At 67.3% G+C, this 113,916-nt stretch carries 106 protein-coding genes and 1 pseudogene (2 of these 107 only partly in view); 44 read left to right on the top strand and 63 right to left on the bottom strand.

Annotated elements, in window-relative coordinates:
• Positions 1–710, bottom strand: the 5' portion of a protein-coding gene (locus CFB49_RS18315; protein ID WP_089491969.1) for a sensor histidine kinase. 838 nt of this gene lie to the left of the window's left edge; the window shows 710 of its 1,548 coding nt (coding positions 1–710); the start codon lies at positions 708–710; its stop codon lies off the left edge, out of view.
• Positions 711–857: 147 nt separating this feature from the next.
• On the opposite strand from CFB49_RS18315, the gene CFB49_RS18310 reads away from it, so the two are divergent.
• From CFB49_RS18310 to CFB49_RS18290, 5 genes are all read left to right on the top strand, one after another.
• Complete coding sequence (locus tag CFB49_RS18310) at positions 858–2,051, top strand: acyl-CoA dehydrogenase family protein (RefSeq protein WP_069618880.1); 1,194 nt, start codon at positions 858–860, stop codon at positions 2,049–2,051.
• Positions 2,052–2,147: 96 nt separating this feature from the next.
• Entirely contained in the window at positions 2,148–2,525 is a 378-nt protein-coding gene (locus CFB49_RS18305) for a hypothetical protein (RefSeq protein ID WP_011356094.1), read from the top strand.
• A gap of 8 nt (positions 2,526–2,533) precedes the next feature.
• A complete protein-coding gene (locus CFB49_RS18300) occupies positions 2,534–3,055 on the top strand; it encodes a nuclear transport factor 2 family protein (RefSeq protein ID WP_089491968.1) in 522 nt (173 codons plus the stop codon).
• A gap of 31 nt (positions 3,056–3,086) precedes the next feature.
• On the top strand, positions 3,087–4,211 hold the full coding sequence (locus CFB49_RS18295) for an amidase (RefSeq protein WP_089436018.1): 1,125 nt from the start codon (positions 3,087–3,089) through the stop codon (positions 4,209–4,211).
• 59 nt (positions 4,212–4,270) lie between these two features.
• On the top strand, positions 4,271–5,014 hold the full coding sequence (locus CFB49_RS18290; RefSeq protein WP_069618884.1) for an SDR family NAD(P)-dependent oxidoreductase: 744 nt from the start codon (positions 4,271–4,273) through the stop codon (positions 5,012–5,014).
• Between the two features lie 12 nt (positions 5,015–5,026).
• On the opposite strand, the gene CFB49_RS18285 is transcribed toward CFB49_RS18290, so the two are convergent.
• Entirely contained in the window at positions 5,027–5,659 is a 633-nt protein-coding gene (locus CFB49_RS18285; RefSeq protein WP_089436016.1) for a response regulator transcription factor, read from the bottom strand.
• A gap of 351 nt (positions 5,660–6,010) precedes the next feature.
• Between CFB49_RS18285 and hpaC the strand changes: the two genes are divergently transcribed.
• Positions 6,011–6,556, top strand: coding sequence for a 4-hydroxyphenylacetate 3-monooxygenase, reductase component (gene hpaC / locus CFB49_RS18280; protein ID WP_089491967.1), 546 nt, complete (start codon positions 6,011–6,013; stop codon positions 6,554–6,556).
• Positions 6,557–6,567: 11 nt separating this feature from the next.
• Here the strand turns inward: hpaC and CFB49_RS18275 are convergent, their stop codons facing one another.
• A complete protein-coding gene (locus tag CFB49_RS18275) occupies positions 6,568–7,818 on the bottom strand; it encodes a YbfB/YjiJ family MFS transporter (protein ID WP_089491966.1) in 1,251 nt (416 codons plus the stop codon).
• Positions 7,819–7,997: 179 nt separating this feature from the next.
• Complete coding sequence (locus tag CFB49_RS18270) at positions 7,998–8,543, bottom strand: RBBP9/YdeN family alpha/beta hydrolase (protein ID WP_089437046.1); 546 nt, start codon at positions 8,541–8,543, stop codon at positions 7,998–8,000.
• Positions 8,544–8,658: 115 nt separating this feature from the next.
• Between CFB49_RS18270 and CFB49_RS18265 the strand changes: the two genes are divergently transcribed.
• The 3 genes from CFB49_RS18265 to CFB49_RS18260 all read left to right on the top strand — a co-directional run bounded on the left by CFB49_RS18265 (position 8,659) and on the right by CFB49_RS18260 (position 10,653).
• Positions 8,659–9,114, top strand: a complete 456-nt coding sequence (locus CFB49_RS18265) for an Lrp/AsnC family transcriptional regulator (RefSeq protein ID WP_069618888.1) — start codon at positions 8,659–8,661, stop codon at positions 9,112–9,114.
• Positions 9,115–9,518: 404 nt separating this feature from the next.
• Positions 9,519–9,641, top strand: coding sequence for a hypothetical protein (locus CFB49_RS36810; protein ID WP_006479692.1), 123 nt, complete (start codon positions 9,519–9,521; stop codon positions 9,639–9,641).
• A gap of 58 nt (positions 9,642–9,699) precedes the next feature.
• Entirely contained in the window at positions 9,700–10,653 is a 954-nt protein-coding gene (locus CFB49_RS18260; RefSeq protein WP_069618889.1) for a leucyl aminopeptidase, read from the top strand.
• A 16-nt stretch (positions 10,654–10,669) separates the two neighbouring features.
• On the opposite strand, the gene CFB49_RS18255 is transcribed toward CFB49_RS18260, so the two are convergent.
• On the bottom strand, positions 10,670–11,179 hold the full coding sequence (locus tag CFB49_RS18255; protein ID WP_069618890.1) for a GNAT family N-acetyltransferase: 510 nt from the start codon (positions 11,177–11,179) through the stop codon (positions 10,670–10,672).
• Positions 11,180–11,554: 375 nt separating this feature from the next.
• Here CFB49_RS18255 and CFB49_RS18250 point away from each other — a divergent pair, with 375 nt between their 5' ends.
• Together CFB49_RS18250 and CFB49_RS18245 are read left to right on the top strand one after the other, a co-directional pair.
• On the top strand, positions 11,555–11,887 hold the full coding sequence (locus CFB49_RS18250) for a type II toxin-antitoxin system RelE/ParE family toxin (RefSeq protein WP_089491965.1): 333 nt from the start codon (positions 11,555–11,557) through the stop codon (positions 11,885–11,887).
• Positions 11,884–12,213, top strand: a complete 330-nt coding sequence (locus tag CFB49_RS18245; protein WP_089491964.1) for a helix-turn-helix domain-containing transcriptional regulator — start codon at positions 11,884–11,886, stop codon at positions 12,211–12,213. The genes CFB49_RS18250 and CFB49_RS18245 overlap by 4 nt, the downstream gene beginning before the upstream one ends.
• Before the next feature lie 24 nt (positions 12,214–12,237).
• Here the strand turns inward: CFB49_RS18245 and CFB49_RS18240 are convergent, their stop codons facing one another.
• Entirely contained in the window at positions 12,238–14,256 is a 2,019-nt protein-coding gene (locus CFB49_RS18240) for a VTT domain-containing protein (protein WP_089491963.1), read from the bottom strand.
• A 108-nt stretch (positions 14,257–14,364) separates the two neighbouring features.
• Positions 14,365–14,817: a hypothetical protein gene (locus CFB49_RS18235; protein WP_089491962.1), complete on the bottom strand. Its 453-nt coding sequence runs from the start codon at positions 14,815–14,817 to the stop codon at positions 14,365–14,367.
• A 335-nt stretch (positions 14,818–15,152) separates the two neighbouring features.
• Here CFB49_RS18235 and CFB49_RS18225 point away from each other — a divergent pair, with 335 nt between their 5' ends.
• The gene (locus CFB49_RS18225) at positions 15,153–15,800 is read left to right on the top strand and encodes a response regulator (protein ID WP_069618894.1); all 648 of its coding nucleotides are present in this window, start codon (positions 15,153–15,155) and stop codon (positions 15,798–15,800) included.
• A complete protein-coding gene (locus tag CFB49_RS18220; RefSeq protein WP_089491961.1) occupies positions 15,797–17,596 on the top strand; it encodes a sensor histidine kinase in 1,800 nt (599 codons plus the stop codon). The genes CFB49_RS18225 and CFB49_RS18220 overlap by 4 nt, the downstream gene beginning before the upstream one ends.
• A gap of 35 nt (positions 17,597–17,631) precedes the next feature.
• Here CFB49_RS18220 and CFB49_RS18215 read toward each other — a convergent pair whose 3' ends face one another.
• From CFB49_RS18215 to CFB49_RS18205, 3 genes are all read right to left on the bottom strand, one after another.
• A complete protein-coding gene (locus tag CFB49_RS18215; RefSeq protein ID WP_249190396.1) occupies positions 17,632–17,823 on the bottom strand; it encodes a hypothetical protein in 192 nt (63 codons plus the stop codon).
• Positions 17,824–17,951: 128 nt separating this feature from the next.
• Positions 17,952–19,262, bottom strand: a complete 1,311-nt coding sequence (locus CFB49_RS18210; RefSeq protein ID WP_089491960.1) for an MFS transporter — start codon at positions 19,260–19,262, stop codon at positions 17,952–17,954.
• 120 nt (positions 19,263–19,382) lie between these two features.
• The gene (locus tag CFB49_RS18205; protein ID WP_089492776.1) at positions 19,383–20,408 is read right to left on the bottom strand and encodes an ABC transporter substrate-binding protein; all 1,026 of its coding nucleotides are present in this window, start codon (positions 20,406–20,408) and stop codon (positions 19,383–19,385) included.
• A gap of 237 nt (positions 20,409–20,645) precedes the next feature.
• Here CFB49_RS18205 and CFB49_RS18200 point away from each other — a divergent pair, with 237 nt between their 5' ends.
• Entirely contained in the window at positions 20,646–21,311 is a 666-nt protein-coding gene (locus tag CFB49_RS18200; protein ID WP_027782307.1) for a response regulator transcription factor, read from the top strand.
• Positions 21,298–22,722, top strand: a complete 1,425-nt coding sequence (locus CFB49_RS18195) for a sensor histidine kinase (protein WP_089491959.1) — start codon at positions 21,298–21,300, stop codon at positions 22,720–22,722. Before CFB49_RS18200 ends, CFB49_RS18195 begins: the two co-directional genes overlap by 14 nt.
• A 56-nt stretch (positions 22,723–22,778) precedes the next feature.
• Here CFB49_RS18195 and CFB49_RS18190 read toward each other — a convergent pair.
• The 5 genes and pseudogenes from CFB49_RS18190 to CFB49_RS18170 form a co-directional block, all read right to left on the bottom strand.
• Positions 22,779–23,229 (bottom strand): annotated as a pseudogene (locus CFB49_RS18190) (hypothetical protein).
• A gap of 87 nt (positions 23,230–23,316) precedes the next feature.
• A complete protein-coding gene (locus CFB49_RS18185; protein WP_089491958.1) occupies positions 23,317–24,081 on the bottom strand; it encodes an ABC transporter ATP-binding protein in 765 nt (254 codons plus the stop codon).
• Complete coding sequence (locus tag CFB49_RS18180; protein ID WP_069618901.1) at positions 24,078–24,935, bottom strand: ABC transporter ATP-binding protein; 858 nt, start codon at positions 24,933–24,935, stop codon at positions 24,078–24,080. The genes CFB49_RS18185 and CFB49_RS18180 overlap by 4 nt, the downstream gene beginning before the upstream one ends.
• Positions 24,936–24,946: 11 nt before the next feature.
• Complete coding sequence (locus CFB49_RS18175; protein ID WP_089491957.1) at positions 24,947–26,758, bottom strand: ABC transporter permease; 1,812 nt, start codon at positions 26,756–26,758, stop codon at positions 24,947–24,949.
• A 39-nt stretch (positions 26,759–26,797) separates the two neighbouring features.
• Positions 26,798–27,991 (bottom strand): ABC transporter substrate-binding protein, encoded by a 1,194-nt coding sequence (locus CFB49_RS18170; RefSeq protein ID WP_089491956.1) that lies wholly within the window; start codon positions 27,989–27,991, stop codon positions 26,798–26,800.
• A 355-nt stretch (positions 27,992–28,346) separates the two neighbouring features.
• Between CFB49_RS18170 and CFB49_RS18165 the strand changes: the two genes are divergently transcribed.
• Genes CFB49_RS18165 through CFB49_RS18150 form a run of 4 tightly spaced genes read left to right on the top strand, consistent with a single transcriptional unit; the run spans position 28,347 to position 31,934 of the window.
• Positions 28,347–29,360, top strand: a complete 1,014-nt coding sequence (locus CFB49_RS18165) for a LysR family transcriptional regulator (protein WP_089436000.1) — start codon at positions 28,347–28,349, stop codon at positions 29,358–29,360.
• Positions 29,357–30,817 carry an NAD(P)-binding domain-containing protein gene (locus tag CFB49_RS18160; protein WP_089491955.1) on the top strand — a complete coding sequence of 487 codons (1,461 nt, stop codon included), beginning with the start codon at positions 29,357–29,359 and terminating at the stop codon, positions 30,815–30,817. Before CFB49_RS18165 ends, CFB49_RS18160 begins: the two co-directional genes overlap by 4 nt.
• A complete protein-coding gene (locus CFB49_RS18155; RefSeq protein WP_089491954.1) occupies positions 30,814–31,344 on the top strand; it encodes a CMD domain-containing protein in 531 nt (176 codons plus the stop codon). Before CFB49_RS18160 ends, CFB49_RS18155 begins: the two co-directional genes overlap by 4 nt.
• Positions 31,341–31,934 carry a peroxidase-related enzyme gene (locus tag CFB49_RS18150; RefSeq protein ID WP_089491953.1) on the top strand — a complete coding sequence of 198 codons (594 nt, stop codon included), beginning with the start codon at positions 31,341–31,343 and terminating at the stop codon, positions 31,932–31,934. Before CFB49_RS18155 ends, CFB49_RS18150 begins: the two co-directional genes overlap by 4 nt.
• A gap of 263 nt (positions 31,935–32,197) precedes the next feature.
• Here CFB49_RS18150 and CFB49_RS18145 read toward each other — a convergent pair whose 3' ends face one another.
• From CFB49_RS18145 to CFB49_RS18130, 4 genes are all read right to left on the bottom strand, one after another.
• Positions 32,198–34,966, bottom strand: a complete 2,769-nt coding sequence (locus CFB49_RS18145; protein ID WP_089491952.1) for an Hsp70 family protein — start codon at positions 34,964–34,966, stop codon at positions 32,198–32,200.
• Positions 34,967–34,971: 5 nt separating this feature from the next.
• Positions 34,972–36,813, bottom strand: coding sequence for an Hsp70 family protein (locus CFB49_RS18140; RefSeq protein WP_089435995.1), 1,842 nt, complete (start codon positions 36,811–36,813; stop codon positions 34,972–34,974).
• Positions 36,810–37,394 (bottom strand): DUF2760 domain-containing protein, encoded by a 585-nt coding sequence (locus CFB49_RS18135; RefSeq protein ID WP_069618910.1) that lies wholly within the window; start codon positions 37,392–37,394, stop codon positions 36,810–36,812. The genes CFB49_RS18140 and CFB49_RS18135 overlap by 4 nt, the downstream gene beginning before the upstream one ends.
• A 261-nt stretch (positions 37,395–37,655) precedes the next feature.
• Entirely contained in the window at positions 37,656–38,096 is a 441-nt protein-coding gene (locus CFB49_RS18130; protein WP_089491951.1) for an Rrf2 family transcriptional regulator, read from the bottom strand.
• A 140-nt stretch (positions 38,097–38,236) separates the two neighbouring features.
• Between CFB49_RS18130 and CFB49_RS18125 the strand changes: the two genes are divergently transcribed.
• The 5 genes from CFB49_RS18125 (at position 38,237) to CFB49_RS18105 (ending at position 43,312) form a co-directional block, all read left to right on the top strand.
• Positions 38,237–39,151, top strand: coding sequence for an NAD(P)/FAD-dependent oxidoreductase (locus tag CFB49_RS18125; RefSeq protein ID WP_089491950.1), 915 nt, complete (start codon positions 38,237–38,239; stop codon positions 39,149–39,151).
• Positions 39,152–39,265: 114 nt separating this feature from the next.
• On the top strand, positions 39,266–40,225 hold the full coding sequence (locus CFB49_RS18120) for a LysR substrate-binding domain-containing protein (protein ID WP_373453187.1): 960 nt from the start codon (positions 39,266–39,268) through the stop codon (positions 40,223–40,225).
• A 129-nt stretch (positions 40,226–40,354) separates the two neighbouring features.
• On the top strand, positions 40,355–41,485 hold the full coding sequence (locus CFB49_RS18115; RefSeq protein ID WP_089491949.1) for a DSD1 family PLP-dependent enzyme: 1,131 nt from the start codon (positions 40,355–40,357) through the stop codon (positions 41,483–41,485).
• 108 nt (positions 41,486–41,593) lie between these two features.
• Positions 41,594–42,565 carry an ornithine cyclodeaminase family protein gene (locus CFB49_RS18110; protein WP_089435991.1) on the top strand — a complete coding sequence of 324 codons (972 nt, stop codon included), beginning with the start codon at positions 41,594–41,596 and terminating at the stop codon, positions 42,563–42,565.
• A gap of 24 nt (positions 42,566–42,589) precedes the next feature.
• Entirely contained in the window at positions 42,590–43,312 is a 723-nt protein-coding gene (locus CFB49_RS18105) for an HAD family hydrolase (RefSeq protein ID WP_089491948.1), read from the top strand.
• Positions 43,313–43,368: 56 nt separating this feature from the next.
• On the opposite strand, the gene CFB49_RS18100 is transcribed toward CFB49_RS18105, so the two are convergent.
• Complete coding sequence (locus CFB49_RS18100; protein WP_069618917.1) at positions 43,369–43,986, bottom strand: glutathione S-transferase family protein; 618 nt, start codon at positions 43,984–43,986, stop codon at positions 43,369–43,371.
• A 95-nt stretch (positions 43,987–44,081) separates the two neighbouring features.
• Entirely contained in the window at positions 44,082–44,450 is a 369-nt protein-coding gene (locus CFB49_RS18095; protein WP_089491947.1) for a hypothetical protein, read from the bottom strand.
• 80 nt (positions 44,451–44,530) lie between these two features.
• On the opposite strand from CFB49_RS18095, the gene CFB49_RS18090 reads away from it, so the two are divergent.
• Positions 44,531–44,998, top strand: coding sequence for a MarR family winged helix-turn-helix transcriptional regulator (locus tag CFB49_RS18090; RefSeq protein WP_089491946.1), 468 nt, complete (start codon positions 44,531–44,533; stop codon positions 44,996–44,998).
• A gap of 146 nt (positions 44,999–45,144) precedes the next feature.
• Positions 45,145–45,906 (top strand): isocitrate lyase/PEP mutase family protein, encoded by a 762-nt coding sequence (locus CFB49_RS18085; protein WP_089491945.1) that lies wholly within the window; start codon positions 45,145–45,147, stop codon positions 45,904–45,906.
• A gap of 185 nt (positions 45,907–46,091) precedes the next feature.
• Here CFB49_RS18085 and CFB49_RS18080 read toward each other — a convergent pair whose 3' ends face one another.
• Positions 46,092–46,991 (bottom strand): LysR family transcriptional regulator, encoded by a 900-nt coding sequence (locus CFB49_RS18080; RefSeq protein ID WP_089491944.1) that lies wholly within the window; start codon positions 46,989–46,991, stop codon positions 46,092–46,094.
• 105 nt (positions 46,992–47,096) lie between these two features.
• Here CFB49_RS18080 and CFB49_RS18075 point away from each other — a divergent pair, with 105 nt between their 5' ends.
• Positions 47,097–47,966, top strand: coding sequence for an aldo/keto reductase family oxidoreductase (locus tag CFB49_RS18075; protein WP_089492774.1), 870 nt, complete (start codon positions 47,097–47,099; stop codon positions 47,964–47,966).
• Positions 47,967–48,012: 46 nt separating this feature from the next.
• Here the strand turns inward: CFB49_RS18075 and CFB49_RS18070 are convergent, their stop codons facing one another.
• The gene (locus tag CFB49_RS18070) at positions 48,013–49,215 is read right to left on the bottom strand and encodes an MFS transporter (RefSeq protein WP_089435987.1); all 1,203 of its coding nucleotides are present in this window, start codon (positions 49,213–49,215) and stop codon (positions 48,013–48,015) included.
• A 69-nt stretch (positions 49,216–49,284) separates the two neighbouring features.
• Here CFB49_RS18070 and CFB49_RS18065 point away from each other — a divergent pair, with 69 nt between their 5' ends.
• The gene (locus tag CFB49_RS18065) at positions 49,285–50,334 is read left to right on the top strand and encodes an AraC family transcriptional regulator (protein WP_089435986.1); all 1,050 of its coding nucleotides are present in this window, start codon (positions 49,285–49,287) and stop codon (positions 50,332–50,334) included.
• 103 nt (positions 50,335–50,437) lie between these two features.
• On the opposite strand, the gene CFB49_RS36370 is transcribed toward CFB49_RS18065, so the two are convergent.
• Positions 50,438–50,605: a hypothetical protein gene (locus tag CFB49_RS36370; RefSeq protein ID WP_179234919.1), complete on the bottom strand. Its 168-nt coding sequence runs from the start codon at positions 50,603–50,605 to the stop codon at positions 50,438–50,440.
• Between the two features lie 85 nt (positions 50,606–50,690).
• On the bottom strand, positions 50,691–52,607 hold the full coding sequence (locus CFB49_RS18060) for a DUF3857 domain-containing transglutaminase family protein (RefSeq protein ID WP_089492773.1): 1,917 nt from the start codon (positions 52,605–52,607) through the stop codon (positions 50,691–50,693).
• A 706-nt stretch (positions 52,608–53,313) separates the two neighbouring features.
• On the opposite strand from CFB49_RS18060, the gene CFB49_RS18050 reads away from it, so the two are divergent.
• Positions 53,314–54,177, top strand: coding sequence for a crotonase/enoyl-CoA hydratase family protein (locus CFB49_RS18050; protein ID WP_069618924.1), 864 nt, complete (start codon positions 53,314–53,316; stop codon positions 54,175–54,177).
• A 51-nt stretch (positions 54,178–54,228) separates the two neighbouring features.
• On the opposite strand, the gene pdeR is transcribed toward CFB49_RS18050, so the two are convergent.
• The 4 genes from pdeR to CFB49_RS18030 all read right to left on the bottom strand — a co-directional run bounded on the left by pdeR (position 54,229) and on the right by CFB49_RS18030 (position 62,737).
• Positions 54,229–56,232 carry a cyclic di-GMP phosphodiesterase gene (pdeR, locus tag CFB49_RS18045; RefSeq protein ID WP_089491943.1) on the bottom strand — a complete coding sequence of 668 codons (2,004 nt, stop codon included), beginning with the start codon at positions 56,230–56,232 and terminating at the stop codon, positions 54,229–54,231.
• Between the two features lie 576 nt (positions 56,233–56,808).
• Entirely contained in the window at positions 56,809–60,447 is a 3,639-nt protein-coding gene (locus CFB49_RS18040) for a hydantoinase B/oxoprolinase family protein (protein ID WP_089491942.1), read from the bottom strand.
• 133 nt (positions 60,448–60,580) lie between these two features.
• Positions 60,581–61,879, bottom strand: a complete 1,299-nt coding sequence (locus CFB49_RS18035) for an MFS transporter (protein ID WP_069618927.1) — start codon at positions 61,877–61,879, stop codon at positions 60,581–60,583.
• A gap of 84 nt (positions 61,880–61,963) precedes the next feature.
• Positions 61,964–62,737: a putative hydro-lyase gene (locus CFB49_RS18030; protein ID WP_089435984.1), complete on the bottom strand. Its 774-nt coding sequence runs from the start codon at positions 62,735–62,737 to the stop codon at positions 61,964–61,966.
• Between the two features lie 205 nt (positions 62,738–62,942).
• Here CFB49_RS18030 and CFB49_RS18020 point away from each other — a divergent pair, with 205 nt between their 5' ends.
• Positions 62,943–63,875, top strand: coding sequence for a LysR family transcriptional regulator (locus tag CFB49_RS18020; RefSeq protein ID WP_069618929.1), 933 nt, complete (start codon positions 62,943–62,945; stop codon positions 63,873–63,875).
• Positions 63,876–64,026: 151 nt separating this feature from the next.
• Entirely contained in the window at positions 64,027–64,917 is an 891-nt protein-coding gene (locus CFB49_RS18015; RefSeq protein ID WP_089491941.1) for a hypothetical protein, read from the top strand.
• Positions 64,918–64,927: 10 nt separating this feature from the next.
• Here CFB49_RS18015 and CFB49_RS18010 read toward each other — a convergent pair whose 3' ends face one another.
• From CFB49_RS18010 to CFB49_RS17990, 5 genes are all read right to left on the bottom strand, one after another.
• Positions 64,928–65,254 carry an antibiotic biosynthesis monooxygenase family protein gene (locus CFB49_RS18010; protein WP_069619066.1) on the bottom strand — a complete coding sequence of 109 codons (327 nt, stop codon included), beginning with the start codon at positions 65,252–65,254 and terminating at the stop codon, positions 64,928–64,930.
• 64 nt (positions 65,255–65,318) lie between these two features.
• Positions 65,319–66,305 (bottom strand): YkgJ family cysteine cluster protein, encoded by a 987-nt coding sequence (locus CFB49_RS18005; protein WP_089491940.1) that lies wholly within the window; start codon positions 66,303–66,305, stop codon positions 65,319–65,321.
• Positions 66,299–67,003 carry a MetQ/NlpA family lipoprotein gene (locus CFB49_RS18000; protein ID WP_089492772.1) on the bottom strand — a complete coding sequence of 235 codons (705 nt, stop codon included), beginning with the start codon at positions 67,001–67,003 and terminating at the stop codon, positions 66,299–66,301. Before CFB49_RS18000 ends, CFB49_RS18005 begins: the two co-directional genes overlap by 7 nt.
• 53 nt (positions 67,004–67,056) lie before the next feature.
• Positions 67,057–68,106, bottom strand: a complete 1,050-nt coding sequence (locus tag CFB49_RS17995) for a formylglycine-generating enzyme family protein (protein ID WP_089491939.1) — start codon at positions 68,104–68,106, stop codon at positions 67,057–67,059.
• Between the two features lie 15 nt (positions 68,107–68,121).
• Entirely contained in the window at positions 68,122–70,071 is a 1,950-nt protein-coding gene (locus CFB49_RS17990) for an arylsulfatase (protein ID WP_089491938.1), read from the bottom strand.
• Positions 70,072–70,348: 277 nt separating this feature from the next.
• Here CFB49_RS17990 and CFB49_RS17985 point away from each other — a divergent pair, with 277 nt between their 5' ends.
• Positions 70,349–71,062: a hypothetical protein gene (locus tag CFB49_RS17985; protein WP_143329298.1), complete on the top strand. Its 714-nt coding sequence runs from the start codon at positions 70,349–70,351 to the stop codon at positions 71,060–71,062.
• 58 nt (positions 71,063–71,120) lie between these two features.
• Here the strand turns inward: CFB49_RS17985 and CFB49_RS17980 are convergent, their stop codons facing one another.
• Both CFB49_RS17980 and CFB49_RS17975 read right to left on the bottom strand, forming a co-directional pair.
• Positions 71,121–72,428, bottom strand: a complete 1,308-nt coding sequence (locus CFB49_RS17980; protein WP_089492771.1) for an MFS transporter — start codon at positions 72,426–72,428, stop codon at positions 71,121–71,123.
• Between the two features lie 170 nt (positions 72,429–72,598).
• Entirely contained in the window at positions 72,599–73,528 is a 930-nt protein-coding gene (locus tag CFB49_RS17975) for a LysR family transcriptional regulator (RefSeq protein ID WP_089491936.1), read from the bottom strand.
• A gap of 127 nt (positions 73,529–73,655) precedes the next feature.
• Between CFB49_RS17975 and CFB49_RS17970 the strand changes: the two genes are divergently transcribed.
• The 6 genes from CFB49_RS17970 (at position 73,656) to CFB49_RS17945 (ending at position 79,226) form a co-directional block, all read left to right on the top strand.
• Positions 73,656–74,675: a zinc-dependent alcohol dehydrogenase family protein gene (locus CFB49_RS17970; RefSeq protein ID WP_069618935.1), complete on the top strand. Its 1,020-nt coding sequence runs from the start codon at positions 73,656–73,658 to the stop codon at positions 74,673–74,675.
• A gap of 193 nt (positions 74,676–74,868) precedes the next feature.
• Positions 74,869–75,159 carry a co-chaperone GroES gene (locus tag CFB49_RS17965; RefSeq protein ID WP_011694564.1) on the top strand — a complete coding sequence of 97 codons (291 nt, stop codon included), beginning with the start codon at positions 74,869–74,871 and terminating at the stop codon, positions 75,157–75,159.
• A gap of 12 nt (positions 75,160–75,171) precedes the next feature.
• Positions 75,172–76,812: a chaperonin GroEL gene (gene groL / locus CFB49_RS17960; RefSeq protein ID WP_089491935.1), complete on the top strand. Its 1,641-nt coding sequence runs from the start codon at positions 75,172–75,174 to the stop codon at positions 76,810–76,812.
• A gap of 566 nt (positions 76,813–77,378) precedes the next feature.
• Positions 77,379–77,639: a hypothetical protein gene (locus tag CFB49_RS17955; RefSeq protein WP_256976226.1), complete on the top strand. Its 261-nt coding sequence runs from the start codon at positions 77,379–77,381 to the stop codon at positions 77,637–77,639.
• Positions 77,640–77,771: 132 nt separating this feature from the next.
• On the top strand, positions 77,772–78,293 hold the full coding sequence (locus CFB49_RS17950) for a PTS sugar transporter subunit IIA (RefSeq protein ID WP_089491934.1): 522 nt from the start codon (positions 77,772–77,774) through the stop codon (positions 78,291–78,293).
• A 48-nt stretch (positions 78,294–78,341) separates the two neighbouring features.
• Entirely contained in the window at positions 78,342–79,226 is an 885-nt protein-coding gene (locus CFB49_RS17945; RefSeq protein ID WP_089491933.1) for an amino acid kinase family protein, read from the top strand.
• A gap of 80 nt (positions 79,227–79,306) precedes the next feature.
• Here CFB49_RS17945 and CFB49_RS17940 read toward each other — a convergent pair whose 3' ends face one another.
• The 12 genes from CFB49_RS17940 to CFB49_RS17880 form a co-directional block, all read right to left on the bottom strand.
• Positions 79,307–81,316 (bottom strand): family 2A encapsulin nanocompartment cargo protein cysteine desulfurase, encoded by a 2,010-nt coding sequence (locus tag CFB49_RS17940; protein WP_069618939.1) that lies wholly within the window; start codon positions 81,314–81,316, stop codon positions 79,307–79,309.
• Positions 81,291–82,223, bottom strand: a complete 933-nt coding sequence (locus tag CFB49_RS17935) for a family 2A encapsulin nanocompartment shell protein (protein ID WP_006479760.1) — start codon at positions 82,221–82,223, stop codon at positions 81,291–81,293. Before CFB49_RS17935 ends, CFB49_RS17940 begins: the two co-directional genes overlap by 26 nt.
• A 137-nt stretch (positions 82,224–82,360) precedes the next feature.
• Positions 82,361–82,582: a helix-turn-helix domain-containing protein gene (locus CFB49_RS17930; protein WP_011356215.1), complete on the bottom strand. Its 222-nt coding sequence runs from the start codon at positions 82,580–82,582 to the stop codon at positions 82,361–82,363.
• 8 nt (positions 82,583–82,590) lie between these two features.
• On the bottom strand, positions 82,591–83,529 hold the full coding sequence (gene epsC / locus CFB49_RS17925; protein WP_069618940.1) for a serine O-acetyltransferase EpsC: 939 nt from the start codon (positions 83,527–83,529) through the stop codon (positions 82,591–82,593).
• Positions 83,530–83,557: 28 nt separating this feature from the next.
• Complete coding sequence (locus tag CFB49_RS17920; RefSeq protein WP_069618941.1) at positions 83,558–84,028, bottom strand: rhodanese-like domain-containing protein; 471 nt, start codon at positions 84,026–84,028, stop codon at positions 83,558–83,560.
• Positions 84,029–84,398: 370 nt separating this feature from the next.
• Positions 84,399–85,799, bottom strand: coding sequence for an amidase family protein (locus CFB49_RS17915; protein ID WP_089491932.1), 1,401 nt, complete (start codon positions 85,797–85,799; stop codon positions 84,399–84,401).
• Positions 85,800–85,875: 76 nt separating this feature from the next.
• A complete protein-coding gene (locus CFB49_RS17910; protein WP_089492770.1) occupies positions 85,876–86,667 on the bottom strand; it encodes an alpha/beta fold hydrolase in 792 nt (263 codons plus the stop codon).
• Between the two features lie 84 nt (positions 86,668–86,751).
• The gene (locus CFB49_RS17905; RefSeq protein WP_069618943.1) at positions 86,752–87,099 is read right to left on the bottom strand and encodes a DUF4148 domain-containing protein; all 348 of its coding nucleotides are present in this window, start codon (positions 87,097–87,099) and stop codon (positions 86,752–86,754) included.
• Between the two features lie 288 nt (positions 87,100–87,387).
• Positions 87,388–87,930: a cytochrome P460 family protein gene (locus tag CFB49_RS17900; RefSeq protein WP_069618944.1), complete on the bottom strand. Its 543-nt coding sequence runs from the start codon at positions 87,928–87,930 to the stop codon at positions 87,388–87,390.
• Positions 87,930–88,973, bottom strand: a complete 1,044-nt coding sequence (locus CFB49_RS17895; protein WP_089435970.1) for an alpha/beta fold hydrolase — start codon at positions 88,971–88,973, stop codon at positions 87,930–87,932. The genes CFB49_RS17900 and CFB49_RS17895 overlap by 1 nt, the downstream gene beginning before the upstream one ends.
• A gap of 285 nt (positions 88,974–89,258) precedes the next feature.
• Positions 89,259–90,536 carry an epoxide hydrolase family protein gene (locus CFB49_RS17885; protein ID WP_089491931.1) on the bottom strand — a complete coding sequence of 426 codons (1,278 nt, stop codon included), beginning with the start codon at positions 90,534–90,536 and terminating at the stop codon, positions 89,259–89,261.
• A gap of 201 nt (positions 90,537–90,737) precedes the next feature.
• Positions 90,738–91,442 carry an SDR family oxidoreductase gene (locus tag CFB49_RS17880; RefSeq protein WP_089492769.1) on the bottom strand — a complete coding sequence of 235 codons (705 nt, stop codon included), beginning with the start codon at positions 91,440–91,442 and terminating at the stop codon, positions 90,738–90,740.
• Between the two features lie 134 nt (positions 91,443–91,576).
• On the opposite strand from CFB49_RS17880, the gene gcvA reads away from it, so the two are divergent.
• On the top strand, positions 91,577–92,467 hold the full coding sequence (gene gcvA, locus CFB49_RS17875) for a transcriptional regulator GcvA (RefSeq protein ID WP_089491930.1): 891 nt from the start codon (positions 91,577–91,579) through the stop codon (positions 92,465–92,467).
• Positions 92,468–92,492: 25 nt separating this feature from the next.
• Here gcvA and CFB49_RS17870 read toward each other — a convergent pair whose 3' ends face one another.
• The 9 genes from CFB49_RS17870 to CFB49_RS17830 all read right to left on the bottom strand — a co-directional run bounded on the left by CFB49_RS17870 (position 92,493) and on the right by CFB49_RS17830 (position 101,672).
• A complete protein-coding gene (locus CFB49_RS17870; protein WP_089491929.1) occupies positions 92,493–93,080 on the bottom strand; it encodes a pyridoxamine 5'-phosphate oxidase family protein in 588 nt (195 codons plus the stop codon).
• Positions 93,081–93,174: 94 nt separating this feature from the next.
• On the bottom strand, positions 93,175–93,366 hold the full coding sequence (locus tag CFB49_RS17865) for a hypothetical protein (protein WP_089491928.1): 192 nt from the start codon (positions 93,364–93,366) through the stop codon (positions 93,175–93,177).
• Positions 93,367–93,378: 12 nt separating this feature from the next.
• On the bottom strand, positions 93,379–94,578 hold the full coding sequence (locus CFB49_RS17860; RefSeq protein WP_089435966.1) for an aminotransferase-like domain-containing protein: 1,200 nt from the start codon (positions 94,576–94,578) through the stop codon (positions 93,379–93,381).
• A 131-nt stretch (positions 94,579–94,709) separates the two neighbouring features.
• Positions 94,710–96,293, bottom strand: a complete 1,584-nt coding sequence (locus CFB49_RS17855; protein ID WP_089491927.1) for a phytoene desaturase family protein — start codon at positions 96,291–96,293, stop codon at positions 94,710–94,712.
• Positions 96,290–96,862 carry a pyridoxamine 5'-phosphate oxidase family protein gene (locus tag CFB49_RS17850; RefSeq protein WP_089491926.1) on the bottom strand — a complete coding sequence of 191 codons (573 nt, stop codon included), beginning with the start codon at positions 96,860–96,862 and terminating at the stop codon, positions 96,290–96,292. Before CFB49_RS17850 ends, CFB49_RS17855 begins: the two co-directional genes overlap by 4 nt.
• A 532-nt stretch (positions 96,863–97,394) precedes the next feature.
• Complete coding sequence (locus tag CFB49_RS17845) at positions 97,395–98,039, bottom strand: hypothetical protein (protein WP_249190394.1); 645 nt, start codon at positions 98,037–98,039, stop codon at positions 97,395–97,397.
• 8 nt (positions 98,040–98,047) lie between these two features.
• Positions 98,048–99,310 carry a DUF6402 family protein gene (locus CFB49_RS17840; RefSeq protein WP_089491924.1) on the bottom strand — a complete coding sequence of 421 codons (1,263 nt, stop codon included), beginning with the start codon at positions 99,308–99,310 and terminating at the stop codon, positions 98,048–98,050.
• 362 nt (positions 99,311–99,672) lie between these two features.
• The gene (locus CFB49_RS17835) at positions 99,673–100,698 is read right to left on the bottom strand and encodes an alpha/beta fold hydrolase (RefSeq protein WP_089491923.1); all 1,026 of its coding nucleotides are present in this window, start codon (positions 100,696–100,698) and stop codon (positions 99,673–99,675) included.
• 62 nt (positions 100,699–100,760) lie between these two features.
• Positions 100,761–101,672, bottom strand: a complete 912-nt coding sequence (locus tag CFB49_RS17830) for a DMT family transporter (protein ID WP_089491922.1) — start codon at positions 101,670–101,672, stop codon at positions 100,761–100,763.
• Between the two features lie 256 nt (positions 101,673–101,928).
• Between CFB49_RS17830 and CFB49_RS17825 the strand changes: the two genes are divergently transcribed.
• Positions 101,929–102,873, top strand: coding sequence for a LysR family transcriptional regulator (locus CFB49_RS17825; RefSeq protein WP_089491921.1), 945 nt, complete (start codon positions 101,929–101,931; stop codon positions 102,871–102,873).
• Between the two features lie 656 nt (positions 102,874–103,529).
• Here CFB49_RS17825 and CFB49_RS17815 read toward each other — a convergent pair.
• Both CFB49_RS17815 and CFB49_RS17810 read right to left on the bottom strand, forming a co-directional pair.
• Positions 103,530–104,786: an MFS transporter gene (locus CFB49_RS17815; RefSeq protein ID WP_212195516.1), complete on the bottom strand. Its 1,257-nt coding sequence runs from the start codon at positions 104,784–104,786 to the stop codon at positions 103,530–103,532.
• A gap of 59 nt (positions 104,787–104,845) precedes the next feature.
• The gene (locus tag CFB49_RS17810; RefSeq protein WP_089491920.1) at positions 104,846–106,285 is read right to left on the bottom strand and encodes an alpha/beta fold hydrolase; all 1,440 of its coding nucleotides are present in this window, start codon (positions 106,283–106,285) and stop codon (positions 104,846–104,848) included.
• Between the two features lie 171 nt (positions 106,286–106,456).
• Here CFB49_RS17810 and CFB49_RS17805 point away from each other — a divergent pair, with 171 nt between their 5' ends.
• Positions 106,457–107,035 (top strand): TetR/AcrR family transcriptional regulator, encoded by a 579-nt coding sequence (locus CFB49_RS17805; RefSeq protein ID WP_089491919.1) that lies wholly within the window; start codon positions 106,457–106,459, stop codon positions 107,033–107,035.
• Between the two features lie 138 nt (positions 107,036–107,173).
• Here the strand turns inward: CFB49_RS17805 and CFB49_RS17800 are convergent, their stop codons facing one another.
• From CFB49_RS17800 to CFB49_RS17790, 3 genes are all read right to left on the bottom strand, one after another.
• Positions 107,174–107,830: a hypothetical protein gene (locus CFB49_RS17800; RefSeq protein WP_089491918.1), complete on the bottom strand. Its 657-nt coding sequence runs from the start codon at positions 107,828–107,830 to the stop codon at positions 107,174–107,176.
• A gap of 484 nt (positions 107,831–108,314) precedes the next feature.
• Positions 108,315–108,872, bottom strand: a complete 558-nt coding sequence (locus CFB49_RS17795) for a carboxymuconolactone decarboxylase family protein (RefSeq protein WP_089491917.1) — start codon at positions 108,870–108,872, stop codon at positions 108,315–108,317.
• Between the two features lie 158 nt (positions 108,873–109,030).
• Positions 109,031–109,942 carry a LysR family transcriptional regulator gene (locus CFB49_RS17790; RefSeq protein WP_089491916.1) on the bottom strand — a complete coding sequence of 304 codons (912 nt, stop codon included), beginning with the start codon at positions 109,940–109,942 and terminating at the stop codon, positions 109,031–109,033.
• Between the two features lie 29 nt (positions 109,943–109,971).
• Here CFB49_RS17790 and CFB49_RS36365 point away from each other — a divergent pair, with 29 nt between their 5' ends.
• From CFB49_RS36365 to CFB49_RS35755, 3 genes are all read left to right on the top strand, one after another.
• Positions 109,972–110,118: a hypothetical protein gene (locus tag CFB49_RS36365; protein ID WP_179234918.1), complete on the top strand. Its 147-nt coding sequence runs from the start codon at positions 109,972–109,974 to the stop codon at positions 110,116–110,118.
• Positions 110,119–110,365: 247 nt separating this feature from the next.
• Entirely contained in the window at positions 110,366–111,286 is a 921-nt protein-coding gene (locus CFB49_RS17785) for a LysR family transcriptional regulator (RefSeq protein ID WP_089491915.1), read from the top strand.
• A gap of 543 nt (positions 111,287–111,829) precedes the next feature.
• On the top strand, positions 111,830–112,354 hold the full coding sequence (locus tag CFB49_RS35755; RefSeq protein ID WP_069618955.1) for a hypothetical protein: 525 nt from the start codon (positions 111,830–111,832) through the stop codon (positions 112,352–112,354).
• Between the two features lie 487 nt (positions 112,355–112,841).
• Here CFB49_RS35755 and CFB49_RS17775 read toward each other — a convergent pair whose 3' ends face one another.
• On the bottom strand, positions 112,842–113,916 hold the 3' end of the coding sequence (locus CFB49_RS17775; protein ID WP_089435961.1) for an NADP-dependent malic enzyme. Its footprint extends 1,226 nt past the window's final position; the window shows 1,075 of its 2,301 coding nt (coding positions 1,227–2,301); its start codon lies beyond the right edge, outside the window — the gene reads right to left on this strand; its stop codon occupies positions 112,842–112,844.

Below are 113,916 nucleotides of genomic sequence, written 5' to 3'. Positions count from 1 at the left end.
CGCACGATCCGGTAGCGCTGCGGCGCGGACGGGCACGCGGACGGCGCGTCGCGCAACTGCGCGACGAGCCGGTCTCGATCGGCCGCGGAGCAATAGTCGAGCACCTCGCCGAGCGGCTCGTCGGGCGCGAGCCCGAGCACGCGGCGGCCCGACTCGCTGATGAACTGCACGCCGCCGTGCGGCGTCACGACCGCGATGCCTTCGTCGAGATCCTGCATGAACTCGCGCAGCCGCGCCTCGTAGCGGCGCAACTGCTGGCGGACCGCCTCTTCCGCACTGATGTCGCGGAACTGCACCATCACGACGTCGCGCCCTCGCAGCGGCACGTAGGTCGCGGTGGCCTCGGACAGCATGTCGACGCCCGTACGCGAGCGATAGCACCATTCGTACACCTGCGGGCCGTCGACGAGCGCGCGATCCCATGCGCTCACCGCGATCTCGCGCCTGTACTTCGGCTCGGGGCGCGTCATGTCCGGCGCCTTCAGCGGCAGCAATTCCTCGACGGAAAAGCCGAGCGCGATGCACGCGGCGCGATTCGCCCATACGATCGCCCGGGTGCGCGCGTCGTGCAGCAGCACGCAGGTGGTCAGCGCGTCGAGCAGCCGGTGGAAATCGTCTTCGTCGGGAAAACTCATGATCGGATTCGGAGGAAGGCGCGCGGTATCGCGCGACCGGAAACCCAACATAGCACCGGCGCGCGCCGATCGCATCTGAAGATTTCTTTAGGCCGGCACGGAGCGTCACCAGTCGCGCGGCCCAACGCACCAATTGCTGCGTGTTTTCGGCGTTTCTAGACTGGCTGCACAGTCTTGCCCCCGCAACCGACACCGGAATCGCCCCATCCCCAGGAGACTTTCATGCCGCAAGCCGCCCTCGCCATCGAATCCGCGCCGACCTCGCCGCGCGCGGCCAGTCCCGCGGCCGCACCGTTGTCGCCGCTCGACGCGGTGATCGAAACCGTCGCCGCGCGCCGCGACGAATTCGACCGGCTGTCGCACGTGCCGCGCGACGTGATCGCGCTGTTCAAGCAGGCCGGCATCTATCGCGCGGGCACGCCGCGCCGCTTCGGCGGCGATGCGCTCGCGCCGACCGCGTTCCTCGACATGATCGAACGGATCGCGACCGCCGACGGCTCGGCCGCGTGGGTCGCGAGCTTCGGCTCCGCGAACGTCTACCTCGCCGCGCTGCCGCTCGACACGCAGGCCGAGCTGTACGCGAGCGGCCCCGACCAGGTGTTCGCGGGCGGCCTGTTCCCGGTGCAGCCCGCGCAGGCCGCGCCCGGCGGCTGGCGCGTGAACGGCACGTGGAAATTCGCGAGCGGCTGCAAGGGCGCCGACTGGCTCGGCGTCGGCATCGCCGTGCCGGGCGCGCAGGACGCCGCGCCGAACAAGCCGCGCACGGCCGTGTTCCGTGCCGCGGACGTCGAGATCGTCGAGAACTGGAGCGTGGTCGGCATGCAGGGCACCGGCAGCCACGACCTGCGCGTGAACGACCGCTTCGTGCCCGAGGCGTGGACCTTCGTGCGCGGCGGCGAACCGACCGTCGACGAGCCGCTGTACCGCTACCCGACCGTCGCGTATGCGGCGCAGGTGCTGGCCGTCGTCAACCTCGGCCTCGCGCGTGCGGCGCTCGACGTCGTGAACCGGATGTCGGGCGGCCGCCAGACGACGACCGGCGCGCCGCGTCTCGCCGATCGCGCGTATTTCCGCATCGAGCTCGCGAAGGCCGAAGCGCAACTGCGCTCGGCGCGCGCGTTCTTCTACGACGCGACCGATTCGGTGTGGCAATCGATCCTCGCCGGCAACCCGGTGACGCCCGACCAGGTGAGCCTGCTGCGGCTCGCGGCCACGCAGATCGCCCGCGAAGGCGCGAGCGTCGTCGAACGCGCGTACCGCCTCGGCGGCACGGCGGCGATCTACCGGTCGCATCCGCTGCAGCGGCTGCTGCGCGATGCGATGGTCGTCACGCAGCACGCGTTCCTCGCCGAAGGCAACTTCGACGGCGCGGGCGCGGTCTTCACCGGCGTCACGCCGTTTCCCGGCTATCTGTAACCGGCATCGCCCGACACTTTCGCTGAACGCGCATGCATCCGCCGCGCCGTTGCCGGCCGGCTCATGCGCTCGACCGATTCCTCTGGAGAACCCAATATGTCCGATTCGAATCCGCTGCCGCTGCGCGTGCTGTTCTGCTGCGGCGTGTCGCAGAATTTCTTCGACCTGCCGCGCGAGAAGATCGGCGAAGTGTGGCAGGCGTACGGCGCGATGCTCGCGGCCGTCGAAGCGATGCCCGGCGTGCGCGTGCTCGGCGTGATGGACGACGACCGTCTCGTGGTCGGTCAGGCCGACGGCGCGCCGTGGACCTTCTACATCATGGCCGACGTCGCCGATTTCGACACGACGGTCGCCGTGTGCAACCTGTACCGCACGACGCCCGTCGGCGAATACAACCTGTGGCGCTACGGCAAGATCGAGGCACGTGTCGGCCGCGCGCTGACCGTGCCGCCGGCCGCGAAGCCCGCGGCGTGAGGCGCGCGATGACCGATCTGTCTCCCGCTGCGATCGACGCGCTCGCACGGCGCGTCGCGGCGCTCGACGCCGAGCGCGCGGTGCGCGCGACGATCGCGCGCTATATGGCGCTGTGCGACGTACCCGAAGCGGCAGGCGAAGGCCCGTCGCTGGCCGAGCTGTTCACGGCCGACGCCGTGTGGGAAGGCATCGGCCCGCAATACGCGCGGAAATTCGGCCGCCTCGAAGGCCCGGCCGCGATCGTCGCGATGCTCGGCCGCTATCTGCCGCCCGACCCGCATTTCTCGGCGAACCTGCACTTCCTGACGTCGGAGTCGATCGAGATCGGCGCCTGCCATGCAAGCGCGCGTGGCCGCTGGATCATGCTGCAGGCGTCGCGCTACGCGGACGGCTCGGCCGAGCTGATCGCCGCGCGGCTGACGATCGATTTCGCACCGGCCGCCAACGGCGCCACCTGGCTGATCCGCCATTTCCGCACCGAACGCATGCTCGACGGCCCGTGGCCGCTCGCCGCCGCGCCACGGTCCTGATGTTTCCCGCTGCTTTCGCACGATACCGACCATGACAGGCTTCATCGACACCTTCACGCCAGGCGGCCCCGGCCCGACGATCGCGATCAAGGACACGATCGACATCGCGGGCCATCCGACCCGCGCGGCGAGCCGCGCGCTCGCCGATGCGCCGCCTGCCGCGCAGCATGCGGACGTGGTCCGCCTGCTGCTCGACGCCGGCTGGCAGATCGCCGGCAAGGCGAACATGCACGAGCTCGCATTCGGCATGACCGGCATCAACGACTACACGGGCACGCCCGTCAATCCGCAGGACGCCACGCGCATTCCGGGCGGCTCGTCGAGCGGTTCCGCGTCGCTCGTCGGGCTCGGCGCCGTCGACGCGGCGCTCGGCACCGATACCGGCGGCTCGATTCGCGGGCCGGCCGCGTGCTGCGGCGTGGCCGGGCTGAAACCGACGTTCGGCCGCGTGTCGCGGCGCGGCGTCGCGCCCGCGGACACCACGCTCGATTGCGTCGGGCCGTTCGCACGCGAGATCCGCACGCTCGTCGCGGTGATGGCCGCGATCGCGCCGGGCTTCGAACGCGCGCAAGCGGAAGCGTCCGCGGCAGGCTGCACGATCGCGCAACTCGCCGTCGACGCCGATCCGGCGATCGCCGCTGCGCTCGACGCGGCCGTTCGCGCGTCGGGCCTGCGTTCGCATACGGTCGTGCTCGATGAAATGCCGGCCGCGTTCGCGGCCGGGCTCACCGTGATCAACGCGGAAACGTCGCGCGCGTTCGGCCATCTGGTCGCGACCGGCAAGCTCGGCGCCGACCTCGATACGCGATTGCGTGCGGCCGCAACGACCGCGCCTGCGGCATTGAAGGAAGCCGAAGCCGTGCGTGCGCGCTTCACCGCGCAGGTCGATGCCGCGCTCGAACACGCGGACGTGCTGGTGTTGCCGACGCTGCCCGCGTTGCCGATCACGCTGCAGCAGGCACGCGACGGCGTCTCGGTGATCGCGATGTCGTCGCTGATCCGGCCGTTCAACCTGAGCGGCCATCCGGCCCTCAGCCTGCCGCTGCCGCTCGCCGGTTCGCGGTTGAAGGCCGGCTTGCAGATCGTCGGACGCAAGGGCGCGGACGAACGGGTCTGCGCGATCGCGGCACACTTCGAAGCGGCGTTGGCCGCATGAACCACGATGCGGGCGCCGCCGCCACAGGCGTGCGCCCGCGAACCACGGAACGCCAGACCATGTCAGACCGAGTCGTTCTCGTCACCGGCGCCGCGCGCGGGCTCGGCGCCGTCATCGCCGAACGCTTCCATGCGGCCGGCTATCGCGTCGCGCTCGCCGACATCGCCGCCGACGCCGTTCATGCGCATGCGCGCGAGCTCGACCCGAGCGGCGAACGCGCGATCGCGCTGCCGCTCGACGTCACGTCGAAACGCGATTTCGAAGCCGCGCGCGATGCGCTCGTCGTGCGCTGGGGCACGATCGACGTGCTCGTCAACAACGCGGGCGCATCGAAGGTCGTGCCGGCGATGGAGATCACGGCCGAGCAGTTCGACCAGGTGATCGACGTGAACCTGCGCAGCGTGCTGTTCGGCTGCCAGGTGTTCGGCCAGTATTTCGCGCAGCGCGGCGCGGGCCGCATCGTCAACATCGCGTCGCTCGCCGGACAGAACGGCGGTTCGGCGACGGGCGCGCACTATGCGGCCGCGAAGGGCGGCGCGCTGACGCTGACCAAGGTGTTCGCCCGCGATCTCGCCGCGCACGGCGTGACCGTCAACGCGATCTCGCCGGGCCCGCTCGATCTGCCGATCGTGTACGAAAGCGTCGCGCCGGAAAAGCTGCGTCAGGTGCTCGCGAGCCTGCCGGGCGGCAAGCTCGGGTCGGCCGGCTTCGTCGCGGACGCGGCCGTGCTGCTCGCCTCGGGCGACGCGCATTTCGCGAACGGTGCATGCTGGGACATCAACGGCGGACTGTACATGCGCTGAACGCGCAGCACCTCATCGCGACGACGCCCCGTCGTCGCCCCACACGACCATCACGTCGCGCACGAGCGCAGCGATCGACGTCGCGCCGAGCTTCTCCTTGATGCTCGCGCGATGCACGTCGACGGTCTTCACGCTGATCGACAGATCCGACGCGATCTGCTTGCTGCCCTTGCCGTCCACGACGCCGCGCAGCACTTCCTTCTCGCGCGCCGTCAGCGCGTCGAGCCGCTGGCGCAGCTCACGGTGGCGCTGGCTTACCGCATGCCGCTGCTGCGCGAGCCGCAGCGCGCGCTGCACGCGCTCGAGCATCTGCTGCGAGTTGTACGGCTTCTCGACGAAATCGATCGCGCCGTTCTGCAGCGCGCGCACCGACATCGGAATGTCGCCGTGTCCGCTGACGAAGATCACCGGCAGCGTCGCGCCGCGCGCATTCAGTTCGGCCTGCACGTCGAAGCCGCTTTTCTCCGGCATTCGCACGTCGAGCACGAGGCACGCGGGCAGGTTCACGTCGAAGCGCGCGAGAAAGTCGGCCGCGTTCGCGAACCCTTCGGACGCGATGCCGACCGATTCGAGCAACCACGCGAGCGACGTGCGCATGCCGCCGTCGTCGTCGACGATGTATACGATCGGTGCGGGTGACGTCATCGCGGGGGTCTCGCTGAATGTCGGTATCGGTATCGCACGCGCCGCGCGCAACGCCGCTGGCCGGCGTGTCGCGAGCGCCGCTCGCTGGGGTGTGCGGCACATCATAACGAGCCGAAAACCCGCTGCAAACCCCTTCATCTGCCGCACGAACGCGCCATCACGGTTTTTTTCGCGCGCGATGGCGCGCATCTAGGTAGAACCTTTAGACACGTTGGCAGGAACGCCATCCCGATCGTCAATCGTGCGAATGGTCGGCTGCATTTTCGCGGCGTACGCTTGGATCATCGTCGGCCAAGCGATGCTGCATCGGCAGCGCCCGCGATCGCCGCTTTCGTCCAACCAGGAGCGCCCATGTCTTCCACGACCGATATCCAGCGGCCAGCGCGCGTCGAGCCGACCGACGCGCAAAAGGCCTTCCGCCAGGCGATGGCCCATCTCGGCGCGGCCGTCAACGTGATCACCACCGCGGGGCCGCACGGCCGCTGCGGGATCACCGCGAGCGCCGTGTGCTCCGTCACCGACGCGCCGCCGACGCTGCTCGTGTGCCTGAACCGGTCGAGCGCGATGCATGCGACCTTCGAGCACAACCGGCAGGTCTGCATCAACGTGCTGCCAGCCGAGCACGAGCTGCTCGCTCGACACTTCGCGGGGCTCACCGACCTGCCGATGGAACAGCGCTTCGCGTTGCCCGTGTGGGATCGCGGCGAACAGGACGTGCCGGTGCTGCGCGATGCGCTCGCGAGCCTGCAGGGCACGATCGCCGGGATGAAGGAAGTCGGCTCGCATTCGGTGATGTTCATCGAGGCGACCTCGATTCGCGTGCGAAACGACGGCGACAGCCTGATCTATTTCAGCCGCGCGTTTCATCGCGTGTCGCGCACCGCGTGCGTGCGGTGATCGGCACATGACTACGCGGACGTGCGCAGCGCGCGCTGCCCGGCCGCGAATGCCGCGCCCGCGAACAGCGTCAATGCCGAATACACGAGCCCGCGCGCGAGCCCCGCACTGTCCGACACCCAGCCGATCGCGACCGGCCCCGCGATCTGCCCGAATGCGAAGACCGTCGTGAATGCGCTGATCCCCTTCGCCCAGCCGTCGGGCGGCAGGTTGTGCCGCACGAAGGCCGTCGTCGACGCGACCGCCGACAGGAACGTCGCGCCGAACAGCAAGCCCGATGCGAATGCGGCAGCCGGGTGCACGAACAGCGCGGGCATCAGCGTCGCGACCCCGAGCAGCGCGTTGAGCACGGCGAGCGCCTGGCCGCCGCGCATCCGGTCGAGCAGCCCCGACCACAGCCGCGCCGACACGACGGTCGCGACGCCGAGCATCACGTAGAACGCGGCGACGACCGTGCCGCTCATCCCCGCGCCGCGCAGCAGCGCGACGATGAACGTCATGTAGCCGATATAGCCGACGCCGAACAGCGCATAGCCGGCCAGCGCGAGTGCGAAGCGGGCCGGGCTCGCGGTCGCCGCCTGTTTCGCACCGCCGGCCCGCGCGGCCGGTGCCGCATGTGCCTGCTCGATGCGGCGCGCGGCCGACACGGCTACCGCCGAGAACAGCACGCACGCCGTCGCGAGTGCGAACCACGCGGGCTGCCAGCCGTGCACGCGTGACACGAGCGTGGCCGGCACGAGCAGCGACGACGCGACGATGCCCCATCCGGTGCCGCCGTAGTAAAGGCCGAGCAGCAGCCCCGCATCGCGCGGCGACGCGGAAGCGAGCCGCGCGGCCAGCACGCCGCCGCTGATGAAGATCAACGCGCTGCCGCCTCCCGTCGCCAGCCGCTGCGCGAGCAGCGCGTGCATGTCCGACGTGAGCCCGCCCGCGGCCATCAGCACGGCGGTCAGCGCGCAGCCGGCCGCGAGCAGCGTGCCCGCGCGCCAGCGCCGCGACAGCAGCGGGAATGCGAGCGCGCCGATCAGGTAGCCGGCCGCGTTCGCGGTGTTCAGCGCGCCGGCCTGCGCGAACGTCCAGCCGAGATCGGCCTTCATCGGCGGCAGCAGCAGCGCATACGAAAAGCGCGCGAGGCCGAGCGCGATCGCGCTGCCGAGCGACAGGCAGATCGCGAGCCGCCACGCGGCCATGCGGCCGGGATCGGTTGCGCCGGCATCCGGCCGCGAGCGGCCGGGACGCTCCGGTTGCGGCACTGCACGCATCGGGGTGTCTCCTTCGTTGTTCGATTCCGGGGCTTGCGCCGCCGTCGCTCGATCATACTGGAGCCGCCACGAAATCGGCACGCGCGGCAGCAGCACAACCGCGACGGCCGCCGCGCCCGGTTCCCGCTCCCCGACACGACGGCCGGAAAACGCGGGAGGCCAGCCGGCGCTGGCACGCGCTACCGCCCAAGTCCGGCCGCAAACGCCGCCAGCAGCGCGCGCCCTTCGGGCCATCCGGCCAGCCCGGACGCCGCGTTCAGGTGGCCGCGCGCGCCGAGCAGAAGCGGCGCCGCACCCTGTTCCGTTGCCCATTCGAGCGCGCGCCCCGACGGATCGTACGGATCGTCCGCGCTCGCGATGGCCAGCACCGGCAGGCGCCCGAACCTGCCGTTCGGCAGGTTCGCGAACGCCGCGGCGGCAACCGGAAAGCACGGTCCAGCCGGGTCGGGCACGGCCACGAGAAACGCGCCGCGCACCGCGCGCGCCGACACGGCATGCCAATGCGCGAACAACAGACAGCCCAGCGAATGACACACCACGAGCGGCGGCGCCCCGGCGTTCGCGACGGCCTCGTCCAGCGCGGCCATCCAGTCGGCCAGGTCGGGCGCGTCCCATGAAGCCGGCGCGATGCGCGCGGCGCCGGGCAACGCCGCCTCCCAGTGGCTCTGCCAATGATCCGGTCCCGAATTGCCGATACCCGGCACGATCACGATCGCTCGATCCATCATTCCCTCCGTCAACTGAAGCCCAGAGTGTGACTACGCGTCCGTCGGCATGGAATGGCAAGTCATCGGTTATTGAGACAAAATGCCGATGAATCAACGGTACGGGAGGACCGTCATGCCGGACGAAGCACTGGATCGCCTGGATCTTGCGATCCTCGAAGCGCTGCAGGACAACGCGCGGACGCCGCTGTCGGAAGTCGGCAGGCGCATCGGGCTGTCGCAGCCCGCCACGTCGGAGCGCGTCAAGCGGCTGGAAGAACGCGGGATCATCGCCGGTTACGGCGCGCGGATCGATCCGGCGGCGCTGGGGCTGGGCATGATGGCCATCATCCGGCTCAAAACCACTCACGAGCACATCCAGCCGGCGCTGCGCACGTTTGCCGAGATGCCGCATGTCATCGAGGTCCACCGCATGACCGGCGAGGACTGCTTTCTGCTGAAGGTGCTGGTGCCGACCCCGGGCCAGCTCGAAACCCTCATCGACGCGATTGCGCGCTTCGGCGCGGTCACGACGTCGCTGGTGCTGCGCTCGGAACCGACGAAGGCGATCGGAAAGGCGCTGCTCGGATGACGTGCGGAGGTGGACCGACCGAGCGACGCGTGAAATCGGCACACCGGTTCGAGCACCGGGCGGTCGTGCACACGATTTTCGTGAACGACATAAATCGCATCAATCCGCTCAATTAAATTCAAATTAGAAATAACCGAATTCATTTCGCCGCCACCATTCCATTTTTCTAAAAAAATGACGTGCGATCTGTCGCTCGTTTTACCCATGTTTTCCAATATGTGGGCCGGGGATTCCCTTGTTTAGCACGTCTCGGCTAAAAACATTGCGACGCATTGCATTCGTAAATTCATCAGAATAATATCGACGCCACTCGCCCGGCATTCACAAAATTCCGAACGAGGAGCGGCAATGTTTTTGCCGCGCTTTCATGTTGAATCACTCATGTTCACCACAGGAGAATTGACATGCAGGAAACCCAGCAAATCGAATTGCTTGACTGGATGCAGGAAGACACGCACCCCGAGGCCGTCGACATGATGGTCGAGGACGCCGTGGTGCCGTTCGGCACCGCGCTCTGGCCGGTCTGAGCGGGCCACCCGTTCTCGCGGAGGGGCCTCGGCCCTTCCGCCGCTTCCGGAGATACGCATGCTGAACCTGCACCGCGCGCTCGGTTTTCACCCGGCGCTGCGCGACAAGCTGGCACGCGGCGAATCGGGAAAACTGCTGGTCGGCTATGACACCCGCAACCGCGACACCGCGTTGCGCGCCTTTTCCGCCCTGCCCGATTCGCTCGACGCGACCACCCTCTGCCTCGAAAGCACCGCGCCCGCCGACATCGCCGCCGCGCTCGACGACGCCGACCTGTTCGTGCTGCTGTACGACTCGTCGTGCCTGCCGACGCCGTCGCCGAGCGGGCCGCCATTTCTCGCCGCGATCCGCCCCGCGATCGTCGAACACTGGAGCAAATCGGTTTTATTCAAGGATTACGGCCCGCACCTCGACGAGGCGTTCGCCGAATCGCTCGACGACATCGCCGCGCGCAACGGCCGGCTGATCGAGGCCGCCGCACGCGCGTCGCAGATCCGCTTCATCGACGAAGCCGGCAACACGCTGACGGGCTCGCTCGCGCCGGACCAGAAATGGACGAGCGTGGACGGCATGGGCAACCTCGACGTCGTGCCCGGCGAGATCGCGACGCACGTGACCGACCTGAACGGCACCGTCGTGTTCAGCGGCACGTTTCTCGGCACGGTCCCGTTCGCGATCAAGTACAAGGTGGCCGAGCGGCTCGCGACGCTGCATGTCGAGCACAGCACGATCGTCGATTTCGACACCGACGATGCAGGCTTCCGGCGCGATTTCACGACCTATCTCGACCGGCACGCGAATCACCGGCGGATCGAGGAATTCGGCATCGGCACGAACCTCGGCATTCGCGGCCTGTACGGCCGCAACGCGGGGTTCGAGGAACGCCATCCGGGCCTGCATCTCGGCCTCGGCGGCGGCGAAAACGGCAGCCACCATCTCGACCTGATCTTCGCGCGCGGCACGCTCGCGCTCGACGAACGGATCGTGTTCGACGGCGCGTTCGCCGTCTGACGCGGCAGCGGGTTGCTCAGGCTTCGGCGGCCGCCGCGTCGCCGAGCCACTTGAACATCACGAAGCAGTCGACGAAGCCGAGCCGCGCGTGACGGTATGCGCGCGGCACCCGGCCGACGATCTCGAATCCCAGCTTCTGCCACAGCGCGACCGCGACCTCGTTCGTCGCGACCACCGAATTGAACTGCATCGCGAGGAAACCGCGCTCGCGCGCCACCTGCTGCGAGTGCTCGCACATCAGGCGCGCGACGCCGCGTCCGCGCGCGGCCTCGCTCACCATGTAGCCGCAGTTGCTCACGTGCTTGCCGGGCCCGGCCGCGTTCGCCTTCAGGAAATACGAGCCGAGCACCACGCCGTCCTCTTCGGCGATCCACGTGCAGAGCGGCGCGTCGAGCCACTGTGCGCGTGCGGCTTCCCGGGTCGGCTCGGGATCGAATGCATAGGTTTCCTGAGCAGCGACGATGGCGCGGTAGGTCGGCCAGAAGCGCGCGAAATCGTCGTCGGTCATCGGGCGAATCGTGATCATGCGGGGGCTCTCTCGTGAGGGTGATGTCGGCAGGCAAGCAATCGTAGCGCGATTCATCGACGGTCGCCTTCCTGCCTCGCCGTGCCGCGCTACTTACGCGGCGGTACGCCGTACCCGTGCTCGGACATCTGCGAAAAACTGGATAAATCGCTGAAACCGAGCCACTCGGACACGGCGCGTGCCGCTTCATCACGCCATGGACACCGGCCATTTGGCCGAATCGTCACGCGCCATCCCGGATGAAAAAATGATCGTCGTCCGGGAAGCCCGCTCCGCGCCCTCGAATCCCGAATCATGAAAACGCCGCGTCGGCCGCCCAGCCATTGCGATGCGAACCGCCTCGTTCCACTTACTTTTTGTAGCTTATAAGTTACAATGCTCTCCAAGTTCGAACTCCTTCGCTATCAGCGCGACGACGGTCGCGAGCCGTTCACCGAATGGCTGAACGCCGTCCGCGACAAGCCCGCACAGGCACGGATCCGCGAGCGCCTGCGCCGCGTGCAGACCGGCAACTTCGGCGATTGCGAGCCGGTCGGCGAAGGCGTGTTCGAACTGCGCGTCCATGTCGGCGCCGGCTATCGCGTGTACTTCGGCCGGCACGGCAGCGCGCTGGTGCTGCTGCTGTCCGGCGGCGACAAGGCGAGTCAATCCGACGACATCAGGCGTGCAAAGGAACACTGGTCGAACTGGAAACGGAGGCAAACATGAACAAACTCAAAGGCGCGGTATCGCACCACAATGCGGAAGTCGCCGAACTCGGCGCTGACCGCGAGCTCGCGGTCGCCTATCTGCGCGTCGCGATGGAATCGCTCGACGATCCCGACAACCGCGCGGCCGGCCTGCTCGCGCTGCGCACGGTCGCGGAGGCGTACGGCGGGCTCGGCGCCGTCGCGGCCGAAGCCGGCATCAGCCGCGAATCGCTGTATCGCACGCTGTCCCCGAACGGCAACCCGACGCTGAAAACCCTGCTCGCGGTACTCAAGACGGTCGGCCTGCGCCTGTCCGTCGTTCCCGCGCAGCCGTCGCACGCGTAAGGACGCGCGTCACGCCGTGCCCCCTCACGGCTGGACCATCCACACCAGCAGCATCTCATCCGGCGCGGCCGTCATCCCCGCCGGCGGATGCGCGATCGCCGGCTCGACCGCCAACGCGTGCGCGATCGCCGCCGCATCATCGATCGTCGTCGTGTGCACGATCGTCATCAGCCGCGCCGGCCGGCGCAGCGTTTCGCGATACAGCGCGCCATACCACAGCGGCCGCATGCCGAGCGCATCCTGCAACACGTACGGATAACGCCACAGCCGCAGCACGAAGCGGCTTTCCGGGTGGGCCGGATCGACGCGGACGAACACGCGCCGCGTGCTCTCGCCATGCGTATAGCGCGGCAGCACGGGCAGCGTATCGGCGGGCGCCTGCGGCAGTAGCCAGCGCAGCGCGGTGGCCGGCGACCACGGCGTCGCGCGCTGCCAGCCGGCCTGCGCGAGCTGGCGGTCGAGCGTGTCCGACGTCGCGCTCCATTGCAGCGGCAGATATTCCTCGCGGTCGCCGCCGATCTCGGTGCGCCGCGCCGGCACGCGCTGCCACCCGCCGCGCAGCCACTGGTCGACGGTCATCGCGACCACATCGCCGACATGCGGACGCGCCGCGCGATCGAGCTGCCACTGCGCGGGCACCGTCCATACGCCGGCCGTCGCGAGCACGACGACGACCGCGACGAGCGCGCCGCGCGGCTGCACATGCTCGCGCACACGCCAGTATGCATAGGCGCCGGCGAGCAACGCGAACCATGCGAGACCGAGGCTCCACCCGCCCAGCAACCCCGACAACCAGGTATCGCCGACGTACAGCCGCGCGAAGCCGCCGAGCACGATCCACAGCACGACCGCCGTCACGACCGGAATGCGCCACGGCGCGGGCCGGTCGCGCGCCAGCACCCAGCCAAGACCGCTGCTCGCGAGGATCGCGAAGGCGGCGTCGCCGTCCGGCAGCGGCACGTGCAGCGCGCCGGGCGGCAGGCTCGCGGGCGTCGCGCCGGGCGCGCCCGCACCGAACACCGGCACGAGCACGACGGCGACGCCGATCGTCGCGAGCCACCATGCGGCCGTCAGCCAGCAGCGATGGATCATCAACCAGACGAGAAACGCGGCCGCGACGATCAGCCCCGTGTCGTGTCCGTGCAGCACGGCGAACGCGCTCATCGCGGCGTCGGCGGGCGGCGTGCGCAGGCGCTGCAGGAACGCGTACAGCGCGATGTCCGCATGCATCAGCGGATCGTTCGCGACGACGTCCTGCACGATCCCCGCGAACAGCCACACGCAGCCGATGAACAACAGCGCGAGCACGGGCACCGCGCCCGGCAACCCGCGCAGGTACACGATCCCGTCGTGCAGCCGCGCGCCGAACCGCGGCCAGCGGTGCACGCACGCTTGCACGGCTTCGGCGAGCGCACGACACAACAACGGCCAGCCGCGCCGCAGCGCGACGCGCACGCCGATCCACACGAGCGCGACCAGCGCGGCCACGACCAGCAGGATCGCGGCGACCCGCACGCTGATCGCCGCGGCCAGCGCGGCCGACGCGCCGAACAGGATGCCAGGCGCGACGTGCACGGGCGCCCACACGAGCGCCGAGATCACGTTGACCGGATAGAACGACCGGCGCGGCAGTGTCGCGCAGCCGACGACGACCGGCACCACCGCACGCACCGGCGCGAGAAAGCGCGCGAGCACGATGCTCTTCATGCCGTGACGCAGCACGAATTCCTCGCCGCGTGCGTACGCGTTCGCAGAGCCGAAGCGCGCCCACGCACTACGGATCATCCCGCGGTAACGTCGTCCGAGTTCGTAGCTGATCCCGTCGCCGATCACCGCGCCGACGGCCGCGACGCCGATCGTCGCCCATGCGTCGAGCGCGCCCGCGCCGATCAGCGCGCCGGCCGCGAACATCACGGCGCCGGCCGGCACGACCGTGCCGATCAGCGCGATCGCCTCGGCGCACGCGGCCACGAACACGATCGCCAGCACGAGCAGCGGATGCGCGCCGATCGCGCCGATCCACGCGTGGACCGTGTCGCTCATCGCACACTCCCGAAAGGTGCGGCCCGGTGCACGAACATCGGGCCGGCAGCGGCCTTGGATACGTTCATCGCGGCATGCGCACGCTCGCGCCGGCGTCGCAGGCCAGTGTCAATCGAACTCGTGTTGCCGCGCGTCGGCCTCGAGCGGCGCGTCGTGGTAGCCGACCGTCGCGATCTCGTGCAAGTAGCGCGCAAGAAACGCGCCGATCGAGCCGGCGGCCTCGTATTGATGCACATGACGGAACTCGTGGGTCAGCAGCCGGCGCGTGTCCTGCCCGCGCAGCACGTACACCGCATGACCGAGCGTGAGACCGATCGTCGCGGGTGACAGCAGCCCCGTGTCGCGGGCGATCGCGGCAAGCGTCGGCGTGTCGGGAAACGGCATGCGCTCGACCGCCATCACGCGAATCCGGTCCGGCTGCGCGACGCCCACCGTGCGCGCATCGTCGGCTTGCCCGGGCGTCAGCGGCGCGCCCTGCGCGAGCCCGCGCGCCGCCTCCGCTTCGGCCCAGGCGACCGCGGCAGGCAGAGCGGACGGCAGGATATCGGCCAGGTCGATCATTGCAGGGCTCCTCGGTTCGCGCGGATGGCATCGGGCACCAGTTTAGTCCCGAATCGGAACGGTTCGCGGCGCGGGCCCGCCGATGCCGCGCCGGCCCGCGTCGGGTGCAACGATCATCCGGGAATACCCTGATTCGCGCGGGCTGCGCATGATGCGCTTTCCAATGAATTATTTCGTTGCAGTATGCATTCCGTGATCGACGCTCCTGAAAATTTCGCGAACGAGTACCGTTTTCGGGTTCGGCGGAATATATTGGTCAGAAGAACGGCCGCGGCGACAACCGGACAGCAACGACGGCAACCCGCGGGCGTCATCCCGAAGAGGGCCGCTGGAAGATGATCAGGGTAATTCTGGCTGACGATCACGCAGTCATGCGGGACGGACTGCGTCACATTCTGGAGATGGCCGGCGGCTTCGAGATCGTCGGCGAGGCGAGCGACGGCGCGGGCACGCTCGCGCTGGCCGAGCGCGCGGCCGCCGACGTGCTGCTGCTCGACCTGTCGATGCCCGCGCCGACCGGCATCGAGCTGATCCGGCTGGTCAAGCGCCAGGCGCCGTCGCTGCGCACGCTGGTGTTGACGATGCACGCGGAAGCGCAGTACGCGGCGCGCGCGTTCAAGGCCGGCGCCACCGGCTACCTGACGAAGGACAGTGCGACCGCCGAGCTCGTCGAGGCCGTCGGCAAGGTGGCGGCGGGCGGCGTCTACGTGAGCCCGTCCGCGGCGGAAAGCCTCGCGCACACGCTGCGCGCGCCGGCTCACGCCCTGCCGCACGAGCGACTGTCCGCGCGCGAGTTCGACGTAATGCGCCGCATCGTCGCCGGTCAGACCGTCACGCGGATCGCGTCCGAACTCGCGTTGAGCGCGAAGACGGTCAGCACGTACAAGACGCGAATCCTCGAGAAGATGGGGCTGCCGCACGAAGCCGCACTGGTCCGCTACACGGTGCGCCACGATCTCGACCTCGGGGCCGACGACGCATGATGGCCGCCTTCCGCTTCCCGCCCGCGCCGCCGCCGTCGGATAACGACGATCCGGATACGTCGCGCCTGTTCATGTCGTCGCTGCCGCCGGGGCGGCGCGAACGGCGGCTCGCGCTCGCGACGGTACTCGTATCGGCCGTGATCTTCGCCGCGCTCGCGCCGTTCGCGGCGATGCCGCTCGCGCCGGGCTGGGCATTCATTCCCGTGTACCAGTCGGCGATCGTCGTCAACGACATGGTGACGGCCGGCCTGCTGCTCGGTCAGTACGCGATCCTGCGCGAGAAACCGCTGCTCGTGCTGGCGGGCGGCTATCTGTTCACGGCGTTCATGGCAGGCACGCACATGCTGACCTTCCCCGGCCTGTTCGCGCCGACCGGCCTGCTCGGCGCCGGCGAACAGACCACCGCATGGCTGTACCTGTTCTGGCATGGCGGCTTTCCGCTGTCGGTCGCCGCGTACGCGCTGCTGCGCGCGACGTCGCGCGGGCGTCCGGCTCCGGCCCCGGCCCCGCCGCGCCGCGCGGCGATTCCCGTCGGCCTCTGCATCGCCGCCGCGATCGGCGCGACGGCCGCGCTCGCGCTGTTCGCGACCGCCGGCCACGACCTGCTGCCGCGCATCATGAGCGGCAACCGGATGACCGCGACGATGACGAAGGCGATCACGGTCGTCTGGGGGCTGAACCTGGTCGCGCTGATGCTGATGTGGCGGCAGCGGCGCCGCCATTCCGTGCTCGACCTGTGGGTGATGACGGTGCTCGTCGCGTGGCTGTTCGACATTGCGCTGTCGTCGATGCTGAACCACGGGCGCTTCGATCTCGGCTTCTACGCAGGGCGCGCGTACGGCCTCGTCGCGTCGGGCGTCGTGCTGTTCGCGATGCTGTTCGAGAACGGCCGGCTGCACGCGCAGACGGTGCGGGCGCTGGCCGGCGCACGCTTCCAGCATCTGCTCGTCGTGCAGAAAAGCGCGCAGTTGAACGATGCGAACGAACGGCTCGAACAGCGCGTCGCCGCGCGCACCGCGCAGTTGAGCGCGTCGAACCGCGACCTGCGGCGCGAAGTCGAGGAGCGCGTGCGCGCGGAGCGGGCGTTGCAGGCGTCGCGCGAGGAGCTGCGCGAGATCGCCGCGATCAGCGCCAGCGCGCGCGAAGCCGAGCAGCGCCGCATCGCGCGCGAGCTGCACGACGAACTGGCGCAGTCGCTCGCGGCGCTGAAGAACGATCTCGAATGGCTGATCGATCGCGTGCCGCAGGACGACGCGTCGCTCGCACGCAAGATCGCGGCGATGCATGGGCTCACGCGCGGCGCGGTGGCCGCGACGCGCCGCATCGCGTCGGACCTGCGCCCGCTGATGCTCGACGATCTCGGCTTCGCGGCGGCGATGCAATGGCTCGTGGAGGATTTCCGGCACCGTCACGGGATTGACTGTTCGCTGCACGTCGAGCCGCCCGAGCTGCAACTCGACGAGCCGTATGCGACCGCCGTGTTCCGCATCGCGCAGGAAGCGCTCGCGAATGTCGCCCGGCACGCGGCCGCGTCGCATGCGGACGTCGAGCTCGTGTACGGCAGCGAAGCGATCGTGCTGACGATACGCGACGACGGCGCGGGCTTCGATCCCGCGGTGCCGCGCAAGCCGGCTTCGTTCGGGCTGGTGGGGTTGCGCGAGCGTGCGTATCTGGTCGGCGGCACGCTGCGGATCGCGACGACGCTCGGCGAAGGCACGACGGTCGAGGTCGAGATTCCGCGGGCGCCGGCGCCCGTGGCGCTCGCGCATGGCGGGCACGAGAGTTCGCGGGGCTAGATGGAGGGCGGCGGAAGCCGCCGCACGGCGACGACTTAGTCGACCGCCTTCGTCGAACGCGCCGCTTTGAGCATGCGCCCGAGTTTCGCGCGGACGTTTGCCGCATCGATGTATTCGCCGGTCAGCCGTGCCTCGTCACGCGATGCCAACCCGCGTGCGACAAACTCGCGCTGCGCGGGGTGCGCAACGCCATCGCAGGACATGTTCATCGTCGTCACTTTCTTCATTGCCGGCTCCATTCGTCGCATGTACACCGCATGGTAGCGCGCTCGATTACTTGCCGCCGAACCCGCACGCGGCGCCCGATTTCAGGATCATCCGAAACCGGCCGACGCTGCGATAGCGCCGCACGCCATCACGCCCGCGCCGCGACCATTCCCCGCTCCGAGCGCGTCCACGCGACCAGCGCGCCGACGCCGAGCAGCGCGAGGCACACGATCGGCACGATCATCGGCCCGAACGCGGTGCCCGTCACCTTGCCCGCGAACGGCATCAGGTTCTGGCTGAAGAAGCCGCCGAGGTTGCCGATCGAGTTGATCGCCGCGACGCTCGCAGCCGCCCGCGCGCCGGTGAAATAACGCGGCGGCATCGACCAGAAGCACGGATACAGCAGCGGGATGCACGCGCCGCCCAGCACGAGCACGATGAAGCGCAGCGGCGTCGACGGCAGCACGAGGCTCAGCAGGAAGCCGAGCGCGCCGAGCGCCGCGACGATCGCGATCGTACGCAGGATGCTCTTCGCGCGGCGCAGCTTCGCCGGCAGCCATACCAGCAGCACCACCGCAAGCGCCCACGGCAGCATGCTCAGGAAGCCGTTCGTCGTGCTCGACACGCCGAACGATTTCACGAGCGTCGGCAGCCAGTACGTGACGCCGTACAGCGACGTCGACATCAGCATGTAGGTGGCCGCGAACAGCATCACGCGCGGATCGAGCAGCGCCTTCCAAGGCTGACCGTGCTCGGCCTGCGCCGGCTTCTCGCGCTCCAGCGCGGCCGCGACGATCTGCTTCTCGCGCTCGTCGAGGAACGGCGCTTCGCGGAACGATGCAGGCAGCACGCGAAACACGACGATCGCGACGACCACGGCCGGAATGCCCGTCGCGACGAACACCCACTGCCAGCCCGCGAGCCCCCACACGCCGTTCAGGCTCAGCAGCAGGCCGCCGACCAGCGAGCCGAGCATGTTCGCGAGCGCGCTGCCGAGCGTGAAGATGCCGAGCACCTTCGCGCGGTAGCTCTGCGGAAACCACAGCGTCAGGTAATAGATCACGCCCGGATAGAAGCCGGCCTCGGCGATGCCGAGCAGGAAGCGCAGCGAGCAGAACGCGGGCATCGACGTCGTGAAGCCCATCAGCACCGTGATGAGCCCCCACGTCAGCATGATCCGCGCGAGCCACACGCGGGCGCCGTAACGATGCAGCGCGAGCGTGCTCGGCACCTCGAACAGCAGGTAGCCGATGAAGAACAGCGACGACGCGAGCCCGAACGCAGCTTCCGTCATCCCGAGGCTGTGGACCATCTGCAGTTTCGCGAAACCGACGTTCTGCCGGTCGATGAACGCGATCAGGAACATCACGACGAGAATGGGCAGCAGGCGCCGCGCCATCTTCGACATGATGCGCTGTTCTTCGGCGGACGCAGGGTCCAGGGTGTCGGTAGCGTTCACTTCAGGCTCCTTGGGTGATTCGGTTGCGTATCGGTTGAATCGGTTGAATCGGCGCCGCGCTTGACGACCGCGCAGACGCCAGGTGGTTCGATGAATGGCATCGGATCGCGACCGGGCGGCTCAACCCGACCGGTAGTCGTCGAGCATCGGCGCGAACATCTCGTGCCACGTGCGCGGCTTCGCCTTGATCGTGCCGGCGAGGGACAGGAATTCGACGTAGTCCATCAGCTGGTTCGGCCGCACCGAGAAACGCGTGTCGGGCGCGGCGAGCATCCGCATCACGTCGTCGTGCGACACGCCGACGCCCGACGCCGCCGCATAGAGCGCGGCCGCCGCGCGCGGGTCCTGCGCGATCAGGCGATTCGCTTCGTCGAGCGCGCCGAGAAACGCGGCGGCGAGCGCCGGCTCCGCATCGACGAGCCGCTTCGGTGCGAACACCACGTCGAGCGTCAGCGGGCCGAGCACGTCGACCGAGTTCACCACGCGATGGATGCCCGGCTGCCGCAATTCGAGCGTCGAGAACGGCGGCGACGTGAAGTGCGCGGTCACACCGCTCTCGCGCCGGATTAGCGCCTGCATCGCCTGCGGATGCGGCAGGTTCACTGTGATCGAATCGAGCTGCGCGAAGTGCGTCGGGCCGAGCTGCCGGCTCGCGACCATCTGCAGCACGACCGCCGACAGCGACGTGCGGATGCCCGGCACCGCGATCCGGTCGGACGGCGTGAAGTCGCGCAGCGACACGAGGCCCGCGCGATTCGCGTTCAGCGACAGCGACGTGGTCGACAGCCCGCTGATGCCGATCACCTCGACGTTCGGAATGCCGCGCGCCCGCGCCCACAGCTCGATGAAACCCGGCGCGCCGGCGGCCGCGAAATCGAGCGTACCGGCCATCATCGCGTCGTTGACGGAATTGCCGCCGTCGAGCAGCACCCATTCGACCGCGACATCGCGCACGCCGCGGCGCACCGCATGCCGCTCGAACAGCCGCTGCCTCTCCATCACGAGCAGGGGCAGGTACAGCACGCCATAGCCTTTCGAGATCCGCACCGTGCGCGGCTTCGCGCGCACGAGCGCCGGCGCCCCGAGCACGCCCAGCACGCCGAGGCTGGCCGCGATCAACGCGCGGCGGCGCGGCAGCGTGGTCATGCGCGCGCCGCCGTGCGGCGGACGGCCGGCGGCCACGCGCAAACCGGCGTGGCGCCGCGGCGCGCGTTCGTCGTGCCCGTGACATGCTGCATGTTGCCGTCTCCTTGAATATTTCTGGTATTAATGCCGTCCTTGCATCCCGCTTCCGGCTCGACACAGGTTATCGGCCGAGTCTGAGAAAATGCTGACATCCCGGCCCCGGGAAAACCCCTAACTCACCTACCTGCGAACGGCACCATGCGCATTCTCGTCGTGGAGGACGATGCCGAAATCGGCGCGGCGATCCGCAGCCGCCTGGCGCGGCTCGGCCACGCCGTCGATCTCGAAACCGACGGCGCGACCGCGAACGGGCTGCTGCGCGTCGAGCGCTTCGATCTCGTCGTGCTCGATGCGAACCTGCCCGGCATGGACGGCTTCACGGTACTGCGCAACCTGCGCGCGTCCGGCAGCACGACACCCGTGCTGCTCGTCACCGCGCGCTCGGCGATCGACGACCGCGTGAGCGGCCTCGGCCTCGGCGCCGACGACTACCTCGTGAAGCCGTTCGACTACCGCGAACTCGACGCACGCGTGCAGGCGCTCCTGCGCCGCAACAGCGGCCACGCGAACGACGTGCTGACGCTCGGCGGCCTCGTGATCGACCGCAGCAGCCGCCTCGCGGAACTCGACGGGCAGCCGCTGTCGCTGTCGCGCCAGGAATTCGCGCTGCTCGAAATCCTCGCGAGCCGTCCGCAGCGCATCTTCTCGAAGGAAGAACTGCTGAATCAATTGTTCAGCTTCGGCAACGAGCCGACCGCGAACGCGGTCGAGCAATACGTGACGCGCGTGCGCCGGAAGCTGCAGGGCAGCTCGGTCGAGATCCGCACCGCGCGCGGGATGGGGTATCAGATTGCCGCGCATTGACTGGTTCCCGAAGACGCTGTTCGGGCGCACGCTGCTGTTCATCGCGCTCGTCGTCGCGACCGGCGCGCTCGCGCTCGCGGCGATCGCGCGCTACTACGCGGGCGTCGCGGCCGAACGCGCTTACGACCAGTTGCTGGCGGGCGCATCGATCCAGGTCGCCGAAAACCTCTACGTGCAAGGCGGCGTGCTCGCGCTGAATCCGCCGGTGGCCGCGTTGTCGACGCTGTCGCGCTACGACCTCGTCTATTACAAGGTGGTCGATTCGCGCGGCGTGGTCGTGGCCGGCTATCACGATCTCGCGAGCCCCGCGACGCTCGCCGCCGCGAAACAGGGGCCCGCGTTCGCGAATGCCGTCTACCAGGGGCACCGGGTGCGCACCGCGACGATCGCGCGCTACATGCCCGAGGAAAGCACGCCGGGCTGGGCGCTCGTGACGGTTGCGCAGACAACCAACGCGCGTCAGCAGCTGACGAACGACATGAGCATCAAGGTGTGGACGCTGATCCTGTTGATGAGCGTGCTCGCGATCGGCGCGAGCGGCCTCGCGATCCGGCGCGGGCTGCGCCCGCTCGCGCAGATCGGCACGATCATCGCCGCGCGCGACCCGGCCGACCTCCGGCCGGTGGCCGTCGATACGCCGAGCGAAATCGACGCGATCATCGGCTCGATCAATGGCCTGATGCACCGCCTCGCCGAGCGGATCAACGCGATGCAGCGCTTCATCGCCGACGCCGCGCACCAGATGCGCACGCCGCTCGCTCGGCTCGACGCGCAGATCGAGCTGCTCGACGGCGAATCCGATCCCGCGCGTCACGCGGCGCGGCTCGATGCGCTACGCGCGACCTCGTCGGACGTCGGCCGGCTCACTGGCCAGTTGCTCAATCATGCGATGGTGATTCATCGCACCGAGGCCGTGCCGCTGCAACCGGTCGAACTCGTCGCGCTCGCGAAAGAGGTCCTGGGCCGCACGATTCCGCTCGCCGGCGAGCGCGACGTGGCCGTCGCGTTCGCGAGCGACGCGCCGCACGCATGGATCGACGGCGATGCGATCAGTCTGCAGGAAGCGCTGTCGAACGTGCTGCACAACGCGCTGCTGCACGGCCATGCGGACGACATCGTCGTGTCGGTTGCGACCATGGGCAACGCGGATCAAGCGGTGACGCTGACCGTCACCGACAACGGGCGCGGGATACCGCGCGAGCATTGGGACGCGGCGTTGCAGCCGTTCGTGCGGATCGCGCCGGACGGCAGCGAGCGACGTACGGGGTCCGGGCTCGGGCTCGCGATCGTGCAGGAAGTGATGAAGGCGCACGGCGGGCGCGTCGGGTTCGCGTTTCCCGATGCGGGCGGGTTCGCGGTGGTGCTGACGTTTCCGCGCGCGGCGACGACGCCCGCCGCAAGCGACGCTTAGGCAACCGCGGATCCAGCGCAGGCACGCCCGATCGAACGCCACCGGGTGGCGCGCGTTCAGTCGTCGCTGTTCCGATCGTCGTCGGCGTGGCGTTGCGCGTGTCGCGCAACCCGTTGATCCAGCTCGTCATACTGGCGGTCGCAGAACAACCGGCACAACGCATCGACGTCGACGCGCGTTCTCACGTCGATCGTGTCGACGTGCTGCTCCAGCTTGCCCTTGCCGATGCCGAAGAGCCCTTTCTTCATCCGCATGGACACCGCATTCAGCTGGAAGCCGTTCGAATGCGCATCCGTCAACGCAGTCACCCACAGCTCGCGCTGATCGTCGGCATGCTGCAGCACGAGCTGCCGGGAGCGGGCCGTCCTGCGTCTCGTTCCATTCGACGTGCTGGGCCGCCCAAGGGAACGCATCGATCGCATGAACGAACGACGCGTAGTCGGTCGCGCCCTGCTGATCGAGCTGATTGAAATCGTAGCCGACTTTCTGGATGGAATAGGTCAACATGGCGCGGTGCTCTCCGTGGTGTCGATCGCGACAGAACGCCAATCTACTCCACATTTGACGACGGTTGGCAGCACCTGCTTGCGCCGCCTACGTCGCCACCGCCTCCCCACCGAGATACGCATCGCGCACGCGTTCGTCGTCGAGCAGCGTTTTCGCGGGCCCTTCCAGCACGACGCGCCCCGTCTGCAGCACATACCCGTAGTGCGCGATCTCCAGCGCGAGGCTCGCGTTCTGCTCGACCATGAACACCGTCACGCCTTGCTTGTTGATCGCGTCGATCAGCTCCAGCACCTTGTCGACGTAGAGCGGCGACAGCCCCATCGTCGGCTCGTCCATGCAGATCAGTTTCGGCCGCGCCATCAACGCGCGCGCCATCGCGAGCATCTGCTGCTCGCCGCCCGACAGCGTGCCCGCGCGTTGCGTCAATCGTTCACGTACACGCGGAAACAGATCGAGCACACGCTCGTAGTCGTCGGCCACCGCCGCACGATCGCCACGCGTGTATGCGCCCATCAGCAGGTTCTCGCGCACGCTCATGTCGCCGAACAGCCGCCGCGCCTCGGGCACGGCCGCGATCCCGCGCCGCACGCGCTGCGGCGTCGCGAGCGCCGTCACGTCGTCGCCGTCGAAACGCACGACGCCGCGGCGCGGGCGCATCAGCCCGAGAATCAGCTTCATCGTCGTCGACTTGCCGCTCGCGTTGCCACCGAGCAGGCTGACGATCTGCCCGCGGCCGACTTCGAAATTCACGTCGAAATGCACCTGCACCGGTCCGTAGAACGTGTCGAGATGTTCGAGTTTCAGCAGCGCGTCGGTCATGGTCGTATCAGGCACGGAAGATTGCACGGTCATGCGGCCGCCTGCGCGGTGCGCTCGGCCGGTGTGCCGCCCGCGTGGCGGCGGCCGAGATAGGCTTCGATCACGCGCGGATCGTGCCGCACGTCGCGCGGCGCGCCTTCGGCGATCTTCACGCCGTTGTCGAGCACCATCACGCGGTCCGACACGCGCATCACGAGTTCGAGCTTGTGCTCGATCAGCAGGATCGTCAGCCCGCGCGCTTTCAGCGACTGGATCAGCTGCAGCATCTCGGCCGTCTCCGTCTCGTTCATCCCGGCCGTCGGCTCGTCGAGCAGCAGCAGGCGCGGATGCAGCGCGAGCGCGCGGCCGATCTCCACGCGCCGCCGGTTCGCATACGACAGGCTGTGCGCCGGATGATCGATGCGCGGCGTGAGCCGTTCGCCGAACCCGGCGACGATTGCGCGCGCCTCTTCACGCAATGCCGCTTCCTCGCGCCGCACCGACGCGGGCCGCACCAGCGCGCGCAGCACTTCGGCGGCCGCGCCGAGCGCCGGCCAGCCGGGCCGCGCCGCACGCAGCCGCGCGTGCGCGCCGATCAGCACGTTGTCGAGCACGCTCAGGTTGCCGAACACGCGGCCGTGCTGAAACGTGCGCGCGATGCCGAGCGCCGCGAGCCGCTCGGGCGCGGTGCCCGTGATGTCGCGGCCGTCGAACGTCACGCGGCCGGCGTCGGGCCGGTCGGCGCCCGCGATCAGGTTGAACAGCGTCGACTTGCCCGCGCCGTTGGGGCCGATCACGCTCAGCAGTTCGCCGTCCGCCAGCGTCAGGTTCGCGCCGTCGAGCGCGGTCACGCCGTCGAAGCGGCGCGTCAAACCCCGCACGTCGAGCAGGGGTCGAGTGGTCGTCATCGCATTCCTCCTCACACCGTGCCGAGCAGGCCTTGCGGCCGGAACCGGACGAGCAGCAGCAGCACGAGGCCGTAGATCAGCATCCGGTAGTCGGCCGCCCAGCGGAACAGCTCGGGCAGCCCGATCAGCGCGATCACGCCGACGATGCCGCCGAGCACGTTGCCGAGCCCGCCGAGGATCACCATCGTCAGCGCGAGGATCGACACCTGCGAATCGAAGGTCTGGTGATTGATGTAGCTGTACAGATGCGCGGCGATCCCGCCGCTCACGCCCGCCGCGACGCCGCCGACCGCGAACGCGATCGCCTTGTAGCGGTTCGGCGCGATGCCGTGCGCCCGCGCGGCGACGTCGTCCTCGCGCACCGCGCGCAGCGTGCGGCCCAGATGCGAACGCAGCAGCCTCACCTGCACGAGCGCGAACACGACGAGCACCGCGAACGTGAACCAGTACGCGGCGCGCGCGGTCGTCGCCCACGGCAGCGGCGCGATGCCGGTGATGCCGAGCGGGCCGCGCGTCAGGCCGTCCCAGTTCAGGATCACGAGGCTCACCACTTCGCCGATGCCGAGCGTCGCGATCGACACGTAGTGTCCGCGCAGCCGGAACGCCGGATAGACGAGCAGCGTGCCGAGCACGGCGGTGATCGCGCCCGCGCACGGAATCGTCACGGCCGGCGACCAGCCGAGATCCGACGACAGCAGCGCCGACGCATACGCGCCGATCACGAGCAGCGCCGCATGACCAAGCGAGATCTGCCCGACCGTGCCGGCAACGAGCGTGAGGCTCAATGCGAGCAGCCCGTACAGCCACGCATTGGTCAGCGTCTGCAGCACGTAAGGCGATGCGCCGAACCACGGCAGCACGGCCGCCGCCGCGATCAGCGCGACGAGCGCCGGGCGCGGCACGCGCACGGCTTTCGCGGCGGCGAGGAAGGTGCCCGTCATCGGCTCGGGCGGCAGCGCGCGGTTCGCGCTGAACAAGCCGTTCGGCCGCCACACGAGGAATACGATCAGCAGCCCGAACGCGAACAGGTCGCGATAGCTGGTGCCGAACAGCGCGACGCCGTAGCTTTCGACGAGACCGAGCAGCAGGCTGCCGGCGATCGCGCCCGGCACGTTGCCGAGCCCGCCGATCAGCAGCGCGACCACGCCCTTCAGCGTCGCCTGGAAGCCCATCGCCGGATCGATGCTGTTGTAGTACATGCCGACCAGCAGCCCGCTCACGCCGCCGAGCGCGCACGCGATCGCGAACACGGTCTGGTTCACGCGATCGACGTCGACACCCATCTGCAACGCGGCATCGCGATCCTGCGCGGTCGCGCGCACGGCCCAGCCGAGCCGCGTGAAGCGCAGGAAGCCGTACAGCAGCGCGGCCGCCGCGATGCCGATGCCCGCGATCAGCAGGTCGAGCGAGCCGAGCGTCGCGCCGGCGATTCGCACGTGCCAGTCGGGCAGCGGCGTCGGCACCGCGCGCGGGTCCGCGCCGAACGCGAGCTGCGCGAGCTGATCGAGGATGAAGCTGATGCCGATCGTCGCGAGCAGCGGCGCGATGCGCGCGGCATGGCGCAGCGGCCGCAGCCCGATCCGCTCGATCGCGATGCCGAGCGCGCCGCAACCGACCACGACCGCCGCGAGCGCGACAGGCAGCGGCAGCCCCAAGCGCGTCAGACACAGCCAGCCGATGAACGCGCCGACCATGTACACCGAACCGTGCGCGAAGTTGATCAGGTGCGACACGCCGAAGATCAGCGCGAGCCCGACCGCGAGCAGCGCGTAGATGTTGCCGACGATGAGGCCGTTGAGCGTGTAGTCGAGCCAGGAAGCCATTACGATGCGTCCGTCAGGTGCAGGCGGTTCATGTCGGGTTCAGCGCGCCGCGAGCTGCGGCTTCGCGCCGTCCCACAGCGCCCACTGCCCGTGCTTCACGACCAGATACACGGTGCGCGCGCCCGCGACGCGGCGCGTCTGCGGATCGAAGCGCACCTTGCCGAAGATCACGCTCGGCACGTCGCCGATCTTCGCGAAGCCGTCGTGCGCGGCCTGGCGCGTCGTGCCGTAGCGGCGCAGCACTTCGGCCGACAGGATCAGCGCGTCGTACGCGCGCGCGACGAATGAATCGGGATCGGCGTGGAATTTCGCGCGATAGCGCTGCACGAACGCCTGTACCTCGGGGCGCGGTTCGGCCGGGAAGAAGTTCGATTCCGTATAGACACCGTCGACAGCCGTGCCGCCCAGTTCGAGGAACTTCGGCGAATACACGGAGCCCACCGCCGCGATCGGCAGCGTGACGCCGGACGTGCGCGCCTGGCGCACGATCTGCGCGCCGTCCGCGTAGTACGAAATCAGCACGATCGAATCGGGCTTCGATTCGCCGATGCGCACGAGTGTCGAGCGGAAATCCTTCTCCGCCGGCTGGTAGCCTTCGGCCGCGACGACCTGCGCGCCGAGCCCCGTCACCGCCTTCGCGAAGATGTCCTTGCTGGTGCGGCCCCAGTCCGTGTTCAGGTACAGCACCGCGATCCGCTTGAAGCCGAGTTCCTTCACCGCATAGCGCGCGAGCAGCGGCTGTTCCTCCGCCTGGCTCAGCGCGGTGCTCCACAGATAGTCGCCGCCCTTCGTGAAATCCGGATGGGAATTCGTGAAGCCGAACTGGATCAGTTGCCCGCGCTGGTAGATCGGCGACGCGGCCATCGACGTCGCGCTCGAGAAGTCGCCGAGCTCGATCGCGATGCGCGGATCGGCGACGAACTTCTGCGCGATCGCCACCGCCTGGCGCGGGTCGCTGCGGCTGTCCTGGAAGTCGATCGCGAGCGGCCGGCCGTGAATGCCGCCGCTGCCGTTGATCTCGTCGAGCGCGAGATCGAAGCCGCGCTTCCACTGCTCGCCGTATTGCGCGTCCTGGCCCGTGAGCGGCCCGCTCACGCCGATCACCACCGGCTCGCCCGACACGCCGGCCGCGAGCGCGCCGCCCGTCGACAAGCCCCATGCGGCAGCGAGCGCCGCCACCGTGCCCAGCACGCGCCGCCATGCGCCGCGTGCGTCGTTCCCCGAAACGTTCATGCGTCCCCCAGCTTCCGTCAATCGAAAAGAGTGAGGGCATGTAACCATCGGGTTCGGGACGATCCAACGAAGTTTTGCGCATATCGATATCGCCTGCGGCGCGAAGCGGATGACGCTCATGATCGATCGTGGCTGCCCGCTGCCTCGATCGACATGCCGGCATGCATCGCATCGCATTGATTCGATTGGCGTTTCGTTCTCGTCACCCCGCGCAGCCGGCGCGCATGCGCGCATGGCCGGCCGCCGCGACGCTCGCCTGCTTCGCAGTTTTCCCGCTGTCGATAGCAAAAATCATTATATGAATCGTGCATGCTCACGCTCCTACAATGCGCAAATCGCATCATCGGAACGCGTCATGGAGTTGCATCAACTCGAAGCCTTTTCCGCGGTCATGTCGGCCGGCAGCGTCACCGGCGCGGGCGAACTGCTCGGTCGCTCGCAGCCGGCCGTCACGCGGCAGATCCAGGAACTCGAAGCCGATCTCGGTTATGCATTGTTCGACCGGCACGGCCCGCGCGTCACGCCGACGCGGCGCGCGTTCCTGCTGTACGAGGAAGTCGAACGCTCGCTGGTCGGCTTGCGCGCGATCGAGGCGCGGGCCCGCGCGCTCGGCGACGAAACCGCCGAACCCGTGCGCATCGCGGCCACGCCGTCGCTCGCGGCCACGCTCGTGCCGGCCGCGCTCGCCGCGCTGCCCGACGACGCGCATGCGCCGCACTACCAGTTGCGCAGCGAGTCGGCCGAGCATGTCGTGCACGAGGTGCTGGCCGGCACGGCCGATGTCGGCGTCGTCACGCTGCCGATGGCGCATGCCGGGCTCGACGTGCACTGGATCGCGCAGACGCCGTGCGTCGCCGTGCTGCCAGCCGGCGATCCGCTCGCCGCGAAATCGCGCATCGCGCTGCGCGACCTCGCGCGGCGCCGCATCGTGACGGTCGCGAACCGGCACCGGCTGCGCCAGCGGATCGACGCGGCATTCGCGGCCGCGCGTGTCGAGGCGCGCGTGTTCATCGAAACCAATGCGTCGCTGAATGCGGTGATGGCCGCGCGCGCGGGCATCGGGATCGGCATCGTCGATCCGGCTACCGGCGTCGCGCTGCCGGTGGACGGCGTCGTCGCACGCCCGCTCGACGTCGACATCCCGTTCGCGTTCGGCGTCGCGACGCCGGCCGGCAAGGCGCGCTCGGCGGCCGTCGATGCGCTGCTCGACGCGCTGCGCCGCACGACGCGCGCGCTGCTCGACGACGTGATTTTTCACGACGCCGCCGCGCACGATGCGCTGCTGCGCGGCGACCGGCTGCGCACCGCCCGCACGGCACGCCCGCCTCGACCGACCCGTGCACGCCGCACACGGCCGGAGGTCGCATGACGACCCAGCTCGACGCACTCGAAGCACGGCTCGCGCAGGACCTGCGCTGGCTCGACCTGCCCGCGCCGTCGTGGGTGCCGCCACGTGAAGTGGACGGCGCGCGCGTGCTCGACGTCGCGATCGTCGGCGGCGGCATGGCCGGGCTCGCGGCATCCGCCGAACTGCGCCTGCTCGGCATCGACAACCAGTGCGTGATCGACCGCGCGCCGGCCGGCTACGAAGGCCCGTGGGTCACGTTCGCGCGGATGGAGACGCTGCGTTCGCCGAAGCAGCTTGCGGGCCCCGCGCTCGGCCTGCCCGCGCTGACGTTCCGCGCGTGGTTCGAAGCGCAATACGGCCGCGACGCTTGGGATGCGCTGTACAAGATCCCGCGCCCGCAATGGATGGACTACCTGCGCTGGTATCGGCGCGTGCTCGACCTGCAGGTGCGCAACGACACGACGCTCGTCGCGCTGCGTCCACGTGAGGACGGCCTGCTCGCGCTCGATATCCGCGCAAACGGCGAAGGAGACACGCTGCTCGCGCGGCACGTCGTGCTCGCGACCGGCCGCGACGGCCTCGGCGGCCCGTACGTGCCGCCCGTCGCGCAACGCGCGCCGCGCGCACGCCGGGCCCATTCGTCGGAGCCGATCGATTTCGCCGCGCTCGCGGGCAAGCGCGTCGGCGTGGTCGGCGCGGGCGCGTCCGCGTTCGACAACGCGGGGACCGCGCTCGAAGCGGGCGCCGCGCGCGTCGACCTGTTCTTCCGCCGCGCGGATATTCCGCGCATCAACAAGCTGACCGGCATTGGCAGCCCGGGCCTCGTGCACGGCTACGCCGATCTCGACGACGCGACGAAGTGGCGCTTCATGCACTACGCGCTGACGTCGCAGACGCCGCCGCCGCGCGACAGCGTGCTGCGCGTCTCGCGTCACGACCATGCGCATTTCCATGCGGGCAGCCCGATCGAGACGCTCGCCGACCACGCGGACGGCCTCGACGTGACGACGCCGCGCGGCCGCTACACGGTCGACTTCCTGATCTTCGCGACGGGCTTTCATTCGGACTGGACGACGCGCGACGAAATCGCGTCGTTCGGCGCGCACGTGCGGCGCTGGAAGGATCGCTATCGACCGGACCCGGCGCTGTGGCTCGACGAGCTCGCCGAGTCGCCCGATCTCGGGCCCGCGTTCGCGTTTCAGGAGCGCGAGCGCGGTGCGTGCCCGGCCGTCACGCGCATCCATTGCTTCAATCATGCGGCGAGCCTGAGCCACGGCAAGCTGTCCGGCGACATTCCGGCCATCAGCGCGGGCGCGCAGCGGCTCGCGCGCGGCATTGCGAGCCGGCTGTTCGACGCCGATCGCGACCGCCACTACGACGCGCTCGTCGCCTACGCGAATGCCGAACTGCAAGGCGATGAATGGCGCGATGCCGGCGCCATCGGTCACTTTGACGACGAAGGAAAACCGAAACGATGACTGACTCCATCACGCCGGCCGCCGTGCCGGATACGATCGATGCGGCGGCCGGCCTCAGGGAAGGCGACGCCGTCGCCACGCTGCGCCGCGCACGCGGCAAGGTGCTGCTGCATACGCAACTGAGCGAAGCCGCGCTGTTCGATCCCTCCCTGCCCGATCTTTCGCCGGTCGAGCGGCTGCATGCGGCACGGTATGTCGCACGGCAGTCGAATGCGCACGCGCTGGCCGACATCTATCGCACGCGACTGCTCGACGCAGGCGGCACGCTCGACGACATCGAACGCGCCGATGCCGACGCGTTCGATGCGCTGCCTCGCCGCCTCGGCGCGATCCTGTCGCATGCGAAGCGCCTGACGCACGCCGCGGTCGACGCACGCGCGGCCGATCTCGACACGTTGAAATCGGCCGGACTCACGACGCCCGCGATCGTCGCGCTGTCGCAGCTCGTCTCGTTCGTCGCGTATCAGTTGCGCGTCGCCGCCGCCGCGCAGGCACTTCAGGCACGTGCCGCCAAGGAGGCCGCATGACGACTGCCACCCACGGCTTCACGTTCGACACGCTCGGCTGGCGCGCGTGGCTCGACACGGTCCCGCTCGACTCAGCGACGCCCGATCAGCTCGCGGTGCTCGAAGCGAGCCACCCGCAGGCGAAAACGTCCGACTATTACCGGCTGCTCGTCCATCTTCCCGAGATCCTGCTGCAGCGCTCGGGCGTATTCAACGCGATCATGTACGGCCCCGGCGGGCTGTCGCGCGCCGAGCGCGAACTGGCGAGCACGGCGGTGTCGCGCGTGAACGGCTGCGTGTACTGCGCGTCGGTGCATGCGCAGCGCTTTACGCAGCTCGCGAAACGCACCGATGCGATCGAGCAGGTGTTCGACGATCCGGCGACGGCCGGCACGACGGCGCGCGAACGCGCGATCGTCCGCTATGCGATCGCGTTGACCGAACGCCCCGACGCGATCGATGAAAGCGACATCGCCGCGCTCGAAGCCGAAGGGCTCACGCACGAGGAAATTCTCGACCTGTCGCACGCCATCGCGATCTTCGCGTGGGCGAACCGGCTGATGCTGACGCTCGGCGAGCCGGTGTTTCCGGCGCCGGCGGCCAGCGCCTGACCGCACGCAGGAACGTGGCGCGGCCCTGCCCGCGTCACGCCTTATGCGTCGACAACGAGATGCTCGTCCCGGTATTGGCGATCCCCGTTCGGCAACCGTGCGCGATGGCGCAGAAATCGGATCAGCGGAAAAGCGTCGCGACGTGGTGTCGCACGCCCGAATGAAACCGGCTTCGACGTCGTGCGATGAGCGGCGCGACCGAGACCGAGACCGAAACCGGACGCTTCGATCCGCGAACGAGATCGAAGCATCCCGGACCGCTCTCAATCGCCCAACAGTTTCAATCCGGCCGGCAGCGTTTCGCCGAACACGCGCACCGTATCGGCTTCGTCGAACGCGACCGCTTCACGGACCCTGTCGATCCACGCCGCGGATGCGCTCGCGGCCGACAGGCGCTTGATGACCGCCTCGCGCGTATCGTCCGGTAGATCGCGCGAGCGATCGCCCGTCATCCGCGCAATCTGTGCAGCCGCGAACGCAGCCGGCTCCACCTGTTTCCAGTCGAGCGCGAACAACGCGTCGAGCCAGCCGATGACGATTTCCGCCGGCACGACGCTATGCGCGCTGCCATAGAACGGCCGGCGCGCACCGATCCGCCCGAGCGCCCACGCGCACAACGCACGTTCGGCCGGCTTCTGCAATTGCACGATCAGGCGCTCGGCCAGCTCGACCTTGCGCTCGACAGGCAGCCGTTCGAGCGACGCGGACAACCGCGTCATGTCGGCCGGCCCGACCTTGGCCGGATCGAACGGCAGCTTGCGCCGCTTGTCGTCGGACGGTTCGAGGAACGCGATCGCGTCGCGCACCTGCGTCTGCGCATCGTCGTCGAGGCCGCCGGCCACACGCCGCCACAGCGTCCACCACTCGGACCACACCTGCGCGTCGGTCACGTATTGAATGCCGTCGTCGAACAGCGGCCACAGCTGCTCGATCCGCCATGCGTCGAGCGGATGGCCGAAGCCCGGACGCAGGCAATACCCAGCGAGATTCAGCCACGCGCGCTCGTGATCGGCCGAGCGGCGCCGCCGCCGCGCCCGCGCGAGCAATGCGTCGAACAGTTCACGCGCGAGCGCGACGTCCCAGTCTTCGCGCGCGCCGAGTACCTGTTCGAGTTGCGCGCGCAACCGGCGCGTGTCCTTCGGCGTGACGCCCGCGGCCTTGCTGCCGAACGAGCGCTCGATCAGCTCGATCGCCTGGTCGAGCCGCGGATGCCGGCTGGGCGAGGCATCGTCGCCGTGAACCGGCGCATCGCCGCGCAACTGGAACTCGAGCCGCCAGCGGCGCGCCGCATCGTCGGTCGCGATGCAATGCATTTCGAGCGTGCCGACCTCGGTCAGCGACGCGGTGAGCTTCACCGGCGTTTCGCGTGCGTCGCCGCCCGCCTTCGCGTCGACGACCGTCGCGATCGGCGGCAGCCGCACGAAATCGCCGCCGTCGAGATCGACGAGATCGCCGGGCCGGTACTTCGTGTCGGCCACCGTCGACACGAGGTGAAAACGCACCGGCTGCCCGAGCTGCAGCGCGAACGTGCGATCGTCGAGCCGGATCTCGCGGCCTTCTTCCGCGCCGCGCGGCAGCAGGCAGACGCCGCGTGCGGCAGCCCCCTCGGCGCCATCGTCGAGCACGAGGAAATAGCTGCGCGCGGAGCCGCCGCCGATGCGCGGCGCATGGCCGGCACGCGCGAGCCCATAGGCCACCGCGCCGCGCGCGACGGCCACGTCCGGATGCGCGTTGTGCAGCACGTCGAGCGGGGCGCCGCGCCACGCACCGAGCGTCTGCGCGAGACGGCCGGCGAGCGCGCCCGCGCGGAACACGCCGCCGTTGAGCAGCAGCGTGTCGGGCAGCGGGCCTTGCGCATGACGGTTCAGGAACGCGGCGACGTGGCGCGTGACGGCCGGGTCGCTCGCATACGGCAAGCCGAATTCGACGATTGCCGCGCGCGCACGGCGTGGCAATTCGCCGGCCTCGACCTGCGGAAAGAACCCGTCGACGACGATCTGCTCCACTTCCTGCCGCGTCAGCTCGGCCGAGCGCGCGCCGCCGACGAGCTTGCTGCCCGCGCCGAGCAGCGTGACGGTGACGGACGCCGGCGCGTCGTCGCCGAGCAGTCGCTCCTTCGCCGCGCGGCAGCGCTCGACGAGTTGCGACAGGCTCGCGGCCGACAGCCGCGTGCCGGGCTCGGTCAGCCGCGATTCGACCAGGCGCGCGAGCGCGAGGTCCATGTTGTCGCCGCCGAGCATCAGATGGTTGCCGACGCCGACGCGCGTAAAGGTCGGCTCGCCGTCGTCGCCCGGCGCGACGTCGACGAGCGTGAGGTCGGTCGTGCCGCCGCCGACGTCGCAGATCAGCACGCGCCGCGGCGCGGCGAACGTGTCGCGCAACGTCGCGCGCTGGCCGTACAGCCAGTCGTAGAACGCGGCCTGCGGTTCTTCGAGCAACCGCAGCGCCGGCAGTTTCGCGCGTCGCGCGGCCTCGACGGTCAACGCGCGCGCGCCGTCGTCGAACGACGCGGGCACCGTCAGGATCACGTCCTGCTGCGCGAGCGGCGCATCGGGAAAGCGCGCGTCCCACGCGTCGCGCACATGCGCGAGATAGCTCGCGCTCGCATCGACCGGCGATACCTTGTCGACGCCGTCGGCCGCGCCCCACGGCAGGATCGCCGCGAGCCGGTCGACCGACGCGTGCGACAGCCAGCTCTTCGCGCTCGACACGAGCCGGCCCGGCACCTGCGCGCCGAGCGTGCGCGCGTAGCGGCCGATCACGGCCGGCGGTGCATCGGTCTTGGCCGATTGCGCATTCGCCTTCGTGTTGGCCTTCGGATCGGCCGCCCACGGCAGCCGCAGCGCGTCCGGCGGCAGCTCGCCCGCCGCCGGGTGATAGCGCACCGACGGCAGCAGCGGCTGCGCGGCCACCGCGCCGGGGCCGACCAGTTGCTCGACGTCGAACACGCGGATCGCGTCGGAACCGGCCTCGACGTACGCGACGACCGTATTGCTCGTGCCGAGGTCGATGCCGACCGTATAACGCTTCATCGCGCTCAGGCGGCGCCGCGCACGTCGAACTCGACCTTCCAGCGCTCGTTCGTGCCGCTCGGGATCGCCTCGAGTTCGAGCGTGCCGGCTTCGGTCACGCGCGCATGCAGCTTAACCGGCACGACTTCGCCGACGGTGCGCCCTTCGGCGGGCAGCGTCGCCTGGATTTCCTCGAGTTCCTGCAGCTCTTCCGCCGACCAGTAGTCGAGCAGCGTGCCGACCTGATCCTGGCGGCGCACCGACGACCCGAAGAAGCGGAACTGCACCGGTTCGCCGACGACGAGGCCGAACTCCTGCGGCGGCAACGCCGCGTCCGAGCCTTCCTCCATCCCGAACGGCGCGACGCACAGCGCCTGCACCGGCGGCTCCAGCCCCGGCACCGCGGGCATCGCCGATTCGATCGCGACGTAGTACGCGCGCGCCGTGCCGCCGCGAATGCGCACGCCGCGGCCGCGCTTCACGTAGCCGTAGTACGCCGCGCCGCGCGCGACCGCGAGATCGAGATCCGCGCCTTCGAGCAGGCGCGCGGGCGGCGCGCCTTCGGCGGCGAGCCAGCCGTTGAGCGTGTCGAGCACGCGCTGCGTGAGCAGCGTCGACTTGAACACGCCGCCGTTGAACAGCACGGCGGTCGGATGCAGGAACGTCGCGCCTTGCGGCAGCGTGCGCTGCACGCCTTCGAGCGTGTCGAGCGCCGCGACCTGGCGGCCGAGAAACGCCGCCAGATGGCGCGTGATGCCGGCGTCCTGCGCATACGGCAGGCCGAGCTGCGTCAGGCCGACGCGCGCGCGGCTCACCGGGCGCGCGGCCGCATCGACTTGCGGGAAGAAGCCTTCGAGGATCGTCTGCGTCAGTTCCGCGCGCGTGAGTTCGGTGCGGATCGACCCGCCGATCAGCTTCGAGCCGCGGCTCGGCACGACGAGCGGCACCGCGTCGGTCGTCGGGTCGGACAGCAGCGTTTCCTTCGCCGAGCGGCACGCGTAGGTCAGCGCGCGCAGTTGCCACGGATCGGCCTGCGTGCCCTGCTGCGCGAGCTTGCGTGCGACCACGTGCGCGAGCGCGAGGTCCATGTTGTCGCCGCCGAGCAGGATGTGCTCGCCCACCGCCACGCGATGCAGTTCGAGATTGCCGTCGCGCTCGACCACCGCGATCAGCGACAGGTCGGTCGTGCCGCCGCCGACGTCGACGCACAGGATCAGGTCGCCGACCTGCACCTGCTTGCGCCAGCCGCCTTCGCTCTTCTGAATCCAGCTGTAGAGCGCCGCTTGCGGTTCCTCGAGCAGCGTCATCCGCGAATAGCCGGCGGCGCGCGCGGCCTCGGCCGTCAGTTCGCGCGCGGCCGGATCGAACGACGCGGGGATCGTGACCGTCACGTCCTGGTCGGCGAACGGCGCGTCCGGATGCGCGTGGTCCCATGCTTCGCGCAGGTGCGTGAGATAACGGATCGAGCTTTCCAGCGGCGACACGCGCGCCACTTCCGGCGGCGCATCGCTCGGCAGGATCGCCGCGCGACGATCGACGCCCGGGTGGCACAGCCAGCTCTTCGCGCTCGACACGAGGCGGATCGGCGTGCCGGCGCCGCGCGTGCGCGCCATCTCGCCGACCGCGAACGCGCGCGAGGCCGTCCACGGCAGCGTCAGGTCGCCCTGCGTCAGCTCGCTTTCATGCGGCAGGTAGAGGAACGACGGCAGCAGGTCGCGCGATTCCAGCGCGCCCGGTGCGGTCAGCTGCGCGATCGGCAGCACCTGCTGCACGATCTTTTCGCCGTCGCTCGTGCTGCTGTCGACGTACGACAGCGCGCAATGAGTCGTCCCGAGATCGATACCGATCGAATAGCGCGGATCGCTCACAGTTCCACCTCCGCCGGTGCGATGACCGATGCGTCGTGGCTACCCGTCAGCTTCGGCAGACGCACGTCGGAAACACGCCAGCCGCGATGGCTGACGGTGCCCGTGAACGGCGCGGAGCCGACCACGTTGCCCGTCACGCGCACGGCCGTCGCGTCGAAGCCGGCCGGCAACGTCACGCGGCTGCCTTCGGCTTCGTCGCGCACCGGCACGATCGTGAAGTGTTCGCGCAGCGCGGCGCGGCAGCCGTCGTGCACGAGGCGCGCGGCCGCGCCGATGTCGGCGTCCGCGTAGCCGGCGATGTCTTCCTCGACGAAATCGATGAAGCGCGCATCGCGTTGCAGCAGGCCGAGCAGTTGCAGCGCCGCCTGCGGGCTCGCTTCGCGCAGCTCGGGCGCCGGCGCCTTCACCGGCGCGGGTGCGACGGGCGCGGCAGCCGGCGTCGGGACCGGCGCGACCGGTGCCGGGGCGCCATCGCGCACGCGCAGCACGCCGGCCGCGAACTCGCGGTTGCCGAGCACGGAGAAGAACGTGCCGACGGCCAGCGACAGCCGGCCGAAGAAGGACAGGTTGGATTCGGGCATGGGGTCTGGACTCCTGTGGGCTCGCGGCAGGGCGAGCGTTTCTTGCCTGGGCGCCGGGTGGCGGCGTGCGGCATGCGCACTGCCGCCGCCCGGCGCGTGATTCGAACGCGCCCTCGCGGGTGCGGAAAACCCGTATTTTGCCCTGTGGCGGGCGAACCGGGCAGAAGTTGGGGGACAGAACGTGGCGGCGCGACGGTTTCGATCGTGCCGGCGCGCGCCGAAGCGTGCGTTATGTGCGTACTGCGGGCGTGCTGCGCTGCGTCAGCGAGGCTTGCGCAGCCGCGCCGCCTTCGCCTCGAAATCGTGCGACAGCATGCCGAGCGTGACTTCGCCGAAGCGCGCGAGCAGCGCTGCTTCGGCGTCCTTCAGCGCCGCCGACAGATGCGCGTTGACCGCCTGTTCGACCAGGCATTCGGGCGCGTCCTCGGACACCAGGTCGGAAAACAGCGGCGGCTCGCCCACCGCGCGATAGACGTCGAGCAGCGTGATGTCGTCGAGCGCGACGCTCAGCGCCCAGCCGCCGCCGTGCCCCTTTTCCGACTGCACGTAACCGAAATCGCGCAATCCGCCGAGCAGGCGCCGCACGACGACCGGATTCGTGCCCAGCATCGTCGCGATCGTCTCCGACGTCAGCGGGCCGTCGGCCTGGTCCATGTGGATCAGCGCATGCAGCATGCGCGACAAACGGCTGTCGGTTCTCACGGGCGGGATTCCCCTCTCTCGAAACTTCTGAAGTTGCATGAATGATACCATCGCCCTATCATGCAACCTCTCGTGTTTCATGAGTTGGCCGCCATCGGAGCACGTCTGTCCGTCATGGAGGTTCGGAAAGGAGGGGATGTATGAATACCCATCATGAAGTGATCGTGATCGGTGGCAGCTTTGCCGGGCTGTCGGCCGCGATGCAGCTGGCACGCGCACGCCGCCGCGTGCTCGTGATCGACGCCGGCCGGCCGCGCAACCGCTTTGCCCAGCATGCGCACGGCTTCTTCGGGCAGGACGGCAAGCCGCCTGCCCAGATCGTCGCCGAAGCGAGCGCGCAGCTTGCCGCATATCCGACCGTGCAGCGCATCGACGGCGACGCGCGCAGCGCAGAGCGCGACGCGAACGGACGCTTTCACGTGACGCTCGCCGACGGCAGCCGCGCGAGCGCCGACCGGCTGATTCTCGCGACCGGCATCCGCGACGAACTGCCCGCGCTGCCGGGGCTCGCCGAACGATGGGGCATCAGCGTGCTGCATTGTCCGTACTGCCACGGATATGAAGTGAGCGGCCAGCGGCTCGGCGTGCTCGCCACGCATCCGCTGTCGGTCCATCAGGCGATCCTGATTCCGGACTGGGGCCCGACGACGTGGTTCACGCAGCGCGTGGTCGAAGCGAACGAAGAGGAAGCCGCATTGCTCGCTGCCCGCGGCGTGCGGATCGAACGCTCGCCGGTCGTCGAGATTCTCGGCGACGCGCCGCGTATCGACGCGCTGCGGCTCGCCGACGGGCAGGTCGTGCCGATCGACGCGTTGTTCGTCGGCGCGCGCACCGGCATGGCGAGCGACCTCGCGCAGCAGCTCGGCTGCGCGTTCGACGAAGGGCCGCTCGGCGCCGCGATTCGCGTCGATGCGTGGAAGCGGACGAGCGTCGCGGGCGTATATGCGGCCGGCGATGCGTCGAGCCTGATGACCAATGCGACGTTCGCATCGGCATCGGGCGTGGCGGCTGGCGTGGGCGCACATCGATCGCTGATTTTCGGATTGGATGCGTAGGCGGGCGGGAAGCGGCGCGTCACATCGGGCGACGGCGCCGGGCGCGTTGCGGCCCGCCCTCATCGTGGCCGCCCCGCGCCACGTCGATGGCTTCGCCGCGCGATCTGCGGTTTAATGCTCGGCACCCTCCGCATTAAGAGCCATGAAATGCTCGACCTCGACGACCTTCGACTCGTCCGCGCGATCGGCACGTCGCGCTCGCTGGCCGCGGCAGCCCGGCTGCTCGACCTCACGCCGCCCGCGGTCACGATCCGCCTGCAACGGATGGAGGCGCGCCTGAACGCGCGGCTCGCCGTGCGGCAGCCGAAAGGCATTGCGCTGACCGACGAAGGGCAGCGGCTGTACCAGGAAGCCGTCGGCATTCTCGAGCGCGTCGAGGCGCTGCCGGTCAGCATCGCGGGCGACCACGGCGACGTGCAGGGCACGCTGCGCGTCGTCGCCCCGCTCGGCTTCGGCCGCAAGTACGTCGCGCGGATCGTGCGCGACGTGCAGCGTGCGCATCCGAAGCTCGAAATCTCGCTCCACCTGTCGGAAAGCCCGTTGACCAGCGCATCGGGGGCCGACGTGGTCGTCCATGTCGGCAGCCTCAGGTCGTCTTCGTGGATCGGCTATCCACTCGCGCCCAACGAGCGCTTCCTGTGTGCGAGCCCCGGCTACGCGCGCCGTCTCAAGGACCTGAACCATCCGTCCGACCTGACGCGCTACGACTGCCTGTGCCTGCGTGAGAACGACGAAGACATCCCGCGCTGGCGCTTCTCGCCCGGTCGCGGCGTCAAAGGCGAATCGCGGCGGGCTACCGTCATCCGCGTCACTGGCGCGCTGTCGTCCAACGATGGCACCGTCATCACCGAATGGGCGCTGGCCGGGCTCGGCATCGTCGAGCGTTCCGAGTGGGACGTCGCGCCGCTGCTCGCGAACGGCAAGCTCGTGCGGTTGCTGCCCGGCTGGAGCCTGCCGCCCGCACCGGTAACGGCGCTGTTGCCGTCGCGTACCGGCCGCTCCGCGCGGCAGCGGGTGTTTCTCGACGCCGCGCGGCAGTTTCTCGATCCACCGCCGTGGCGCGCCAACGCGTGAGCCGAGGCCACGCTCCGCGAGACTCGGCCGATTAAATTTCGCTTAATGACAGATTAGTTCCGCATTAAACACGCTGCGCGCCGACTGCCCTACAGTGTCCGCATCGGCAACCCCGCAATCGGACGCATCGTGGACCTTCACACCCTCAACACCCCGGCCGCCTTGATCGATGTCGGCCGCATGCAGCGCAACATCGCGCGCATGCAAGCGCATCTGGACGCGCTCGGCGTGCGGTTCCGGCCGCACGTCAAGACCACCAAATGCCGGCACGTCGTCGACGCGCAGATCGCGGCCGGCGCGCAGGGCATCACGGTATCGACGCTCAAGGAAGCCGAGCAGTTCTTCGCGGACGGGATCCACGACATCGTCTACGCGGTCGGCATGGTGCCCGCGAAGCTCGGCCAGGCGCTCGCGCTGCGCCGGCAAGGCTGCGACCTGAAGATCGTCGCCGACAGCCTGCCGGCCGCCCACGCGATCGCCGCCTTCGGGCGCGAGCACGGCGAACGTTTCGACGTGTGGATCGAAGTCGACGTCGACGGCCACCGCTCGGGCATCCCGCCCGAAGCCGAGCTGCTGATCGACGTCGGCCGCGCGCTGACCGACGGCGGCATGCTGCTCGGCGGCGTGCTCGCTCACGCGGGCTCCAGCTACGAATACGACACGCACGCAGCACTCGTCGCGATCGCCGAACAGGAACGCAGCCGCTCCGTGCGGGCCGCGGAGCGCCTCAGGGCCGCCGGGTTGCCCTGCCCGGTCGTGAGTATCGGGTCGACGCCCACCGCGCTGGCGGCGGAACGGCTCGACGGCGTGACCGAAGTGCGCGCCGGCGTGTACGTGATGTTCGACCTCGTGATGCACAACATCGGCGTGTGCGACCTCTCCGACATCGCGCTGTCGGTGCTGACCACCGTCATCGGCCATCAGGAAGAAAAAGGCTGGGCGATCGTCGACGCCGGCTGGATGGCGATGAGCCGCGACCGCGGCACGCAGCGGCAGGCGCGCGATTTCGGCTACGGACAGGTCTGTACCGACGCCGGCGACGTACTCGGCGGCTACCTGATGAGCGCCGCCAACCAGGAGCACGGGATCGTGTCGCGAGCAGGCACGCCGGATACGGACATCGCGCAGCGGTTTCCGATCGGCACGCGGCTGCGCATCCTGCCGAATCACGCGTGTGCGACCGGCGCGCAACATCCCGAATACCAGGCCGTCGGCGATGACGGCGCCGCGCAAATGTGGCCACGCTTCTACGGTTGGTGAGCGAGATCCCGCTTCCATCCTGCATCCTTTGCGCATTGACTATTTGTCCATATTTGGACAAACTTTAAACATCCGATTTCGTCTCGTGCCGACCAGGCGCCCTCGACCATGCCGACCGACGCCCGCCTCCTTCTCCTCGACCGCGATGCCATCGAGCCCGCCCTGCAGGCCGGGCAAGTGATGGCGGCTGTCCGCGAAGCCTTCGTGCTGCACAGTCAAAGGGCCGGACGCGTATTCCCGGTCGTGCGCGAGAAACTGCACACCGGCGGCGTGTTCGGCATCAAGTCAGGCGACGTCGCCGCTCAGGACTTGCTCGGCTTCAAGGCCGCCGGGTTCTGGCCCGGCAACCGGGCGCGCGGCGGCGAGCCGCATCAGGCCACCGTCGCATTGTTCGATCCGGCGACGGGCCGGCCGCTGTGCATCATGGACGGCAACGCGATCACCACCGCGCGAACCGGCGCCGCGGGCGGCCTCGGGCTGCAACAGTTCGCGCGCCGCGACAGCACGCGGCTCTGCGTGTTCGGCACTGGCGTGCAGGCGCGCGTGCAGCTCGACTACGCGCTCGCGCTGCTGCCGCGGCGATGCACGGTGCAGTACGTGACCGTCAGCGGCGAGCCGGACCCGGCGTTCGAATCGCGCTTCGCCGACCGGTGCACGATCGGCGTGGCGCGCGACCGCAACGACGCGGTCGCCCATAGCGACGTGGTGATCACCGCCACGCCGGGCGGCGGCGCGTTGTTCGACGCGGATGCCGTGCAACCCGGCACCCACCTGACGTGCGTGGGCGCCGATACCGCCGGCAAGCGCGAACTTCCGGCCGGCGTGCTGGCACGCGCGCGCATCGTCGTCGACGATCACGATCAGGCGCGCAGCATCGGCGAGTGCCAGTGGGCGCCGGATTTGCCGCGCACGGAAATCGGTGACATCCTCGCGGGTGCGGCATCGGTCAACCGTGCCGCGCACGAGATTACCGTCTTCGACATGACGGGGCTCGCGCTGCAGGACCTGACCGTCGCGCGCTTTCTGTATCGACACGCACTCGACAACGGCACCGGGGCCTCCGTTCCGTGGCCCTGGTAAAACGACTTCCCGCTTCCCACCGCCATGCGTCTCGCCAAAGTTTCCGCCCTCTCGTTCGACCTCGACGACACCCTGTGGCCGTTCGGGCCGTCCGTCGTACGGGCCGAGGCGACGCTTCGCGCATGGTTGATCGAACACGCGCCCAACACAGCAAGCGTGCTGCCGACGCAACAGGCACTCGCCGCGCTACGTGAGGAATACGAACGGTTGCACCCCGATCTCGCCAGCGACTATCGCGCGATGCGAATCGGGTCGATCCGGCTCGCGCTGGAACGCGCGAACGAAGATGTCTCGCTGACCGAGCGCGCTTACGACGTCTTCTATGCGGCGCGCAATCGCGTCGAGTTCTACGAAGACGCGCTGCCGGCGCTGGCGTGGTTGAGCGCGCGCTTTCCGTTGATCGCGGTCACCAACGGCAACGCCGATCTTCGGCTCACTGGCGGCGGCGAATTCTTCCGCACGACGCTCAGCGCGCGTGCATTCGGCTTCGCCAAGCCGGAACCCGAGATCTTCCACGCGGCGGCGGACGCACTCGGCGTGCGGCCGGCCGAATTGCTGCATGTCGGCGACGACTTCCATCTCGATATCGTCGGCGCGTTGAATGCGGGGCTTCAGGCCGCGTGGGTCGTGCGCGGGCCTCGGGCGGAGGAAGAACCGGCGCCGCAGCATGCGGTGACGCCGCATCTCAGGTTGCGCGATCTGGCGATGCTGTGCCGTGCGCTGGGTGCGCCCGATACGGTTTCGTGATCGTGGGGCGGGCGCGGCGCGTCACGCCGACGCCGCGCATGCCCCCCGTTTCGCTTTCACGCCGCCTTCCTCGCCTCCGCGATCCGCTGCGGCGCCTTCGGCCGCGCATACAGCCGTTCGAGATACGCGCGCAGTTGCGGAAACGGTTCGATCAAATGGCATTCGCTCGCCCAGTCGATCAGGTAGGCCGTCACGCAATCGGCGACCGTCAGCGTATCGCCGACGATGAACTCGCGCCCCTCGAGATGCGTGTCGAGAATCGCGGCCATCGTCGTGAAATCCTCGCGCGCCAGTTCGATATCGGCCGGCGAGCGCTTCTCCGGCGGATAGAGGAACGTGTGCCGCGTGATGCGCCACAGCGGCTGCTCGAGCTCCGTCACCGCGAACATGACCCACCGATAGGCTTGCGCCCGCAACGCCGGATCGACGGGCAGCAGCGCCTTCTCCGGGTACTTGTCCGCGAGATACAGCACGATCGCGGCCGATTCGGGAATCACGAGGTCGCCGTCCACCAGCACGGGCACCTTGCCGGCCGGATTGAGTCGCAGGAATTCGGGGCGCTTGTGCTCGCCCTCGAGCAGGTTGACCGACACGAATTCGAAATCCGCATCCAGTTCCTTCAGCCCCCACAGCGCGCGCTGCGAGCGCGTGCCGGCAAATCCGTAAAGCTTCATCGCCAGTCTCCATCCATGAATGTCGAGAAAATGTCTGCATGCCGGACACGACGGATCGAACGAAGCGACGCGCGTCGCCCGGCATCACGCGTCGCTCACGCGCCGGGAATCGCCAGCACCGGCATCACGTCGACCGATACGCCCGGGAACAGCATGAAATGCGGATGCCCCACGAACAGCGCGGCGGCCGCGTCGTGCGACGCCGCCCGCACGACGGTGAAGCCGGTCAGCGCATTGGTAGTGTCGCGGATCCCGGCTGCGTCGATGCGCTTGGTCTTGCCGAGCGGCCCGCCCAGCTCGACGATCGCGTCGCGATGCCGGTCGACCCACGCATGCCATGCGGCGATGCCGTCGCGCTCGCGCGTGCGCCGCTCGTCGTCCGGCAGCGCGAGCCATGCCTTCATCGCCGGGCTATCCTGGCTCCCGAGAAATACGGCGAGATACAACTGTTGTTGCGCACTCATGCCTTCTCCTCCGATGACGGCGCGGCAGGCTGCCGCGCCTCGACCTTGACAAGATAGGTTGATATCAACACAATTGCAACATGGCACGAAAAGAAAAGCTTCCCTTCGAAACGACGCTGATGGTGCGCGATTGCTGCCTGTGTTTGCACATGCAGCGCGCGGCGCGCAATCTCGCGCGCATCTTCGACGACGTACTGCGCCCGCTCGACCTCACCAACGGCCAGTTTTCGCTGCTGATGTCGTTGAACCGGCCGCAACCGGCCCCGATGAAATCGGTCGCGTCGCTGCTTGCGATGGACCGCACCACGCTCACGGCCGCGCTCAAGCCGCTCGAGCGGCGCGGCCTCGTCACGATCGTCCAGGATCCCGACGACGGACGCAGCCGCCTGCTCTCGCTGACGCCGGCCGGGCACGACCTGCTGGCCGAAGCGTTCCCGCTGTGGCAGCAGGCGCACGCCGAGATCGAGCGGCCGTTCGCGCCGGGCGAAGTCGACCAGTTGCGCTGCCAGTTGCGCGCGCTGTCGGTCGATCCGGGCTCGCGCGACTGAGGCGGCGCGCGGATCGCGCTGCGGTGCTCGCGCGCACTTCCTGTCACGCGCTGTCAGCAGACATTGCGCAAGCCGGTCGCACCGCCCGATTCGGTGGCAATATCGCTCGGCACGACAATCGGTCCGCTATCCATCGGGAGACGAACATGGGCAACAACGAGAAAGGCGCGATTTTCCGGTCACTTCACCGCGCGGGCCGGCCGCTCGCGCTGTTCAACGTGTGGGATGCCGGCAGTGCGCGCACCGCGGCCGACGCGGGCGCCGTCGCACTCGCCACCGGCAGTTGGTCGGTCGCGGCGGCCAACGGTTTCGCCGACGGCGAGCAGATGCCGCGCGCACTGATGATGGACGTGCTGGAGCGGATCGTGCGCGCGACGGACTTGCCCGTCACCGTCGATCTCGAAAGCGGCTACGGCGAGCGGCCGGAGGAAGTTGCCGAGACGATCGCGCTCAGCATCCAGGCCGGCGCGATCGGCTGCAATCTCGAAGACAGTTTTCCGACCACGGGCGAACTGCGCGACGTCGACGAAGCGGCGGCCCGCGTCGCGGCGGCCCGGCAGGCGGCCGATCGCGCGGGCGCCGATTACTTCATCAACGCACGCACCGACGTGTTCTTCACGGCGGCAGCCGATACGCACGACGAACGCTTGCTCGACGCGACGCTGGCGCGCGCCCGCGCGTATGCGGCCGCCGGCGCCGACGGCCTGTTCGTGCCGGGCCTGCGCGCGCCGGCGCTGATTCGCGCACTGACGGCCGCGTCGCCGCTGCCGGTGAACGTGATGCGCGTGTCGGAAACACCGACGATTGCGGAACTCGCCGATTACGGCGTGGCCCGCATCAGCCACGGGCCGTATCCGTATCTGCAGGCGATGAAAGCGTTGGCGGCGCTGGTCAAGCAAGGCGGGTAACGGATTCGCGGGGCGGGCGCCCTGCCGCGCATCACACGACGACATTCCGTGTGATCGGCGCCCGCCTCCGCGCTTCGGTTGTCCCGCGCTTGCCGCGCGTGGGCCTCGCGCGCGGGTCGGCCGCACGAGCGACGACGGCGCGTGGCAGCTACTCGACGCGCATGCCCCGGCGCGCCGCCCCATGGTCAGGGTCTCTTGATGAAATCGATGAACGCGCGTAGCGCAGGCGGCACCAGACGTCGCCCGGGATAATACAAAAAGGGGCCAGAGAACGGCCGCCACCACGATTCGAGCACGGGTTCGAGCGCGCCGCTCTCGAAATGCGGACGCACCCAGTCTTCGAACAGATGCAGGATGCCCGTACCGGCGATCGCCGCATCGACCATCAGCTCCGTCGCGCCGCCGATCTGGACCAGCAGCGGCCCGGCGGCCGGCTCGACCCGCACGACCTCGCCGTCGCGCTCGAACTCCCACGGCGGCATCGCGCCACTTGCGAAACGCCCGCGCAGGCACCGATGGTCGAGCAGGTCGCGCGGATGTTGCAGCCGGCCATGCCGGTCGAGATAGCCGGGCGCCGCCGCGGTCGCGAACCGCTGGATGCGCGGGCCGATCGGCACCGCGATCATGTCCTGTTCGAGCCGTTCGTCGTAGCGAATGCCCGCGTCGCATCCGGCCGCCAGCACGTCGACGAAACTTTCGTCGGCCGTCACTTCCAGCCGGATGTCCGGATACGCATCGAGAAAGCGCGGCACGATCGCCGGCAACACGAGCCGCGATGCGCTGACCGGTACGTTGAGCTTCAGCGTGCCGGCCGGTCGGCCCCGGAATTCGTCGATGCCGTCGAGCGCCGCCGCCACTTCGGTCAGGGCGGGCCCCAGACGTGCGAGCAGGCGCTCGCCGGCCTCGGTGGGCACGACGCTGCGCGTCGTACGGTGCAGCAGCCGCACGCCGAGCCGCGCTTCCAGCCGGCGCACGGCCTCGCTCAGCCCCGACGCGCTGAGGCCCGTCATGCGTGCGGCGTCGCGGAAGCCGCTCGCACGTGCGACGGCCATGAATGCGTTCAGATCGCCCAGGTCGGTTTGCATTGTTCGCCTTTTCGTACAACCCGTGCGAATTATGCCCGCTTATCGCGCAGACGCTCCGTCCTTATGCTGAACGCATTCACTCATCTCTTCGACAGGAGCAAGGTCATGCCCGATATTCGCCATACCGCCACCTTCAGGCTCGGCGATCGCCACGTCAAACGGATCGGCTACGGCGCGATGCAGCTGGCGGGCCCCGGTGTATTCGGCCCGCCGAAAGATCGCGAGGCCGCGTTGAACGTGTTGCGCGAAGCCGTCGAATCCGGCGTCGACCATCTCGACACCAGCGACTTCTACGGCCCGCATGTCACGAACCGGTTGATTCGCGACGCGTTGCATCCCTATCGCGAAGATCTCGTGATCGTCACCAAGATCGGCGCGCGGCGCGGCGACGACGCATCGTGGCTGCCCGCCTTCGCGCCCGACGAACTCGAACGGGCCGTGCACGACAACCTGCGCAACCTGGGGCTCGATGTGCTCGACGTCGTCAACCTTCGCATCATGTTCGACACGCACGGGCCGGCCGAAGGATCGATCGAAGCGCCGCTGACCACGCTCGCCGAGCTGCAGCGGCGCGGGCTCGTGCGGCACATCGGCCTGAGCAACGTCACGCCCGCGCAGGTCGCGCAAGGCCGGCGGATCTGCGACATCGTCTGCGTGCAGAACCACTACAACATCGCGCATCGCGGCGACGATGCGCTGATCGACGCGCTGGCCCGCGACGGCATCGCGTACGTGCCGTACTTTCCGCTCGGCGGCTTCTCGCCGCTGCAGTCGTCGACGCTGTCCGGCGTCGCGGCCCGGATCGGCGCGACGCCGATGCAGGTCGCGCTCGCGTGGCTGCTGCGCCGCGCGCCGAATCTTCTGCTGATTCCGGGCACGTCGTCGGTCGCGCATCTGCGCGAGAATCTCGCGGCGGCCGATCTCGATCTGCCGGCCGACGCGCTCGCGGAGCTCGACCGCATTGCGAGTGCCTGACTTGACGAGCGCGTGGCGGCCCGTGCAACCCAGGCCGCCAGGCCGGTCAGGACGCGACCACGCCGACCCGCTTCGGCACGCCGGTCACGATCGTCGCGACCGCCACCGCCAGCACGATCGCCGCGCCGACGAACACGCCCGCCGCGCCGTTCGCGTCGAACACGACGCCGCCGACGGCCGCGCCCGTCGCGATCGCAAGCTGGATCGCCGCGACGATTAACCCGCCCGCGCTCTCGGCCTCGTCGGGCACGGTGCGCGTGACCCACGTCGACCATGCGACCGGCACGCCGCCGAACGCCATCCCCCACAACGCGACCAGCACCGCGTCGATCATCGGCGCACGGCCGAGCACGACGAGCGCGATGCCGAGCACGACCATCAACGCGGGCATGCCGATCAACATCGGCCGCAGCCGGTGTTCGAGCACGCGGCCCGCGAGCGACGTGCCGACGAAGTTCGCGATGCCGTAGCCGAGCAGGATCGCGGACAGTCCGTTCACGCCGACGCCCGCCACTTGTTCGAGGAACGGCCGCAGATACGTGAAGAACGCGAAATGTCCGGTGAACACGAGGATCGTCGCGAACATCCCGAGGCCGACGGTCGGCCGGCGCAGCACGTCGATCAGCGTGCGCAGCCGCGTCGTGCCGCTCGGCGGCATCGACGGCAGCGTGAGGGTCTGCGACACGAACGCGATGCCGCCGAGCGCGGCCGCGATCAGGAACACGTTGCGCCAGCCGATCAGGTGACCGAAGTAGCTGCCCATCGGCGCGGACGCGATCGTCGCGACCGCCACGCCGCTGAAGATGATCGACAGCGCGCGCGGCACCATCGCCGTCGGCACGAGCCGCATCGCGGTGGCGGTCGCCATCGTCCAGAAACCGCCGAGCGCGATGCCGAGCACGACGCGGCCGAACAGCAGCATGCCCAGGTTCGGCGCGAACGCGACGGCGAGATTCGACGCGACGAGCAGCACCGAGAACACGAGCAGCACGCGCCGCCGGTCGATCGTGCGCGTGAGCGCCGAGATCAGCAGGCTCGTGACGAGCGCGACCGTGGCCGTCGCCGTGACGGCTTGCCCGGCCACGCCTTCGGTCACGCCGAGGCTGTCGGCCATCGGCGTCAGCAGGCTCGCCGGCAGGAATTCGGCCGTGACGAGTCCGAACACGCCGAGCGCCATCGCGAATACCGCGCCCCAGGCCGGTTCGCGGGGGGCCGCCGTCGAGGCGGCCGAGGAGATTCCGGGATTCATGCGGGTTCCGTGTCGGTTAGGGAAAATACTGATGAGGGGCTATCGTAAGGAACAGCGGCAGGACGGTCTATGACATACAATCCGTCGTTATTGATCGTTCGTCCGAATCTCGCTATGTCCGAGCCGCTGCTTCCCCCGATTCCCGACGCGCACGACCTCGTCAGCGAGCTGCTGCTGGGGATGCGCCTGAGCGGCGTCCAGTACCGCCGGATCCAGGTTGCGCGGCCGTTCGGGCTGAATTTCGGTCATGCGCCGGGCCGCGCGCAGTTTCATTTCGTGGTGCGCGGGCCCGTGCTGCTGCGCGACGCGTCGGGCGAGACGATGCGGCTCGAGGCCGGCGACGCGATCCTGTTGCCGCACGGCGGCATGCACGCGCTGGTATCCGATCCGGACGTGCCGTGCCGCGAGATCAACGGCTTCGAGATCGCGAAGATCTGCGATACGGTCGCGTCGGTGGCGTCGGCCGGCGTGTCGCCCGCGACCTGCGCGACGACGGAGCCGGGCGCCGGCGATGCGCTGATCTTCAGCGCGTGCATGGAGCTCGATCTCGGCGGCATGCAGCCGCTGGTCGGCACGATGCCCGCGTTCATGCACGTGGGCACGCTGCTCGCGCGCTACCCGGAGATCCGCCCGATGCTCGACGCGATGGAGCGCGAAGCGTGCACGGCGCGCGCGGGCTTCGCGGGCATCCTCGCGCGGCTCGCGGACGTGGTCGCCGCGTTCATCGTGCGCGGCTGGGTCGAATGCGGATGCGGCGACGCGACCGGCTGGGTGCAGGCGCTGCGCGAGCCGAAGCTCGGCCGCGCGATCGTCGCGCTGCATCGCGACCCGGGGCGCAACTGGAGCGTCGCGGAACTCGCGACCGAAGCGGGCGTGTCGCGCTCGGTGTTCGCCGAGCGCTTCCTCGCGGCGACCGGGATGACGCCCGTGCGCTACCTGACCGAGTTGCGGATGCGGCTCGCCGCGCAGTGGATCGCGCGCGAGGGCGAGACGATCGAAGCCGTGGCGTACCGGCTCGGCTACGGGTCGCTCGCGGCGTTCAGCCGCGCGTTCAAGCGCGTGGTCGGGCGGCCGCCGGGCGCGGTGCGCGCCAAAGGCGACACGCACGCCGGCGTGTGACGTGTCACGCTTCGCGCGCGGCGCGGGGCGGCACAGGGCAAAGCGAACGCGCGCCGAGTCACGCCGGCATCGCTCGATCCGGCGTCGCCCGAGACGATTGCGCTCAGCCGCCGGGCGCGTCGAGCTTGTCCACCAGCGCCGTCGCGCACTCCACGGCGAGCGCCGCGCACTGCTGCGCATCCACCGGCGCGCCGTTCGTCACCGCGCCTTGCACGATCCGGCCCAGCAATTCCTTCGACAGGTCGGCGATCTCGTGTTCCCGTTCCGTCATGGTCCTCTCCTGCACGTCGGCCGGCTTCGGCCTCTCGTGCGATCGCGCCGGGCGCGGCGTGCACCGCGTGCATCGCGCCCGACTTTCAACGTTGTCTTGCCCGCACGACGATCTGCGCCTGCGTGTCGCGTTCGATGCGTTCGAGCGACGCGCGCAGCGCCGTGAACTCGTCGGGCGTGCAGACCTGTCGGCCGAATTCGGCCTTCATCCTCCTCTCGACCTGCACGACCCGCGCGGCCGCGTCGAATACGTAATGCGACGTGAAGTCGACGAAGCGGTCGTGCACGGCCGTATCCACCGGCAGGTCGGTCACCGCGACGTCGGCCGGCAGCGCGATCTGGCCGGTCTCGTCGAACGTGCCGCCGACGCACGTCCACGGCTGCGTGCGCACGGGTTCGGCCAGCCAGCCCTCGACCTGCGTCGCGATGCCGCCCGTGAGGCTCGACAGCGCCGGCACGGCGGTCGTGCCGTCCGGCCACACGAAGTGATCGAGCGTGCCCGCATACGTCACGTCGAATGGCCCGTCCGTCGCGCGACGATCGCTCGTCGCGATCTGCGCGCGACCGCGCAGCCCGCTTTGCCGCAGGCGTTCGTTCGCGAGCTGCCGGATGCGGTCGGGCACCGCACGGCGAAACAGCGTGCGTTCGAGCTCGGCGGTCCAGCCGTCGTCCTCGACGAGCGCGTGAAACCGCGCGGCGCCCGGTTGCACGGCATCGATCGCCACACGCGCGGTGCGACGCTTCGACTGCGTGGCGGGCGTGCGCGACAGCACGCCGGTGTCGACGAGCAGCGCCGGCCGGTCCATCACGATCGGCGGCAGGTAGCCGAACGCGATGCCGGCCGTCGTGGTGTCCGCGTAGACGCCGAGATCGGGCAGCCACGTGATCGCGTGATTGATCGCGCCGCCGCCGTAACCGGGCACCGACGGCAGCGTGTACACGGAGCCGAGATTGATCAGCACCGGTTCGCTGCGGATGCCGACCGCCGCGAGCAACGCGCCGAACAGCGCGACGTGGTCCTTGCAGTCGCCGTAGCGGTTGCGCAGGATGTCCGTCACGCGGTGCGGCGCGGCGGCCGTCTCGCCGAGAAAGAGCGCGACGTAGCGCACGTTCGCCTGCACCCAGGCGTACAGGATGCGCGCCTTGTCGCGCGGACCGGCGGCGTCGGCGGTAAGCGCGCGTGCGAGCTGCACGACGGCCGGATCGTTCGCGCCGGGGTCGACGGCCGCATTGCGGTAGCGCGCGGCGAACGCCGCATAGTCGGGCAGCGTGGACACCACGAGCCGGTCGCCGTAGGTCGGATAGCCGACGGAGCCGTTCTCGATCCGGTCGTATGGGCCGTGCCGGTAGTCGAATTCGTAGCGCGTGCGGCCGTTCGCCGTCACCGGCGGCAGCGCGACGTAGCCGCGCGCGTCCGCGTGCAGCGGCATGTCGGCCGGCAGGTCGAAGATCAGCCGCTGGTTCTCCACCGGTTCGCGCGACGGTTCGACGTAGTAGCCGAAGTAACCGGCGTTGACCGGCTTCGTGCGCGACTTGCGGAACGCGATGCGCGTGCTCGACCCGGCCTCGACGCCCGGAAACACGACCGTGCGCAGCAGCCCGTCCTGGAACGTCGGCGCGCCGGCCGAGCGCGGCTCCTGGACGTCGCGAATGCCGTCCGGACCGACCGGATGCGCGACGCCGTCGCGATCGATCGTCTCGGCCGCGACCAGGTCGACCTTCTCCAGGTTCTTGTCGAACCACACGTAGCGCTGCGCGATCGCGTCGATGCCGTTCGCATCGTTCGCGCGCAGGGTCGAATCGTCGTCTTCGTCGAGCGAGCCGTCGTGCTGGATCACGAATACATGGACGTCGCTGACGAGCGTGACGGGCGCTGCGTCGGCCGCAGCGCGTGAGTCACCCATGTCGCGCATGTCGCGCGTATCGGCCACGGCCGTACCTGCGCCGAGCGCCACGACGCACGCGCACAGGCAGCCGGTCCATCGGGAAGGAAAACGCACCACGTCGAAGTTCTCCGCGCGTTCGTTGCCGGACGCCAGCGCCGCGCGCCGGTGCGGCAGCCGTGCCGGCATGATGCGCACATGACGGCCGCCCGCGCCACCCGCGCGCGTGGCCGTCGTGCGGCCCAGTGTGGGCGACGTGCCGGCGAGCGTCAAGCCGCGCCATCGGACGGAGACATCCTGCCGATCGACGACGCTTTCGAGATCGGTTGACCGCGTGATTGCGCTCGCGTGGCTGGGCGTGATCGGGTTCGGCATCCTGCCGACGGCGCGGCATCTCGATGCGGCGGCATCCGGAACCGATCGACACCGCGCAGCCATGCGCGCTGCGCGCTCCCCGACGCTAACGGCGAGACGAGGCGCCCCCACGTCGGTCGCCCGACCCACAACGGCCGAACTGCGCCCCGACGCCATTTTCGGCGCGTAAGCGACCGGCGATGCCGGCCGCGTCATCCCCCCGCGCCCGCTCCGCACCAGCCCCTCCTGTCCCGCCGACCTCGGCCCGTCGTTCGGCCGTCCGTCGTCCCCCACCGCTTCGCCCGAACGCGATCTCGCACGGTGTCCCGGTCGTGCGTTTTTCCCCGCAATTCGACATTTGTGCGCGCGCAACAATGGCGATGCCTCGCGCCAGGCGCCATGCAGGCACCCCGATTCCCGCATGGCGCCTGGCGCGGCGCGCTTCAAAAACCACATCTCACGAGGACATACCATGCAACTCCAATCTCATCCGGCATGCCGCCCGTTTTACGAAGCCGGCGAACTCTCGCAACTGACCGCCTTTTACGAAGAAGGCCGTAATGTCATGTGGATGATGCTGCGATCGGAGCCGCGGCCGTGTTTCAACCAGCAGCTCGTCACCGACATCATTCACCTCGCGCGCGTCGCACGCGACTCGGGCCTCACGTTCGACTTCTGGGTGACGGGCTCGCTCGTCCCCGAGCTGTTCAACGTCGGCGGCGACCTGAGCTTCTTCGTCGACGCGATCCGCAGCGGCCGGCGCGATCAACTGATGGCCTACGCGCGCTCGTGCATCGACGGCGTGTACGAGATCTACACCGGCTTCGGCACCGGCGCGATCTCGATCGCGATGGTCGAGGGCAGCGCGCTCGGCGGCGGCTTCGAGGCCGCGCTCGCGCATCACTACGTGCTCGCGCAGAAGGGCGTGAAACTCGGGTTCCCCGAGATCGCGTTCAACCTGTTCCCGGGCATGGGTGGCTATTCGCTGGTCGCGCGCAAGGCGAACCGCGGCCTCGCGGAATCGCTGATCGCGACCGGCGAAGCGCATGCGGCCGAGTGGTACGAAGACCAGGGGCTGATCGACGAGACGTTCGACGCGGGTGACGCGTATCTGGCGACGCGCACCTTCATCGACGTGGCGAAGCCGAAGCTGAACGGCATCCGTGCGATGCTGCGCGCCCGCGAACGCGTGTTCCAGCTGTCGCGCTCGGAGCTGATGGACATCACGGAAGCGTGGGTGCATGCGGCGTTCACGATCGAGCCGAAGGACCTCGCGTACATGGAACGCCTGGTGATGCTGCAGAACCGGCGCGTGTCGAAGCTGCGCACGGTGTAAATGCGACGGGCGCCGCCGACGGCCGGCGGCGCCTTTTTTCCGGAACGACGCTCAGGCGATCAGCCTGAGCTTTCTCGTCTCCGCGAGCCACGCCTCGAACGCCTGCGCCGGCATCGGCCGCGCGTAGTAGTAGCCCTGCGCGTGATCGACGTCGAGCTGCTTGAGGAATTCGGCTTCCGCATGCGTTTCGACGCCTTCGGCGACCACCGCGAAATTCAGCGCCTTCGCGAGCGACACGACCGAGTGCACCAGCGCTTGCGAGCGCGGGTTGCGGTCGATGGCCGTGATGAAGGTGCGATCGAGCTTGATCGCGTCGAGCGGCAGGCGCGACAACTGCGACAGCGACGAATAGCCGGTGCCGAAATCGTCGAGATGGATCTCCGCGCCGAGCTGGCGGAACTGCCGCATCAACCCGAGAGCCGCCTCCTCGTCCTCGATGAAGCAGCTCTCGGTCAACTCGATGTCGAGCAGGCCGGGCTTCAGCCCCGCGCCGTCGAGAATCGACGCGAACTGATGGACGATGTTCATGTCCTGCAACTGCCGCGCGGACACGTTCACCGCGATCCGGATGCCGAGCCCCTTCGCCTTCCACGCGGCGGCCTGTGCGGCCGCGGTGCGCATCACCCAGCGCCCGAGCGGCGCGATCAGCCCCGACTCTTCCGCGAAACGGATGAACTCGATCGGCGCGACGAGCCCGCGATCGGGCGACTGCCAGCGGATCAGCGCCTCGACGCCGTGCACGTCGCCCGTCGCGATATCGACGACCGGCTGGTAGTACAGCACGAACTGCTCTTCCTCGAGCGCCTTGCGCAAGTTCGTGTCGAGCCACATGTACTTCGCGACCTTCTGGTTCATCTCGAGCGAGAACACGCGGTACGTATGCTTGCCTTCCTCCTTCGCGACGTACATCGCGGTGTCTGCGCAGCGGATCAGCGTCTCGAGCGAATCGCCGTGCTGCGGGTACATCGCGATGCCGATCGAGCAGCTCGTGTAGACCTCCATCAGCCCGAGATGGATCGGCGTGCGCAGCCGTTCGAGGATGATCTGCGCGGTCGCTTCGAGCAGCGGGCGCGTGCCGTGTTCGAACAGCACGAGGAATTCGTCGCCGCCGAGCCGCGCGAGCGTCGCGCCGGACGGCAGGCAGCCGTTGATGATCGCCGACACGTCCTGCAGCAGGCGATCGCCGGTGATGTGCCCGTAGTGATCGTTGACGCGCTTGAAGTTGTCGAGATCGAGGAACAGGATGCCGACCTGGCCGCGCGTATTGGCGTCGTCCTGCGCGATCGCCGCGTGAATGCGCTCGCTGATCGCATGGCGGTTCGGCAACCCGGTGAGCACGTCGGTGTTCGCGAGCTCGGTGAGCCGCTGCTGCGCGTTGCGCTCCTCGGTGATGTCGATGCCCGAGCAGATCAGGAACTGCTCTTCGACGCCGCTGCCGCTCTGCACGAACTTGTTGCGAAACTGGAACAGGCGCGGCCCGTTGACCGTGTTGATGTAGCGCTCGACCGCGAACGACTTGTTGCTCGCGAAGAAGCCCGTGATGTTGGTGCGCGACTGCGCGCCCTGCTCCGGGCTCATGAACAGCTCGAACGCGCTGCGGCCGATCACGTCGACCTCGCGCTTGCCGGTCACTTCCTCGCACAGGCGGTTGAAGCGCTGCACCATCCCGTTGCGGTCGAGGATCACGACGAGGGAATTCACTTCCGACACGACCTGCTCGGCGAACGCGAGCCCGTGCGACAGGTCGCCGGCAACGGACTCGGTATCGGAATAGGCGGACGCCGTGCCGGCCCAGTCGACCGTATTGACCTTCTTGCCGACGAGATGGAGGCTGACCGTGCTGCCGAACAGCACGATGTCGAGCACGAGGTGCGACGTGACGCCGGTCAGCGCGCGGATGCGCGCGGCCTGTTCGACCGTCAGCGCGACCGCGACGTTGGTCAGGCCGCGGACCGCGGCCAGTTCGAGCGCATTGCTGTCGCTGCCGAGACGCCAGCAGGGGCTGCGCGTACCGACGTGCGCCTCGAGCACCGCGCTATCGTTTTCGTCATCCATGGACACGCCCCGATCCAAAAAAAACGCACAGTGTAGACGGAGGCGAGTAAGCCCACCGCCTTCCCGGGCCGCGCAGCGCACGTGCCCGGCAGGGCAGCCGTGATTGCCGTGACAGCGGCCTCGTCCCGTACTTGTTTGCAGCTGATGCGACCGGCGTTCGCGCGTGATGCGCGCAGGTTCTGCCTTACGAATGATGAGAGCCATCTTATCAAATGACAATGAAGAATGGCACTCACATTTAGAGAAGAGTGTCAAGGAATCGGGACTCGATTGGCAAGCCGGACTTTTCATGATTGGCCGCTTGCGCGTGCGCACGTGGCGCGGTGCGCATCGGGGGTGGCGTGCCGGGCCCCGGCGCCCCGCCGGGCAAGCGTTCGAGGCCGGTCCATCGATATGGGGCCTGATCTTGCGGGAGCCCGTGGCGGCAGGGTCGAATCGGACGCCGTAATTCGCAGTTTCCCGTGTTTTTTGATTCCATTCGTGCGCGAATACGCGGTTTTATTCCACAGTTCGTTGCAATATTCTCCGCCCGCCCCCGTCGCACCCGGCGCGGCGCATCCGCGCCGGGTGCGCGGGTCAGCCTGCCGCGCCGTAGCCGCCGCCGCCCGGCGTTTCGACGACGAACACGTCGCCGGGCGCCATCTGCGCGCGGCCGATGTGGTCGAGCGCCTCGACCGTGCCGTCCGCCCGCTCGATCGTGTTGTGGCCGAGCGCGCCGGCTTCGCCGCCCGCCGCGCCGAACGGCGCGTGGACCCGGTTGTTCGACAGGATCGACGCGGTCATCGGCTCGAGGAAGCGGATCCGCCGCACCGCGCCGTCGCCGCCGCGCCAGCGCCCGCCGCCGCCCGAGCCCGCGCGGATCCGGTGCGAATCGAGCCGCACCGGGTAGCGCCATTCGAGCACCTCGGGATCGGTGAGCCGCGAGTTCGTCATGTGCGTCTGCACCGCGGCGACGCCCGCGAAGCCGTCGCCCGCGCCGCTGCCGCCCGCGATCGTCTCGTAGTACTGGTATTGATCGTTACCGAATGTGAAGTTGTTCATCGTTCCCTGGCTCGACGCGATGCAGCCGAGCGCGCCGTACAGCGCGTTGGTGATCGCCGACGACGTCTCGACGTTGCCCGACACGACGGCCGCCGGGTAGTCGGGGTTCAGCATCGAGCGAGCCGGCACGATCACGGTCAGCGGCTTCAGGCAGCCGGCGTTCAGCGGGATGTCGTCGCCGACGAGCGTGCGGAACACGTACAGCACGGCGGCCATGCAGACGGCCTTCGGCGCGTTGAAGTTGTTGTCGAGCTGCGCGGACGTGCCGGTGAAATCGATCTCCGCGCGGCGGGCGGCACGATCGACGCGGATCGCGACGCGAATCTCCGCGCCGTTGTCGAGCGGGTAGCGGTACGCGCCATCCTGCAGCGCACCGATCACGCGCCGCACGGCTTCCTCGGCGTTGTCCTGCACGTGCGTCATGAACGCGAGCACGACGTCGCGGCCGAACTGCGCGACCATCCGGCGCAGCTCGTCGACGCCCTTCTGGTTCGCGGCGACCTGCGCGCGCAGGTCGGCCATGTTCTGCTCGACGTTGCGCGCCGGATAGCGGCCGGATGCCAGCAGCGCGCGCGTCTCGGCATCGCGCAGCACGCCGGCCGACACGAGCTGCCAGTTGTCGATCAGCACGCCTTCCTCGTCGATATGGGTCGAATCGGGCGGCATCGAGCCCGGCGTCGTGCCGCCGATGTCCGCATGGTGGCCGCGCGAGCCGACATAGAACAGCGGCGCGTCCGAGCCGTCCGCGAACACCGGCGTGATGACCGTCACGTCCGGCAGGTGCGTGCCGCCGTGGTACGGATCGTTCAGCATGAACACGTCGCCGTCGCGCATGCGGCCGCGGTTGCGCTCGATCACCGTGCGGATGCTCTCGCCCATCGAGCCGAGATGCACGGGCATGTGCGGCGCGTTCGCGATCAGGTTGCCGTCGCCGTCGAAGATCGCGCACGAGAAGTCGAGCCGCTCCTTGATGTTCACCGAGTACGCGGTGTTCTGCAGCCGCAGCCCCATCTGCTCGGCGATCGACATGAACAGGTTGTTGAAGATCTCGAGCCGCACCGGATCGGCGTCGGTGCCGAGCGAGCGGCGCGTCGGCAGCGGCGTCGTGCGCGTCAGCACGAGATTGCCCTGGGCGGTCATCCCGGCGCGCCAGCCGGGCTCGACGACGGTCGTGCCGTTCTTCTCCGCGACGATCGCCGGGCCGTCGATCGTATCGCCGGCGCGCAGCGTGTCGCGCACGACCAGCACCGCGTCGTGCCACCGGCCGCCGGAATAAAAGCGCACGGCCGTGCGCGCTTGCGGCGTCGCGCCCGCCTCGCGCGGCGCGAGCGGCGCGATGTCGACCGGCGCATCCGAGCGGCCGATCGCCTCGACCGATGCGAGCTCGGCCACGAGCGGCGTACCGGGCATCAGGAACGCGTAGCGCTGCCGGTACGCAGTTTCGAACGCCTGCTGCATCGCCGCGACCGAGCCGGCCGGCACGTCGAGCGCGGAATCGGTGCCCTGGTAGCGCAGGTGCACGCGTCGCTCGGTCGCGATCCGCTCCGGCGGCACGCCCTGTTCGAGCAGCGCGCCGATGGCCTCGTCGGCCAGCCGGTCGAGCGCCGCGTTCAGCGCCGGCAGCGACGCATCGGTCAGCACGGCCTCGACCGCGCGCTCGCGCATCGCGGTCTGGTCGGCGAGGCCCATCCCGTACGCGGACAGCACGCCCGCGAGCGGATGCGCGAACACCTGTGTCATCCCGAGCGCATCGGCCACGCCGCACGCGTGCTGACCGCCCGCGCCGCCGAACGTCGTCAGCACGTAGCGCGACACGTCGTGGCCGCGCTGCACGGAGATCTTCTTGATCGCGTTCGCCATGCTGCCGATCGCGATCTCCAGGAACCCTTCGGCGAGCGCCTCGGGCGTCTCGCGCCGGCCGGTCGCCGCGTGGATCTCGTCGGCAAGCGCCGCGAATTTCGCGACCACGCCGTCGCGGTCGAGCGGCTGGTCCGCATGCGGGCCGAACACGCGCGGGAAATGATCGGGCTGGATCTTGCCGAGCATCACGTTGCAGTCGGTCACCGTCAGCGGGCCGCCGCGCCGGTAGGCGGCCGGCCCCGGGTTCGCGCCGGCCGATTCGGGCCCGACGCGCAGCCGCGCACCGTCGAAACCGAGCACCGAGCCGCCGCCGGCCGCGACGGTATGGATGCTCATCATCGGCGCGCGCATCCGCACGCCGGCCACCTGCGTCTCGAACGCGCGCTCGAATTCGCCGTTGTAGTGCGATACGTCGGTCGACGTGCCGCCCATGTCGAAGCCGATCACCTGGCCGAAACCGGCCGCGCGCGCCGCGCGCACCATCCCGACGATGCCGCCGGCCGGGCCCGACAGGATCGCGTCCTTGCCCTGGAACGCGTCGGCGCGCGTGAGGCCGCCGCTGCTCTGCATGAACTGCAGGTTCACGCCCGGCATTTCGCGTGCGACCTGCTCGACGTAGCGGCGCAGGATCGGCGACAGGTATGCGTCGACCACGGTCGTATCGCCGCGCGACACCATCTTCATCAACGGCGACACCTCGTGCGACACCGACACCTGCGTGAAGCCGATGCGGCGCGCGAGCGCCGCCAGCATGCGTTCGTGCGCGGTATGGCGATAGCCGTGGATCAGCACGATCGCGAGCGCACGCACGCCGCTGTCGAACACGCGGCGCAACGACGCTTCGGCACCCTGAACGTCGAGCGGCACGACCACGTCGCCGTGCGCGCCAACGCGCTCGTCGATCTCGACGACCGTCTCGTACAGCGCGTCAGGCAGCACGATGTCGAGATCGAACAGGCGCGGCCGGTTCTGGTATGCGATGCGCAGCACGTCGCGAAACCCGCGCGTCGTGGCCAGTGCGGTGCGTTCGCCCTTGCGTTCGAGCAGCGCGTTGGTCGCGACCGTCGTGCCCATCTTCACCATGTCGACCTGCGCGGGCGTGATCGGCTCGTCCGCCGCGAGGCCGAGCAGGTGGCGGATGCCGGCCACGGCCGCGTCGCGGTACTGCTCGGGGTTCTCCGACAGCAGCTTGTGCGTGACGAGCGTGCCGTCGGGCCGCCGCGCGACGATGTCGGTGAACGTGCCGCCGCGGTCGATCCAGAATTGCCAGCGCGCGGTGTCGGAGGGAACGGAGGAAAGGTGTCGGTCAGTCATGATGTCGGTCGATGCGTCGTTGATTCGAGGGACGAGCGCCGCCGCACGGCGCGCGTCGCGCGCCGTGTCACGGTGTCGAGGAAAGGGGAGGAAAAACGCGGGGCGGGGCGGGCCGCCCCGCCGCTGCCGTCGGTCAGGCGGCGTCGAGTTCGCGTCCGCGGGTCTCGGGCAGCGTCAGCGCGGCGACGATCACCACGCCGTACGCGGCGACCGCGAAGATGCCGATGCTCGTGCCGAGCCCGTACTGCTTGGACAGCGCGCCGATCAGGAACGGGAACAGCGCACCGATCGCGCGGCCCACGTTGTAGCAGAAGCCCTGGCCGGAGCCGCGCACGCGGGTCGGGAACAACTCGGTGAGAAACGCGCCCATCCCCGAGAAGATGCCCGATGCGAAGAAGCCGAGCGGGAAGCCGAGCCACAGCATCGATGCGTTGGTCAGGTTCAGCGACGTGTACGCGAACGCGATCACCATCGAGCCGACCGCGAACAGGATAAAGTTCGGCTTGCGGCCGAGGCGGTCGGTCAGGTACGCGCTCGTCAGGTAGCCGACCCACGAGCCGAAGATGATCATCGCGAGATAGCCGCCGGTGCCCATCACCGTCAGGTGCCGTTCGGTCTTCAGGAAGGTCGGCAGCCACGTCGTGATCGCGTAGTAGCCGCCCTGCGCGCCGGTCGTCAGCAACGCCGCGCGCAGCGTCGTCGTGATCAGCTTCGGCGCGAAGATCTCGGTGAGGCGCGGCGCGTCGGCCACTTTCGCCTGCGCGGCCTTCTCCTTCTCGTAGACGTCCGGCTCCTTCACGTAGCGGCGGATCGCGACGACCAGCAGCGCGGGCGCGAGCCCGACGAGGAACAGCGCGCGCCACGCCTGCTCGGCCGGCAGCACCGAGAACAGCAGCGCATACAGGAGCGCGCACAGCCCCCAGCCGATCGCCCAGCCCGACTGCACGAGGCCGACCGCCCTGCCGCGATCGCGCGCGCGGATCACTTCGCCGATCAGCACCGCGCCGGCCGTCCATTCGCCGCCGAAGCCGAAGCCCATCAGCGCACGCGCCGCGACGAGCTGATGGTAGTTCTGCGCGAGCCCGCACAGCGCGGTGAACACCGCGAACCACAGCACCGTGAGCTGCAGCGTGCGCACGCGGCCGATGCGGTCGGACAGGATGCCGGCGATCCAGCCCCCGAGCGCCGACGCGAGCAGCGTGATCGTGCCGATGAATCCCGCGTCGGCAAGCGTGATGCCCCAGGTCGCGACGAGCGTCGGGATCACGAACGACAGCATCTGCGTGTCCATCCCGTCGAGCATGTAGCCGACCTTGCAGCTCCAGAATGCGCGGCGTTCGCGCGGCTGCGCATCCGCGTACCACGAGAACAGGCCGCTGCGCTCGCGGCTCGCGGGCTCGGCGGCGGGCGCCGCGAGGGTCTTGCTTTCCATGGTGGTGCTCCTGTCGTGATGCGTCGTCAAATGGCGTGTGGTGCGGTGTGTCGCAGGTGCGCCGCGTGCGCGGCGCTCGGCCGGTCAGAACACGGCCAGCGATGCGTTCGTGATGTCGGTCATCAGCATGTGGCCGGGCGTATGCGCGATCGCGATCGGCAGCTTCGCGTCCATCAGCGCGGTTTGCGGCGTCACGCCGCACGCCCAGAACACCGGCAGCTCGCCGTCGCGGATCGTCACCGCGTCGCCGAACTCGGGCGCGTCCAGATCCTCGATACCGAGTTCCCGCGGATGGCCGATATGGATCGGCGCGCCGTGCACGCCCGGGAACCGGCTCGTGATCTGCACCGCGCGGATCGCGTCGGCGCCGCGCAGGGGCCGCATCGACACGACCAGCTGGCCGCCGAAAATCCCCGCGCGGCGGTTCGCGATCGACGTGCGGTACATCGGCACGTTGCGCCCCTCCTCGACGTGGCGCAACCCGATCCCTTCGCGGGCAAGCATGTCCTCGAACGAGAACGAGCAGCCGATCGCAAATACGACGAAATCGTCGCGCCACAGCGCTTCGAGCGATTCGACGCGCTCGGTCAGGCGGCCGTCCCTATATACGTTGTAGCTCGGCACGTCGGTGCGGATGTCGAGATCCTCGCCGAGCGCGGCGATCCGGAACGCGCCCGGTTCGCCGACGCCCAGCAGCGGGCAGGCCTTCGGGTTCGCCTGGCAGAAGCGCAGGAAATCGTGCGCGTACGCGTCGGGCAGAATCGCGAGGTTCGCCTGGGCAAACGGGCCGCAATGGCCGGCGGTCGGGCCGCGGAACGCGCCGCGGCGCACGGACTGGCGAAATTCGGAAGGCGTCATGATGGTCGGTCGCAGATCGGGATGGCGGGGCGATGACGGTGGTGGGTCATCGGATATGGCGAAGAATAGAAAGGAAAAAATTTTGTCGCCAACGAGTTTTTTTGCGCCCGTTGTATAGAATTTCTTAACGACTCTGCGGGTTTTCCCCGGTCCCGTTCGCTTTTCGTCGCCGGCAAGCTGCGCATCCATTGCTCGCCCGACCGCCATGAACACGCGTTTTCTCGAAACCTTCGTCACGCTCGCGAAGCTGCGCAACTTCCGCACAACGGCGGCTGCGCTGCACGCGACGCCGGCCGCGATCTCGCAGCGCGTGAAGGCGCTCGAGGACGAACTGCACACTATCCTCGTCGATCGCGACAGCCGCGCGTTCCGGCTCACGCCGAACGGCGAATACCTGCTCGGCTATGCGAAAGCCGTCGTCGAGGCGACGCAGGAACTGCAGGCCGCCGCGTCCGGCGAGCGCGCGCTGCGCGGCAAGCTGCGGCTCGGCGTGATCGAGACGGTCGTGCACAGCTGGCTGCCGCACTATATGCGGCGGCTCGCGGCCGACTATCCGCAACTGGAAATCGACCTGACCGTCGACGTCAGCGTCGTGCTGCAGCGCCGGCTGATGGCCGGCGAGCTCGATCTGATCATCCGGGTCGAGGGCAGCGACGAGGCGTCGGTCGTGTGCGACGCGCTCGCGAACTACCCGGTGCGCTGGATCGCGCGCGCCGGGCTGCTGCCGAACACGCGCACCGGCCTCGCACGGCAGGTACTGCGCCAGCCGATCCTCACCTACGGGCGCGGCACCGCGCCCCATCGCGCGCTGGAAGACATCGTCCGCACGCTCGCGCACGCACACGGCGTGCCGCTATCCGAGACGCGCATCACCGGGTCGCCATCGATCTCGGTGATCGTGCAATTGGTGCGCGACGGCTTCGGCGTCGCCGCGATTCCGGTGCTGTTCGTCGATGCGCTGATCGAGAGCGGCGAAGTCGTCGAGTTGCCGCTGCAGCCGTCGCCGCCGTCGATCGTCGTGTCGATGTCGCGACGGGCGGACGCGCCGCGGTTCGTGCACGGTGCGTCGATCGCCGCGCGGGCGGCGTGTCATGAATATTGCGAAAAAAGCACGCGGTTGCTGGTCGAAGCGCTTTGACTTTTCAGCGGCGAGCGACACACGTTCGACATCGCCGCGCGAATCGCCCACAATCGCGTTCGGCGCGTCGCCATATCGGCGCCGCGCATCGTGAATGACGGGCCGGCCGGCATTCGTCGCTTCGCATGATCGTGCACCACGAGAAGGCAACATGCAGATTCGCTCCGCTTCGTCCCGCCTGAACCTCGCGCGCGTCGTGATCGTCGCGCTGTATGTCGCGTCGCTGCTGCTGCCCGTCGCGGCCGAACCGCCGAATGCGGTCGGCGCGGTAAGCTGGTGGCGCGGCTACACGGTGCTCGCGCTTGGCGAGCTCGCGATCCTCGACCTGCAATTCGCCTGGCTCGGCAATCCGCTGCTCGTCGTCGCGCTGCTCAGGCCGAGCCGTACCGTGTCGGCGCTGCTGGCCGTGGTCGTGGTCTTTGCGCTCGGCTGGCATACGATTCCGACCGACGCGAACTACGAAACGATCCGCACGTTCGGCGCCGGGTACTACCTGTGGATCGCGGCGATGGTGGGCGCCGCCGCGTTACCTTGGATCGACGGGCGCGAGCGGCAGGAGGGCGTGACGCCGAGCCGTGCCGCCGGCGCCGTGGACGGGGTCGTACCGAACGGCGCCGTCACCGGCACCGGCGGCCCGGCCCGGCCGAATGCCGCGCCGGCATCGACGCGTCCGCCTGCCCGGCAGAGCGGCTGGACCGTGACGGCAACCGATACGCGCATCGAGTCGACCGATCAGACCGGGACGACACGCGGCATCGCGCTGTCCGAGCTCGGCGCGATCCTGATCGAAACCAACGACCAGGGGCCGTTCGTGTCGGATGTCTGGTGGGTCCTGTTCGATACGAACAAGCAGTTCGCGTGTGCCTTTCCGCAGGATGCCGAAGGTGCGAAGGCGGCGGTCGACCGGCTGCTCGACCTGCCCGGCATCGACCACCGCAAGGTCATCGACGCGCAGACGTCGATCCAGAACGCGACGTTCCCGATCTGGGAGCGTGCGGCGCGCGAACCGGCCACGCCGGGAGAAACCGGCGCGACCGCCTGACCGGCGACCGTTACGCGGATGACCCCGCATGCGGCGGCGTCAGCTTGCCGTCGCCATACTCGCGCAGCACCTGCGAAATCACGACGCGATACCCGTCCAGCCAGCGCGCCTGCTTCGCCTTGGCCTCGAGATGTGCGGGATGCTGCATCAACTGCCGCAGCGCCGCCTCGGATTCCCAGTAGTAGACGTTCTGGACCAAGCCGGCTTCCGCGTTCTCCCACGTTTCCTCGCCGAGATAGCCGGGCGTCGCGCGCGCCATGTCGGCAATCTGCCGGTCGAGCCGGTGGAATTCGTCGTCGTACTGCCCGGCACGAAAAATGAAGGTCGACGCGTACATGCCGCTCACTCTGCCACGATTGAAAGAGCGCCAAGTGTAAGGCACGCGCGGCGTGCCGCGATCGTCACACGGCGAGCGAAGCGGCGCCGACGCGATCGTCGAGCCACGCGTCGATGCGCGGCGCATCGTCACGCGTGGCGGCGGTGGGTGACGGCATGGCCGCGAGCGCTTGTCGCGCCCGTTCCAGCGCCTGCGCGAAGCCGCGCAATTCGTGCGTCGCCCGCCGGTCGTCGGGCCGTCGGCGCGCGAGCGCCGCTTCGACGTTCGCGCCGATCAAGGCCAACTGCGCGTCGATGAAGTCGATGCACAGCGCGCGGCAATGCGCGGATACCTGAGCGACGACGAGCAGGACCGGCACGATCGACACGGTCAGGTAGCCGCCGGGCGCCAGCCGCGACAGCGCATGGCGCACGCCCTGCCCGCCGTCGGTCAGCGACGCGAACACGGCGTCGCGCCACACCGCGCGCTCGAACACGAGCGCATCGCGATGCGCGTCGAGCGCCGCACGATCCGCGACCTGTCCGGCCGTCACCAGCGGAATCGGGAACGACGATTCGTTCGCGGGCTGCACACTTCCGGCCTCGACGATGCAGTTCGCGCCCAGCCAGGCCGCATCGTCGCGCCGTGCCGCAAGCACATGGGCCTGCAACCGGTCGGGCAGCATCGGATCGAGCGGCACCGCGCGGCAGATCGACGGCTTGTTCGCGTGCACGCCGCAGCGGCCGTCGTCGGCGAGTGCCGCGCAACGCCCCAGCGACGGATAGTCGTAGCCTTGCAGCGTCAGTGCGAGCCATTCGGGATGCACGCCGCCGCCGCGATGGAGCAGCCGGTCCGCCAGCGCATCGGCGGCCGCGACGTCGTCCGCATCGAGCGTGTGCTCGCCCCCGCCTGCCTGCCAGCGTTCGCCGATCCGCCGCTTCGGTACGCGACGAATCGTCAACGCGCCGACGAAGCGGTGCCGATGCCGGAACAGCTCGCGCAACGACAGCGCCGGCGCGCTGTTGCAGCAGCGGCCGCACGCGTTGCACGCGAGCAGGTAGGTGTCTACCACGGCCGCCGCACCGAATCCTGGTAGCGCGTGAGAATGAAGCGCGCGACGTCGTCCGAGTGATACGCGGCGACGAGCTGCGCGACCCACGGCTTCGCGCGATCGGCGTCGCGCACCGTGAGCACGTTCGCATACGGCGAGCGGGCGTCCTCGAGGCTGATGCTGTCGCGCGCGGGCTGCAGCCCGGCGCGGGCCGCGTCGTCGCTGTCGATCGCGACGAACGCGGCCGTATCGAGCGCCGCGTAAAGGCGGTCGCCGCGCAGCGCGACGAATTTCAGCGCGAGCCGGTTGCCCGTCACGTCGCGCAGCGTCGCATGCAGCCCGGCTTTTTCGCGCAGCGTCACCAGCGTGTCGTTCTGCAGCAGCACGAGCGCACGCGCCATCCCGCGTGGATCGGCCGGCAGCGCGACCGTCGCGCCGGGTTGCAGTTCATTCAGGTTCTTCAGCTTGCGCGAATAGAACGCCATCGGCAGCGTGACGGTCGGCGCGACGGCGGTGAGCGCATAACCTTTCGCCGCGCGCGTGGCGCTCAGGCGCTGCGCATCCTCGAAGCTGGCCGCGTCGATCCGCCCGTCGGCCAGCGCCGTGTCGATGCGCGACGCATCGTCGAATTCGACGACGTCGACACCGAGCCCGCGCGTGACGCCGACGCGCACGGCCGGCGCCAATGCTTCGGCAGCCATCGTCGATCCCTGAGGCATCAGCGCCCAGGCAGCCAGCAGCCACGCCGAAACGAATCGCCCGATACCCGTCGTCACGACGCATCCCTCAGGATCGTGCGAAACCCGATATGCGATGCGCCGAGATCCGCTTCCTGCTGTTCGCGCGACGATGCGCGATAGCGCACGCAGTAATCGCGCGAACACAGGAACGAGCCGCCCTTGATGACCATCGGCGTATCGTGCCGGTGCGTCGGCGGCGCGACGGCCGCCGTGTCGCCGTTCGTATGCGACTGATGCGGGCCCGTGTACGCATCCTTCGTCCATTCCCATGCGTTGCCGATCATGTCGTAAAGACGAAAGCCGTTCGCCGCATAGCAGCCGACGGGCGCCAGCCCCGCGTGACCGTCCTCGGCCGAGTCGAGCACCGGAAACGCGCCCTGCCAGTAGTTCGCGGCCGGCTTGCCGTTCGCGTCACGCGGCGCCGCATCGAGCGAGGCGTCGTCGCGGCCGGCCTTGCCCGCGTATTCCCATTCGGCCTCGGTCGGCAGGTCGCGGCCGAGCCAGTGCGCATACGCGAGCGCATCGCGCTGCGTGACGAGCGTCACCGGCAGGTTGCCGAGCCCGTCCACGTCGCTGCCGGGCCCGCGCGGATGCCGCCACGACGCGCCCCTCACCCACGACCACCATGCGAGGTCGCGCGCATTCAGCTCGTCGCGCGTCGGCACATGGAACACCGCCGCGCCGCCCTGTTGCTCGGCCTCGGTCACGTAACCGGTGGCCTGCACGAAGGCCGCGAACTGCGCGATCGTCACGTCGGTCTGGTCGATCCAGAAGCCGCCGACACGCGTCTTGCCGTCGCCGGCCGGACGCTCGTCCGCATAACCGCGCGTGCTGCCGAACACGAACGCGCCGCCGCGCAAGTGCACCATTCCCGCCTTCGGATCGTCGCGCCACTTCGCCGGCAGCCCCGAATAGCGCTTGCACTCCCGCTCCGAGCCGAGCGGCGCGAGCGCGCGGCCGCGATTCAGCGCGTCGAACGCGCCGCCTGCCGGCGCCGCCGGATTCGCGTAGCCCACCGCGAACGCGGCAGCGAACAGCGTGGCGGCCAGCGCAGCGCCGATCGTCCAGAAACGCAACCGCATCGTGTCGCCTCGCGATCAGTAGTAGCCGCGCGGACGCAGCGGCTCGACGCCACCGACATTGCTCATGTAGGTCTTCCACTGATCGACCAGCGTGCCGATCACCGACGGGTTCTGCGCCGACACGTCGGTCGTCTCGCCACGGTCCGCCGCGAGATCGTAAAGCTGCCAGTGACCGTCGAGCGGGCCGAGCGGCGGCTCGGTCCACAATGCCTTCCAGCGACCGTCGGCGCTGCGCAGATACGCGCGGCCGTATGCTTCGTCGCCGAACGGCGTCGTATGCACTTCGCCCGTCGTCGAACCGGTGAGCACCGGCAGCAGCGACTGGCCCGTCACCGGATACACGTAGCGGTTGTTGTAAATGACCTTGCCCTTGTTCTGGTCGACGCCCGTCAGCGTGTTCACGAGCGGCGGCGCCGGTTGCGACGGCGGCGTGACGCCCGCGACCGCGAGGAACGTCGCCGTGTTGTCGGTCACGTGCGTGAATGCGCGCAGCGTCGGCAACGGTTGCGACTGGCCCGGCAGGTGCACGATCGTCGGTGTCGACACGCCGCCTTCGCCCGAATAGCCCTTCGTGAGCCGGAACGGCGCCGCGCTGACTTCGGCCCAGCGCAGCCCGTACTGCAGGCGCTGCGCGTTCTGCTTGCCGTTGTCGGTGCCGAGCGCCGAATAGGTGGGCTCCTGCGCGTTCGCGGTGTCGGTTGCGGTCGGGTCCGCGCCGGAATCGATCGGCCAGCCCTCCGCGCCGTTGTCCGACTGGAACATGATGAACGTGTTGTCGTATTCGCCGATGTCCTTCAGGTGCTGGATCAGGAGCCCGATGTTGTAGTCGAGGTTCTCGACCATCCCCGCGTAGATCTCCATGTAGCGCGCCTGGGCCTTGCGTTCGGCCGGCGACAGGCTCGACCACAGCTTGTCGACCTTGCCGGTGCCGTAGTCGCTGTAGCCGTCCGCGGCCGAATGCACCGCGCTGATGTACTTCGCGTTCGCGGTGCCGTTGTTCGCGGTCGCGGGCGATGCCGCCGTCGTCTCCGGCAGCCCGTCGAACGGCTTGAAATCGGCGGGAATCAGGCCGAGCGCCTTCTGTCGTGCGATCCGCGCGTAGCGGATCGCATCGTAGCCGGCGTCGTACACGCCCGCGTACTTGTGCAGCCACGGATCGGGCACCTGCAGCGGCCAGTGCGGCGACGTGTAGGCCGCGTACGCGAAGAACGGCTTGCCGTCCTGCTTGTTCGCATCGATGTACGAGATCAGCTTCTGCGTATAGAAATCGGTCGAATAGAACACGGCCGGGCTGCCGCCCGTACCGCCCGGTTGCCCGGGCTGGCCCGGCTGCACATAGCGGCCGTCTTCCGTGTAGTTCGACGAGCCGGCAGGCTCGTGCGCGAAGTGATTCGTCGCCGCGCCGCCGAGCAGCACGTAGCTGCGCTCGAAGCCCCACTGGTCGGGCGTCTGCCCGCTGCCCGTCGCACTGCCGACGATACCCGAGCCGATGTGCCACTTGCCCGCGATATACGTGTGATAGCCGGCGTCCTTCAGCAGTTGCGCGAACGACAGCGCGCGATCGTTCAGATAGCCCTCGTAGCCGGGCAGCCCGCGCCGCTCGTCGGTCGGCACGCCCATCGTGCCTTCGCCGACGAGATGGTGATCGGTGCCCGACACCAGCATCGCGCGCGTGATCGCGCAGACGGTGCCCGTGTGGTGATTCGACAGGATGCGGCCCGACGCGACGAGCGCGTCGAGGTTCGGCGTGTTGATCTCACCGCCGAACGCATGGATGTCGGAATAGCCGAGATCGTCGGCCATGATGTACAGGATGTTCGGGCGCTTGGCCGGGGGCGTCGCGCTGGCCTGCGGCGGCGGAGCGCTGTCGACGCCACCGCACGACGCGAGCGACACCGCGCCGGCAATCGCGGCGCAAACGACACGGAAACGAAAAGCATGCAACGGCGACGCGGACTTTTTCATTCTTGTTGACGCTCGATCTACGGGAGCGGCGATCTTAGCGTCGCTCGCGCAGCGCCCAAAGTCGGATTCGTCACATGCTAACGGGGTGGGGGAATATGCACCTCGGACCGCGTGCGCTTGCCTACGCTTTCCAAGCCGAATATCAAGATAGGAGCCGGCATCCGCGATCCATAATCCGGTCGCGCGCCGTCGTTGAAGCGCGCGGTCGCATGTTGCTGTCGCTTGAAAACATCACGCAGGCATGCCGTCCAACCCGGGAATCTTCATCGGAGACCTCATGTTGAAAATCAAGGAACTACTGAAAACCCTCGATACGTGCGAGCCTTACCGACCGATAAAGGCGCTGTCGATCGAGCGAGCGCGGAAGGCGTCGACGCTTCTGCTTGGCGGTAGCGGCGTCTGCTTCCTGCTGCTCCTCGTGTTGGCGGGGTGGCACAAGCTCGCTGCCGCCGAGTGGCAGGTGATCCCGGCAATCACGCTCTATATATCTACCGTGGCGCTCAGCCTGCTCTCTCTCGTTGTCGAACCCATCGTCGGCGTCATGCAGATGTTTCGCTGGAAACAAGAAGCGCTGGAGACGCTCACCCGCGAGATAGAGACTGACGAAAGGAACGCTCGATCCCTGAACAGCCATGCCGACGACACCCTCAAATACGCGCAGCATTGCCTGCAGCTCAAGGTGAAACGCCTCGATTCACGCGTCGTTTCTTTTTTTGGCAGCGGCGCGGCGGCTTATGCACTTCTTGCCGTCACGTTCACCAACATCAAGGACGCGGGTGGATTGCCGTGGCTGAGGAACACGCTAGCGAGCGGACTCGTCTCCGGAAACTTCATCAACACGGTGATTCTCTGGGGTATCGCGCTCGTCTTTGGACTGTCCGTCGGCTCGATGATGCTGAAGCGGGTCCAGTCGCGCTTCACGTACCAACTCGAGTTGATCGAATTGACGTTGTTGCGGCGGACGTTGGAGACAGCGGGAAAGAACACCTAGCACCTTCGGCACAGCGGCGCGATATGCGCGCCGAGGCCGTGGCCACGACTCGCGTCGATCAACCCGTCCGCCCCGCCGCGACCGGCATCGCGCGCCGCGACGCAATCCGCAACGCAAGCACGCCGCCCGCCAGCAACGCGACCGCGACGAGCAGCAGCGCGAGATCGTACGAATGCGTGACGTCCTTGATCCGCCCCATCACCGGCGGCAGCGCGAGCCCCGCGATGTTCGCGACCGCATTGATGAGCGCGATCGAGGCAGCGGCCGTGAGACCCGACACGTATTCGGTCGTCACGGCCCAGAACACCGGCGTCGCGGCCCAGTTGAAGCCGACCGCGAGCACCAGCAGCGCATACGCGACGGGCAGCACCGGCATATAGATCGCCGCGACGAGCAACGCGCCGGCCAGCAGCATCGGCACGCCGAGATGCAGCGCGCGCTCGCCGCCGAGATCCGAATGCCGGCCGTTCAGGTACATCGCCACGCATGCGAACAGGAACGGCAGCGCCAACAGGCTGCCGACCGCGAAGCTCGACTGCCCCGACAGATTCTTCACGAGCAGCGGGAGAAACAGCGTAAGGCCGATCGTGCCGAACGCCTGCAGCAGCCAGAACGCGGCGAGCGCCCACACCTTGCCGTCGCCGAACGCACGCCGCAATGCGACGCCGTGCGACAGATGCTCGCGCGGCGCGCTGGCGCGCAGCGTCGCTTCGAGCCACGCCCGCTCGTCGGCCGGCAGCCAGCGCGCGTGCGCGGGCGTATCGGGCAGGCGGCGCAGCACGACGAATCCGAGCAGCAGCGCAGGCACGCCTTCGAGCAGGAACAGCCAGCGCCAGCCCTCGACGCCGAGCACGCCGTTCAGGTTCAGCAGCGCACCGGACAGCGGCAGCCCGATCACCGACGCGAGCGTCGCGCCGATATAGAAGAACGACATCGCACGCGCCCGATCGCTCTGCGGATACCACGCGGACAGGTAGTAGATGATGCCCGGCGTGAAGCCGGCTTCTGCCGCGCCGAGCAGCAGCCGCATCGCATAGAGCTGCCCCGGCGTCTGCACGGCGCTCATCGCGGCCGCGACGATGCCCCACGTGAACATGATCCGCGCGATCCAGCGGCGTGCGCCGACCCGTGCGAGGAACAGGTTGCTCGGCACCTCGAACAGGATGTAGGTCACGTAGAACAGCCCCGCGCCGAGCCCGTACATTTCGGCGCTGAGGCCGAGGTCGGCATTCATCTGCAGCGCCGCGACCGAGATGTTCGAGCGATCGATGTACGCGACGAGGTACAGCAGCATCAGGAACGGAATCAGGCGCAGGTTCAGGCGGCGCATCGTCGCGGCATGCAACTGCGGGGCGGTGGCGGTCATCGGCATGTCTCCTGGATCGTCTCGCGCGAGGCGCGGCGTCATGCGGGCCAGTCTAGGAGTCACGCGAAATTCGCGTCAATTACCGGGGCACCTTCTCGATATGTGAGACGCACTCGGGCGCGATGCGCCGCCAGCCGCGGTGTCGCATCGTCACCGGAGAATCTGCCCCGTCATGCGCGCGCCCCGCTTGCATCGTCGGACGCCAGCATCCGCGGAATCTCGTCGACCAGCGCATCGACGACCACCCGCACCTTCGACGGCACGTGACGCGCCGCCGGCCGCACCACGAACACCTCGGCGCCGGACACGCTGTTGCTGTCCATCACGAGCGCAAGGCGGCCGTCGCGCTCGTACGGCGCCATCAGCCAGCACGGCAGCCACGCAAGACCCGCGCCGGCCGCAGCCGCATCGGCGATCGCCTGCAGGTCGTCCAACCGCAGCCGGCCGGCCGCGCGATGGTCGTGCACCGCGCCGTCCGCGCCGATGATCCGCCACGGCGTCGGCTGTCCGCCGCGCGAATACGCGATGCCGACGTGCGACGCGAGTTCGTCGAGCCCCGACGGGCGGCCATGCCGCGCGAGATACGCGGGCGATGCGCAGATGCCCATCCGCTGCACGCCGAGCTTCCGGCCGACCAGCGCGCTCGTATCGGCCAACTCGCCAATGCGCACCGCCAGGTCGAAACCGTCGTTGACGAGATCGGCCACGCGGTCGCTGAACGACATGTCGATTTCGAGCCGCGGGTGGCGCTCGACGAGACGCCGCACGACGGGCGCCACGCACTGCCGCCCGAACAGCACGGGCACGCTGATGCGCACGCGCCCGGCCGGCTCGCGGCGGCCCGCGTCGAGCGCGGCCTCGGTCTCGCCGAGTTCAGCGAGCAGCCGCCGGCATTGCTCGTAATAGACGAGCCCTTCGTCGGTCAGGCCGAGCTGGCGCGTCGTGCGCTGCAACAGCCGCGCACCGAGACGCAGCTCGAGCCGCGCGACGATCTTCGCGACGGCCGAGCGCGTCATGCCGAGGCGCAGCGCCGCCGCCGCGAAGCTGCCCGATTCCACCACGTCGACAAATTCGGCGACGCCCCTCAGCCGTTCATCCATGCCGCTCCGCTCCCGTGCGATGCCAGGGTTGTTTCCATGCCGGCGACAATCGTTGGCCGAATTCTCGCCAATGCGTCCACCCGCGCAACACTATGATAGTCCCGACTATCTCGAAAAAGGAGTCGACATGCATGCATGGCAAATCAAACCGGGCGACGGCATTGCCGGGCTCCGGCGCATCGACGCGACGCTGCGGCCGGTCGGGCCGACCGATGTCGTCGTCAAGATCCATTCGGCCGCGCTGAACTATCGCGATCTGATGTTCGCGCGCGGCGACTATCTGGGGATCGGTAAGGAAGCGCTGATCCCGGTCGCCGACGGCGCCGGCGAAGTGGTCGAGACCGGCCGCGACGTCACGCGCTTCAGGCCGGGCGACCGCGTGATCAACACCTACTTCCCGCGCTGGATCGACGGGCCGCCGACGCCGCACAAAGTGTCGGGTTCGCCCGGCGCGCAATTCGATGGCGTGCTGGCCGAACGCTTCGTCGCCGACGAAACCGCGCTGGTTGCGATTCCCGCGCATCTCGACTACGACGAAGCGGCGACGCTGTCGTGCGCGGGCGTCACCGCGTGGAACGCGCTGTTCGTCGGCGGCGGATTGAAGCCCGGCGCGACCGTCGTGCTGCTCGGCACCGGCGGCGTATCGATCATCGCGCTCCAGCTCGCGCAGGCGACGGGGTTGCGCACGATCGTCACGTCGTCGAGCGACGCGAAGCTCGAACGCGCCCGTGCACTCGGTGCGGACGCAACGATCAACTATCGAACGACGCCCGAATGGCAACATGAAGTATTGCGGCTCACCGGCGGCGCGGGCGCGGATCTCGTCGTCGAAGTCGGCGGCCGCGATACGCTGCCGCGCTCGATCGCCGCGACGAAGCTCGGCGGCATCGTGTCGATCATCGGAGGCCTCAGCAGCTTCGGCGGGCCGGTACTCGATCTGCTGCCGCTGATCGGCGGCGTCAAGCAACTGCATGGCTTCATGGTCGGCAGCCGCGCGATGCTCGACGACGTCGTGCGGCTCGTCGACGCGAAGCGGATCGAGCCGGTGGTCGATCGCGTGTTCGGCTTCGACGAAGCGCCGCAAGCGTATGCGTACCTGCAATCGGGGCAGCACTTCGGCAAGGTGGTGATTCGCGTCGCGTCGTAACGCCTGAGGGCGGCACACGCCGCCCTCTCCCGCATCCTCCCTCTCCGTTCCCCGTCTTCCCGTCCAAAGCGCATTCGCGCAAATGCTTTTCCGAATCCGTTATTGGATCGCGCCGCCCTGCATTTTTATACTCGTCAGCACTCTCTGTTAAAGAGTGCCAGCCAATTTCGACAGAACAGCACAGGACGAAAAAATGAGCCTACGCCCCTTGCACGACCGCGTGATCGTGAAGCGACTCGACCAGGAAACCACCACCGCATCGGGCATCGTGATTCCCGACAGCGCCGCCGAAAAACCCGACCAGGGCGAAGTGATCGCCGTCGGCCCCGGCCGCAAGGACACGGACGGCCAGCGCATCGTGCCCGACCTGCAGGTCGGCGAGCGCGTGCTGTTCGGCAAGTACGCGGGGCAAGCCGTCAAGGTGGACGGCAACGAGTTTCTCGTGCTGCGCGAAGAAGACATCGTCGCGGTCGTCAATCAATAACGGAGCGCAATCATGGCAGCCAAGGAAATCATTTTCAGCGACATCGCACGGTCGAAGCTGACCGAAGGCGTGAACATTCTCGCGAACGCGGTGAAGGTCACGCTCGGACCGAAGGGCCGCAACGTCGTGCTCGAACGCAGCTTCGGCGCACCCGTCGTCACGAAGGACGGCGTGTCGGTCGCGAAGGAAATCGAACTCGCGGACAAGCTGCAGAACATCGGCGCGCAGCTCGTGAAGGAAGTCGCGTCGCGCACCAGCGACGCGGCCGGCGACGGCACGACGACGGCCACCGTGCTCGCGCAGGCAATCGTCCGCGAAGGCCAGAAGTACGTCGCGGCCGGGCTCAATCCGCTCGACCTGAAGCGCGGCATCGACAAGGCCGTCGCGTCGGCCGTCGACGAATTGAAGAAGATCAGCAAGCCGACCACCACGAGCAAGGAAATCGCGCAGGTCGCGACGATCTCCGCGAACGGCGAGGAATCGATCGGCCAGCGCATCGCCGAAGCGATCGACCGCGTCGGCAAGGAAGGCGTGATCACCGTCGAGGACGGCAAGTCGCTCGCCGACGAGCTCGACGTCGTCGAAGGGCTGCAGTTCGATCGCGGCTACCTGTCGCCGTATTTCATCAACAATCCGGACAAGCAGATCGCCGAGATCGAAAACCCGTACATCCTGCTGCACGACAAGAAGATCTCGAACATCCGCGACCTGCTGCCGGTGCTCGAACAGGTCGCGAAGTCGGGCCGGCCGCTGCTGATCATCGCGGAAGACGTCGAAGGCGAAGCGCTCGCGACGCTCGTCGTGAACAACATCCGCGGGATCCTGAAGACGGTCGCGGTCAAGGCGCCGGGCTTCGGCGATCGCCGCAAGGCGCTGCTCGAGGACATCGCGATCCTCACCGGCGGCCAGGTCATCGCCGAGGAAACGGGCCTGACGCTCGAAAAGGCCACGCTCGCCGAACTCGGCCAGGCGAAGCGCATCGAGGTCGGCAAGGAAAACACCACGGTGATCGACGGCGCGGGCGATGCGAAGAGCATCGAGGCGCGCGTGAAGCAGATCCGCGTGCAGATCGAAGAGGCGACGTCCGACTACGACCGCGAGAAGCTGCAGGAACGCGTCGCGAAGCTCGCGGGCGGCGTGGCGGTGATCAAGGTCGGCGGCGCGACCGAAATCGAGGTGAAGGAGAAGAAGGATCGCGTCGACGACGCGCTGCACGCCACGCGCGCGGCCGTCGAGGAAGGCATCGTGCCGGGCGGCGGCGTCGCGCTGATCCGCGTGCGGCAGGCGATCCGCGAACTGAAGGGCGCGAACGCCGACCAGGACGCCGGCATCAAGATCGTGCTGCGCGCGCTGGAAGAACCGCTGCGCCAGATCGTCACGAATGCGGGCGAGGAAGCGAGCGTCGTCGTCGCGAAGGTCGCGGAAGGCACGGGCAACTTCGGCTACAACGCGCAGACGGGCGAGTACGGCGACCTCGTCGAATCGGGCGTGCTCGATCCGACCAAGGTCACGCGCACCGCGCTGCAGAATGCGGCGTCGGTGGCCGGGCTGCTGCTGACGACCGATGCGACCGTGTTCGAAGCGCCGAAGGATGCGGCGCCGGCCGCCGTGCCGGGCGGCCCCGGCGCGGGCGGGCCGGGGTTCGATTTCTGACGATGCGACAGCGTGCGCGCCGGTTTGTCGGCGTGCACGCGGTTGGGCAGGGTCCTGCAACGCGTGGCGACGAAAGTCGTCACGCGTTTTTCTTTAAGACCGACCGTCTGCGGAGCCGTTGGCGCACACCAAACGTTCTGGTGCGCGCCCTGCCGCACGAGCGCGCCCTCTGGCAGTGCAACAACGCGCGACTCACATGCCTTTACGACCTTTTTACTTGCACCTGCGCACCCGTTCACTAGAATGGGTTCGCCATCCACGACCGAGCACGCGCCATGCGCATCCGAAGTCCTCGTCCTCCGAGTTGCTTTTTCGCCTGACAGGCCGGACGCCTGCGTCTCCTTCCCGAGCCACCGTCCTGCCGCAGACGGACGATGCGCGCCGTAGTCCTTTCCGCGCACGCTTGAACGCGATGTCGATACGGTCGTCACGCATCGCAATGCGTGCGTTCGAGCACGGGCATGCGACGCAAGCCGCGTGACGACGCGTGATCGATCCGCCGATTCTAGCCAGTTGCCTTGCATCACCTATTTCATTCACGGGGCCTTCCGCTTCCGCAACATCGCGTGCCCCGTCTCGATCGTCTTTCATACAGGAGCCGTGAAATGATGCTGGGTTTGACGTTCTGGAAACACGTGATCGGCAGGCGGACCGAAACCCTCCACGAGGCGCGAACGACGGCGCACGACCGCCGTCGCCGGGTGTCGAGAACGCTCGTACTGGCGAGCGCCGCGGTCGCGTTCGCGGCAATCGCGTTCGGTGCGCCGGTCGTCGGCATTTCGGTGTTTCTGCTGACAACGCTGCCGTTCGCGCTGTCGGGCACTTGAGGCCATCCGCATCGGGCGCGGCGCCATCGTCGTTCGATACGAAATTTTAATGCCCGCCCACCGCGTATCTGACACCGTCTTTACGCGCGCTTGTCTAGGATTTCCCTGTCATCCCGACACGGAGCAATCCGCATGCAAACGCAGCAGGCCGCCGTCGGCGGCCAATCCCCCCTCCCTCACCGACGCGGCAGCACCCCGTTCGCGACCCGGCTCGCCGACGCCTGTCCACCGGACAACATCGTGCTCGATGTGCCCGTGGAAAGCGCGAGCCAGTTGTTCGACCTGGTCGCACGCCATGTCGCGAGTTGTCGCGGCGTATCCGCTGAGCGGATCCGGGCCGAACTGATCAAGCGCGAGCAACTCGGCTCGACCGGCCTTGGGCAAGGCGTCGCGATTCCACACGCACGCATCGACGGGCTCCGCTCGTCCGTCGCGCTGTTCGTTCGCGCGCGGTATCCGTTCGGATTCAACGCGCCGGACCGCAAGCCCGTGCGCGAATTCATCGTGCTGGTGCTGCCGCACGCGGACGACCGCGTGCATCTCGAACTGCTCGCCGACGCCGCGCGATGGTTCAGCGAACGCGCGATCCGGCAGGCGTCGCGCGATGCGCAAACGCCCGACGAGATTCACCGGCTCATGCAACGCACTGTTTGACCCGACATCGTGCAACGACAGGCATCTCCTTCATCATTTCGGATTCCCATGTTCCCAGACCCTGATACTCCCACTCGACGCGCGGCCGGGCTGACCCGCTCGCTGCCTTTCATGCAGGCGCTGCACGGACAGACCGTCGTCGTCGTCGACGGCGGTACCGCAAGCGACGCCACCTCGCGCTCCACATTCGCACAGGATGTCGCGCTGCTCGCGCTCACCGGCATCCGTCCGATCGTGATCCAGAGCATCCCGACCGCGTCCGGCACGCAATCGGTCCACACCGTGCATGCGGCCATGACCGGCGTCAATCATGAACTGGTGCGCCTGATCGGCAGCCACGGCGCGCGGGCGATCGGAATCGACGGTCACGACGGCGGCTTGCTGGTTGCCGCCGCTGAACCCGACTGCGCGAGCACGAGCACGGTCGCACGATTCGACAGCGCTGCGTTGAACGCGTTTCTCGACAATGGACTGGTGCCCGTCGTGATGCCGGTCGCACCGGACGACGCGGGCCACGATCGGCTGCTGCGCCCGGAGCGGCTCGGCAGCCTGTTCGCGCAACGCACGGGCGCCGTCACGCTGGTGATGATGGTCGACAGCGCATGGCTGCGCGAACTGGGCGAGCTTGCCGGCCTGTACGGCATCACGGAGCTCGAGCAATGGCTCGCCGAGCATCCGGCCGCCGACGCGGCACCGTGCGTGCGCGACGCGCTCGATGCGCTTGCACACGGCGTGCAGAACGTGCACCTCGCCGATATCGGGCAACCCGATTCGCTGATCGACGAACTGTTGACGGAGGAAGGTTCGGGCGTGGTGTTCTGCCGGCGCGGCAACACCGATCTGCTGTCGGAAACCCGTCGCTACTTCGCCGATTCGGCGTGCGTGCTGCGCGACGGGTTCAGCGTCGAGCAGAAGCCGGTCGTGCGCTTCTGACCGGGCAGCATAAAAATGCTTGCGGCGGCCCGCGAAGGCCGCCGCAAGCGGACCACATCAACATCGGCGCAACGAAAGCGTCAGCGTCGCGCCGCCAGTCTCCTCACGACACTCACCAGCGCATCGACTTCATCGCACGTGTTGTAGAACGCGAGCGACGGCCGCACCGTGGCTTCGAGCCCGAAACGCCGCAGGATCGGCTGCGCGCAGTGATGCCCCGAGCGCACCGCGATGCCCTCTTCGTTCAGCGCCTGCCCGACTTCCTCGGTTTCATAGCCCTTCAGCACGAACGACAGCACGCTCGCCTTGTCGCGCGCGGTACCGACGAGCCGCACGCCCGGCACCGGCGCGAGCACGCTCGTTGCATACGCGAGCAAATCGTGCTCGTAGCGCGCGATGTTCTCGATGCCGACACGGTTCACGTAGTCGAGCGCCGCGCCGAGCCCCACCGCGTCCGCGATATTGCCTGTGCCGGCTTCGAAGCGGTTCGGCGGCGGCTGGAACACCGTGCGCTCGAACGTCACGTCCGCGATCATGTTGCCGCCCCCCTGCCACGGCGGCATGTCGTCGAGAATCGCGCGCTTGCCGTACACGACGCCGATCCCGGTCGGCCCGTAGATCTTGTGCCCGGAGAACACGAAGAAATCCGCATCGAGCGCCTGCACGTCCACACGCATGTGCGAGATCGACTGCGCACCGTCGACGAGGGCCTTCGCGCCCGCGCGATGCGCGAGCTCGACGATCTCCTTCACCGGCACGACCGTGCCGAGTGCGTTCGACACCTGCGTGACGGACACGATCTTCGTGCGATCGTTGAGCAGCTTCCGGTATTCGTCGAGCAGCACCTGCCCCGAATCGTCGACCGGAATCACGCGCAGCTTCGCCCCCTTCTGCGCGGCAAGCTGCTGCCACGGCACGATGTTCGCGTGATGCTCGAGATGCGACACGACGATCTCGTCGCCTTCGCCGACGTTCTGCACGCCCCACGTCTTCGCGATCAGGTTGATCGCCTCGGTCGTGCCGCGCACGAACACGATCTCGTCGGGCGACGATGCGCCGATGAAGCGCTGCACCGTTTCCCGTGCATGCTCGTACGCATCCGTCGCGCGGCCGGCCAGTGCGTGCGCCGCGCGGTGGATGTTCGAGTTCTCGTGTGCATAGAAGTATGCGAGGCGGTCGATCACGGCCTGCGGCTTGTGCGTCGTCGCCGCGTTGTCGAACCAGACGAGCTGCTTGCCGTTCACGCGCTCCTGCAGGATCGGGAAATCGCGGCGAATCGCGTTCACGTCGAACGGCGGATGCGCGCCGCGATACAGCTGGCCTTGCGGCTCGGCTGCCTGCGCATCGTCGATGAAATAACGCGGCACATCCGCGCCCGATGCACCCGACGCACGCGATACCGGCACGTCGCGATGCACGGCGAGCAGCGCGCGCAGCGCGTCATCGCCCGGCAGCCCGAACGCTTCCGGCGACGCCAGCCCGTTCGACGGTACGACGATGTCCTGCGGCGTCGCCTGCCAGCCTTGCAGCGAACCGTCGGTGAAGTAGTATGGCGACGCCTTGGCCGCACCTTCCGGTGCCGGCGCATTGACCTGCGGCACACCGAGCGCCGCGCCGCCGACACGCGGTTCGAGCGCGGGCGCGATCGACACCGCGTTGTCGGGCAGCCCGTTCTGCGCGGCCGCATGCGGCGCGAGCGCGGGGGCGCGGTTGCCGAGCGACAGCACGTGCGTCGGCGCGGACGGCGCGAGGTTCGCGCCCGGTACCTTGCCTTGCGGCAACGCAAGACCCGGCACACCGGTGCCCGCCCCGCCCGGGCCCGCGAGCGGCGAACCGCCCGGCACCGGGTTGCTCACCGACGCGAGGATCGGCGCCGCGGCCGGCAAGGCCGACGGCACGCCGCCGACCGCGCCGCTACCCGCCGACAGCCCGGGCGCGGTGGCCTGCCCGGGCGGCGTCGCGAAGAACTCGGACGCGAGCCGCGCGAGCGTCGCCGGGTCGGGCAAGCCGGCCGGCAGCGGCGCGTGCGGCAGCGCGTGCGCGTCGCCGCCGGCCAGGCCGGGATTAACGGTAGGTGTCGGGATAGTCATGGAACTTGGCGATTTCGACGTCATCGAGGACAGCCAGCGCATCCGGCGAATGGACCGCGAGCGAGCAATACAGCGAGATCAGGTACGACGCGATCGCCTGGTTGTTGATCCCCATGAAGCGCACCGACAGGCCCGGCCCCTGCTCGCCCGCGACGCCCGGCTGGTACAGGCCGACGACGCCCTGGCGCTTGTCGCCGACGCGCAGCAGCAGGATCTTGGTCTTGCCGTCCGCGACCGGCACCTTGTCCGACGGAATCAGCGGAATGCCGCGCCACGTGAGGAACTGCGAGCCGAACAGGCTGACCGTCGGCGGCGGCACGCCGCGCCGCGTGCATTCGCGGCCGAACGCGGCGATCGCGAGCGGGTGCGTGAGGAAGAATGCCGGCTCCTTCCACACCTTCGTCAGCAGCTCGTCGAGATCGTCCGGCGTCGGCGCGCCCGTCAGCGGGAAGATCCGCTGTTCGTCGGTCACGTTCGCGAGCAGCCCGTAATCGGGATTGTTGATCAGCTGGCTTTCCTGCAGCTCCTTGATCGTCTCGATCGTCAGGCGCAGCTGTTCCTTGATCTGGTCATGAGGACTGCTGTAAAGATCGGAGATCCGCGTATGCACGTCGAGCACCGTGCTCACCGCATTCAGGAAGTACTCGCGCGGCTGTTCCTCGTACGGTACGAAGGTCTGCGGCAGCACGCTTTCATCCTCGAGCTGCGTGCACGCGGCGCGCACCGCCTCCGGGTTCTTCACCTGGTTCAGGCGGTAGATGCCGGCCTCGACCGGCACCCATTGCAGAAGATGGGTCAGCCAGCGCGGCGTGATCGTGGAAAGCTGCGGGACGGTCTTGGTAGCGTTCGCTAGTTGGCGGGCGGCGTGATCGCTCAGCGCGGCCGTGCCGCTTGCAACGGTCGACATGTGTGGCTCCGGGTTCTTAAGATGAAAAACGGGATTGCTTATGACGCTGGGTGATTATCGGAAGCACGCCCCTGCCGGCTCAACATGCTATAGCCGTCAGGTCGTGCACCCGAAAGGGGAAAACGATGGGGGCGGCCTCAGGTAACGTACGCGCCCGGCAGTAGCGTCGAGATCGACACGTCGAACGCGCGCGCGATCTTGTCGGCCGTGACGATCGACGCGATCGCTTCGCCGCGCTCGATCTCGCCGACATACGAGCGGTTCAGCCCCGCATGCTCGGCCAGCTGCTCCTGCGACCACGTGCGCGCTTCGCGCAGCTTGCGCACGTTGGCGCCGAAGTGATGGATGAGGTCGCTCATCGCGCCTCCTAGGCGACGCGGGCCGCCGTGCGCGGCGCGGCGTTCGCTTCGCTGCGCAGCACGGCCTGCGTGACGTTTTCGCCGGCCGGCACGTCCTGCGTGAGCCACACGTTGCCGCCGATCACCGCGCCGCGCCCGATCGTCACGCGGCCGAGAATCGTTGCGCCCGCATAGATGACCACGTCGTCCTCGACGATCGGATGGCGCGCGAGCCCTTTCTCCAGATGGCCGGCCGCATCGCGCGGGAAGCGCTTCGCGCCGAGCGTGACGGCCTGGTACACGCGCACGCGCTCGCCGATGATCGCCGTCTCGCCGATCACGACGCCCGTGCCATGGTCGATGAAGAAGCCCGCGCCGATGCGCGCGCCCGGATGGATGTCGATACCGGTTTCCGCATGCGCCTGCTCGGCGATGATCCGCGCGAGCAGCGGCAGGCCGAGCCCGTACAGCTCGTGCGCGAGCCGATGGTGGATCATCGCGAGGATGCCCGGATAGCACAGCAGCACCTCGTCGACGCTGCCGGCCGCCGGATCGCCGTGGAAGGCCGCCAGCACGTCGCTGTCGAGCAGCCGGCGAATCTCCGGCAGGCGCGCGGCGAACGCCTGTACGGCCTTCGACGCGACTTCGTCGACGTTGTCCACCGGCCCGTCGGCGTTGCGCTGGCGCGCCGCGTAGCGCAATTCGAGCGTCACCTGCGTGAGCAGCGCGTTCAACGCCGCGTCGAGCGCGTGAGCGACGTGGAGGTTCTCGCTCTCCTGCCGCAGGTCGGGCGGCCCGAGCCGCATCGGGAACAGCACCCCCTTCAGCCCGCCGACGATCTGCGCGAGCGCCTCGCGCGCCGGCAAATCGCGCCCGCCCGGTTCGAGCGAGCGCCGCTGCTTTTCGCGCCACGCGCGGCGCACCGTCTGCAGCGACTGAACGATGTCGTCGATATCGAATGCGGCCATGCTGCTTTCCCCCCGTAACGGCCGTGAATCAATCCTGCGCCCACGGCAGGCCGCGGAAGCGCCAGCCGTTGTGGCCGCCGCGATGCTGCCGTTCGTCGAGGTCGCCCTCGAAGCCTTCGAGCACATTGAATACCTGCGTGAAACCACCCTTCGTTGCTGCCTCGGCCGCCTGGGCGGAGCGGTTGCCGCTGCGGCACAACAACAGCACGACCGCGTCCTTGCCGGTCTTCGCTTCCAGCTCGCGCACGAAGCGCGGGTTGCGCGTCAGGCTCGTGCCGGTCGCCCACGGCACGTGCAACGACTCCGGCACGTAACCGACGAATTTCCGTTCCTCGGCCGTGCGCACGTCCACCAGCACTGCGTCGCCCGCCGCGAACAGCGCCCACGCGGCTTCGGGCGCGACGCCGCCCGCGTAGGGCGTGCCGGCCGCCAGGGCCGCCGCGCGTGCGTCTTCGAGCGCCTGTTGCGCAGCGGTGCGTTCTTCCAGTTCAACCGTCATGACACTTCCTTGTATTCTCAGATTCGTATGAACAAAGACACCGGGAATGCGGCTGTCGCAGCTTGCGTGCTGTCTATAGCCGTCAGCGCCACTATGCGAGTGCGGCCGGGGAAGCAGAACCAATAAAAATTCATTTCCTAATCAGCGCCGTGGGGAATGCAATAGCAGACGCGCGCTATCGATGCGCGGTCGCCGACGGGAGGGAAAGGAAGGACGGGGCCCGTTCGATGTCGTGCATCGAAGGGATTCAAAAGGAGGAGGACGATCGGCGCGGCATGCGGCGCATCGTCATGGAATCCGGAATGAAGCGGATCACGCGACGCATCGACGAAGCCACCGAGCCTCGCCGATGCATGTGTTCTTCAGTACGTCACACTACCGGGTCGACCACCGCGACTGGCGCGCCACGCGCCTCGATATCGCGCCCCGCGAGCAGACACAGATCCTCGCGATGATGCGTGGCGACCACCTGCACACCCACCGGCACGCCGTTCACGACCGACGTCGTGACGGCCAGCCCCGGCAGCCCCATCGCGGGCAGCGCGCGCAACGTGAGCTGCGCTTCCCACACGCGTTCGAAGCCGTCCGGCCCTTGTCGGTCGAGATCGTCGGGGAAAGGCAGTTCCGATGAAACAGGCAGCAGCAACACCGGATATTCATCGAGGAACAGCCGCCACTCTCGCGTCAACGTCGTGCGTCGGACCAGCGCGCGGCTGATCACGTCGGCCGGCAGATCGCGCACCTTGCCGCGCACGGCGGCGATCACCGCAGCCGCGCCCGGATCGCCGTCCTGCTCGACCGAGTTCGCCAGCGCGTCGAAGCCATCGCCGAGCCACAGCTGTTCCTGCAGCAGCGCGGCCTCGCGCATCGGCGGCGTATCGTCGATCTCGTCGACGGTCCAGCCGGCATCGACGAGCCGGCGCGCGGCATCGCGCAACGCAGCCTCGACTTCGGGCACGACCGCCAGGCCGCGCGGACGCACGCACAGCGCCGCGCGCTTCGGCACCGCACGCCCATCGAACGGCACCGCGACGTGCCACGGATCGCGCGGGTCCGGTGCGGCGAACGCCCGCAGCGCGAGCGAGAGATCGTCGATCGTGCGCGCGATCGGTCCGGCCGCCGACATCAGTTGCGCGCCGATCGCCCGCTCGGGCGACGACGCATTGAATGCCGGCACGCGACCGAGCGACGGCCGGATTCCGTGCACGCCGCACGCATAGGCCGGGTAGCGCACCGAGCCGCCGATGTCGGTGCCGACCGCGAGCGGACCGATCCCGGCTGCCACGGCCGCCGCCGCGCCGCCGCTCGATCCGCCCGGCGTCAGCGACGCATTGCGCGGATTGCGCGTATGACCATGCACACGATTCGACGTGAACCAGCGCAGTGCGAACGTCGGCGAATTGGTGCGGCCGAGCAGCACTCCGCCGGCCTTGCGGATGTTGGCGACCACCGGGCTATCGGCGGGCGCGATCAGGTTTTCCTGCAGGCGCGTGCCGTTGGTCGTCGCGAAGCCGGCCTGGTCGACGTTGATCTTCACGGTGACGGGTACGCCCGCGAGCGGCCCCGGATCATCGCCGCGCGCGATGGCGCGATCGACTTCGTCAGCCTGTCGCCGCACGTCGTCGGGGCGATGTTCGACCACCGCGTTGATCGCCGGATTCACCGCATCGAGACGATCGAGCACGGCGTCCGCCACTTCACGCGCGGACACGTCACGCTGCCGCACGCGTTTCGCGAGTTCGCTTGCCGACAGCTGCCAGAGTTCGGTCATGACTTCTCCTGGTGAAAGGACATCACAATCACTCGCGGCGCCGCGCTTCCTCACGAAAGCGCGGCGCCGCATGCGCTCACTGCGTATCCCGCTTCGCGCGCTCGGCGGCGGCGATGATCGCGTCGGCCACGGCCTTCGGCTGGCTCAGCATCGCGACGTGGCTCGCGTTCACCCGCGCGACCGTCGCGCCGATGCGCTTCGCCATCGCTTCCTGCAGCGTCGGATCGATCATCCGGTCGTGCGTCGCGACGACGAACGTCGACGGCTTCGCATGCCATGCGGCTTGCGCGACCTTCTCCGAGATGCACCCGCTATACCACGTCCCCTGGGTCGCGGCAACGATGCGCTGCTGCGCGGGCGGCAGATCCGGCGCGAAATCCTGCGCGATCGCCTTGTCCGACAGCCGCGCGAAACCGCCTGCGTCCTTGCGCAGTTCGCCGGCCCATGCCGGTGCCGGCAGCCCCTGCGTGACGTCGGCGATCGACTGGCCGTTGTCCGGCGCGAACGCCGCGACGTACACGAGCGACTTCACCTTGTCGTCGTTGCCCGCGTCGCTGATCACGACGCCCGCCCAAGAATGGCCGACCAGCACGACCGGCCCCTTCTGTTCGTCGATCGTGCGCTTCGTCGCGGCCGCGTCGTCGGCGAGCGAGCTCAGCGGGTTCTGCACCGACACCACGTGCAGCCCGCGCGCCTCGAGCAGCGGAATCACGCGGTTCCAGCTCGACCCGTCGGCGAATGCGCCGTGCACGAGCACGACGTTGGTGCCCTTCAGGTCTTCCTTCGGTGCGGCTTGCGCCGCGACCGCACCGAACAGTCCGCCGATCATCGCAGCGGATACCAGAACGCGTTTCATCAAACCGGCCATCGTCATGCTCCATTCCTTATCGTGTCGTTGAAATGAGGTGCTGCCCGAGCGGCCGCGCCTGCATGCGGCAAGCGCGGCGCCGGATCACGAATGCGCGTACAGGTCGTCGGCGGCGTAGCGTGCGGCGCGCGACTGCACGGCATCGCGATGGCCAGCCGGCGTCGATGCATCGGCCACGTTGTCGCCTTGCGACTTCGACGGGCCGTTCTGGTCGGAACGCGCGACCTGCTCGGCAGCCGCGGCGGCGTTCTCCGCGGCGGCGATGTCATCCGGGTAGTGCGCTTCGCTGCCGGCCGGGTTGTAGCCGGCCTTCTCGAGACGGACGAGGTCGGCGCGCACTTCGGCGCGCGTGAGGCCGTGGCCGGTATCGGCGAACGACAGCGCGGGGGCGACGGCGAGGACGGCAACGGCGAGGATTCGAGCGGCTTTCATGAAGGTTCTCCTTGAACGAAGTTGAGGTGTCGAGCACTGGGCATCCGGTGCGAACGCCTGGCACCGAACGTTTGCTGCATGTCGACAGTAGAACCCGCGCACGTATCCGGCATGTTTCCGGAACCGGGCTTTCTGCATGCCAGTTTTTCAGGAACGACCGCAGATACAGTGCGATACACACGCGCTTGCCGATTCGATTCGATCCGTTTCGCCCGGCGCCGCGCACCACGAAAAAAGGCGTGCCTCGCCGGGCACGCCTTTCCCTCCACTTCACGCTCACGCGTCACGTCACGGCGCGAGCCGCGTGAACACGTAATCGTGGTTCTTTACCCGCGCCTGATGGCACGCAAAGCACGTCTGATGCTGGCCGATGTCGGCCGGCACGCCGTTGATGAAGCGGCCGAACCCCCAGCCGCCCGTCGCCGCATAGCGGCGCGAGTCCTTCACCATCACCTGCACGGTCGTCGCCTGGCCGGGCACCGTCGCGGGCGGGAACTCGTCGGACGGCTTGCGCTTGTACGCGAGCTTCACGAGGATCGTGCCGTCCGGGAACGGCAGCGTCGCCTTCTCGAGCGCACGCATCGCAACCGGATTGCCGAGCACCACGCGCAACTCGTCGAGCGGTGCGGCCTCTTCCGCCGGCGCGACCATTTCCCACTTCCGGTAGCCGGGCGGAATCGTCACGCCGTAGATCGGCGACGCGGCCGCGGCCGGCTTCGACTGTTCCGCGAACGCGGCCGGCCCGCTCGCCGACCACGCGCCGGCCAGCAGCACGCCCGCGACGAACCCACGGCGCGCGCCGCGCCGCCATCCTCCCACGCGGGCCCGCATCACAGATGCTCTACTTGCAGGATCGCATCGGCGAAGGCCTGCGGCGCTTCCTGCGGCAGGTTGTGGCCGATGCCGCCGGTGATGGTCCGGTGCTGATACTTGCCGGTGAACTTCTTCGCGTACGCGGCCGGGTCAGGATGCGGCGCGCCGTTCGCGTCGCCTTCCATCGTGATCGTCGGCACGCTGATCGAAGGCCCGGCGGCGAGACGCCGCTCGATGTCGTCGTATTTCGCTTCGCCCTGCGCGAGCCCGAGACGCCAGCGATAGTTGTGGATCACGACGGCCACGTGATCGGGATTCCGGAACGATGCGGCCGAGCGCGCATAGGTCTCGTCGGAGAACTGCCACTTCGGCGACGCGAGTTGCCAGATCAGCTTGTTGAACGCATCGCGGTTCTGCGCGTAGCCGAGTTCGCCGCGTTCGGTCGCGAAGTAGAACTGATACCACCATTGAAGTTCGGCCTGCGGCGGCAGCGGCTTGGCATTCGCCGCCTGGCTGCCGATCAGGTAGCCGCTCACCGACACCAGCGCCTTCACGCGCTGCGGCCACAGCGCCGCGATGACGTCGGCCGTGCGCGCGCCCCAGTCGTAACCGCCGAATATCGCGCGGTCGATCTTCAGCGCATCCATCAGCGCGACGATGTCGACGGCCGTCACCGCCTGCTGGCCGTTGCGCACCGTGTCGGCCGAACGGAACGTCGTCGAGCCGTAGCCGCGCAGGTACGGCACGATCACGCGATAGCCGGCCGCGACGAGCAGCGGCGCGACGTCCGCGTAGCTGTAGATGTCGTACGGCCAGCCGTGCAGCAGGAATACGACCGGGCCTTGCTTCGGCCCGAGATCCGCATAACCGACGTTGAGCACGCCCGCGTCGATCTGGTGGATCGTGCCCAGCGACGCGACGCCGGACGAGCGCTTCGCCGCCGCGGCATCGGGCGCCGACTGCGCATGCGCGAGCGCGCTGAAGCCGAGGTCGGCCAGGCTCAGGCTTGCCAGCGTGGTGCCCAGGATCAGGCGGCGGCGGGTGTTCACGGTATCGGTCATGACTCGTTCTCCATTGTCGATCGCTAAGGAAGGGCCCGCGGCACGTGCGGGCAATCGGATGTCGTCGTTCGCGGCGGCGGCGGATGGCGCCGCGCCGCCCTGTGAATTGCTTCACCGGTTTTATATCCGAACCGTCCGGAGGCTTTGTATCTCAACGTATCCATGCGCGAACACGACACACGGCGATTCAAAAATCGCGAGAAAACGACGTTTCGGCGCGACCGCGCGGCGGAAACGAACACGGGCCGCGCAACAGGCCGGCCCGTGTCCGTCGTGCAACGCCGCTTACACGCGCCGCAACGGCCGGAACCCCGCACGCACTTCACGCGCGAACAATTCCGGCTCCTCCCATGCCGCGAAGTGGCCGCCCTTGTCGACTTCGTTGAAGTAGATCAGGTTGTGATAACTGCGCTCGGCCCAGCTGCGCGGCGCCTGGTAGATCTCGCCGGGAAACACCGTGATCGCGGCCGGCAGCGAGATATCCACCGCGTTGAAGTTGTTCGAGTGGTCCTCCCAGTAGATCTGCGCGGCCGACGTCGCGGTGTTCGTCAGCCAGTACAGCGAGATGTCATCGAGGATCTCGTCGCGCGGAATCGAGCGTTCAGGCACGCCGCCGCTATACGTCCACTGCGAGATCTTGTCGTACATCCACGCGGCCTGCCCGGACGGCGAATCGGCAAGCGCATAGCCGACCGTCTGCGGCCGCGTGACCATCATCGCCGAGTAGCCGCAATTGTCGCGATAGAACGTCGCGAGCTTCTCGTACGCGGCTTTCTCCTTCGGCGACAACGAAGCCGGCGCGGGCGCATCGATCGCGAGCAGCGTCGCGATATCCGGCGGCACCGTCGCCGGCATGTTGACGTGAATCCCGGCCAGACCCTGCACGCGCTGCATCGCCATCCGGTGCGAGATCACCGAGCCGCAGTCGCCGCCCTGCGACACGAAACGCGTATAGCCGAGCCGCGCCATCAATTCGCCCCACGCTCGCGCGATGTGGTCGGAGCCCCAGCCGGTCTTCGTCGGCCGGCCCGAGAAGCCGAAGCCCGGCAGCGACGGCACGACGACGTGGAACGCATCGTCGGCGCTGGCGCCGTGCGCGGTCGGGTCGGTCAGCGGGCCGATCGCCTTCAGCAGCTCGAAGATCGAACCGGGCCAGCCGTGCGTCATGATCATCGGCATCGCGTTCTCGTGCCGCGACCGCACGTGAATGAAATGAATGTCGAGCCCGTCGATTTCGGTGATGAACATCGGGAACCCGTTCAGGCGCGCCTCGCCCTTGCGCCAGTCGTAGTCGGTGCCCCAGTAGCGCAGCAGCGCCTGCATGCGCTCGAGCCGCACGCCCTGCGATTCGTCGACGACGGTCTCGCGGCCCGGCCAGCGCGTCGCGACGATGCGACGGCGCAGATCGACCACGGCTTCATCGGGGATATGGGCGGTGAACGGGCGTATGCCGCTCGCGCCGGTGGCCGCATGCAGCGCGGTGGGCAGCATCGCCGAGACCCCGGCGGCCACCGAAGTGGCCAGCAGGTGGCGACGCATCGGGGAAAACGGTGTGGAAGACATCGTTCGGCATCTCCTTTCGTGAAGTGGAAAGTGAACATGCCGCGGGGGATCGCGCTCAGGCTTTCAATCCGGCGTGCCCATGTCACGCGGCGTCGCCCATTTGAAAGGTCTGATGTATCCCGGATTTGTCTGATTTGTACGCGTTTGTAGCGGCTGCACGGCGAGCGAACACGCTTGCGCGGCTGCTCGCCGATGCGGCGCTCAGCGCGCCTTGACGATCGCGCCGTCGACGCGAATGTTCTGCCCGGTGATGTAGCCCGCGCCGTCCGACAGCAGGAACGCGACCGTCTTCGCGATCTCGCCGGTCTTGCCGAAGCGGCCGGCCGGAATGCGCGCGACGATCTCCGGCGTTTCCGGCCAGCTGTCGATGAAGCCCGGCAGCACCGCGTTCATCCGGATGTTCTCGGCCGCATAGCGTTCCGCGTAGAGGCGCGTCCATGCGCTCAGCGCCGCGCGCAGCGCCGACGACACGGGCATCGGCTGCTCCGGCGCGTCCGCCGCGAAGCTCGAGATGTTCACCACCGCGCCGCCGCCCTGCTTCTGGAAGATCGGCGTCACGCGGCGCATCACGCGCACCACGTTCAGCAGGATCAGGTCGAGCCCCGTGTGCCAGTTGTCGTCGGTGATCGCCAGCAGCTCGCCCTTCGGCGGATGGCCGGTGTTGTTCACGACCGCGTCGATCCGGCCGTAGCGCGCGACCGTTTCCTGCACGAGCTCGTCGATATCGGCCTCTTCGGTCACCGAGCCCTTGATGCCGAAACCGCCGAGTTCCTCGCCGAGCGCCACCGCGCTGCCCGACGGCGACATCAGCGCGACGCGATAGCCCGTTGCCGCCAGTTCGCGCGCGATCGCCGCGCCCATGCCCTTGCCCGCCGCCGTGATCAACGCTACTTTTTCTACAGTCACGATCCGCTCCTCGTTTCGATTCTGCCGCCGCGCAGCCGCCCTTCGGCGCGCCATGGTGGTAATGTAGGCGCATCGATTCCGGCTGTCGAACCAGTATTTCTGCCGCCAGCCGATAGTTTTTCTACAGCCTGACGATGCCGCCACGCCCTTCCCGCCTGCCGCCGCTGAATGCGCTTCGTGCGTTCGAAGTGTCCGCTCGGCACCTCAATTTCCGCGCCGCCGCCGACGAGATCGGCGTCACGCAGGGCGCCGTCGCGCAGCAGGTGCGCCACCTCGAGGACGTGCTCGGCCTGAAGCTGTTCGAGCGCCTGCCGCGCGGCCTCGCGCTCACGCACGACGGCGCCGCGTATTTCTCCGACGTGCAGCGTGCGCTGCACGCGATCGCCGATGCGACCGACAAGCTCGTGAAGCGGCGCGCGGCGCTGACGATCAGCACGACGCCGTCGTTCGCGTCGAAGTGGCTGATTCCGCGGCTCGCGCAGTTCACCGACGCGCATCCCGACTACGACGTGCGCGTGATCGCCGATCCGCAGATCGCGACGTTCCGCCACGACGGCGTCGATCTCGCGATCCGCTACGGCAAGCCGCCGTTCGGCAAGCATCTCGCCGCCCATGCGCTGTTTCCGCTCGACGTGTGCGCGGTGTGCAGCCCTTCGCTGCTGACCGCACCGGCTTCGCCGCGCGCGCTCGCCGGGCAGGTGCTGCTGCACGACGCGCACGACCTGTGGCCCGAATTCCTCGCGGCGATGCCGGAATCGGTCGACGTCGATCCGCACAAGGGGTTGCGCTTCAACCAGACGTCGCTCGCGATCGATGCGGCCGTCGCCGGCCAGGGCATCGCGCTCGCGACCGAGCCGCTCGTCGAACGCGACATCGCCGCCGGACGGCTGTGCAAGCCGTTCGACTTCGCGTTTCCGCTGTCGATGGGGTTCTATCTCGTGTATCCGGCCGAGCGCCGCGACGACGATGCGATCGCGGTGATGCGCGAGTGGATGATCCAGGCCGCGTCGGACGGGCGGCCTTGAGTGGATCGAGCGCGCTCGGCCAGCGTCAGGGTGCGATCCAGCGGGCTTCGCAGCCGCTTTCGTTCAGAACGAATACCGCGCGGCGATGGCCGGCACTCGCGAGTTCGAGCCAGTCGATACGCGTGACCGTCATGTGGATCAGGCAGAAGTTTTCGTAGCCGTCGCCGGTGGGTGCGGCGCTGTGGATATGCGCGTCTTCCGGTGAGAAGATCGGCGTGCCGGGCGGCAACGGCGCGCGATACAGCAGCAGCGTATGCGGGCGGCTCGATGCCCAGATCGCGCGCCGTTGCGCTTCGTCCTCGCAAATCGATGCAACACCTTCCGCGCGAATCTGCACGAGCGCATCGAGATCGTTCGCGACGATCGAGATGCGCGGATCGCGACGCAACTCCGCGACCTTCGCCGAACGCACGTCGGTATGAAACGACAGCAGGCGCCCGGTGCGATTGACCTGACGCAATACGATCGTCCGGACCTTCGGCGCGCCATCGAGGCCGAGCGTGGCCGCCTGCAGCATCGCGAACGGCGAACGCTGTACGCTCACGCCGGATTCGAGGCAGGACCAGACGCGGTCGTAGGTTTGCGCGAGCGATTCGGAGGTCGAGTCGGACATGAGGCGGCGGCGATCGTCGGTGTTTCGATCGCGCAAGCTTAACCGTTTGTGTCGGCGACGGCGTGCTTGTGGCGAGCCGTCGCCCCTGTGCCGGTCAGTTGTAGCCGAGCACGACCGGCGCCGCATCGTCGGCATCGGTTGCCGGCTCCGCGCCGAAGCGGCCGAGCACGTCGGCCACATATTGCGGCCCGGCGCTGATCTGCGACGAGCGATGCTTTGGCGGCCGCTTGTCGCCCGCGCCCGGTGCTGCACCCGTCGATACCGTTTCGTTGACGGTGATCGTCATGTCGATGTCTCCTCACGCGGCCCGCGCCGCACCATACGCGCGCACGAGGCGCGCGACGCCTTCCCGGATCGCATCGACGTCCGGCGCGGCGAACGACAGGCGCAGCGACGCCGCGTCGACGTTGTCCGCGAAGAACGCCTTGCCGGGTACGAACACGATCTTGTTGGCGATCGCCTGTTGCAGCAGCCCGTCCGACGACACCGCGCCGAGCCGCGCCCACACGAACATCCCGCCTTCCGGACGATGGAATTCGATCGCATCGCCGAAGCCGTCGCGCAGCGCGTCGCACATCGCGTCGCATTTGCGCCGGTACGCGGCCGTGATGCGCGGCAGATGGCGTTCGAGCGCACCGTCCGCCAGATATTCGGCAGCAGTGGCCTGCGTCCATGGCGCGCTGCACAGGTCGACCGTCTGCTTCGCGATCACGCAGCGCCGCGCGATTTCGGCCGGCGCGATCGTCCAGCCCACACGCAGCCCCGGCGCGACGATCTTCGACAGGCTCGCGAAATGCACGAGCCAGTCGCGTGCGCCGTCCACTTCGCCGGCCAGCGCGAGCATCGACGGCACGGCTTCGCCCGCGAAACGCAGGTCGCCGTACGGATCGTCCTCGACGATCAGGAAGCGATATTGCACCGCGAGACGCAGCAGCTTCAGCCGGCGTTCGCGCGTGAGCGTCGCGCCCGTCGGGTTCGCGAAAGTCGGGACCGTGTAGAGCAGCTTCGGCTGCGCGACCGCGCCGGACGCGAGTTGTTCGCCGAGACGATCGACGTCGAGGCCTTCGCCATCGACGGGAATCGTCACGATGCGCGCCTGTTGCAAACGCATGGCCTGCAGCGTGGCCGGGTACGCCGGTTGTTCGGTCAGCACGACGTCGCCGGGGGAGACCATCACGCGCAGCAGCAGGTCGAGCCCCTGCTGCGAACCGGTCGTGACGAGCAGTTCTGCCGGCGTGCACCCGACGCCGCGACGCGCCATCAGCGCGATCAGTTGCTGCTTCAGTTCGGCGAGGCCGTCGGTCGGACCGTATTGCAGACAGCGGACGGGCTGCGCGTACGCGCGTTCGGCGGCCGCGTTCAGGCCATCGACGTCGAACAGGTCGCTGGCCGGATAGCCGCCCGCGAAGGAAATCATGCCCGGTTCGGACAGGTACTTGAACAACTCGCGGATCGGCGAGCCGGCAGGGTTTTGGAATGAGGGCGTGAACGCGTACATGTCGTCGTGAGCGGGTGGGCGCGGGAGGCCGGGATAGCCGCCGCGTGCCGGCCGCCAAGGCGCTTCTGGCGCCGCAGCGGTGAATTCGAGCCACGATTGTCGATAGTCATTAAGGGCTCGGCAAACGATATCTATGCACTAGGTCTTGCGGTTTGGTCATTAAATAGGGGGTGGGGGCGACACCGGGCATGGGTTCGATGCGGGCTTCGGATGCTGCCCACGGTCACGCAACACGCCGATCCCGCGTTCCCGCGCCTGTCCTGCATCGCCGCTTCCGCCGCCTGGATTCCGGAAAGCATGGCCGTGGGTACGCCATACCCCGGGAACGTCGTTTGTCCGCCGAGATAGAGGCCGCGCAGCCCTGCCCGATGCGGGAAGAACTTGTCCGGCGTCGTGCCCGGTGCAATGCCGTACAGCGCGCCTTCGTACAAATGCCGCTCGCTCGCGAAATCCTGCGGATCCGCTACGCGGACGCTTTCGATACACAGGCCGGGAAGATGCGTCTGTATCGCGTCGAGATAGTCGTCGACCGCAGCCTCCGTCATCGCGTTCATCCACTCCGATACGGAATGGATACCTGTCGCCGGCGCATAAAGCTCCAGCACTGCCTTGCCGTTTGGCGCAAGCGCCGGCAACACCTGCGACGGACAGGTATAGGCAAGCCACTGCGGCACACCAGGCGCCGATACGTGCAGGGCCGCTTGTTGCCGCATCGACGGCACGCGATTCGTAATGAACGCGCGTGGCAGCACGGCACCGGAGCAACCCACCTGAATCGAAATCGCCCGATGCGACAGCGGCGCCGTGCGAGCCTTGTGCGCGAGCCGACGCGGCGCCGCATGAGCAGGCAACAAGCGGCGGACCACTTCGAAACCGGAACACGTCGCCACGACGCAATCGGTCGAGATGCGCTCGCCGTCGGCCAGCACGACGCCGCGGGCTGCCCCGTTCTCCACGGCGATTTCGCGTACAGGGACGCCGAACCGAATCGGCACCGACCGCCTCGCTAGCTCGCGCGTCATCGCAGAAGCGATGGCGCCCATGCCCGAACGCGGCAGATGAAACCCTTCCTCCAGCATCGCAATCAGGCCGATGACCTGCGTTGCCGGAAGACGGTCGGGGCTCTGCCCGGTATAGAGCAGAGTCGACGCAACAGCCGCCTGCAGGTCTGCATCGGCAAAGTGCGCTTCGATCAGACGGCTGGCATGCCCGCTCATGCGGGGCAGGTAACGCCATAATTTTCCCAACGTCCGAAGAAACGAAGGTTCCTGCGGCAACACTTCATCGACCAGCGTGCGGTAGACGGGCCCCCATTGCTGCTGGAGCCTGCCGAGGCCGTCACGCAGTTGCCGTGTCCGCGCATCCGCCCGATCGCCTTCCACATACGACGTGCCGGCTCCGGACAGATGAACGGCCGTTCCATTGTCCAGATGCGTGACGTGCGGCCGCTCGATGGCCACCATCGGCACCTCGCGATCGAAGTCGAGACCGAGACGCCGGAAAGACGCACGAATCAGCGACGGCACCGCGACATACATCGCACCGTTGTTGAAGGTGAAGCCGTTAGCCGTCGTGGTGGAACAGCAGCCGCCCGCTTCGGTTGAGGCTTCGACGACGACGACCGCTCTGCCATTGCGCGCCAGGACCAGCGCAGCAGCCAGGCCGGCCAGCCCTGCACCGATGACGACGGCAGGCCGCTCGTCATTGCGCGTCATACAGATCCCGCACGCGATGATTCGCGATCGGCTGGAAACGTATGTTGAGCTTGCCAGTCGCCATCCTTCCGAATCAGCCGGACCGAGTTGAGGCCCAGCGGATCAGGCGCGATCCCCCGCATGCGCGACCACATTTCGACCCAGACGGGGGCGCAGGTGACGGCGATTACGCACGGATCGTCCGGCCCATCTGGAAACCAGGTGAGCAGCGACTCTTTCCAGATGCGCTGCTTCAACGCGGTGTCCTCGGAGATGACCGGCACGGTTCCGATCGTCACGTATCCACGGTCGGCCATGCTGAGGAAAGACAGACTGATCGCACTTCCCCGGCAAATTTCCAACGCTTTACGCGTTCTCGAATCGGTCATGAAACGAATCGTGAGGTCCTGCCCGATTTCGAGGATCTCGACGACGCGGGAGTTGATCTGACCGGATGCGTCGTTCGAAGACACGAAACAGAGCGCGCAGTTACGGACGATTTCATGGGCTTGGTGAAAGAGCTGGTCGGCGTTCATGGTGATGTTGAGCAGCGTTTCGAAAAACTCGCTAAAGCCGGAAAAATCCGGCAACCGGACGTGTGCCGACGCCGCTTTCGTGAAGGCGGCTTGGCGGACGACAACGCCTCGACGCTCACTTTCGTGGAGTCAACGTACGTGATGGCATGCAGGCCCGCACCAAGTGCGAATACAGCCACGAAAATCCAGCCCAAGCACGTTCTGGCAAACAGCACGGGCTTGAGTAAGGGCGATAGCGTGTGATGCGCCAACATCGCTCCAATGGCGTGTTGAACATCGAAGCTTCCGAGCGGCGGCGGCCTATCGTGGGCGGCGGCCGTCTCTGCAGGAAACCATTTAATGCACTACGAGCAACTGTATACGTCGTGCATTAATTTGGCAACATGCGTCGGCGATGTTCTCTTGCATTTCCATGCACGCCGTTTCGCGGGACGTGGCCCGGCCTCACGGGTCTTGCGGCCGTGGCAGTCGTTGAAGAGGGTGGAGGGGGTATGAGTTGCGGCGCGCAGGGCAATGGCCATACGCGCAACCAGCATATGCGCAGCACCGCATCACCGCGACGACCAATCGCGCAGCGGGACCGGTATCAGCGAAGCCGGATCGGAATTCTCGCCGCGACCCAATCGAGCGTGGTGGGCGGCAGCGAGATCGACCTTTCACTGTCGTCCTCATCCGATGCATCGAAATAAATCAGCTTGTTCTTACGGATGGAGATCGATTCTTCACCCGGCCGGCCATCCCAAAAAACGAAAAATAGTCGAGTAGCAAGCGTCGAGCCATATGCATCGCTGACGACGAGTTTGACCTGCTCATTCGGATCCGCAAAAAAACCATTGCCGGGGGTACCACTCCCGCAGAGGTTGACGACGTAGGTTGTACCGTCGACCTGTTTGACACCACCACTCATCCTGACGTCGTAGTTGAAGCGCTGACAATCGGTACGGTCGGTCACGATCCCGCGAAAGCCAACCAAGTAGACGAATGCCGAAAAAACGAGTGTGACGCTCCCGAGGCCTGTGCGTTTCGCTCGGCTGAAACGGTTGAAATTTCTGACGAGCCAGTACAGGTAGAACCCGAAGATGATCGACGTGATGGCGAGGACCGCCAGCTTCGTGTTCAGGATCGCGAAAATCGTGATCGCGTTATGCACGTCAACCGGCACAAACGGCCACGCGATATCGACGACCAGGTATACGGCGATCACGAACAAGACTACTTTGAGGATGGTCATGGCCACTTTCATTGCTCGGCCGGAACGGTTCTGCATACGGTATCAATTTTTAGAACGACCGGCCTGTCCAGCTTGATGAGTTTGGGCTTGCTGTAGACCATGAAGTCGCCGCCACGATTATGCACCGACCTCCAGGCCCGGTACGTCTTGTTATGCACCGGCCAGTACACATCCTTCGCTCGAAATTTCCGAAAGCGACCAGTACGTTTGTCGATTGGCTTATCGACCTCTTCTCCCTCTGGGAGATAGCGCTCCGTCTCAATGGTCGAATTCCCTACGTTCAAGTTGCTGCCCTCAAAAAGATCGTTGACGGCCGCGACGTACGACAGCACCATTCCGTTCCGGTTCCAGTGGCCGAGATACTGGCTCTTGGAAGGCGAATCGTCGTTAAACGAATAGCTATCCTTGATGTAGACATAGATGTGGGTCATCTGTGCAACCGGCTCGAAACAGAATATGTTTTTCTTGCCTTCGTACTTGTAGTAGCGCTCACCGGTAACGGTCACCTTCCCAACGGCAGCGTAGAAATTGAAGTTTCCCAGAGCCGCGGTTAGATCAGTCAAAGCCGCGCCGTCGAGCGTGGCAAAGGATGATACCGACTGGAACTGAAATCTCCAGGCGATATAAAACTGAAGCAGATCCGTCAGAAACGGGGTAGTGTCGATCACGATACCCGCTGCGTTCACTTTTTCGGCGGCAAAAACCCTGTCGATCACAGGTACCAGCGCATTCTTGACTGCTTCAGCAGCATTCTCTGTGTAAATCGCTCGCCGGACGAGTTGCTTGAATCGCCGGGATGCACCGCGAAATCTCAACACCCATTCCAGAGTAACTGTCGTGCCGTCGATCGGCTGTGGTGAGTTGAGCTTGTTGTTGTAGACATGCTTGGGGCTCGCCAGCCACTTTCGCGCCAACTTGGCCGAAATTGGCCACCCCTCCCTATCCATCGCGTTGGGGATGTCCTGCAGATCGAACTCGGGCAGCTTGTCGGCTTGCTCGGCGTCTTGAGGCTTGTCGCCCGGTTGTGGCTCGTCGGGCGGCGTGGCCGGTGCTGGAGGACGGGCTGGCCGCTTCTGCGCTGCGACTGGATCAGCTACCTTGGGCGGAGGTGGCAGTGGCTGCTCATTTGGCGCAAGCCTGGTGAACGAGATCTTTTGCTGCGTGTCGATGGGAACGCACCCGACGACGCCCGAGTAGCATTTCCAGTGCTTTCCGGAATATAAAAGCCGCGGCTCCATCTGGTAGTACGGGACTTTTTTTACAAATGGCATGGGTAGATAGCACCTCTGAATGAATCGGCGCAAAAGTAATCGATACCCAAGCAATTCCGCAACTGCAATGAAAACAACTGTTAAATCTGTCCGAGTACACGAAAGTGGTGAAGATAGGAAAAATTCTCAAGGTAGCAATTGATACATAATGTTTTGTCTCAGGCCACTCCAAACATCGCGCTCTATAGCTTCGTTGTCGCCTTATCGAACCATCTAAGCCCTGCGTCCGCTTATGACTTGAAGAAAAATTGAAAAATGAACGGGGTCGATATCCGCTGCGCACTTTTAGCTCGCCACCCTTCCCCTTGCACCGCCCATGAGACGCGAGTCGCTGCACCCAGCCCGAGCGATGTCTCACTGCCTCAAAGATTTCTGCTCCGAAGCCACGCACGGATAACCTCGATGTGCTGTGCCTTGCACTCCAGCGGCAACCAGTGTCCAGCCGGCATCGTTGTCACCGTCAGGTCTGCGCATGCCGCACGCATGGGATCGCCCTGGCGATTTCCGGTGATACTGCAGATCTGATCGAATTCGCCGTTGACGAACAGCACCGGCTGCGAGAGACGGCCGCCATGCGGCGCGTTGCGCGCGTAAGCGATGTTGGCCTCGTCGTTCAGATACCACGCGCAGGCGGGACGGAAGCCATGCGTATTGAACGACGCTACCAGCGCTTCAAAGTCCGCCGGCGGCCACAGAGCCGGATCAGGGCGAGTCGGCGGCGCACGATGCGCGGCACCGAAACGCCCTCCATTGCGGGTGACGACGGCATTCGGTGACACCTTGCCGACACCATCAGGGTTGCCCGATCGAAAAATCGACGCCAGCGATGCCGCCCGGTCCGCATCCAGGTCCGCGACCGCCGCTTCGAAATGCGTCATGTAGTAGCGGTAGTAATCCCACTGACCATCGGGATACTCGTCGGCAGGATAAATCGCCCGGTCGACCAGTGGAACGACCGTGCTCAGTGCGTGCCCGTCGGGTTGATAGGCCAGCGACGTCAGCACCACACCACGGCTGCGCCGTGGCTCATGCGCGGACAACTCGGCGACCACGACGCTCCCCCAATCGTGACCGATCCAGATCGCAGGCGCGCCGCCGAGGTAATCATGAAGTTCGGTCATGTCCGCCACGGCGGACTCGATGGTGTAGGCGTCAGTCGCTTCAGGCGCAGAAGAGCCGCCGTAGCCGCGCAGGTCCGGCGCGACGCAGCGCCAGCCGTCGGCGGCGAAGGCTTCCATCTGGGCGCGCCACATCAAACTCATGCTCGGCCAGCCGTGCAGAAAGAACATCAGCGGTCCCTCGGCCGACCCACTCTCGAGATAGCGCGTCGACTGACCATTCATGTTGAACGTGCGTGGTACCAGCGGGTGTCGAGATGTTTCCGTCATGATTCAAGGCTCCAGTCGATTTCAGAGGTCTGCTGAAGGTGAAAAGCCCGTCGTTCGCCGCGCTATTTGCGATCGATCATCAGCGCCACACCCACCAACGCGATGCCGCCGGAAATCAGCTTCACGCGCGTCAACGGTTCGTGCAGCAGGAGCGCCGAGAGACACAGCGCGATCACCGGCGCGGCATAGTTGAAGGTGTTGGCGAGCGTCGTCGAGACCTGCGCGTTGAGCGTCAGGAACACGGCGTAACCGATCAGCGTGCTCGCCACGACGAGAAACGCAAGCGCGGCCCATGCCGCCGACGGTACGCGCGCAAGGTGCGTCGTGGCAGCGATCCCCGACACGGCGACGATCGCACCGAGCACCGCGCTGGCTGATGCCAGCTGTAGCGCGAGGCTGATCACGGGATCGCGAGGCAACGCCAGTCGCGGCGCAAGCAGCGATCCTGCGGCCCAGGCCGCCGTCCCGGTGAGCGCAAGCACCGCGCCCATCGGCCGAAAGTCGCCGCCGCTAGCAGACGTCCAGCCCATCAGCGCGAGACCGGCAAAGCCAATGGCGACCCCGGCGATCTGACGGCGTGTCAACGGCCGATGAAACACGGCCCATGCAAACGACGCCAGGAAGAGCGGCGAAGACGAACCGAATACCGCGGCCACGCCTGCCGGAAGAAAATGCGTCCCCCAGATCGCGAGTGCCTGACTGGCCACCAGCATGGTGACGCCAATCAACGTCGCCCCGCCCCACTCGCGAATCGACACAGGCGACCGACGCCAGCGAGCCAGCGCGAAAGGCAGCACGATCAGCGCCGCAAACGAGAAGCGCAATGTCGCCACCAACAGCGGATGCAACGCGTTCCCGGCAACCTTGAAAGCCAGGAAATTGGCGCCGTTATAGAACCATTGATAGGCGACGGCGAGCGCGACCCATCCGCGATGCGCGCTCCAGCTTGTATGGGCCGTGGTTGTCGCAGTCACTGTCCGCCCTCCTCCCTGACGAATCCGGCGATCGCGGCCTCCTCGCCGCCGGGGTACAGGCTCATGAAATGCTCCCGATACGGGGCTGTCCTCCGACCGTTGCGGCAGACGACCTCGTATGCGATGACTTCAATGCTACCGAGCGCATCGTTATCCCGATAATGCGGACGTTTTATGGCTGTTATCCATCTACTGAATAACGGCGTTATGCTTGCTCTGCTTGCGATAGACCCAACCGGAACGCACGGAGGCGCCAGTGGACTCCCGCCTTATCGAGTACTTCTTGCGTGTTGCCGAACTCGGCAGTATCAACAAGGCTGCAACTGACTTGCGGCTCTCCCAGCCGGCGTTGTCGCGCCACATCGCGCTGCTCGAGCATCAACTTCGCGCGAAGCTTTTTACGCGAACGCGGGGTGGCGTTCAGCTGACCGAGGCCGGCAGACTACTGGTGGAGCGCGCGCGGCCCATTCTTCGTCAGTTGACATCGTTGGTCGAGCAGGTGGGCGACCGCGCGGCGGGCCAATTGGCGATAGGCATTGCGCCTTCCTGGCGCAATCTGTTCACATCGAACTTCGTGGCGCGCTTGGTCGCCGACTTTCCACGCGTGAGGCTTCGTGTTCACGAGGGCGTGAGCCACGAGCTTCGTGACGTCATGCATGCCGGCATGCTGGACCTCGCCATCGTCCCGTTCGAAGCGTCGCCGCCGCAGGGCTATGCCCATACCCCACTCGTTCGGGAGCCGCTGATTCTCGTGAGCGCCAAGGATACCGGCTTGAGGCCCGACAAAGCGGTGCCGCTGTCGCGCCTCGGAGATCGCAAACTCGCGCTGGCGGGAAAACAGAATGTCATCCGCTCGACCATCGAGCACGCGATGATCCGTCGCAATTTCGAACTCGATATCCTGTTCGAGCTCGACGCGATGCATCTCTCGATGGACCTCGCTCGGCGGGGAATCGCGGACACCGTGACGCCATGCTGCGCGGTCAGCGGCAACGCGTGCTGGGAAGATTCAATTTCGTGGAGTCCGATCCGGGGCGCCTACATCACTTGGGCGCTCTGTGAAAATACGGCGCGCGCGCACTCGCAAGCGGTACTTGAAGGGAAGCGGATGGTTCTCGAGATGGTCGATGAAATCATCGACAGCCGAATCTGGCGCGATGCCGAGCGGCTGTCGTTCGTCAACCAGGTTAGTCTGAGCTAGCGATGTTCATCGAGCACCGCAAATTCGCTACAGGTCCCGTCAGTCTGATGGCGGAACATGGGACACCAAAGTTTTACGAGCGCTATGGCTTCCAGCCGTCCGTACTTCCCGAAAAAGCGGGGATATTTCTTCGCATTCGATGACGCAGGTCGCACGACCCGATCAGGGCAACGGAATGATGCGATCGTTATCGCCCCATAACAGACCGTTGAACTTGCCGATAGCAGCCGCTCACCGTCACACTTACAGCATCGGACATTTTGTCCCATCGATAGTTTGCCGTTCTTATGGGTGGTCAGCCCAGCTGGGCGATCTGCTGCAGCGATTCGCCCTTGCGCCAGCGCTCCCACATTACCGCCTTCTGGCTGTCTGTATAGTAGATCCGCCGTCTCTGTTTCATTGCAACACTCCTTGCTGCTATGCAGCCTCAAGTGTGTTGCATCGACGGGTTGAATCCGCAACCCGAAGCGGACGATCCACGCGCCTTAAAGTGGACATTCATTGGTTATTCAAGCGACAGCTAGATATCGACGTTTGCCTATCCACCACGCGATGATGCGAAGTCGTCTCCGATGTGGACGGCACGGGCTCGGCGCGGACAGCGAAACTGATCGCAAGCATGGTCGAAGCCATCATCAAAGCGCGGATTTTCGTGATTAGAAGCCGGGTTGCTCGATTTTCTTGGGCTGAAGAAAAGGCGTCAGCGCGAGCATGACCGCTCCAACAATTGCCAGCAGCCACAGCGGCGCATGGAAGCTGCCCGTCCGATCGCGCAGCGCGCCGACCAGCAGCGGCCCCGTTGCCGCGATCAGATAAGCCACGGTAATGATGAACGCGTTCCACACATTGGCTTCTTCCGGATCGCGGGTATTGTCGAGCGGCAGCGTCATGCCGAGGACGAAGCCGCCGGCAATGCCGAAGGAGATCAGCGGAATCAGCAGAAACGGCGCAGCATATGGCGCGATCGCCAAGCCGAGCAGTCCAACCGCGGACATCGCGGAGAAGCAAGCCAGCACCGGGCGACGATCGACCTTGCGGCTGAACAGCCCCGCAAATGGCGTCGCAATGACAAAGACCGCGGGCACGCTCGCGAGGATCAGCCCCGCCGTTGCTTCATCCACGCCGTGCTCCCTGTAGAGCGGCGCGATCCACGTAACAAGGCTGTAAAAGAGGAAGTTGTCGCAAGCGAAAAATAACGCGATCAACCATGCCTTCCAATACGTCAACGGCAACCCGTAGTGACGAGTGCGCGACGACGCGCTTTTCGCGTGAGTCTGCTGGCGGCGTTCGATGAAGACCCATGCGCCGATCGCCAGCAGACACGGAATGGCCCAGACGCCAGCGCCGAAACGCCATGAGCCCGACACGGCAGCAAGCGGGCTGCTCGCCGCAGCAGAAACGGCCGACCCGAACGACAGCGCCGCCGCATACACGCCCATTGCCAGCGCTACCCGTGCGGGATAGGCGGCCTTGATGAATCCGCCCACGAGCGCGCTCGCCACGGCGAGGCCGGCGCCGACGCCGGCCGTCGACAAGAGAAGCTGCGCGACGGAGCCTGCGAATGCCCTGCCCAACGTTGCCGCGCACAGTACGAACAGCGCCGCCAGAATGACACGATCGCGCCCGAAACGACGGGCAAGCCATGGTGTCGGCAATGCCAGCAGCCCCATGAGCACGTCGGGGATCGACGTCAGCAGCGACGCCTCCGTATGCGACAGTCCGAAAGCCTGGCTGATCGACGCCAGCAATGGCCCGATCGATACGATGCCCGGCCGCAGATTGACACCGATCAGCACGAGACAAACGAGCCCTGCCGCAAGCGACAACGGATTGTCGCGCCGACCGCTTCCGACCGGCATTTCAAGCGGCGCGTGAACGTCGCTCGATTCGTAATTGAACTGATTACCCGACATGCTCTCGATCCTCAAGGCCGCTGCGGGGCGGCCATTGACTGCCGCCCCGGCGCAGCAGGTTAGGCAACGACGTCCGGAAGGAAACCTGCATCGATCTCGATCTTCGATAGGTGCGCGACCGTGTTGACGAGCGTCTTGCCGGCCACGGCCATCGCAATCGCCACCGCCGCGCGGCGGTCGAAGCCTGCCGCCTTCAGCGCGTTCACGTCGCTATCCGACACCTGCGTGCGCTTCGATGCGATGGCTGTCGCGAACTGGCGCACCGCTTCGAGCTTCGGATCGGCAAGCGCGCTGCCAGTACGCAGCGCATCGACCACGTCAGCGGCAGCACCGAGCTTGCTGGCCAGCGTCGCGTGGACCGCCACGCCATAGTCCGCGGCATTCACGCGACTCGCGGCCGCCATCGCGACCTGCTGCGCGATCGCATCGAGGGACGTCGCACCGAGAGCATGGAGCCACTGCAGGTAAGCCGACAGCACCGGCGGTTCGACGGCAAGCGCGTGGCCGAGATTCGGCACGAAACCGAATACGCCGCACATCGCTTCGAACAGCGGCTGTGCCTCCGCCGACGCAGACACGTCGTCCAGTGCGCCAAACAGCGCCTGACCTTGCGCCACGTCCAGCGTGCGGGCGAAGAACGCGCGAATGATGCCGGCCACTTCGTCCAGATGCGATTCGAGCGGGAAATGACCGCCATCGACAAAATGCACCTCGGCATCGGGGATATCACGCTTGAATGCCTCGGCTCCCGCAGGCAGGAAAAATGGATCGTTCTTGCCCCACACCGCCAGCGTCGGCGGACGATGCGCACGGAAGTATTCGTGGAAGCGCGGATAGGCTGCAACGTTCGCCTTGTAGTCGCCGAACAGGTCGAGCTGGATCTCGTCGTTACCCGCGCGGTCGAGGAAGTGCTGGTCGAGCGTGTAGCTCTCCGGCGCAATATGCGACGTATCCGCCTCGCCATGCTGGTACTGGAACTGCGTGGTGCCGGCCGTGAGGAAACCGCGCAGTTGCTCACGGTTCGCATCGGACGGGTCCTGCCAGTAAGCACGCATCGGATTCCAGCCGTCGCTCAGCCCCTCCTCGTACGCGTTGCCATTCTGCGAGACGAGTGCGGATACGCGATCCGGGCGCGACGCAGCCAGACGGAAGCCCACCGGCGCGCCGTAATCGAAAACGTACAGTGCGTAGCGCGTCAGGCCGAGCGTGTCGGTAAAGCTCTCGATCACTTCCGCGAGATGGTCGAAGGTATAGCCGAACGTCTTCGCTTCTGGCGCGTCGGAGAAACCGAAACCGGGCAGGTCCGGCGCGATCACCCGGTACTTGTCGGCGAGACGCTCGATCAGCCCGCGATACTGATGGCTCGAAGTCGGGAAACCGTGCAGCAGCAGCACCGCGGGTGCGTCCTTCTGGCCGGCTTCCCGATAGAACAGATTGAGGGCCGAGCCGGTACGACGATCGGCGACGGAGGTGGTTTGATACGTCACGAGTGTGGACATCGAAAATCTCCTGAATCACGGAAAGAGGCGTCGGCCGGAACTTCTTGTACCGAACGATCGGTACAGTACATCTGCGAACTGAGGACGTCAAGGGTTGATTTAACGGGCAAGGCAACTTACCATTCCACCTGTACCGAACGATCAGTACTTTTTGGGGAAGCAAAAAGACCTATGGCCACTGCTCAGGCATCGAAGGACGAAATCATCGACCGGCTGTTCACGGTGTTCCGGGACCGTGGCTTCGAGGGTGCGTCGATCACCGATCTGTCACGCGCAACCGGTCTCGGCAAGTCGAGCCTCTATCACCACTTCCCCGAGGGAAAGGAGCAGATGGCCGAGGCTGTGCTGGAGCGCGCGACAGCGGTAATCGACAGCGAAATCCTGAACGCGGCGCGATCGTCCGGCACGCTGAGAGCCCGCATTCGCAAAATCGTGGCCACGCTGGACCAGATGTACGTCGGTGGGCGCGCCCCTTGCGTGCTCGGTCAACTCGCTACGGCCAATATCGGCTCGGTCGCGAAACAGGGTTTGTTGCTGGCGTTTTCGCACTGGATCGACGCCATCGAAGCTTTGGCCCGTGAAAGTGGCATGTCGCCGGCACGGGCGCGGCATTTCGCGGAGGACTGGGTTGCTCGTCTGCAAGGAGCGCTCATCCTGCAGGCGGCAAACAGCGATCTCGGGCCATATAAGCGGGCCATGGCCGCGTTGCTCGAACTTTCGAAGGACGCCAGGGATCACGCTGCGGAGTAGATCCCATCGTCACCTTCTGATAGCGTCCGGCGACTCTCGAGGCTACATAGGGCATCGGCCGGCGAATCGTACGCCCTGAACTGTCTGTTGTCGCACGCAGCATTCGGCATTGCGGCTATCCTTTAAATATTTCAAGCATCAAACCGGACGACTCGCCCATGCCGCGTCGAGATAATCTTGTCCGGGTACATAAGGCTTCAGCAGAAAAGGATGACGCCGTGTCAGTCCATCCGCGAAGAAGTACCAGTCGCCAATCGAGCTTTGATCTGCTTCGTATGTCTTGTCGCGGGGAACGCGTTGCTGAATCTGAGACCACAGGTCGGCGTGTAAATCGCGCCATCGCGACGGCCTGCCGTTGTCGATCGCCGGGATGAACGTCTTGATGCTGTAGCAGTCGTCTCGCACTTCACCAACAAATACGCCTTCTTCGCACGCGAGGCCCAACTGCAACCATTTCTCCCGGTAGATCCACGGCTGCAACCAGTAAATATTCGCCATGGCGGTGTAGAGGCGTGTGCGAACCTCGTCCTCGCCAGTTAGGCCCGTCCGCTGAATGATCCGTTGCGTCGCATGCTGGCTAACCTCGATCCGGTACATGAGACCGTCTTCCGGCCGAGCAGCTGACGAACAGACAAAGAAGAAGAAATCCAGCCCGCCAGTGGCGCCACGTTGCTCGAACAATCCGCAGTACAGGGTCATTTCGCCAAGGCGTATCAGCGGAAACGTGACCAGGTGCTTGTCGAGTTCTGGCTTCAGCACACGTTCCATGTAGCGGAATGCCTTCCTGCCGCTCATCCCGGGTCGCCATTGCTTTGATACCCGCTTTATCGCGCCGTCAAATACCCTGAGAAACGTGAACCGAGACGTCGCGTCTGAAATGGATCTTGCTCGTCCCTTCGCTATACGCGGATCTACGAAGCGCGGATGGTCCATGATTCATCGGCCTCTGCTGCTTACGGTCGATGGGCCGAGGTCGGCCACGATGGGGAAGTCGATCGGGGTTTTAGCGACTTCGTTGAGGTAGTTCGTGAAGACATTCACGGCCATCGGCTTACTCTCGACTGGAGCATCGTCTCGCGTAGAGATGTGCAAGCGGGACATCGACTGTTCCTTCACGAATCGCCGCGTCCGTCCGGCACGACAATCCAGCGTATTGCATCAATAGACGTGTTCCGACCAACCACGCGCGCCTGGAAAATTGCGCGTGGTCAGAACGGAGCAACCAGCCATCGAGACCAGGCAGCCGGACGCTTCATATGGCGCCCAGTCCGCCCGGACTTCAGGCGGCCTTACGGGCCCGGGTCTGAAGCGGCGGGAACGTCGCGTCGATGTCGGTCTTGAACGTGTTGTTGAAGAGGTTGGTGATGAAGCTGAACGCGGTCTCGGCAACGATGTCAACGATCTGCTCGTCGGTGTAACCCGCAGCACGCACGGCATCGACATCCGCGTCGTCGATGTGACCGCGCGACGTGGCGATCTTGTAGGCGAACTGCAGCGCGGCGTCGGCCTTGGGATCGGTCGAATGACCGTCGCGGTTGAGTTCCATGTCTTCCGGCGTCAGCCCTTGCAGCTTGGCGCCGAGATAGGTGTGCGCCGACAGGCAGTAGTTGCAGCCGTTCACTTCAGCGGTCATCACGTGGATGCGTTCCCGGGTCTTGTGACCGAGACTCTTGCCGAGCGCACCGTGCATGTCGGCGATCGCCTTCAATGCATCGGGGGATTGCGAGATCAGGGCGAAGAAGTTCGGGATCACGCCGAGAACTTTTTCGTAGTTCGCGAGGATCGGTTGCGCTTTGGCGGGAGCAGATTCTTTCGAGGGGATTGCAAGGCGGGCCATGAGATTTCTCCGTTAATCCGAGCCACCGTGGCTTCGGTAGGAGAGATAGTAGTGACTTCCACCCAAAACAATAATTGGCTGTTTATGAGAACCGGCCTTCCATTCAGTGAAAGTATCGAGGAATTGGAAAGAGGCACATTAGGTAGAGCGAACGCCCGTCAGCCCTTACCCAGCTCCGACATGGCCGAGCGCAGCCGGTCGGTTGCGAAGTCGAGGAAGACCCGCATCTTGAGCGGCAACAGCCCGCGCTCTCCGTGGATCAGACTGACAGGAATAGACTCGACATCGAACTTCGGAAGGACGTGGACAAGCTCCCCTGTGCGGAGCGCGGCATCGCAGTGGTAGCGGTACACCCTCGTCAAACCGGTACGACGGAGCGCCGCCTCCACCGCAGCCTCAGCAGTGGTCACGGACAGGCGCGGAATGATGTTGACGTTGAAATTACGTTTGGTCGCCGGATCCCGAAACCACCATGTTGCGGTGGAAGGGCCTGCGAAGACAACGCACGGAAGCTTTTCCAGGTCACTCGGGTGTGTTGGTTTGCCGTGCGCAGCTAGCAGGTCCGGCGAAGCGCACACCAGTGTATCCATAGCGCCAACACGGGTTGCAATCATGTTGCTGTCCGGCAATGTGCCGATGCGAACTGCCATGTCAACGTGGTCATCATAGAGATGAAGGTTCCGATCGGAGAGAACCAACCGGACGTTGATCTCGGGATAGGCCGCCAGGAAGTCCGTGACAATGGGCAAGATGTACATATGGCCAAACAGCACCGGCGCGGTGAGCACAAGCTCTCCTCGTGGAGTGGTGTACTCGCCAGCCGCCGCTCGTTCGATTTCCTCGATGTCTTCCATGATGCGTTTGGCGGACTCGACGTAAGCTTGGCCGGCATCGGTCAAGGTCAGCTTACGCGTTGAACGATGCAGCAATTTCGTGCCGAGGTACTCCTCGAGTTCCGTGACCTTCCGGCTGACGGTCGGGAGCGGCATATTCAAGGCCTTCGCGGCCGCAGTGAGGCTACCTTTTTCGATCGTGAGCAGCACGATCGACATGGCTTCCAGTCTGTCCACTTAATCTTCCACCCAATGAAAGATAATCCATGGATATGAAAGTATCATTTTTCTGGGTGAAACATCTGGAGTGCGCCGAACGAATGCTGCGGATGACCGGCCGAATAGCGCCGGACGTGGTCGCCGCCATCCCGCTGCCGCCCTTCGAATCCGAATGGATTGACTTCCGGCGTTGATAGACTTGTGCCCGATTTTCGTTCCTGAACACCTCGTATCAGTGGCCCCAAAGTCCAGCCAGGCCGACGTGCGTGATCCGAGGAATCAGTGGCAAAGCGTCGTGGCGGCTGCGAAAATGGCGCTCCCCGCAACCGCCTGAGCCACGACGGCGGGCGTGCTAAGTGGCCGCAGCCGCGAGGGAAGTCTCGACCAAGCGGCACCCCAGGCTGCGTCGATCATCAGAGGCGTATCTAACAGGTAATCGCTTTGAAATTGTCGTTTGAAGTTCTCGAAGTGCTCGATGCCATAGACCGGGCGGGCACGTTCGCGGAAGCGGCCGCGCTGCTTCATCGCGTACCGTCTGCATTGACTTACCTGGTGCAAAAGACGGAGGCTGATCTTGGCGTCGCCCTGTTTGATCGCAGCGGCCGGCGTGCGCAGTTGACGGAGGCGGGGCGACTGCTCGTCGAGGATGGTCGTCGTTTGCTGCGAGCCGGGCAGGATCTGGAAAGCAAGGTTCGAAGTGTCCATGCGGGTTGGGAGGCTGAGCTCAGGCTGTGCATCGACGAGATTCTTCCGTTGCCTTCGTTGTGGCCGTACGTGCGTGCTTTCTACGAACTGAAGATGACGACACGGCTCCGTTTATCGACCGAAGTGCTCGGTGGCGTATGGGACGCGCTTGTGACGGGGCGTGCGGATATCGCGATCGGCGCCGCGGGAGAGCCGCCACACGCGCCAAACATTGCAGCAAGGCCGATCGGCCTGTTACGTCACGTTTTCGTCGTGGCGCCTTATCATCCGCTTGCCGCGAACGAAAAGCCACTCGACAACGGCGCAATTTCAAGTCACCGCGGCGTCGTCATCAGCGATACATCGCGTGACCTCGAGCCGAGATCGGTGGCCATTCGCGACGGACAACCGGTCATCGTCGTACCGAACCTGGCCGCCAAAATCGACCTTCTTTGCGAAGGCATTGCCGTCGGCATGCTGCCCGCGCCCGTCGCCGAAGAGTTGATACGGCAGGGCAAGCTCGTCGAGCGCCAGGTAACAGGCGTGCGGGCGCACACAAACTGCTACCTCGGCTGGCGCGAGGATAAGGCAGGACGTGCGTCGAAATGGTGGATTGAACAACTGGATCAGATCGATCTGATATCCAGGCTTTTCAGCACGCGCAGCATCGCTACCTGAAGCAAATGCCCGTCTCACACCTCGGCGCCGGCTCGCTCGACGGGGAAGATAGGATGCTCGATAAAACGCGTCGAGGCGAGCGTGATACTTGCTCGCAGCAGCGTGAGCGCCTCAAACGATAGATCATCGCGTCGTGCCCGCGATATCGGCGCGATGGGTATAACGCGCCATCAGGTCGCCGTTCGGGACCGACCAGTTGCATCGCTGCGTGAAGCTGCACGCCGATAGATGTCTACTCGCCCGGGACGCACTTGCACCGCCGGCAGTCGCGGTCACACGTTCCGGGAAGCCTGAGTTTGATTGCGCAGTCATGCTGTCGTGATACACGGCATCTCGCTATCATGCCGTTCGACGATGTCTGCAAGTAACCCCGTGCAACATCGAGTGGCCGTGTGAAGCCGGGGCGAAAGGCTCCTTGCGACCCGAAGCGGTCGCGCGGCATTCACCTAAACAGCCATTCGAACATGCGATGCAGACTTGTTACCATGGCACTTTTACCCATCCGCTAGATGCAGCGACCGGAATTCGCGAAGGATAATTGGCATGGAGAAACTCAGAGACCATCGGCCACTAGGCGTCTTTTCCGATGGTGGAGGCTACTTCCGGTCGGAATATCAAATCGGCAAGAGGTTGGTCTGGGTGAGATGCCGTCATCGTCCCGATTGCTTGGAATGCGTCGGTAAGGCCGACGAAATCCTGGCCGATATATGGGCCGCTATTCCCGATGCCATCGCCCTCGCCGAAGACTATTCCAGGACAAAGATCCCGGACTTCTGGAGTAAGCACGATATGTCGAAACGGGAAGGGACTCGCTTGGATGTGTGGGGTATAACCATTACGCCTGACCTTGGGGAGGCACGGTTCGATATTTCTCGCAACCACAACTTCGATTATTCATCACCGACTTTTTTCAAGGATGATTACTGGAACGAAGAACCTGTGTCGCTACCGGAATTACCTGACCGGTATCACGTGTACCTCATCCGCAACAGGTCCGGGCAGCTCAGCGTTGCTATCGATTCCTTTCACCGACATGACGGGCCGCAAGTGAGTACAACTCCGCACTAGCGATAGGGAGGATCAACAACAACCTATGCCCCCATGTCGACCGCCCGCTCCTGGGCGAGGCTGTCACTGGCCAAATCGGTCCAGACAGCCAAGGATGCTTATCAGCGCAACGACGGCGAGCCCCCCCGACCGATGCGTAGGCGAAGAGAAATTTGATAGGCGATTCGGCTTTGTATATGGTCGTACCACCGCGAGCACGGACTTCGTCTTCCGTCAAATAGCTCGACAGCGTTGCCACGAAGCCAGTTGCTGACGCAAACAACGTTCAGATCCATCCAAAGTGGACGGTATCGGTTGGATGTACCACGCATGCTCCCCATGAGGCGATGGCTAGCGCGAGGAGAATCCACACGGCTGTCCTCATAAATGGATCTGTTCAGCTGCCTAAAATAGCTGCAATTGTCGGCGATCCGAGCAAAACTGTCGACCGTCCGTTCAGCCGAATGCCGACAACCGAAGGGCGGCCGCAACCGCCCCCGTCACTCAATCAACCACCCACACCCCGATTAGCCTCAATCACCGTCAAAGCAGCCATATTCACGATCCGCCGCACGGTCGCACTGGAAGTAAGAATGTTCACGGGAGCATTAACGCCCAACAGGAAAGGCCCCACCGCCACATTACTCCCCGCCTCGGTCTTGAGCAGGTTGTAAGCAATATTCCCCGCATCCACGTTCGGACAGACCAGCAAATTCGCCGCCCCCTTCAACGGCGACATCGGCAGCAGCTTCGCCCGCAGCCCTTCATCGAGCGCGCAGTCGCCATGCATCTCACCATCGGCCTCGATATCCGGCGCCTGCTCGCGCACGATCTCCAGCGCGCGGCGCATCTTCACGCCCGAAGCCGCACTCCCCGACCCGAAATTCGACCGCGACAGCAGCGCCACCTTCGGCGTCAGATTCAGCCATTCCATCTGCCGCGCCGCCGCGATCGTGAATTCCGCGATCTGCTCCGCATCGGGGTTGTCGTTCACGTGCGTATCCACCAGCGCGACCGTCCGCTGATCGAGCAACAAAATGTTCATCGCCGCATAAGTCGAAGCACCCGGCTTCTTGCCGATCACTTCGTCCACGAACCGCAGGTGATTGTGATACTCGCCCACCGTCCCGCAGATCATCCCGTCCGCGTCGCCAAGCTGCACCATCATCGCGCCGATCAGCGTCAGGCGGCGGCGCATTTCCACGCGCGCCATTTCCTTCGAAATACCGTCGCGGCAGCGCAGTTCCCAATACTTCGTCCAGTATTGCGGGAAGCGCTCGTCATATTCCGGGTTGGTTACTTCGACATCCTGACCGAGTCTCAAACGCAGGCCGAATCGCTCGATGCGCGCGAGCAGTACCTCCGGACGTCCGACCAGAATCGGCCGAGCCAGCTTCTCGTCGACGATCACCTGCACCGCACGCAGCACCCGCTCGTCTTCGCCTTCGGTGAACACGATCCGCGCCTTGCCGCCGTCACGCACCAGCTGGCGCGCGGTCGCGAACAGCGGCTTCATGAATGCGCCCGAGTGATAGACGAACTGCTGCAACTGCTCGACGTACGCATCGAGATTCGCGAGCGGA

Source organism: Burkholderia sp. AU17457 (assembly GCF_002223255.1).
GTDB classification, from domain to species: Bacteria; Pseudomonadota; Gammaproteobacteria; order Burkholderiales; family Burkholderiaceae; genus Burkholderia; species Burkholderia sola.
Note: the sequence above shows the minus strand (reverse complement) of the source record. Positions and strands in the feature narration are given on the sequence as shown.

Bases quoted from the DNA above. Each gene is read 5' to 3' on its own strand.
- CFB49_RS18310 (WP_069618880.1), top strand. From the start codon at position 858: ATGCCGCAAGCCGCCCTCGCCATCGAATCCGCGCCGACCTCGCCGCGC.
- CFB49_RS18305 (WP_011356094.1), top strand. From the start codon at position 2,148: ATGTCCGATTCGAATCCGCTGCCGCTGCGCGTGCTGTTCTGCTGCGGC.
- CFB49_RS18300 (WP_089491968.1), top strand. From the start codon at position 2,534: ATGACCGATCTGTCTCCCGCTGCGATCGACGCGCTCGCACGGCGCGTC.
- CFB49_RS18295 (WP_089436018.1), top strand. From the start codon at position 3,087: ATGACAGGCTTCATCGACACCTTCACGCCAGGCGGCCCCGGCCCGACG.
- CFB49_RS18290 (WP_069618884.1), top strand. From the start codon at position 4,271: ATGTCAGACCGAGTCGTTCTCGTCACCGGCGCCGCGCGCGGGCTCGGC.
- CFB49_RS18285 (WP_089436016.1), bottom strand. From the start codon at position 5,659: ATGACGTCACCCGCACCGATCGTATACATCGTCGACGACGACGGCGGC.
- hpaC (WP_089491967.1), top strand. From the start codon at position 6,011: ATGTCTTCCACGACCGATATCCAGCGGCCAGCGCGCGTCGAGCCGACC.
- CFB49_RS18275 (WP_089491966.1), bottom strand. From the start codon at position 7,818: ATGCGTGCAGTGCCGCAACCGGAGCGTCCCGGCCGCTCGCGGCCGGAT.
- CFB49_RS18270 (WP_089437046.1), bottom strand. From the start codon at position 8,543: ATGGATCGAGCGATCGTGATCGTGCCGGGTATCGGCAATTCGGGACCG.
- CFB49_RS18265 (WP_069618888.1), top strand. From the start codon at position 8,659: ATGCCGGACGAAGCACTGGATCGCCTGGATCTTGCGATCCTCGAAGCG.
- CFB49_RS36810 (WP_006479692.1), top strand. From the start codon at position 9,519: ATGCAGGAAACCCAGCAAATCGAATTGCTTGACTGGATGCAGGAAGAC.
- CFB49_RS18260 (WP_069618889.1), top strand. From the start codon at position 9,700: ATGCTGAACCTGCACCGCGCGCTCGGTTTTCACCCGGCGCTGCGCGAC.
- CFB49_RS18255 (WP_069618890.1), bottom strand. From the start codon at position 11,179: ATGATCACGATTCGCCCGATGACCGACGACGATTTCGCGCGCTTCTGG.
- CFB49_RS18250 (WP_089491965.1), top strand. From the start codon at position 11,555: ATGCTCTCCAAGTTCGAACTCCTTCGCTATCAGCGCGACGACGGTCGC.
- CFB49_RS18245 (WP_089491964.1), top strand. From the start codon at position 11,884: ATGAACAAACTCAAAGGCGCGGTATCGCACCACAATGCGGAAGTCGCC.
- CFB49_RS18240 (WP_089491963.1), bottom strand. From the start codon at position 14,256: ATGAGCGACACGGTCCACGCGTGGATCGGCGCGATCGGCGCGCATCCG.
- CFB49_RS18235 (WP_089491962.1), bottom strand. From the start codon at position 14,817: ATGATCGACCTGGCCGATATCCTGCCGTCCGCTCTGCCTGCCGCGGTC.
- CFB49_RS18225 (WP_069618894.1), top strand. From the start codon at position 15,153: ATGATCAGGGTAATTCTGGCTGACGATCACGCAGTCATGCGGGACGGA.
- CFB49_RS18220 (WP_089491961.1), top strand. From the start codon at position 15,797: ATGATGGCCGCCTTCCGCTTCCCGCCCGCGCCGCCGCCGTCGGATAAC.
- CFB49_RS18215 (WP_249190396.1), bottom strand. From the start codon at position 17,823: ATGAAGAAAGTGACGACGATGAACATGTCCTGCGATGGCGTTGCGCAC.
- CFB49_RS18205 (WP_089492776.1), bottom strand. From the start codon at position 20,408: ATGACCACGCTGCCGCGCCGCCGCGCGTTGATCGCGGCCAGCCTCGGC.
- CFB49_RS18200 (WP_027782307.1), top strand. From the start codon at position 20,646: ATGCGCATTCTCGTCGTGGAGGACGATGCCGAAATCGGCGCGGCGATC.
- CFB49_RS18185 (WP_089491958.1), bottom strand. From the start codon at position 24,081: ATGACCGTGCAATCTTCCGTGCCTGATACGACCATGACCGACGCGCTG.
- CFB49_RS18180 (WP_069618901.1), bottom strand. From the start codon at position 24,935: ATGACGACCACTCGACCCCTGCTCGACGTGCGGGGTTTGACGCGCCGC.
- CFB49_RS18175 (WP_089491957.1), bottom strand. From the start codon at position 26,758: ATGGCTTCCTGGCTCGACTACACGCTCAACGGCCTCATCGTCGGCAAC.
- CFB49_RS18170 (WP_089491956.1), bottom strand. From the start codon at position 27,991: ATGAACGTTTCGGGGAACGACGCACGCGGCGCATGGCGGCGCGTGCTG.
- CFB49_RS18165 (WP_089436000.1), top strand. From the start codon at position 28,347: ATGGAGTTGCATCAACTCGAAGCCTTTTCCGCGGTCATGTCGGCCGGC.
- CFB49_RS18160 (WP_089491955.1), top strand. From the start codon at position 29,357: ATGACGACCCAGCTCGACGCACTCGAAGCACGGCTCGCGCAGGACCTG.
- CFB49_RS18155 (WP_089491954.1), top strand. From the start codon at position 30,814: ATGACTGACTCCATCACGCCGGCCGCCGTGCCGGATACGATCGATGCG.
- CFB49_RS18150 (WP_089491953.1), top strand. From the start codon at position 31,341: ATGACGACTGCCACCCACGGCTTCACGTTCGACACGCTCGGCTGGCGC.
- CFB49_RS18145 (WP_089491952.1), bottom strand. From the start codon at position 34,966: ATGAAGCGTTATACGGTCGGCATCGACCTCGGCACGAGCAATACGGTC.
- CFB49_RS18135 (WP_069618910.1), bottom strand. From the start codon at position 37,394: ATGCCCGAATCCAACCTGTCCTTCTTCGGCCGGCTGTCGCTGGCCGTC.
- CFB49_RS18125 (WP_089491950.1), top strand. From the start codon at position 38,237: ATGAATACCCATCATGAAGTGATCGTGATCGGTGGCAGCTTTGCCGGG.
- CFB49_RS18120 (WP_373453187.1), top strand. From the start codon at position 39,266: ATGCTCGGCACCCTCCGCATTAAGAGCCATGAAATGCTCGACCTCGAC.
- CFB49_RS18110 (WP_089435991.1), top strand. From the start codon at position 41,594: ATGCCGACCGACGCCCGCCTCCTTCTCCTCGACCGCGATGCCATCGAG.
- CFB49_RS18105 (WP_089491948.1), top strand. From the start codon at position 42,590: ATGCGTCTCGCCAAAGTTTCCGCCCTCTCGTTCGACCTCGACGACACC.
- CFB49_RS18100 (WP_069618917.1), bottom strand. From the start codon at position 43,986: ATGAAGCTTTACGGATTTGCCGGCACGCGCTCGCAGCGCGCGCTGTGG.
- CFB49_RS18095 (WP_089491947.1), bottom strand. From the start codon at position 44,450: ATGAGTGCGCAACAACAGTTGTATCTCGCCGTATTTCTCGGGAGCCAG.
- CFB49_RS18090 (WP_089491946.1), top strand. From the start codon at position 44,531: ATGGCACGAAAAGAAAAGCTTCCCTTCGAAACGACGCTGATGGTGCGC.
- CFB49_RS18085 (WP_089491945.1), top strand. From the start codon at position 45,145: ATGGGCAACAACGAGAAAGGCGCGATTTTCCGGTCACTTCACCGCGCG.
- CFB49_RS18080 (WP_089491944.1), bottom strand. From the start codon at position 46,991: ATGCAAACCGACCTGGGCGATCTGAACGCATTCATGGCCGTCGCACGT.
- CFB49_RS18075 (WP_089492774.1), top strand. From the start codon at position 47,097: ATGCCCGATATTCGCCATACCGCCACCTTCAGGCTCGGCGATCGCCAC.
- CFB49_RS18070 (WP_089435987.1), bottom strand. From the start codon at position 49,215: ATGAATCCCGGAATCTCCTCGGCCGCCTCGACGGCGGCCCCCCGCGAA.
- CFB49_RS18065 (WP_089435986.1), top strand. From the start codon at position 49,285: ATGACATACAATCCGTCGTTATTGATCGTTCGTCCGAATCTCGCTATG.
- CFB49_RS36370 (WP_179234919.1), bottom strand. From the start codon at position 50,605: ATGACGGAACGGGAACACGAGATCGCCGACCTGTCGAAGGAATTGCTG.
- CFB49_RS18050 (WP_069618924.1), top strand. From the start codon at position 53,314: ATGCAACTCCAATCTCATCCGGCATGCCGCCCGTTTTACGAAGCCGGC.
- pdeR (WP_089491943.1), bottom strand. From the start codon at position 56,232: ATGGATGACGAAAACGATAGCGCGGTGCTCGAGGCGCACGTCGGTACG.
- CFB49_RS18040 (WP_089491942.1), bottom strand. From the start codon at position 60,447: ATGACTGACCGACACCTTTCCTCCGTTCCCTCCGACACCGCGCGCTGG.
- CFB49_RS18035 (WP_069618927.1), bottom strand. From the start codon at position 61,879: ATGGAAAGCAAGACCCTCGCGGCGCCCGCCGCCGAGCCCGCGAGCCGC.
- CFB49_RS18030 (WP_089435984.1), bottom strand. From the start codon at position 62,737: ATGACGCCTTCCGAATTTCGCCAGTCCGTGCGCCGCGGCGCGTTCCGC.
- CFB49_RS18020 (WP_069618929.1), top strand. From the start codon at position 62,943: ATGAACACGCGTTTTCTCGAAACCTTCGTCACGCTCGCGAAGCTGCGC.
- CFB49_RS18015 (WP_089491941.1), top strand. From the start codon at position 64,027: ATGCAGATTCGCTCCGCTTCGTCCCGCCTGAACCTCGCGCGCGTCGTG.
- CFB49_RS18010 (WP_069619066.1), bottom strand. From the start codon at position 65,254: ATGTACGCGTCGACCTTCATTTTTCGTGCCGGGCAGTACGACGACGAA.
- CFB49_RS18000 (WP_089492772.1), bottom strand. From the start codon at position 67,003: ATGCCTCAGGGATCGACGATGGCTGCCGAAGCATTGGCGCCGGCCGTG.
- CFB49_RS17995 (WP_089491939.1), bottom strand. From the start codon at position 68,106: ATGCGGTTGCGTTTCTGGACGATCGGCGCTGCGCTGGCCGCCACGCTG.
- CFB49_RS17990 (WP_089491938.1), bottom strand. From the start codon at position 70,071: ATGAAAAAGTCCGCGTCGCCGTTGCATGCTTTTCGTTTCCGTGTCGTT.
- CFB49_RS17985 (WP_143329298.1), top strand. From the start codon at position 70,349: ATGTTGAAAATCAAGGAACTACTGAAAACCCTCGATACGTGCGAGCCT.
- CFB49_RS17980 (WP_089492771.1), bottom strand. From the start codon at position 72,428: ATGACCGCCACCGCCCCGCAGTTGCATGCCGCGACGATGCGCCGCCTG.
- CFB49_RS17975 (WP_089491936.1), bottom strand. From the start codon at position 73,528: ATGGATGAACGGCTGAGGGGCGTCGCCGAATTTGTCGACGTGGTGGAA.
- CFB49_RS17970 (WP_069618935.1), top strand. From the start codon at position 73,656: ATGCATGCATGGCAAATCAAACCGGGCGACGGCATTGCCGGGCTCCGG.
- CFB49_RS17965 (WP_011694564.1), top strand. From the start codon at position 74,869: ATGAGCCTACGCCCCTTGCACGACCGCGTGATCGTGAAGCGACTCGAC.
- groL (WP_089491935.1), top strand. From the start codon at position 75,172: ATGGCAGCCAAGGAAATCATTTTCAGCGACATCGCACGGTCGAAGCTG.
- CFB49_RS17950 (WP_089491934.1), top strand. From the start codon at position 77,772: ATGCAAACGCAGCAGGCCGCCGTCGGCGGCCAATCCCCCCTCCCTCAC.
- CFB49_RS17945 (WP_089491933.1), top strand. From the start codon at position 78,342: ATGTTCCCAGACCCTGATACTCCCACTCGACGCGCGGCCGGGCTGACC.
- CFB49_RS17940 (WP_069618939.1), bottom strand. From the start codon at position 81,316: ATGACTATCCCGACACCTACCGTTAATCCCGGCCTGGCCGGCGGCGAC.
- CFB49_RS17935 (WP_006479760.1), bottom strand. From the start codon at position 82,223: ATGTCGACCGTTGCAAGCGGCACGGCCGCGCTGAGCGATCACGCCGCC.
- CFB49_RS17930 (WP_011356215.1), bottom strand. From the start codon at position 82,582: ATGAGCGACCTCATCCATCACTTCGGCGCCAACGTGCGCAAGCTGCGC.
- epsC (WP_069618940.1), bottom strand. From the start codon at position 83,529: ATGGCCGCATTCGATATCGACGACATCGTTCAGTCGCTGCAGACGGTG.
- CFB49_RS17920 (WP_069618941.1), bottom strand. From the start codon at position 84,028: ATGACGGTTGAACTGGAAGAACGCACCGCTGCGCAACAGGCGCTCGAA.
- CFB49_RS17915 (WP_089491932.1), bottom strand. From the start codon at position 85,799: ATGACCGAACTCTGGCAGCTGTCGGCAAGCGAACTCGCGAAACGCGTG.
- CFB49_RS17910 (WP_089492770.1), bottom strand. From the start codon at position 86,667: ATGGCCGGTTTGATGAAACGCGTTCTGGTATCCGCTGCGATGATCGGC.
- CFB49_RS17905 (WP_069618943.1), bottom strand. From the start codon at position 87,099: ATGAAAGCCGCTCGAATCCTCGCCGTTGCCGTCCTCGCCGTCGCCCCC.
- CFB49_RS17900 (WP_069618944.1), bottom strand. From the start codon at position 87,930: ATGCGGGCCCGCGTGGGAGGATGGCGGCGCGGCGCGCGCCGTGGGTTC.
- CFB49_RS17895 (WP_089435970.1), bottom strand. From the start codon at position 88,973: ATGACCGATACCGTGAACACCCGCCGCCGCCTGATCCTGGGCACCACG.
- CFB49_RS17885 (WP_089491931.1), bottom strand. From the start codon at position 90,536: ATGTCTTCCACACCGTTTTCCCCGATGCGTCGCCACCTGCTGGCCACT.
- gcvA (WP_089491930.1), top strand. From the start codon at position 91,577: ATGCCGCCACGCCCTTCCCGCCTGCCGCCGCTGAATGCGCTTCGTGCG.
- CFB49_RS17870 (WP_089491929.1), bottom strand. From the start codon at position 93,080: ATGTCCGACTCGACCTCCGAATCGCTCGCGCAAACCTACGACCGCGTC.
- CFB49_RS17865 (WP_089491928.1), bottom strand. From the start codon at position 93,366: ATGACGATCACCGTCAACGAAACGGTATCGACGGGTGCAGCACCGGGC.
- CFB49_RS17860 (WP_089435966.1), bottom strand. From the start codon at position 94,578: ATGTACGCGTTCACGCCCTCATTCCAAAACCCTGCCGGCTCGCCGATC.
- CFB49_RS17855 (WP_089491927.1), bottom strand. From the start codon at position 96,293: ATGACGCGCAATGACGAGCGGCCTGCCGTCGTCATCGGTGCAGGGCTG.
- CFB49_RS17845 (WP_249190394.1), bottom strand. From the start codon at position 98,039: ATGACCATCCTCAAAGTAGTCTTGTTCGTGATCGCCGTATACCTGGTC.
- CFB49_RS17840 (WP_089491924.1), bottom strand. From the start codon at position 99,310: ATGCCATTTGTAAAAAAAGTCCCGTACTACCAGATGGAGCCGCGGCTT.
- CFB49_RS17835 (WP_089491923.1), bottom strand. From the start codon at position 100,698: ATGACGGAAACATCTCGACACCCGCTGGTACCACGCACGTTCAACATG.
- CFB49_RS17815 (WP_212195516.1), bottom strand. From the start codon at position 104,786: ATGTCGGGTAATCAGTTCAATTACGAATCGAGCGACGTTCACGCGCCG.
- CFB49_RS17810 (WP_089491920.1), bottom strand. From the start codon at position 106,285: ATGTCCACACTCGTGACGTATCAAACCACCTCCGTCGCCGATCGTCGT.
- CFB49_RS17805 (WP_089491919.1), top strand. From the start codon at position 106,457: ATGGCCACTGCTCAGGCATCGAAGGACGAAATCATCGACCGGCTGTTC.
- CFB49_RS17800 (WP_089491918.1), bottom strand. From the start codon at position 107,830: ATGAGCGGCAGGAAGGCATTCCGCTACATGGAACGTGTGCTGAAGCCA.
- CFB49_RS17795 (WP_089491917.1), bottom strand. From the start codon at position 108,872: ATGGCCCGCCTTGCAATCCCCTCGAAAGAATCTGCTCCCGCCAAAGCG.
- CFB49_RS36365 (WP_179234918.1), top strand. From the start codon at position 109,972: ATGGATATGAAAGTATCATTTTTCTGGGTGAAACATCTGGAGTGCGCC.
- CFB49_RS35755 (WP_069618955.1), top strand. From the start codon at position 111,830: ATGGAGAAACTCAGAGACCATCGGCCACTAGGCGTCTTTTCCGATGGT.